General features: G+C 42.2%; 120 protein-coding genes, 1 other RNA gene and 2 riboswitches (1 of these 123 cut by a window edge). Of the genes, 13 read left to right on the top strand and 108 right to left on the bottom strand.

Features of this window, described 5'->3' with window-relative positions:
• From BQ4305_RS10000 to BQ4305_RS09925, 18 genes are all read right to left on the bottom strand, one after another.
• Positions 1–450: the beginning of a dynamin family protein gene (locus BQ4305_RS10000; protein WP_199880644.1), read on the bottom strand. Its footprint begins 3,249 nt before the window's first position; only the first 450 of its 3,699 coding nucleotides appear in the window; the start codon lies at positions 448–450; its stop codon lies beyond the left edge, outside the window.
• Positions 451–570: 120 nt separating this feature from the next.
• Positions 571–735: a hypothetical protein gene (locus tag BQ4305_RS21440; protein ID WP_199880643.1), complete on the bottom strand. Its 165-nt coding sequence runs from the start codon at positions 733–735 to the stop codon at positions 571–573.
• A gap of 127 nt (positions 736–862) precedes the next feature.
• Positions 863–1,393, bottom strand: coding sequence for an isoprenylcysteine carboxyl methyltransferase family protein (locus tag BQ4305_RS09995; RefSeq protein WP_110927666.1), 531 nt, complete (start codon positions 1,391–1,393; stop codon positions 863–865).
• Positions 1,390–2,481 carry a type III polyketide synthase gene (locus tag BQ4305_RS09990; protein WP_110927665.1) on the bottom strand — a complete coding sequence of 364 codons (1,092 nt, stop codon included), beginning with the start codon at positions 2,479–2,481 and terminating at the stop codon, positions 1,390–1,392. Before BQ4305_RS09990 ends, BQ4305_RS09995 begins: the two co-directional genes overlap by 4 nt.
• Positions 2,482–2,621: 140 nt before the next feature.
• The gene (locus BQ4305_RS21435) at positions 2,622–2,774 is read right to left on the bottom strand and encodes a hypothetical protein (protein ID WP_199880642.1); all 153 of its coding nucleotides are present in this window, start codon (positions 2,772–2,774) and stop codon (positions 2,622–2,624) included.
• Positions 2,775–2,823: 49 nt separating this feature from the next.
• Complete coding sequence (locus BQ4305_RS09985) at positions 2,824–4,140, bottom strand: nucleobase:cation symporter-2 family protein (RefSeq protein ID WP_110927664.1); 1,317 nt, start codon at positions 4,138–4,140, stop codon at positions 2,824–2,826.
• Entirely contained in the window at positions 4,133–4,726 is a 594-nt protein-coding gene (locus BQ4305_RS09980) for a xanthine phosphoribosyltransferase (RefSeq protein ID WP_110927663.1), read from the bottom strand. Before BQ4305_RS09980 ends, BQ4305_RS09985 begins: the two co-directional genes overlap by 8 nt.
• 172 nt (positions 4,727–4,898) lie before the next feature.
• Positions 4,899–5,000: riboswitch (purine riboswitch) on the bottom strand.
• Positions 5,001–5,108: 108 nt separating this feature from the next.
• Positions 5,109–6,629 carry a carboxypeptidase M32 gene (locus BQ4305_RS09975; RefSeq protein WP_110927662.1) on the bottom strand — a complete coding sequence of 507 codons (1,521 nt, stop codon included), beginning with the start codon at positions 6,627–6,629 and terminating at the stop codon, positions 5,109–5,111.
• A gap of 105 nt (positions 6,630–6,734) precedes the next feature.
• Positions 6,735–8,651 (bottom strand): ATP-dependent DNA helicase, encoded by a 1,917-nt coding sequence (locus BQ4305_RS09970; protein ID WP_110927661.1) that lies wholly within the window; start codon positions 8,649–8,651, stop codon positions 6,735–6,737.
• A gap of 165 nt (positions 8,652–8,816) precedes the next feature.
• Complete coding sequence (locus BQ4305_RS09965) at positions 8,817–9,017, bottom strand: cold-shock protein (RefSeq protein ID WP_110927660.1); 201 nt, start codon at positions 9,015–9,017, stop codon at positions 8,817–8,819.
• 509 nt (positions 9,018–9,526) lie between these two features.
• Positions 9,527–10,669, bottom strand: a complete 1,143-nt coding sequence (locus BQ4305_RS09960; RefSeq protein WP_234396925.1) for a THUMP domain-containing class I SAM-dependent RNA methyltransferase — start codon at positions 10,667–10,669, stop codon at positions 9,527–9,529.
• Between the two features lie 441 nt (positions 10,670–11,110).
• Positions 11,111–11,499: RNase P RNA component class B (rnpB, locus tag BQ4305_RS09955), an RNA gene on the bottom strand.
• 80 nt (positions 11,500–11,579) lie between these two features.
• Positions 11,580–11,891, bottom strand: coding sequence for a cell division regulator GpsB (gpsB, locus tag BQ4305_RS09950; protein ID WP_110927659.1), 312 nt, complete (start codon positions 11,889–11,891; stop codon positions 11,580–11,582).
• A gap of 156 nt (positions 11,892–12,047) precedes the next feature.
• Positions 12,048–12,596, bottom strand: coding sequence for an SLOG family protein (locus BQ4305_RS09945; RefSeq protein WP_110927658.1), 549 nt, complete (start codon positions 12,594–12,596; stop codon positions 12,048–12,050).
• A gap of 61 nt (positions 12,597–12,657) precedes the next feature.
• Positions 12,658–13,053, bottom strand: a complete 396-nt coding sequence (locus BQ4305_RS09940) for a CotD family spore coat protein (protein WP_234396924.1) — start codon at positions 13,051–13,053, stop codon at positions 12,658–12,660.
• Positions 13,054–13,201: 148 nt separating this feature from the next.
• The gene (locus BQ4305_RS09935) at positions 13,202–14,455 is read right to left on the bottom strand and encodes a ribonuclease H-like domain-containing protein (RefSeq protein ID WP_110927657.1); all 1,254 of its coding nucleotides are present in this window, start codon (positions 14,453–14,455) and stop codon (positions 13,202–13,204) included.
• 23 nt (positions 14,456–14,478) lie between these two features.
• Positions 14,479–16,761 (bottom strand): DEAD/DEAH box helicase, encoded by a 2,283-nt coding sequence (locus tag BQ4305_RS09930; RefSeq protein ID WP_110927656.1) that lies wholly within the window; start codon positions 16,759–16,761, stop codon positions 14,479–14,481.
• Between the two features lie 556 nt (positions 16,762–17,317).
• Positions 17,318–18,091 carry an alpha/beta fold hydrolase gene (locus tag BQ4305_RS09925; protein WP_110927655.1) on the bottom strand — a complete coding sequence of 258 codons (774 nt, stop codon included), beginning with the start codon at positions 18,089–18,091 and terminating at the stop codon, positions 17,318–17,320.
• A 141-nt stretch (positions 18,092–18,232) separates the two neighbouring features.
• Here BQ4305_RS09925 and BQ4305_RS09920 point away from each other — a divergent pair, with 141 nt between their 5' ends.
• Positions 18,233–18,715 (top strand): Hsp20/alpha crystallin family protein, encoded by a 483-nt coding sequence (locus BQ4305_RS09920; RefSeq protein ID WP_199880641.1) that lies wholly within the window; start codon positions 18,233–18,235, stop codon positions 18,713–18,715.
• A gap of 72 nt (positions 18,716–18,787) precedes the next feature.
• Here the strand turns inward: BQ4305_RS09920 and BQ4305_RS09915 are convergent, their stop codons facing one another.
• The 3 genes from BQ4305_RS09915 to BQ4305_RS09905 form a co-directional block, all read right to left on the bottom strand.
• Positions 18,788–19,390, bottom strand: a complete 603-nt coding sequence (locus BQ4305_RS09915) for a YppG family protein (RefSeq protein ID WP_234396923.1) — start codon at positions 19,388–19,390, stop codon at positions 18,788–18,790.
• Positions 19,391–19,461: 71 nt separating this feature from the next.
• Positions 19,462–19,839, bottom strand: coding sequence for a YppE family protein (locus BQ4305_RS09910; RefSeq protein ID WP_110927653.1), 378 nt, complete (start codon positions 19,837–19,839; stop codon positions 19,462–19,464).
• Between the two features lie 298 nt (positions 19,840–20,137).
• Entirely contained in the window at positions 20,138–20,413 is a 276-nt protein-coding gene (locus tag BQ4305_RS09905) for a hypothetical protein (protein WP_110927652.1), read from the bottom strand.
• A gap of 636 nt (positions 20,414–21,049) precedes the next feature.
• On the opposite strand from BQ4305_RS09905, the gene recU reads away from it, so the two are divergent.
• Together recU and BQ4305_RS09895 are read left to right on the top strand one after the other, a co-directional pair.
• A complete protein-coding gene (recU, locus tag BQ4305_RS09900) occupies positions 21,050–21,661 on the top strand; it encodes a Holliday junction resolvase RecU (protein WP_110927651.1) in 612 nt (203 codons plus the stop codon).
• 27 nt (positions 21,662–21,688) lie between these two features.
• Entirely contained in the window at positions 21,689–24,439 is a 2,751-nt protein-coding gene (locus BQ4305_RS09895; protein ID WP_110927650.1) for a transglycosylase domain-containing protein, read from the top strand.
• A gap of 48 nt (positions 24,440–24,487) precedes the next feature.
• Here the strand turns inward: BQ4305_RS09895 and BQ4305_RS09890 are convergent, their stop codons facing one another.
• The 18 genes from BQ4305_RS09890 to BQ4305_RS09800 all read right to left on the bottom strand — a co-directional run bounded on the left by BQ4305_RS09890 (position 24,488) and on the right by BQ4305_RS09800 (position 41,093).
• Entirely contained in the window at positions 24,488–25,006 is a 519-nt protein-coding gene (locus BQ4305_RS09890) for a YpoC family protein (protein WP_110927649.1), read from the bottom strand.
• Positions 25,003–25,662, bottom strand: coding sequence for an endonuclease III (gene nth, locus BQ4305_RS09885; protein WP_110927648.1), 660 nt, complete (start codon positions 25,660–25,662; stop codon positions 25,003–25,005). The genes BQ4305_RS09890 and nth overlap by 4 nt, the downstream gene beginning before the upstream one ends.
• A 22-nt stretch (positions 25,663–25,684) precedes the next feature.
• The gene (locus BQ4305_RS09880; protein ID WP_110927647.1) at positions 25,685–26,368 is read right to left on the bottom strand and encodes a DnaD domain-containing protein; all 684 of its coding nucleotides are present in this window, start codon (positions 26,366–26,368) and stop codon (positions 25,685–25,687) included.
• Between the two features lie 158 nt (positions 26,369–26,526).
• Positions 26,527–27,819, bottom strand: coding sequence for an asparagine--tRNA ligase (asnS, locus tag BQ4305_RS09875; protein WP_110927646.1), 1,293 nt, complete (start codon positions 27,817–27,819; stop codon positions 26,527–26,529).
• Between the two features lie 243 nt (positions 27,820–28,062).
• Complete coding sequence (locus BQ4305_RS09870) at positions 28,063–29,250, bottom strand: pyridoxal phosphate-dependent aminotransferase (RefSeq protein ID WP_110927645.1); 1,188 nt, start codon at positions 29,248–29,250, stop codon at positions 28,063–28,065.
• Between the two features lie 21 nt (positions 29,251–29,271).
• The gene (locus BQ4305_RS09865; protein WP_110927644.1) at positions 29,272–29,748 is read right to left on the bottom strand and encodes a cell wall elongation regulator TseB-like domain-containing protein; all 477 of its coding nucleotides are present in this window, start codon (positions 29,746–29,748) and stop codon (positions 29,272–29,274) included.
• A gap of 14 nt (positions 29,749–29,762) precedes the next feature.
• On the bottom strand, positions 29,763–29,933 hold the full coding sequence (locus tag BQ4305_RS09860; RefSeq protein ID WP_110927643.1) for a YpmA family protein: 171 nt from the start codon (positions 29,931–29,933) through the stop codon (positions 29,763–29,765).
• Between the two features lie 149 nt (positions 29,934–30,082).
• Entirely contained in the window at positions 30,083–32,860 is a 2,778-nt protein-coding gene (gene dinG / locus BQ4305_RS09855; RefSeq protein WP_110927642.1) for an ATP-dependent DNA helicase DinG, read from the bottom strand.
• 162 nt (positions 32,861–33,022) lie between these two features.
• Complete coding sequence (gene panD / locus BQ4305_RS09850) at positions 33,023–33,406, bottom strand: aspartate 1-decarboxylase (RefSeq protein ID WP_110927641.1); 384 nt, start codon at positions 33,404–33,406, stop codon at positions 33,023–33,025.
• A gap of 28 nt (positions 33,407–33,434) precedes the next feature.
• Positions 33,435–34,328: a pantoate--beta-alanine ligase gene (gene panC, locus BQ4305_RS09845; protein WP_110927640.1), complete on the bottom strand. Its 894-nt coding sequence runs from the start codon at positions 34,326–34,328 to the stop codon at positions 33,435–33,437.
• Positions 34,325–35,161, bottom strand: a complete 837-nt coding sequence (panB, locus tag BQ4305_RS09840) for a 3-methyl-2-oxobutanoate hydroxymethyltransferase (protein ID WP_110927639.1) — start codon at positions 35,159–35,161, stop codon at positions 34,325–34,327. The genes panC and panB overlap by 4 nt, the downstream gene beginning before the upstream one ends.
• Before the next feature lie 340 nt (positions 35,162–35,501).
• A complete protein-coding gene (locus tag BQ4305_RS09830; protein WP_110927637.1) occupies positions 35,502–36,479 on the bottom strand; it encodes a biotin--[acetyl-CoA-carboxylase] ligase in 978 nt (325 codons plus the stop codon).
• On the bottom strand, positions 36,464–37,654 hold the full coding sequence (locus BQ4305_RS09825; protein ID WP_110927636.1) for a CCA tRNA nucleotidyltransferase: 1,191 nt from the start codon (positions 37,652–37,654) through the stop codon (positions 36,464–36,466). Before BQ4305_RS09825 ends, BQ4305_RS09830 begins: the two co-directional genes overlap by 16 nt.
• 8 nt (positions 37,655–37,662) lie before the next feature.
• A complete protein-coding gene (bshA, locus tag BQ4305_RS09820) occupies positions 37,663–38,802 on the bottom strand; it encodes an N-acetyl-alpha-D-glucosaminyl L-malate synthase BshA (RefSeq protein ID WP_110927635.1) in 1,140 nt (379 codons plus the stop codon).
• A gap of 1 nt (position 38,803) precedes the next feature.
• Complete coding sequence (gene bshB1 / locus BQ4305_RS09815; RefSeq protein ID WP_110927634.1) at positions 38,804–39,511, bottom strand: bacillithiol biosynthesis deacetylase BshB1; 708 nt, start codon at positions 39,509–39,511, stop codon at positions 38,804–38,806.
• A complete protein-coding gene (gene mgsA / locus BQ4305_RS09810) occupies positions 39,511–39,921 on the bottom strand; it encodes a methylglyoxal synthase (RefSeq protein WP_110927633.1) in 411 nt (136 codons plus the stop codon). The genes bshB1 and mgsA overlap by 1 nt, the downstream gene beginning before the upstream one ends.
• Before the next feature lie 19 nt (positions 39,922–39,940).
• The gene (gene dapB / locus BQ4305_RS09805; protein ID WP_110927632.1) at positions 39,941–40,741 is read right to left on the bottom strand and encodes a 4-hydroxy-tetrahydrodipicolinate reductase; all 801 of its coding nucleotides are present in this window, start codon (positions 40,739–40,741) and stop codon (positions 39,941–39,943) included.
• The gene (locus tag BQ4305_RS09800; protein ID WP_110927631.1) at positions 40,734–41,093 is read right to left on the bottom strand and encodes a nucleotide pyrophosphohydrolase; all 360 of its coding nucleotides are present in this window, start codon (positions 41,091–41,093) and stop codon (positions 40,734–40,736) included. Before BQ4305_RS09800 ends, dapB begins: the two co-directional genes overlap by 8 nt.
• A 162-nt stretch (positions 41,094–41,255) precedes the next feature.
• On the opposite strand from BQ4305_RS09800, the gene BQ4305_RS09795 reads away from it, so the two are divergent.
• The gene (locus BQ4305_RS09795) at positions 41,256–42,128 is read left to right on the top strand and encodes a YitT family protein (RefSeq protein ID WP_110927630.1); all 873 of its coding nucleotides are present in this window, start codon (positions 41,256–41,258) and stop codon (positions 42,126–42,128) included.
• Positions 42,129–42,316: 188 nt separating this feature from the next.
• Here BQ4305_RS09795 and BQ4305_RS09790 read toward each other — a convergent pair whose 3' ends face one another.
• The 30 genes from BQ4305_RS09790 to BQ4305_RS09645 all read right to left on the bottom strand — a co-directional run bounded on the left by BQ4305_RS09790 (position 42,317) and on the right by BQ4305_RS09645 (position 70,558).
• Positions 42,317–42,994 (bottom strand): zinc metallopeptidase, encoded by a 678-nt coding sequence (locus BQ4305_RS09790; RefSeq protein WP_110927629.1) that lies wholly within the window; start codon positions 42,992–42,994, stop codon positions 42,317–42,319.
• A gap of 71 nt (positions 42,995–43,065) precedes the next feature.
• Positions 43,066–43,863: a sporulation protein YpjB gene (gene ypjB, locus BQ4305_RS09785; RefSeq protein ID WP_110927628.1), complete on the bottom strand. Its 798-nt coding sequence runs from the start codon at positions 43,861–43,863 to the stop codon at positions 43,066–43,068.
• Positions 43,864–43,936: 73 nt separating this feature from the next.
• Entirely contained in the window at positions 43,937–44,527 is a 591-nt protein-coding gene (gene lhaT / locus BQ4305_RS09780) for a lipoprotein heptaprenylglyceryl N-acetyltransferase LhaT (protein WP_110927627.1), read from the bottom strand.
• Positions 44,528–44,659: 132 nt separating this feature from the next.
• Positions 44,660–45,427 (bottom strand): menaquinol-cytochrome c reductase cytochrome b/c subunit, encoded by a 768-nt coding sequence (locus tag BQ4305_RS09775; protein WP_110927626.1) that lies wholly within the window; start codon positions 45,425–45,427, stop codon positions 44,660–44,662.
• A gap of 59 nt (positions 45,428–45,486) precedes the next feature.
• Complete coding sequence (qcrB, locus tag BQ4305_RS09770) at positions 45,487–46,161, bottom strand: menaquinol-cytochrome c reductase cytochrome b subunit (protein WP_110927625.1); 675 nt, start codon at positions 46,159–46,161, stop codon at positions 45,487–45,489.
• A gap of 2 nt (positions 46,162–46,163) precedes the next feature.
• Positions 46,164–46,670, bottom strand: coding sequence for a QcrA and Rieske domain-containing protein (locus tag BQ4305_RS09765; protein WP_110927624.1), 507 nt, complete (start codon positions 46,668–46,670; stop codon positions 46,164–46,166).
• 161 nt (positions 46,671–46,831) lie between these two features.
• Entirely contained in the window at positions 46,832–47,290 is a 459-nt protein-coding gene (locus BQ4305_RS09760) for a YpiF family protein (RefSeq protein ID WP_110927623.1), read from the bottom strand.
• A gap of 195 nt (positions 47,291–47,485) precedes the next feature.
• Entirely contained in the window at positions 47,486–48,031 is a 546-nt protein-coding gene (locus tag BQ4305_RS09755) for a ReoY family proteolytic degradation factor (protein WP_110927622.1), read from the bottom strand.
• A 53-nt stretch (positions 48,032–48,084) separates the two neighbouring features.
• Entirely contained in the window at positions 48,085–49,347 is a 1,263-nt protein-coding gene (locus tag BQ4305_RS09750) for a tetratricopeptide repeat protein (RefSeq protein ID WP_110927621.1), read from the bottom strand.
• A 331-nt stretch (positions 49,348–49,678) separates the two neighbouring features.
• Positions 49,679–51,355, bottom strand: a complete 1,677-nt coding sequence (gene ilvD, locus BQ4305_RS09745) for a dihydroxy-acid dehydratase (protein ID WP_110927620.1) — start codon at positions 51,353–51,355, stop codon at positions 49,679–49,681.
• Positions 51,356–51,605: 250 nt separating this feature from the next.
• On the bottom strand, positions 51,606–52,895 hold the full coding sequence (gene aroA / locus BQ4305_RS09740) for a 3-phosphoshikimate 1-carboxyvinyltransferase (protein WP_110927619.1): 1,290 nt from the start codon (positions 52,893–52,895) through the stop codon (positions 51,606–51,608).
• A 32-nt stretch (positions 52,896–52,927) separates the two neighbouring features.
• Positions 52,928–54,031 (bottom strand): prephenate dehydrogenase, encoded by a 1,104-nt coding sequence (locus BQ4305_RS09735; RefSeq protein ID WP_110927618.1) that lies wholly within the window; start codon positions 54,029–54,031, stop codon positions 52,928–52,930.
• A 33-nt stretch (positions 54,032–54,064) separates the two neighbouring features.
• Entirely contained in the window at positions 54,065–55,186 is a 1,122-nt protein-coding gene (gene hisC, locus BQ4305_RS09730; protein ID WP_110927617.1) for a histidinol-phosphate transaminase, read from the bottom strand.
• Positions 55,187–55,218: 32 nt separating this feature from the next.
• Positions 55,219–55,584 carry a chorismate mutase gene (aroH, locus tag BQ4305_RS09725; protein WP_110927616.1) on the bottom strand — a complete coding sequence of 122 codons (366 nt, stop codon included), beginning with the start codon at positions 55,582–55,584 and terminating at the stop codon, positions 55,219–55,221.
• The gene (gene aroB, locus BQ4305_RS09720; RefSeq protein WP_110927615.1) at positions 55,581–56,678 is read right to left on the bottom strand and encodes a 3-dehydroquinate synthase; all 1,098 of its coding nucleotides are present in this window, start codon (positions 56,676–56,678) and stop codon (positions 55,581–55,583) included. Before aroB ends, aroH begins: the two co-directional genes overlap by 4 nt.
• Positions 56,679–56,680: 2 nt before the next feature.
• Positions 56,681–57,853, bottom strand: coding sequence for a chorismate synthase (gene aroC / locus BQ4305_RS09715; RefSeq protein ID WP_110927614.1), 1,173 nt, complete (start codon positions 57,851–57,853; stop codon positions 56,681–56,683).
• 400 nt (positions 57,854–58,253) lie between these two features.
• A complete protein-coding gene (locus tag BQ4305_RS09710) occupies positions 58,254–59,030 on the bottom strand; it encodes a CheR family methyltransferase (RefSeq protein ID WP_110927613.1) in 777 nt (258 codons plus the stop codon).
• A 177-nt stretch (positions 59,031–59,207) separates the two neighbouring features.
• On the bottom strand, positions 59,208–59,654 hold the full coding sequence (ndk, locus tag BQ4305_RS09705; RefSeq protein ID WP_110927612.1) for a nucleoside-diphosphate kinase: 447 nt from the start codon (positions 59,652–59,654) through the stop codon (positions 59,208–59,210).
• Positions 59,655–59,759: 105 nt separating this feature from the next.
• Entirely contained in the window at positions 59,760–60,722 is a 963-nt protein-coding gene (gene hepT, locus BQ4305_RS09700) for a heptaprenyl diphosphate synthase component II (protein ID WP_110927611.1), read from the bottom strand.
• A 41-nt stretch (positions 60,723–60,763) separates the two neighbouring features.
• On the bottom strand, positions 60,764–61,471 hold the full coding sequence (locus BQ4305_RS09695; protein ID WP_110927610.1) for a demethylmenaquinone methyltransferase: 708 nt from the start codon (positions 61,469–61,471) through the stop codon (positions 60,764–60,766).
• 1 nt (position 61,472) lies between these two features.
• A complete protein-coding gene (locus BQ4305_RS09690; protein WP_110927609.1) occupies positions 61,473–62,297 on the bottom strand; it encodes a heptaprenyl diphosphate synthase component 1 in 825 nt (274 codons plus the stop codon).
• Between the two features lie 176 nt (positions 62,298–62,473).
• Positions 62,474–62,725, bottom strand: coding sequence for a trp RNA-binding attenuation protein MtrB (gene mtrB / locus BQ4305_RS09685; RefSeq protein WP_110927608.1), 252 nt, complete (start codon positions 62,723–62,725; stop codon positions 62,474–62,476).
• 14 nt (positions 62,726–62,739) lie between these two features.
• Positions 62,740–63,306, bottom strand: a complete 567-nt coding sequence (folE, locus tag BQ4305_RS09680; RefSeq protein WP_110927607.1) for a GTP cyclohydrolase I FolE — start codon at positions 63,304–63,306, stop codon at positions 62,740–62,742.
• A gap of 265 nt (positions 63,307–63,571) precedes the next feature.
• On the bottom strand, positions 63,572–63,844 hold the full coding sequence (locus BQ4305_RS09675; protein WP_110927606.1) for an HU family DNA-binding protein: 273 nt from the start codon (positions 63,842–63,844) through the stop codon (positions 63,572–63,574).
• 490 nt (positions 63,845–64,334) lie between these two features.
• Positions 64,335–65,813, bottom strand: a complete 1,479-nt coding sequence (gene spoIVA / locus BQ4305_RS09670; RefSeq protein ID WP_110927605.1) for a stage IV sporulation protein A — start codon at positions 65,811–65,813, stop codon at positions 64,335–64,337.
• A gap of 226 nt (positions 65,814–66,039) precedes the next feature.
• Positions 66,040–66,759, bottom strand: a complete 720-nt coding sequence (locus tag BQ4305_RS09665) for a hypothetical protein (protein ID WP_110927604.1) — start codon at positions 66,757–66,759, stop codon at positions 66,040–66,042.
• Between the two features lie 18 nt (positions 66,760–66,777).
• The gene (locus tag BQ4305_RS09660) at positions 66,778–66,954 is read right to left on the bottom strand and encodes a DUF2768 domain-containing protein (RefSeq protein WP_407640153.1); all 177 of its coding nucleotides are present in this window, start codon (positions 66,952–66,954) and stop codon (positions 66,778–66,780) included.
• A gap of 282 nt (positions 66,955–67,236) precedes the next feature.
• Positions 67,237–68,286, bottom strand: coding sequence for an NAD(P)H-dependent glycerol-3-phosphate dehydrogenase (locus tag BQ4305_RS09655; RefSeq protein ID WP_110927602.1), 1,050 nt, complete (start codon positions 68,284–68,286; stop codon positions 67,237–67,239).
• Between the two features lie 16 nt (positions 68,287–68,302).
• Positions 68,303–69,613, bottom strand: a complete 1,311-nt coding sequence (gene der / locus BQ4305_RS09650) for a ribosome biogenesis GTPase Der (protein ID WP_110927601.1) — start codon at positions 69,611–69,613, stop codon at positions 68,303–68,305.
• Positions 69,614–69,946: 333 nt separating this feature from the next.
• Positions 69,947–70,558 (bottom strand): YphA family membrane protein, encoded by a 612-nt coding sequence (locus BQ4305_RS09645; protein ID WP_456061850.1) that lies wholly within the window; start codon positions 70,556–70,558, stop codon positions 69,947–69,949.
• 88 nt (positions 70,559–70,646) lie between these two features.
• On the opposite strand from BQ4305_RS09645, the gene BQ4305_RS09640 reads away from it, so the two are divergent.
• Positions 70,647–70,778, top strand: coding sequence for a YpzI family protein (locus BQ4305_RS09640; protein WP_110927599.1), 132 nt, complete (start codon positions 70,647–70,649; stop codon positions 70,776–70,778).
• Positions 70,779–70,848: 70 nt separating this feature from the next.
• Here the strand turns inward: BQ4305_RS09640 and rpsA are convergent, their stop codons facing one another.
• From rpsA to BQ4305_RS09550, 18 genes are all read right to left on the bottom strand, one after another.
• Positions 70,849–71,982, bottom strand: a complete 1,134-nt coding sequence (gene rpsA / locus BQ4305_RS09635; RefSeq protein ID WP_110927598.1) for a 30S ribosomal protein S1 — start codon at positions 71,980–71,982, stop codon at positions 70,849–70,851.
• Between the two features lie 183 nt (positions 71,983–72,165).
• Entirely contained in the window at positions 72,166–72,753 is a 588-nt protein-coding gene (locus BQ4305_RS09630; RefSeq protein ID WP_110927597.1) for a lysophospholipid acyltransferase family protein, read from the bottom strand.
• On the bottom strand, positions 72,750–73,430 hold the full coding sequence (gene cmk, locus BQ4305_RS09625) for a (d)CMP kinase (RefSeq protein WP_110927596.1): 681 nt from the start codon (positions 73,428–73,430) through the stop codon (positions 72,750–72,752). The genes BQ4305_RS09630 and cmk overlap by 4 nt, the downstream gene beginning before the upstream one ends.
• A gap of 221 nt (positions 73,431–73,651) precedes the next feature.
• Complete coding sequence (locus BQ4305_RS09620) at positions 73,652–73,837, bottom strand: YpfB family protein (RefSeq protein WP_110927595.1); 186 nt, start codon at positions 73,835–73,837, stop codon at positions 73,652–73,654.
• 63 nt (positions 73,838–73,900) lie between these two features.
• Positions 73,901–74,560: a flagellar brake protein gene (locus BQ4305_RS09615; protein WP_110927594.1), complete on the bottom strand. Its 660-nt coding sequence runs from the start codon at positions 74,558–74,560 to the stop codon at positions 73,901–73,903.
• A 114-nt stretch (positions 74,561–74,674) separates the two neighbouring features.
• Positions 74,675–76,027 (bottom strand): germination protein YpeB, encoded by a 1,353-nt coding sequence (gene ypeB, locus BQ4305_RS09610; protein ID WP_110927593.1) that lies wholly within the window; start codon positions 76,025–76,027, stop codon positions 74,675–74,677.
• A gap of 12 nt (positions 76,028–76,039) precedes the next feature.
• Positions 76,040–76,849 carry a spore cortex-lytic enzyme gene (gene sleB, locus BQ4305_RS09605; protein WP_234396939.1) on the bottom strand — a complete coding sequence of 270 codons (810 nt, stop codon included), beginning with the start codon at positions 76,847–76,849 and terminating at the stop codon, positions 76,040–76,042.
• Positions 76,850–76,994: 145 nt separating this feature from the next.
• The gene (gene prsW / locus BQ4305_RS09600) at positions 76,995–77,657 is read right to left on the bottom strand and encodes a glutamic-type intramembrane protease PrsW (RefSeq protein WP_110927591.1); all 663 of its coding nucleotides are present in this window, start codon (positions 77,655–77,657) and stop codon (positions 76,995–76,997) included.
• A gap of 83 nt (positions 77,658–77,740) precedes the next feature.
• Positions 77,741–78,709, bottom strand: coding sequence for an asparaginase (locus tag BQ4305_RS09595; protein ID WP_110927590.1), 969 nt, complete (start codon positions 78,707–78,709; stop codon positions 77,741–77,743).
• A 14-nt stretch (positions 78,710–78,723) separates the two neighbouring features.
• Positions 78,724–79,698: a YpdA family putative bacillithiol disulfide reductase gene (locus tag BQ4305_RS09590; RefSeq protein ID WP_110927589.1), complete on the bottom strand. Its 975-nt coding sequence runs from the start codon at positions 79,696–79,698 to the stop codon at positions 78,724–78,726.
• A 122-nt stretch (positions 79,699–79,820) separates the two neighbouring features.
• Entirely contained in the window at positions 79,821–81,098 is a 1,278-nt protein-coding gene (locus BQ4305_RS09585) for a Glu/Leu/Phe/Val family dehydrogenase (protein WP_110927588.1), read from the bottom strand.
• A gap of 204 nt (positions 81,099–81,302) precedes the next feature.
• A complete protein-coding gene (locus tag BQ4305_RS09580; RefSeq protein WP_110927587.1) occupies positions 81,303–81,884 on the bottom strand; it encodes an adaptor protein MecA in 582 nt (193 codons plus the stop codon).
• 170 nt (positions 81,885–82,054) lie between these two features.
• Positions 82,055–82,837 (bottom strand): metallophosphoesterase, encoded by a 783-nt coding sequence (locus tag BQ4305_RS09575; protein ID WP_234396921.1) that lies wholly within the window; start codon positions 82,835–82,837, stop codon positions 82,055–82,057.
• Between the two features lie 138 nt (positions 82,838–82,975).
• Positions 82,976–83,434, bottom strand: coding sequence for a DUF2663 family protein (locus BQ4305_RS09570; protein WP_110927585.1), 459 nt, complete (start codon positions 83,432–83,434; stop codon positions 82,976–82,978).
• 263 nt (positions 83,435–83,697) lie between these two features.
• Complete coding sequence (locus BQ4305_RS09565) at positions 83,698–84,477, bottom strand: LysM peptidoglycan-binding domain-containing protein (protein WP_110927584.1); 780 nt, start codon at positions 84,475–84,477, stop codon at positions 83,698–83,700.
• A 14-nt stretch (positions 84,478–84,491) separates the two neighbouring features.
• Positions 84,492–85,082 (bottom strand): CPBP family intramembrane glutamic endopeptidase, encoded by a 591-nt coding sequence (locus BQ4305_RS09560; protein WP_110927583.1) that lies wholly within the window; start codon positions 85,080–85,082, stop codon positions 84,492–84,494.
• The gene (locus BQ4305_RS09555) at positions 85,072–86,580 is read right to left on the bottom strand and encodes a RecQ family ATP-dependent DNA helicase (RefSeq protein ID WP_110927582.1); all 1,509 of its coding nucleotides are present in this window, start codon (positions 86,578–86,580) and stop codon (positions 85,072–85,074) included. Before BQ4305_RS09555 ends, BQ4305_RS09560 begins: the two co-directional genes overlap by 11 nt.
• A 4-nt stretch (positions 86,581–86,584) precedes the next feature.
• Complete coding sequence (locus BQ4305_RS09550) at positions 86,585–87,640, bottom strand: YpbB family protein (RefSeq protein WP_199880639.1); 1,056 nt, start codon at positions 87,638–87,640, stop codon at positions 86,585–86,587.
• A gap of 268 nt (positions 87,641–87,908) precedes the next feature.
• Here BQ4305_RS09550 and BQ4305_RS09545 point away from each other — a divergent pair, with 268 nt between their 5' ends.
• The gene (locus tag BQ4305_RS09545; RefSeq protein WP_110927580.1) at positions 87,909–88,157 is read left to right on the top strand and encodes a ferredoxin; all 249 of its coding nucleotides are present in this window, start codon (positions 87,909–87,911) and stop codon (positions 88,155–88,157) included.
• Between the two features lie 84 nt (positions 88,158–88,241).
• Here BQ4305_RS09545 and BQ4305_RS09540 read toward each other — a convergent pair whose 3' ends face one another.
• Positions 88,242–88,823 carry an ECF transporter S component gene (locus BQ4305_RS09540; protein WP_110927579.1) on the bottom strand — a complete coding sequence of 194 codons (582 nt, stop codon included), beginning with the start codon at positions 88,821–88,823 and terminating at the stop codon, positions 88,242–88,244.
• A 172-nt stretch (positions 88,824–88,995) separates the two neighbouring features.
• A riboswitch (FMN riboswitch) is annotated at positions 88,996–89,130 on the bottom strand.
• 416 nt (positions 89,131–89,546) lie between these two features.
• Between BQ4305_RS09540 and BQ4305_RS09530 the strand changes: the two genes are divergently transcribed.
• The 3 genes from BQ4305_RS09530 (at position 89,547) to serA (ending at position 92,282) form a co-directional block, all read left to right on the top strand.
• Positions 89,547–89,927 carry a class I SAM-dependent methyltransferase gene (locus BQ4305_RS09530; RefSeq protein WP_110927577.1) on the top strand — a complete coding sequence of 127 codons (381 nt, stop codon included), beginning with the start codon at positions 89,547–89,549 and terminating at the stop codon, positions 89,925–89,927.
• A gap of 17 nt (positions 89,928–89,944) precedes the next feature.
• A complete protein-coding gene (locus BQ4305_RS09525) occupies positions 89,945–90,301 on the top strand; it encodes a hypothetical protein (RefSeq protein ID WP_110927576.1) in 357 nt (118 codons plus the stop codon).
• A gap of 406 nt (positions 90,302–90,707) precedes the next feature.
• On the top strand, positions 90,708–92,282 hold the full coding sequence (gene serA / locus BQ4305_RS09520) for a phosphoglycerate dehydrogenase (protein WP_110927575.1): 1,575 nt from the start codon (positions 90,708–90,710) through the stop codon (positions 92,280–92,282).
• Between the two features lie 287 nt (positions 92,283–92,569).
• Here the strand turns inward: serA and BQ4305_RS09515 are convergent, their stop codons facing one another.
• The 14 genes from BQ4305_RS09515 to BQ4305_RS09450 all read right to left on the bottom strand — a co-directional run bounded on the left by BQ4305_RS09515 (position 92,570) and on the right by BQ4305_RS09450 (position 107,164).
• Positions 92,570–93,508 carry a TIGR03943 family putative permease subunit gene (locus BQ4305_RS09515; protein WP_110927574.1) on the bottom strand — a complete coding sequence of 313 codons (939 nt, stop codon included), beginning with the start codon at positions 93,506–93,508 and terminating at the stop codon, positions 92,570–92,572.
• Positions 93,509–93,519: 11 nt separating this feature from the next.
• A complete protein-coding gene (locus tag BQ4305_RS09510; protein ID WP_110927573.1) occupies positions 93,520–94,527 on the bottom strand; it encodes a permease in 1,008 nt (335 codons plus the stop codon).
• Positions 94,528–94,554: 27 nt separating this feature from the next.
• On the bottom strand, positions 94,555–95,382 hold the full coding sequence (locus tag BQ4305_RS09505) for an iron chelate uptake ABC transporter family permease subunit (RefSeq protein ID WP_110927572.1): 828 nt from the start codon (positions 95,380–95,382) through the stop codon (positions 94,555–94,557).
• Entirely contained in the window at positions 95,319–96,035 is a 717-nt protein-coding gene (locus tag BQ4305_RS09500; RefSeq protein ID WP_110927571.1) for a metal ABC transporter ATP-binding protein, read from the bottom strand. Before BQ4305_RS09500 ends, BQ4305_RS09505 begins: the two co-directional genes overlap by 64 nt.
• Positions 96,036–96,113: 78 nt before the next feature.
• Positions 96,114–97,103, bottom strand: a complete 990-nt coding sequence (locus BQ4305_RS09495) for a metal ABC transporter substrate-binding protein (RefSeq protein WP_110927570.1) — start codon at positions 97,101–97,103, stop codon at positions 96,114–96,116.
• A gap of 499 nt (positions 97,104–97,602) precedes the next feature.
• Positions 97,603–99,372, bottom strand: coding sequence for an ATP-binding protein (locus BQ4305_RS09490; RefSeq protein ID WP_110927569.1), 1,770 nt, complete (start codon positions 99,370–99,372; stop codon positions 97,603–97,605).
• Positions 99,369–100,088, bottom strand: a complete 720-nt coding sequence (locus BQ4305_RS09485; protein ID WP_110927568.1) for a response regulator transcription factor — start codon at positions 100,086–100,088, stop codon at positions 99,369–99,371. The genes BQ4305_RS09490 and BQ4305_RS09485 overlap by 4 nt, the downstream gene beginning before the upstream one ends.
• Before the next feature lie 190 nt (positions 100,089–100,278).
• Complete coding sequence (gene ccsB, locus BQ4305_RS09480; protein ID WP_110927567.1) at positions 100,279–101,463, bottom strand: c-type cytochrome biogenesis protein CcsB; 1,185 nt, start codon at positions 101,461–101,463, stop codon at positions 100,279–100,281.
• The gene (gene resB, locus BQ4305_RS09475) at positions 101,456–103,102 is read right to left on the bottom strand and encodes a cytochrome c biogenesis protein ResB (RefSeq protein WP_110927566.1); all 1,647 of its coding nucleotides are present in this window, start codon (positions 103,100–103,102) and stop codon (positions 101,456–101,458) included. The genes ccsB and resB overlap by 8 nt, the downstream gene beginning before the upstream one ends.
• 17 nt (positions 103,103–103,119) lie before the next feature.
• Positions 103,120–103,647 carry a thiol-disulfide oxidoreductase ResA gene (gene resA / locus BQ4305_RS09470; RefSeq protein ID WP_110927565.1) on the bottom strand — a complete coding sequence of 176 codons (528 nt, stop codon included), beginning with the start codon at positions 103,645–103,647 and terminating at the stop codon, positions 103,120–103,122.
• 153 nt (positions 103,648–103,800) lie between these two features.
• Entirely contained in the window at positions 103,801–104,550 is a 750-nt protein-coding gene (gene rluB, locus BQ4305_RS09465; RefSeq protein WP_110927564.1) for a 23S rRNA pseudouridine(2605) synthase RluB, read from the bottom strand.
• Positions 104,551–104,880: 330 nt separating this feature from the next.
• Positions 104,881–105,417 carry a spore maturation protein gene (locus tag BQ4305_RS09460; protein ID WP_110927563.1) on the bottom strand — a complete coding sequence of 179 codons (537 nt, stop codon included), beginning with the start codon at positions 105,415–105,417 and terminating at the stop codon, positions 104,881–104,883.
• Entirely contained in the window at positions 105,418–106,011 is a 594-nt protein-coding gene (locus tag BQ4305_RS09455; protein ID WP_110927562.1) for a nucleoside recognition domain-containing protein, read from the bottom strand. It lies immediately after the preceding gene.
• Positions 106,004–107,164, bottom strand: a complete 1,161-nt coding sequence (locus BQ4305_RS09450) for a D-alanyl-D-alanine carboxypeptidase family protein (protein WP_110927561.1) — start codon at positions 107,162–107,164, stop codon at positions 106,004–106,006. The genes BQ4305_RS09455 and BQ4305_RS09450 overlap by 8 nt, the downstream gene beginning before the upstream one ends.
• Before the next feature lie 231 nt (positions 107,165–107,395).
• On the opposite strand from BQ4305_RS09450, the gene BQ4305_RS09445 reads away from it, so the two are divergent.
• Positions 107,396–107,827, top strand: a complete 432-nt coding sequence (locus BQ4305_RS09445; protein ID WP_110927560.1) for a VOC family protein — start codon at positions 107,396–107,398, stop codon at positions 107,825–107,827.
• Between the two features lie 175 nt (positions 107,828–108,002).
• Here the strand turns inward: BQ4305_RS09445 and BQ4305_RS09440 are convergent, their stop codons facing one another.
• Positions 108,003–108,887, bottom strand: a complete 885-nt coding sequence (locus BQ4305_RS09440) for a superoxide dismutase (RefSeq protein WP_110927559.1) — start codon at positions 108,885–108,887, stop codon at positions 108,003–108,005.
• Positions 108,888–109,035: 148 nt separating this feature from the next.
• Here BQ4305_RS09440 and BQ4305_RS09435 point away from each other — a divergent pair.
• Positions 109,036–110,381 (top strand): IS3 family transposase gene (locus tag BQ4305_RS09435; protein WP_110927558.1). Its coding sequence is split into 2 segments (ribosomal slippage): positions 109,036–109,477 and positions 109,477–110,381, totalling 1,347 coding nucleotides; the frame shifts between segments, so codons are not numbered across the junction.
• Between the two features lie 57 nt (positions 110,382–110,438).
• Here the strand turns inward: BQ4305_RS09435 and BQ4305_RS09430 are convergent.
• From BQ4305_RS09430 to BQ4305_RS09420, 3 genes are all read right to left on the bottom strand, one after another.
• Positions 110,439–110,927, bottom strand: a complete 489-nt coding sequence (locus BQ4305_RS09430; RefSeq protein WP_110927557.1) for a DUF3907 family protein — start codon at positions 110,925–110,927, stop codon at positions 110,439–110,441.
• Between the two features lie 238 nt (positions 110,928–111,165).
• Positions 111,166–111,747, bottom strand: coding sequence for an SMC-Scp complex subunit ScpB (gene scpB, locus BQ4305_RS09425; protein ID WP_110927556.1), 582 nt, complete (start codon positions 111,745–111,747; stop codon positions 111,166–111,168).
• Positions 111,734–112,501: a segregation/condensation protein A gene (locus BQ4305_RS09420; protein ID WP_110927555.1), complete on the bottom strand. Its 768-nt coding sequence runs from the start codon at positions 112,499–112,501 to the stop codon at positions 111,734–111,736. Before BQ4305_RS09420 ends, scpB begins: the two co-directional genes overlap by 14 nt.
• Before the next feature lie 202 nt (positions 112,502–112,703).
• Here BQ4305_RS09420 and BQ4305_RS09415 point away from each other — a divergent pair, with 202 nt between their 5' ends.
• A complete protein-coding gene (locus BQ4305_RS09415) occupies positions 112,704–112,799 on the top strand; it encodes a YjcZ family sporulation protein (protein WP_110927554.1) in 96 nt (31 codons plus the stop codon).
• 98 nt (positions 112,800–112,897) lie between these two features.
• The gene (locus tag BQ4305_RS09410) at positions 112,898–113,431 is read left to right on the top strand and encodes a DUF309 domain-containing protein (RefSeq protein WP_234396920.1); all 534 of its coding nucleotides are present in this window, start codon (positions 112,898–112,900) and stop codon (positions 113,429–113,431) included.
• 97 nt (positions 113,432–113,528) lie between these two features.
• Here the strand turns inward: BQ4305_RS09410 and ltrA are convergent, their stop codons facing one another.
• Together ltrA and BQ4305_RS21430 are read right to left on the bottom strand one after the other, a co-directional pair.
• Entirely contained in the window at positions 113,529–114,788 is a 1,260-nt protein-coding gene (gene ltrA / locus BQ4305_RS09405) for a group II intron reverse transcriptase/maturase (protein WP_110926384.1), read from the bottom strand.
• Positions 114,789–114,946: 158 nt separating this feature from the next.
• Entirely contained in the window at positions 114,947–115,117 is a 171-nt protein-coding gene (locus tag BQ4305_RS21430) for a hypothetical protein (RefSeq protein WP_199880500.1), read from the bottom strand.
• Positions 115,118–115,343: the final 226 nt, after the last annotated feature.

The raw sequence follows: 115,343 nt of genomic DNA, 5'->3' as shown, positions 1-115,343 counted from the left end.
ATCTGTTGAATCAATGCCGGGCGTATCCATAATGGCACAGGAATCAGGAAGCGGGAAATCATCTGAACTGATCGTAATAGAAGTTACCGCTTCCCCGTCTTTTGCGAATTTTTTGATTTCTTTAAAGTCGTAAGGTGCCGGGAAAATAACTGGTGCCCGGTCTTTATACATCACTTTTGCGTAGTTTTCCCCTTTTTGAACCTTTACCGTATTGGCACTGGTCGGAATCGGGCTTGAAGGCAATACATCTTTTCCAAGGAGGAAATTAATCATCGTTGATTTTCCTGCTGAGAAATGACCGCAAAAGGCAAGAATGTACTCCCCTTTATGTTGTTTTAAAATTAATTGCTTCATTTTTTCGGCATTTCCTGCATCTCCTGCATCCCGAAAGGAATCATATACACCTGTAAGGACATCCAGCATAGATTGTTGCTTCATTTGTTGGCTCATGAATTCCATACCCCTTAATTATCGTGAAATTTTATCTATTTCATTGTATACGATTTCGCCGGTGAATTACACAGTTAGATGACAGAGAAGCCATTTTCAGACATAAAAAAAACCAGGTATTTACCTGGCTGAAGGATGTGCAGTCAAAACGACCATCTTATCATTTTTGGCAGCAGCCTTATGCTGAACCGAAGTCTTCACGGACTTTCGCTGAATATTTCCGAGTATATATTTTGTTACAAGGCAATAAACAGCCACTGTCATTAAGACAAATAACCAGACCATTATGTACACCATCCTTTTTAAAATTTTTATTGGTTTATCGTTTGTGTCATTCATTAATTGAGAACAATTTTCATCTTCAATTACATAGTATCACGAACGAGAATCATTTTCAATAAGGAATATGATTTTATTTTCCCCTAAAAACTTCCCCATATCCAGTATGGCTTTTCAAAGCCTTTTCTTCCAAAGGAATTCTTACAGACATCATCCATAAATTGAGGAGTGAAAAAACAACTGCTGTAAAGAAAGCATTAAATAATAAAGATATAACGAGAATTTCGGTTGCCACTATGGCATAGTTCGGGTGCTTTATATATTTATACGGGCCTGCGGCAACCACTTTTGCATCGCTGAGAACAATAATTTTTGTATTCCAGTATTTCCCTAAAGTCTTAATTACCCAAAACCTTCCCGCCTGAGCAAACAAAAAAATCGTCAGCCAAAAGGGCCAAAGTTTTGAGAGTTCAAATCCTTTCAGGTAAACTTCCAGGATAAGAGATATAAAAAAAGCGGCATGCATGGAAACCATCCAAGGGTAATGAGATTTCCCATATTCTATGGCTCCTTCGGCTTTTAGCGCTTTTTCATTATTCTTAGCTATCACCAATTCGGTGAGTCTCTGAATGCACAAGAAAACAATAAAGACTGCGAAAATCATGAAATCCACCTCATCAGCAGAAGTTCTGATGAAAATCCAGGTCCCAATGCGGCCGCAAGTCCATATTCTCCATCATCAGGACCAAGCTCCAAATGTCTTTCCAATACATAAAGAATGGTAGCCGATGACATATTTCCGTAATTCTTAAGAATATCCATGGAGATTTTGGTCATCTCAGGGCCAAATCCAAGGGCTTCTTCATAAGCCTCAATAACCTTCTTCCCTCCTGGATGGGCAATAAAATGAGCGATATCCTCCAAGAAAATACTGTTGGCTTGTAAAAAGGTTAACACATTCGGCTTCAGCCAATTTTCTACAATGGAAGGGATATCTTTTGAAAAAATAACATACAGCCCTTCATTTTTCACATTCCAGCCCATGACATCCAGGGAATCCGGCATAAGGGTAGATTGAGTGTCCAGGATTGAAAACCGTTCTTCTCGCTTTGTACGTATTCCTTCAGCCGCTTCATCACCGCATATCAATGCACAGGCCACACCATCGGAAAAAAGCGAAGTACCAATTAAATTACTTTTTGATACATCATTTTTCTGAAAAGTCAAACTGCATAATTCAACAGTCAGGACGAGCACTTTCGCTTTTGGATACGCCTTGCAATATTCAAATGCCCGGGACAATCCGCTTCCTCCCCCTGCACAGCCGAGCCCCCATAAAGGAATCCTCTTTGCGTGGGGGTTAATGGGCAGGATATTCATGATACGTGCCTCAATGGAGGGAGTGGCAACGCCTGTGCTTGAGACAAATATAAAGGCATCAATATCAGCAGCAGAAACGGGAGCATCTAAAAACTGCTCATTTTCAAGGCAGTCCTTCACTGCTATAGCTCCGTATTGAACTGCCTGTTCTATGTACAGATCATTTTTCTCCTCAAATGTATGATCTTTTTTAAACCAATCCAGATCATTAGAAAGAAAACGATTTTCTACCTGACCGTTTTTAAATACTTTCAGCAGCCGGTCAATATTCGTAAAAGAGCTCCCGAACAACTCTCTTGAAAATTCCCTGACTGTCTCCTGTGTCAGGGCGTAAGGCAAATCTATATGGGAAACGGATAAGACGAACGGCATCTAATCACACCTTCAAGTAAGATATGGATAATGTACCCAAATCTTCTTTTTTTATTCATTAGGACAGACAGCAGGCAAAAGAAAAAACGAAAAGGCTCTGCTGGAAAATCCTTATGGATTGCCGCAGAACCTTCTTCCTTTTACTGTTCCTTCATATTTGAATCCTGATTCTGAATGCGGATGATGATGGTCTGTAAATCCCGTTTCCCGCAAATATCACACGCTTGTTCATTTGTCTGAAGCGTTTGGCAATGAAGGCAGTACTTCCTTTCCATCCTATCACTTTCTTTCATACTGAATAACGCATTATATTCAGGTGAAAGGAACTTGATGACGGCTTTTTCAGGAGATTTTTCTCTCCAAAACGGCCGCCGGAAGCTCTGCTTTCCGTTTGCCAGGCAAAAGATTAAATAGGATATTTAATAAAATCGCTGTGAAGCTGCCGGCTACAATCCCGTTGCCGGTCAGGACCTGCAGGCTGGACGGAAGCTGAGCGAACAGTTCAGGGACCACTGTCACACCTAAACCCATACCAACAGAACAGGCGATAATCAAAAGATTTTCCTGGGAAGCAAAATTGACTGCAGACAGCATTTTGATCCCTGCTGCAATAACCATACCGAACATCGCAATCATAGCTCCGCCAAGGACAGAAGAAGGAATGACCGTTGTCAAGGCGCCGATTTTTGGCAGAAAGCCGATCGCCACAAGCATGCCAGCAGCAGTGAAAATAACATTCCTGCCTTTTGCCCCTGAAAGCTGGATAAGTCCGACATTTTGCGAAAACGCTGTATAAGGAAACGCATTGAATAAGCCGCCAAGGATAATGGCCAGTCCTTCTGCCCGATATCCCTTTGTTAAATCTTCTTTTCCGATTTTACGGCCGGTAATTTCTCCAAGCGCATAATAGACACCAGTCGATTCAACCAAATTGACAATCGCAACTAAGGTCATTGTTATAATGGCTGTCATGTCAAATGTCGGTATCCCAAAGTATAACGGATGAGGAATATGGACCCATGAAGCTTCGGCAACTGCACTTAGGTTTACCTTTCCCATGAAGGCAGCGGCAATCGTACCGGCAAGCAAACCAAGAAGGATAGCGATCGAACGGATAAACCCGCTTGCAAACTTATAAATCGAAATGATGAACAGCAAAGTTCCAAAAGCGAGAGAAATATTTTCTAATGAGCCGAAGTCCTTTGCCCCTTCTCCTCCGCCCATATGGTTGATGGCAACAGGGATAAGTGTGATTCCGATGATCGTTACCAACGATCCGGTTACCACCGGCGGGAAAAAACGCGCCAGCCTGCCGAAAAACGGGCTGATAAGCAGAACAATGACTCCTGAAGCAATAATAGCTCCATAAATGGAGGTAATCCCATAATCTTTTCCGATAGAAATCATCGGAAAAACGGCAGTAAATGTACACCCAAGCATGATAGGGAGGCCAATGCCGAAGAATTTATTTTTCCATACTTGAAAGATGGTCGCAATACCGCACATTAAAATATCAATGGAAACCAAATATGTCAGCTGATCCGCTGGCAGCCCAAGGCTTCCACCGACAATTAGCGGAACAATGACGGCGCCCGCATACATTGCCAACACATGCTGCAATCCGAGAGAAGCGATTTTATAAGGAGACTGTTTAGACATTGTGAATCACCTCTGTGTTTAAAAAATCGATTTTCCCCGGTTCAAGAGATTTAATTCTAGCCAGTGATTCCACTTTATATCCCTGTTCCCTGAGCTCTTTCCCGCCATTCTGAAAAGCTTTTTCTATGACAATCCCAAATCCGGCAACTTCTGCTCCTACCTGGTGGCAAATTTCCGCAAGACCCCTGGCAGCCTGCCCAACGGCAAGAAAGTCGTCGATAATCAAAACTTTGTCTGCTTTTTCAATATATTTATTAGAAACTGTAATCTCATTTGTTTCTTTCTTTGTATAGGAATGCACGGATGCAGTCAGCAAGTCTTCAGTCAATGTCAGAGATTTGCGCTTGCGTGCGAAAATCATGGGAACTCCAAGTTCAAGAGCCGTCATCAACCCGGGTCCAATTCCAGAAGATTCAATTGTCAGCACTTTTGTAACCTGGCTGTCTTGAAATTTTCTTGCAAACTCTTTTCCTATTTCCCTCATCAGCACCGGATCCATTTGATGATTGAGAAATGAATCCACCTTCAAAATACTTTCAGATAAGGCTTGTCCTTCTGCTATGATTTTTTGTTTTAAAAGCTCCATGCTGCCCCTCCCAAGTTAGAAAAAATAACTGCATACAATCCATAATCAGCAGGACCCGTTTAAACAGTTTATAAAAACAAAAAACCGGGAACTATTGCCGCTCCCCAGAGTGAGACAATAGTTCCCGGGCATGAATAGACGCAATCAGCAAATATAGCGCAGTCTTTAGCCAGCAGAATTATTCCCCACTCATAGTCGAATCATTTACGGTAATCCGGTAGAAACTTGCAGGCCCTATTCCTGCGATTATATGAGTGAATGCTTATTAAGATATCTGAATTATAGCAGGAATCTCCTCTTTTGAAAAGGAATTTTGTTAAAAAAACGAATATTTCTTTAAATATTATAGTTAATATTCGCTTTTATCAATCGCAGCTGTCTATTATTGCAACTGATAAATCGTCTGATATTTCTCCTGAAGATAGGTAATCAAGTGCTGAGCATTCAGCCCTTCTCCCGTTACAGCTTCAAGAATTTCTAAAGGTTTTTTCGTTTTGCCGAATGTATGAACTTTCTCATTCAGCCACTGTCTAATTGGTGTTATATCACCTTTTGCCAACAATGAATCAAAATTTGGCAGATCCTTCAGCATGGCCTGTTTGATTTGAGCGGCATAGATATACCCTAATGCGTAGGATGGGAAATAGCCGAAACTGCCATCAGACCAATGAATGTCCTGCAGCACGCCGACCCCGTCATGTTCTGGTGTCACGCCCAAGTATTCTTTATATTTTTTGTTCCATGCCTCGGGAAGGTCTTTCACTTCCAACTCTCCGCTGAATAAGGATTTTTCCAATTCATAGCGAATCATGATATGCAGCGTGTATGTAAGTTCGTCCGCATCTACACGGATCAGGGAAGGCTTCGTTTCATTGATCCCTCTGTAAAATTCAACTAACTCAATCCCCTTAAATTGATCTGGAGCATATTCCTGCAGCAAAGCATAGTTCTTTTCCCAGAAATGAAGATTCCGGCCGATAAAGTTTTCAAAAAATAGAGACTGTGATTCATGGATTCCATAAGAAGTGCCTGAATCAAGCAGCGTGCCTGTTAATTCTGTTGAGATATTCTGTTCATAAATCGCATGGCCGCATTCATGTATCGTGCCGAAAACAGCACCGCGGAAATCATTTTCATCATAACGGGTCGTAATTCTGACATCTCCCCGATTGATGCCAGTTGCGAATGGATGTACCGTCTCGTCTAATCTGCCTGCTTCAAAATCATATCCCAGCTCTCGCAGAATCTCATAACTGAACTCTCTCTGTTTCTCTTTTGGAAAACGGTCATAGAGAAAATCGGTTTTTGGGTGGTTTTTACTCTCAGCTGTTGCCTGCACTAAAGGCACTATACTTATTCGAAGTTCAGCAAACACCTTATCCAGAACTTCCACTGTGATGCCAGGTTCATATTGATCCAGAAGAACATTATATTTATGATCTTCATATCCCCAATAATCAATAAATTTTCTTGTATAGTCCACCACTTTCTCTAAATATGGCTGAAACAGAGAAAAATCTGCTTTTTCTTTCGCTTCCATCCAAGCGCTTTCCGACTTAGACTGCAGGATGACAAATTCCTTATATTCATCAGCAGGAATCTTTTTATTCCGTTCATATTCTTTCCTGCATTCTTCAATCATCTTATTTGTAATCGGTGATAAAGAGGATTTTAGCGTATCAGGTGACAAGACCGCAATGAAATGAGCCATTTCTTCACTTGTACTCATATGGAACAGTTCAGAAGAAAGCGTCCCGATTACCTCAGAACGCTGATTTATTCCTTTTTTCGGGGCGCCGGTTCTTAAATCCCAGCCGATCAGGGCAAGCGCTTCCCTATATGAATCCATTTTTTTCACATAAGCGTGAAATTCTTGTTCTGCCTTTTTGTTATTCATAGTCATTTATATGACCCCCTTTCACCTCTTATTTTACCATAAACCGCAGAAAATTCTGCCAAATCTTCAAACACAAAAAACCAAGGGCTTGTTAAACCCTTGGTCATCACGCTATTGTACGTCAGCAGGCAATACTTCGTGAATTTTCTTACTGACATTTTCGTTAAGGTTCTGGTTCAGCAGTATATGAACAGATCCTGAATCCTCCTGAGTACGGATCAGCCTGCCGATCCCCTGTCTCAGTCTCAGCAGCATGTATGGCAGATCTACTTCTTCAAACGGATGTAAAGCAGCCTTTCTTTTTGCTGAAAAAACGGGATCATGCGGCGGGAATGGCAGCGAGAAGATAACCACATTCTGGAGAGATGGTCCTGGTATATCAAGCCCTTCCCATAAATGATAAGAAAGAAGAACAGAATGCTCATTTTCCTGAAACTTCTTCACAATTTCACTAATTTCCGCATCTCCTTCATAGAAAAACGGGAAACTGCTTTTTTCTGCTGTCTGCTTAAACCACTCAAGGTCTTCCTGTGATTGGAAGAGGACAAGTGTGCGTCCTTCATTTTCTTCTATTGTTCCCATCGTATACGCCATCTTTGCCTGACGGTCACTTTCATCAAAAGCAGGAAGCTTAATGTTCATCGACTCGTCGTAATCAAAAGGCGACTCAACAGAAAAACTTAGGTAATCTGAGATGCCAAGGCTGTCAGCAATATATTGGAAGGACTTATTATCTGATAATGTCGCAGATGAAAAGATATAAGGAATTTTTTTAGAGAAAACCTGTTCTTTCAAGATTTCCTGCACAAGTCTCGGCATAATCACAAGCGTTCTCGTTCCCTGGTTTTCTTCAAACCAGACAACGGCTTTCTCATTTTTCAAATAGAGCGAAAGCGAATAGCCCAGCTGTTCTAAATATTCCTCTGTTACTTTCAGGTCATAATCATTGATCGTGTACATTTCAGATTCAAAAACCAGTTTTTCCTCCAGCTCTTCAATCTTTTCTTTAAGGTTCGCAGCTAATTGTCGGATTTTCGGCAATTCAGGGATTTCAAATCGAGTGGAACCTTTGACTGGAATGGCTTCGGTTTTTAATACAGAGAAAAATTCAGAATTAATATCGACTATATCCTCAACTGTATACAGCGTTTCTTCCTGAATTTCATTCCCTGACAATAATTCCAGAACGGTCTCCAGTGTCTCTTCGCCAACCTTATATGTCAAAGCCTTTTGGGCAGAAAATTCCAATAAATGTCCTTCATCGAAAACAACACAGCTGTGCTCAGGCAGAAGGGGCAGCTGGCCCTCCCTTTTTCGCTTTTCTTTCGTCCAAATATGTTCCATGTAAAAATCATGAGAACAGATAATCAAATCAGTGGATTTCCGATAATGATCTCGGGAAAGGGTCTGTCCGCAGCGCTGGCGTTTCTCACATGTAAAGCAGTTCTGCAATGAGTCCCAGCCTACTTTGGCCCAATCTTCATCATTCAGATAAGGGTATTGTTTACGGTCTCCATATGGCGTATAAGAGGCCATGGAAGAATGGTCCATTACAAATTTAGGGAGTTCATCATACAATTGATCAATAGCTTCTGAATCCTCATGGTTTACAGCATAGTCCAGTTTATTCAAGCAGACATATTGGTCATGATATTTGGCCAGTCTGACATCCACTGTGATACCGAGGGCATCCTTAATCTTCTGGATATCCCCGCCTTCCTTTACGAGCTGCTCAATCAGAGTTTCGTCAGCACAGGAAATAATCGCAGGTTTATTCGCATACCTGGCATAACAGATCGCATACAGCAAATACACAAGCGTTTTTCCAGTTCCTACGCCCGCCTCCGCAAAACTGACCTTCTTTTCTTTAAAAGCTTTCTCTAATTGAAAAGCCATGAAAACCTGCTCATCACGAAGCTCGAATCCCTTGTCTGGAAGAATATCGTAAAAAACATCTCCAATCCATTCTGATAGCCTGTCATAAAACGAATCTTCTTTTGTTACCGGAAAAGGCAATGTTTTAACCAAATTGTTCTCCCCTTTGTTAGCGTTATATCTAAAATCAAGAATTCTTTTTTTAATATACAGTCAAAACTTTATTATCCTTTAATTTAGATATACCGTCAACTTTTTTGCCAAATTAAAAAGCAGACCCTTAAAAAAGGGTCTGCCCTATTTGGCTGTTCAATTCAATTATGCTTTTTGAACGTTTGAAGCTTGTGGTCCGCGTTGTCCTTGTTCCACTTCAAAAGTTACATCTTGGCCTTCTTCAAGAGTCTTGAAGCCTTCGCCTTGGATTGCTGAGAAATGTACGAATACATCGTCTCCGCCTTCGCGCTCGATAAATCCAAAACCTTTTTCTGCGTTAAACCATTTTACTTTACCTTGTTCCATTATTGCTGCCTCCTAGTGTGCTTTCCACACATTGTATTACTATCCTTGCTCTTTGAATATGAGGATCAAAAGCTTAATACTTATGTACCTTATATTATGAACAAAAATAATTCACTTATAGCATAACAGAATAGGAAATGATAAGCAAGGATGGAAACGATGAAATATCAGGGGAATGACAGCGGATTCATCTTTTAATTTTATATCGGGATAAGAAAGTGTATTTCATGACTTAAGTTCCTTTTTTTCAGGAGCCTGACAGCCTGGAGAACAGAGTTTCTTTTGAAGAACCGGCCTTCAGCTCTGTTGTTCCCTCTTGCTTCTTTCTTCTTAAAAAAAACATTTGGGTGCCGAACCCCTAAAGTTAGATTTTGAACTCTAACTTTAGGGTGCGGCACCCTGTTAATCTTTTCCCTTATCTTATACAGCATGAATTCTTAGGATATTTTCAGCCAATTAAAAAAGCGCTGCCTTATCCAAAACATTTCTGCAGAGATTCGAAGAAACCTTTAATTTTCTCTTGGCTTTCTTTTTCCCCAATATTGATAGTAGTCCGTCCGGATGAACCCATTAAACAACTTGCGTTTCTTCGTTGCCGGTTTGCCATACAGCTGCTCAAAATTCGGATGAGAAGTGATGATATAGATAGACCACGTATCAAGACTTGAAAAAGCCTGACCCATTTCCCGGTACATTCGCTCCACTGCTTTCTCTTCGCCCAGTCTTTCACCATATGGCGGATTTCCAACAATCACACCATATTCTTTTCTAGTTGAGATGTCCCGCACCTGCATTTGTTTAAAACGGATTAAATCACCCAGTCCAGCTTCAAAACTGTTCGCATTTGCTATTTCAACCATGCGATGATCAATGTCAGATCCAGTTATATCAAGAGGCTGATCATATTTAGCTAAATCTTCAGCTTCCATCCGTGCCTCTTCCCAAACTTTTTCCCCCATCCATCCCCATGCTTCTGAAACAAATTCACGGTTGAAGCCAGGGGCTATGTTCTGTCCAATAAGCGCTGCCTCAATCGGGATGGTTCCAGAGCCGCAAAAGGGATCAATGAATGGCTTGTCAGCATTCCAATTTGTCAGCATGACAAGAGCAGCTGCCAATGTCTCCTTGATTGGGGCTTCCCCCTGGTCGGTTCGATAGCCCCGACGGTGTAATCCGGTTCCGCTTGTATCCAACGTAAGTGTCACCGTATCTTTAAGAATGGACACTTCAATTTTAAATAAGGGACCATTCTCAGCGAACCAGCTTACTTGCTTATGCCTATTCTTCATCCGGTTCACAATCGCTTTTTTCACAATCGCCTGACAGTCCGGAACACTGTACAATTTAGATTTGACCGATTTTCCGCTTACAGGAAATTCTGCATCGATTGGCAGATAATCTTCCCAATCCAGCGCCTTCGTCTTTTCGAAAAGCTCATCGAATGAATATGCTTTAAATTCGCCTACTTTGATTTTAATCCGGTCAGCACTGCGCAGCCAAAGATTAGAACGGGCAATGGCGCTTTCATCACCTTTATACATCACTTTTCCATTTTCCACGGTGCACTCATATCCAAGATTACGGACCTCTTTGGCAACGATTGCCTCCAAGCCCATAGCCGTTGTCGCGATAATATCGTATTGTTGTCTCATACATCTACCTGCTTTCCTATTCACACAGGGCTTCAGTCAGCAAAAATCCAGCCGCTCACACTCACGAGACCCGATACACTATGACTGAACCCCTGGAACTCTTTTCTTTTTTGAAATTCGGCGTCCCTGCTCTTATCGAATCTATAAAAAGATTCCCTTTCGCGGCTTTATGTATACAGCACTTTTCTGCCTTATGATTTATAACAAGTGGACTGGCTGAACCCTTCGGTTACCATACCATATGTGCTGATTTTTTGCACTTTGCTTTCATTTTCAGCTCAATACCTGCCAAACATTCTCATCAAATTGCATTATACAGGGTAACCGGTTTATATACAAAAACACGTTATTTCCTGTTTACCCAAAAATAAAACATACTAGAAAACAAAAACTCCCCCATTCGGGAGAGTCTGTCATTCAATAAGGAATGTGTATGAAACGTCCTGTAAGCCATGTTTTGTTCCTCAGTACTGCAAACGACGATAAGTCTCGTACTTCGGCGGTAATCATCTATCTACAAAGGCATGAAGCCTTTGTCCTTCTTCTCGTTCACTTCCGAGAAAGAAAGCGCCCCTACCATTAATTTGGGTTTCTCGCTCGTGGGGTTTACCTCGTTCCACCTTTTCCATTTCTGGAAAAGCTCCGTCACTGTGGCACTTTTATAGGTATTCACACCATATCCTGAGAACTTAGGTGTTTTCCCGGCCGTCAGCAGTATCACTGCTGCCCTGGCTTATTTTTTCGCCAGGCACGAACACTACGGACATCGCAGTCCGTGCGAGCATGGACTTTCCTCTACAGCACAAAGGCTGCAGCAATTACCCGAACGTTTAACACAACATTATTGAGTATAACTGAATTGCATAAAAAACTCAATGGGAATAAATACTTTTTTCCCGAAGATACTTTCTCAATCGTACAATTTGTTGCCAAACACATGTTTTTCAAGGTTTGACAGACGTTTCAGGATATCAAAGTTTGTAGTCCCCGGTGTCACGGAAGGAGCCGGCTGGCTTGGCCTTTTCGTCAGGTCTTCAGACTGTTTTTTCAATCTGAGATTTTCCTGTCTGAGATCTTCGATTTCCTGATAAAACACTTCATAGTCTTTTATAATCAAATCAAGAAATTGATCTACTTCTTCCGGCTTATATCCGCGCATTGCTGTTTTAAAATCTTTTTCAAGAATATCTTTTGCCGTTAACTTGATCTTATCAGACAACATAAGACGTCACCTCAACACTTTCGCCAATTCATCAATATTTTATATTATTTTTTCAAATCTCAGCCCATTTGTCAATGAAACATCATCCGAAAAAGAAGGTTTCGCTATTTTATTCTGGATTTTCGTCCTGATAGGACTGCTTTTTACAGGTTCTGATTACTCTGCCCACCGGTCTTCTTCAGCAGCCTGCTGAAGATCATCGAATGTAATAGAAAAAATCGGATACCCGTCTTTTTCTTTTCTTTTTTGGGCTTCTGACAGAGCAAACTTAGGTGATCCTTCTCTTTCCGTATCATAGACAATGAGCATCCCATCACTTTTTTGGACCATAAACTGATTTTTCGCCTTTAATTGATAAGGACCTTCATAGTTCTTTTTATAAATGGCGTCTGTATAATCAGCTTGACTTATTAATGTTCGATAAAAATCCTGATTCGTTTCGTTCCACCCTTCCTCTTGATTTAAATATGGTGTAATAATGCCTAAATGCAGCTGTTCATTCTCTTCTTTCATTTCTAAAATTACTTCAGCGGCCCAGAGCTCCGTGCCTAATTGCCCAGAAATAATGACCCATTCCAGTCCGTCTTCCACGAGAGTCTCCAGACGTCCGCGTATTGCTTTTTTAATAAACGGAACAGCTTCATGATCATTTTTAAAGATCCCGAATTCAAAGGCCTTATACCCAGTCACATATAAAACTTTCATAAACCTTTCACCCTATCTGCTATGTATAGAGAGGCAAAAAAGCTAAGCCTCTCCAAAATAATTAGAATCCGTGCGGGCCGCAGCAAGGATTGTGGTGCGGCATTTTACAAATCATATGCTGATTATAGCATTCATTCACAACGGACTGCGTATGCGGGAAGAAATGCTTGTGAGTGAAGATTTGCTTGTTTACAGTTGTAGTATGAGAAGGATGCACATGCGGAACGACTGTATTAAAAACATTAGTATTTACCTGATGCTGGGTTGGAGATACCTGTGCAGGGGCAACCTGAGTCGGGGCAACCTGAGACGGTCCTCCCATCGGAAAGCCGCCGAAGCCGCCCGCCATAGGATCAAAGCCTGTTGAAGCACCCGCTACTTGAGGAAATCCGCCCCCCATTGGAAAGCCTGCTCCGCCTACCGCACCTTTCGAACAATTTCTTTGATTATTAAACATGAAAAGTTTTCCCCTTTCTCAATTATAAATGTGCTGTCTTCATTAGTAGGTTATGAATCCTTAGGTGAACATGTACTAAGGAAAATACCTATTTTGACAAGCGCGGGGTATACAGTCATCTATTTGTCGAATGCAGGCAGGCTTCCGCCTATGTCCATTTTAAACATTTCTTCTTCAGCCGCTCCTGTCTCTTCAGTAAATCTTCTCGATACTTTTGCAATTTCTTGCCTTCCTTATATTGAGCTGATGCCTGATATGCTGCAGAAACAAAGACCAGGCATTCTTGGTTCTTTTTAAATTGATGTTCAAGCAGCTTGGCACATTCGATGACAGCTTCCATTCTCTGCATGTCGTTCCCATCCGCTGCAACTAATGACCATAACTCATAAGCTGATTCATATCGGCCCTCTCGCTTTTTCTGAAAAGCCAGTGCATGACTGGCAGCCATTCTGTCAGAAATATTTCCCTTTTTGATTATCTCCTCGTATGACTGCCCCGCTTCTGCCTTTCTGCCTAAATAGGAAAGCCAGTTGGCGATTTCTATCGATTCCTCATTATATCCATCCATTTGCAAAATCTGCCTTGATAGATGGATATACAGCGTGATCAATGACAGGACATCCCATTCATTATGCTTCAGTATGCCAAAAAGGATCTCAGGATCTTTTCTTTCCACAAAATCAAAATAAATCATCGGAGCCAAATAGCCGGGGATGTCATCTTCACGGACCACCCCCATTATTTCCTTCTCAACAGCAGACAATTTCACCCGTTCCAGCTTATTTTTCCACAGTCTTCTGGAAGCATGATACAAATCAAAGTGCCCAAAGTCAGGAAGTTTGGGGACATGTTCCTTAATCAGGGTATGCCTTGTTTTTAACTGGGGCCAGTCAAATGCTTTCCCATTATAAGTCACAAGCGTTTCATAATTGACTTGCTCCAAAAAACTGTGATAGAGAGGAATTTCATTCCCTGGTTCAGGCAGAATATGCTGCCTGACCACAATGCTGTCCTTATCAAAAAAGGCGTAGCCTAGAATGAAAATTTGGTTGCCCGTCCCTCCGCCGAGCCCTGTAGTTTCCGTATCAAAAAAGAACAGTTCATCTATTTTATTCCCTTTAGAAGAAAGAGGGTGCTCTAACGACGATGTATTCCAAGCTGAGATAATTTTTTCCAGATCTGAAAATGAATAATGGCCATGTCTGTGCTGCAGCGGATATCGGACTTCCCTGATAAAACAATAGGAACCATCCAGACTGTATACCCTGGTATGGTTCGTAAGCCATTTATCCTTAAACGGCACTTCCACTCCAGCAAATACCTCAGCAGGAGCAGGAGCTGCAGGCATTGCTTCAAGATTCATATGCGTTTTCAGGCGGCTTAGTTTATTTTTTAAAGACAATTCTCCTTCACCCTACCTTAATCTTATATTTCACTATGCTCCTGGCAGAATAATCGCAGAAGACGGATGGCATCCCGTTTCGCCGTCTTTGTAGCCGTATCAGTTCCGATACAGGAAGGACAGCCATTCTCACAAGGACAATTTTCAATCATTGACCTTGTTTCGTTCAGAATAAGTTCTGTATTTTCATATACCTTCTGGCTTAAGCCAATCCCTCCAGGGTAGCTGTCATAAATAAAAATAGTCGGTTTATCATTATGGGATGCCTTTACTTGCGGATAAACATGAATGTCATATGCGTCACACATAACATAGAGCGGTATCATGGCATTCAGGGCATGTGCTGCGCCGATCAGCCCCTGCTCCATCCTGTTTTCATCCCATTCAAACATCCCGGTTTCCACAGATATCATTGCAGAGCTCGTATGTAGCTCCACCTCCGGAAGGGTAATCGGGCCAGAACCAATATTGTCATGTGTCTCGAATTTAATTTTTTTAAAGATTGTAGGAATCGCAACAATCGAAACATCGCCAAATGCCGCTTCCGTAGACCGAAACGTTTTCTGCCTGTCTACTTCAAGGACGGACAGATTCACGGCAAGGTTCGCATCCGTGTAGTAATCAACGTTCACTTCACGGACGTAAGCTTTCTTTTCCTCCCAATCTAAATACTCTACTTGATACTGTGTTCCCTGATGCAGGTAAATCGCCTCGTCATGAAGCAGAGTCATCGCACTGAAGCGGTCCATCTCACCAATGACTAAGTTGTGAGGAGTATTTGTCTGATCGATAATCACAACATTTTCCTGGGAAGCTGAACGCAGGCTGATATTGCTTGCCGGAAATGCATCATTCATCCAATACCATTTATCCCCGTTTTGATGGAGAACACGCTCTTCTGTCAGGAATTCCAAAATGTCCGCAATTTCGCATTTCCCAAAGCTTTCGCCTTTTTTAAAAGGGAGCTCATACGCTGCACATTTAATATGATCGACCAGTATGACAAGATTATCTGGATTAATCCTTGCCGTTTCAGGATTCCGGTTAAAAAAATAATCCGGATGCTGCACCATATACTGATCGAGAGCATTAGAACTTCCTACCATGATAATCAAAGCCTCTCCATGCCGCCTCCCGGCTCTTCCTGCCTGCTGCCAGGCACTCGAAATAGACCCCGGATAGCCAGTCATGATGCATACTTGCAGCTGTCCAATATCAACCCCGAGTTCCAAAGCATTCGTTGATACAACTCCGTAAATGCTTCCTTCACGCAGGCCCTTTTCAATTTCTCTTCTCTGTTTTGGGAGATATCCTCCCCTATAGCCCCGAATGGACTTAGGGCCAAGCTGTTTTGAGACTAGCTGCTGCAGATAACTAAGCAATATTTCTACCCGCACCCGGCTCTTTGCGAACACAATGGTCTGGATTTTGTTCCTCAGAAACTCCATAGCCAGCTTCCTGGCCTCCAAGACAGAGCTTCTTCTAATGTTCAACGCTTTATTGACCACCGGCGGATTATAAAAGACAAAATGTTTTTTTCCGCTTGGTGCACCATTATTATCAACCAGCACCATATCTTTTTCCGTTAAATTCTCTGCCAGCTCTTTAGGATTGGCAATCGTTGCAGATGTACAGATGAATACAGGATCACTCCCGTAGAACTGGCAAATGCGTTTCAGGCGCCTGATAACGTTAGCAGTATGGCTGCCAAAAACGCCCCGGTAGATATGCAATTCATCAATAATGACATATTTTAAGTTTTCGAACAGGGAAACCCATTTGGTATGATGGGGCAAAATTCCTGAATGCAGCATATCCGGATTCGTGATCACAATGTGACCGGCCTGCCTGATTTTTTGCCTGATATTGGATGGCGTGTCCCCGTCATATGTATAACTGTTAATCGCTGCATCCATCTCTGTAATCATTTCATTCAGTTCACTTTTTTGGTCATAGCTCAGCGCCTTGGTCGGGAAGATATACAGAGCTCTCGAAGATTCATCTTCCATTATTTTTTGAAGGACAGGAAGGTTATAGCATAATGTCTTTCCTGATGCTGTCGGAGTTACGGCAACAAGACTTCTGCCTTGGGAAGCATTCATATAAGCTGTCGCCTGATGGGTATAGAGCTCTTTAACTCCTCTCCTGCCCAGTGCCTCAATAATTTTATTATCTATATTTTCAGGAAAAGGAACAGTCATGGCGCTTTTAGCATCCAATTCATGCCAGTGTACAATATTTTCTTTCCAGCTTTGTTCTGTTTTCAATTCCAAGATCATTTCCTGTAAATTCTTACGAAGTTTCATGTACTCACCTCTATCTCCTATTTTAACGAATAAACGTTCGATAAAAAAGAGGAAACTATTATTATCCAGAAATCTTGCACAAAAAAGGACAGGAAACTAAGTCTCCTGCTGCAGACTGTTGACAAACTAGAAATTTCGAGTTTGCCTAGTTTCGGCGGACGCTTTCCGCGGGCGTGGCCCAATCCTCCTCGTCGTTTTGCTCCTGCGGGGTATCGGCCTTCACGCTTTTCCCGCAGGAGTCGCCGGCTGCACTAAATCAGAGGTGAATGGATAGGGTGCCGAAAAATCAAATAAGTGAACGTGAACAAATTGAAATGATTACAATAGAGCAACTTGTACCACAGGATCATTAAAAAATTGTCCATGCAGGCGATGCTTACTTTTGCTGCTATGAATTTAAAGAAGCTTGCCAATTGGACATGGCAAGCTTCGGCTATGGTCTAAAATAGAATACTCGAAGAGCATTTTGCTTAAAATCAGTCCATAAAATACCTAAAAAAATCTCAAAAAGACAAAAGGCCATCTCAAGCAGGAAACTCAGTCTCCTGCTGTCTGCTTATAAGGAATGAACAAAATTCCTGATGGTTTCCGCCAGCTTCTCAGGTTCTTCCAGCATTCCCATATGTCCGCTTTCTTCCAATACAGCTTCCTTTATATTCGGCCTTTTCACAGAGAATGTCTTTTCAGGAGCAATGACTTTGTCCTTTTTTCCCGCTACAAGCAGCACAGGCAGATTCGTATTCTGAAACACATCATTTCTGTCTCTTCTGTCACGCATTGCCAGCAAGGTTTGGACAGCCGCCTCCTTATCCGTTTCTAAACCAATCTGTTTGGCCAGTTGAACCGCTTCTTGCTGTTCAGGCGAATCAGAGTCGGCAAATAGCTTTGGAACAAGATTATCAACAAATACTGTCATCCCATTTTCCTCAATTGTCTGAATGGATCTCATCCGCTCCTCTTTTCCCTGCTCATCATCCGGATATGCTGTAGAATGAACAAGCGAAAAACCGCGCAGAAGATCAGGATATAATTCAGCCATCGCAAGAGCTGTGTAACCCCCGAGAGAATGACCGAAGACAACCGGCTTCTCTATGGCTTCTTCCGACAGAAATGCAGCAATGTCCTTAGCTAAATCTTCAATCGTGAAGCTTTCTCCAACAGCATTATTTGTGCCATGTCCTCTTAAATCTACCGTGATGACCCTGAAATCCTGATTCAGTAATGGTACAATTTTTTGCCAATATTTCTGACTGCCGCAAAAACCGTGAATCAGCAAAAGAACATCTCCAGTCCCGCTGTCCGTATACGAAAGCTGTTTTGCCTGTGGCATATTTACCCCTCATTCCTTCTGGATTTTCTTTAATATGTTCCCACTATCTCTTTTGTATAAACAGCGTGCCATGAACCATTCCCGTCATTCAGACATAGGCTGAATATGTGAATGCAGATTCGATTTGAAAGGAGAAGCACGATGTCCTCTTCAGATAAGCATAATAATAAAAGTCTTAATCATGCCCAACACCCCTTCAGCCAATTCATGAATTCAATGGACCGGCTGTTTACCGATAAGAGGCCCGGAAAAGGAATTCTGCAGTCTTTGGATCATTTCTTCGGCTCATCAGCAACGGCACGGGGCTTCCAAACAGAATTATCCGAGAATGAGGCTGGTTATATGATCGTCGCGGCCATTCCCGGAGTAAAAAAAGAACAAATCAACATTGAACTTCTGCCGCAGGCGGTCACCATTTCCATTCAGCATCAAGAAACCGCTGAACAGATCAACCAAAATCAAGGGTTGTTTCACAGGCATCACTCTTCCGGTGTAACCTCCAGAACCATCAGGCTGGCAAGACCGATCGATGACCAAAAAATCAGGGCGAGCCACAAAGATGGAGTACTTCGTCTATTCCTTCCAAAAAAGAAAGGGAATCAAATACGAATTGAGGATTCATAAAACTGGGCAATGCCTCACCTCTTCGTTCCCCTCATAGAAGAAAGCAGGCCGACTCAGACAGCCTGCTTTCTTTTATACTATTTTAAAGAAACTGCCTACTCCCTTAACCATGCTGGATACCTGAGTGAAGGTGCTCATCATCTGGCCAGCGGTGTTCATCATCTTTGTCACATCAATCGATCCGTCCTGGGTTTTAAACTGGTTTATAACCGTTTTGAATCCTGACGGCTGTTTTTGCATAAACTGCTGCTTTGGATAGGGATGACTGTAAGATGGCGGCTGGAATTGTTTTGCACTTTTCACTGATGACTGCAGGGGATTTTCAAAAAAATTCACTTGTGACGGCCCCTTAGGAGATAAAGGAAGACCAGTATTCACAGCTGGCCCCATTTGGCCCTGCATCATCATTCCGACAGGCTGTGCCGGCTGAGGATAAGATTGATACGGATTCTGTGCCGGCTGATTATGCACGGAAGAGGCAGGATTATAATGATTTTCTATTGGAAATGGCTGGGGCTGCATAGATGGATCATGGTGATTATAAGGCATAGGATAAGGCAGCATCGGTCCATAATTTGCCGCAGGAGGCATATATGCATGTTGCGATGGGAAGTTATTTCCGTAACCCTGCATATCAGGAAGAAGGTAACCGTTATTGCTTTCTGGTCTAAACACTTGCAAACCCTCCTCTCTAACACATTCACTTCTATAAAATATGTATAGCCTCCAGCTTTAGTGAACGATTCTTATTCCTCTTCCACTTTTTTAGATATTTCATCCTCTGTATTTTGAAGAATAAACCTGACTGATTGAATATGGCTTTTAAATCTTTTATAACTAGTTTTTGGAAAAAAACATTGAACAGCTACATCTGCTAAATTGCCTGCTGTCTGTTCGATTTGGCTCGGGTACAGATGACGGAAACTTTCCTTAGCCATCCAGCCTTTCATCCCTTTTTCCCAAGTCTTGCAGTCATCGATTACCTGGTCAGCAAATGGTTTAACCTCTGAATAAAAATCAGGTTCTTTGCCATCGCTTCTTACGTTTTCATATTTTTCATCAATAGACCTCGTATAGTCCAAAAGTTTTTTCGTCAGCTTATGAAGCTCCTTATGCTGTTCCATGGCTGTCCCTCCCTGTTTCTTTTATTATAATTTATTGCTGTACAAAAGAAAATGCAGCCATTTTAGGCTGCATAATTAAAAGTATAGGATTCAAAGATCCGTTGTATTTTCTTACAAAGAATTTTTTTGAGAAGTGTCCTTCGTTTTAGGACGCAGCAGCGGGCAGTCTTATTCCCCCTTCACTATACTTTTAATTTGGGTCAACACGGGGACATTAAGCAAACCATACGCCTCATATTATCCCGGTAAATCACCTATAATACCAACAGCTTTATTTTAATTAATAGTTGGAATTGCATCAATATCCTAATTTAGGTTCCGCCTTGATTGACAGCTCTTTTCGATTCGGTTTTTCAGAAAGAGGATGGCTCCCCCCAATGACCCAATTTAACGAGGATTCCGCTTGATCGATCGCTTCCTGGGCGGCATGTATTAAAGAATATTGTTCTGCCCACATCTTACAGCGTTTGAAATTAACCGTATGCAAGTATTCCTTTTCCAACCGGTCAAGACTGGCACTAATCTCATCTATCATTGCCTGTATTTCTTGAGTATCCTCGGAATTCTTACCCATATCGATCCCTCCTCTTGATACCTGTACTATTCGCTTTTCCTTTTCGCAGACCTTCATCCTTGACAAAAGTAGTAGTGTCTCGGCAAAGAAAGTGGAAATATCATCTTTTCAATCCCCCTTCGACATACTTACCGCCATTTAGAAGAATAATGATAAAGGGAGGTGAAATAAATGAGATCGGAAGACAGCAAACAGCAGAAACAGCAAAAGCAGCAGAAACCTCCGAAAACGAAAGCTGGCCAAGGAAATCCAAAACTTACTGGCGAGAACCGCCCGGCAGAATAAAGTCGCTAAAAAAAACAGGTGCTGCAAACGCTGCATCTGTTTTTTTAGCTATACAGAAATAGCTCCCGGGTTTCTTAAGAACAAAAAAACGCAGAAAATAAAATGGCTGGCCATACCGGCTGCATAGAATTCCTTTATTATTCTTATATATTGCTCCCATAAAATTCATTTCTTTTCGGTATTCTTTATCGCCTGACCTCCCCGCCTTCTTTTTTGCCTGTATAACCGTTTTCAGCAGCTGGTGATATTGTTGTCAAATAAACGTCACAAAAGGAATGAAAAGTTCATTTTATTCACCTTTCTCTTACTTTTTTTGCTATCATAGATAGGTAAAAAAAAGGAGGGGGTATTTTGGCCTTTCACTATCCTAATGGACGAAAATTTCTTTCGAAACCTAAGGAGATACAAAATCGCCTGCCCAAAAAAATGAGTTACAGCAATCGCGGAAAAACATTGGAAGACGACCTTAACGAAACAAACAAGTACTATCTTGCCAATGGGATTGCCGTCATCCATAAAAAGCCTACACCAATTCAAATCGTTAATGTGCATTATCCTAAACGAAGTGCTGCCGTCATCAAAGAAGCGTATTTCAAGCAGGCGTCCACGACAGACTATAATGGCGTATACAAAGGCCGATATATTGATTTCGAGGCGAAAGAGACGAGAAATACAAGTTCTTTCCCATTAAAGAACTTTCATGAGCACCAAGTGATCCATATGAATAACGTTGTCAGCCAAGGAGGCATTGCTTTTGTTATTATCCGATTTTCCTTAACAGATGACCTCTATTTGATGGAAGCAGTCCATCTCTCTTCTTTTTGGCAAAGAATGAAAGAAGGCGGCCGAAAATCAATCAGCTTAACGGAGGTTATTGAAAACTCATGGAAAATTCCGCTTGGCTTTCAGCCAAGAATTGACTATATTAAGGTAATAGATTTACTGATCAAGGAACATGAATAGTTTGTTTTAGAAAGGCAGGTAGCTGTAATGGCTGAAGAATATAAAACAAGAGAAGAACGCCGGAAAATGGCAGCAAAATCTAGTGATAAAAATGCGCCTAAAAATAATTCCGGCAAAAAATCGAAAAAGCCAAGGAATCTGTTCAAACGTGTCATTCTCATTCTGCTGACAATCGGCATTATCGGACTGATTGCAGGCGGAGCAACTTTCGCCTACTATGTCAGCGGTACACCTGAGCTGGATGAGAAGCTGCTTAAAGATCCGGTTTCTTCTAAAATATTAGACAGCAACGGAGAAGTATTGGCTGAACTCGGTACAGAAAATCGTGACTATGTGAACTACGAAGACATACCAAAAAAAGTAGAAAATGCTTTTCTTGCCACAGAGGATGTTCGATTTTATGAGCATTCCGGAATTGACTTTCGCCGCTTAGGCGGTGCTGTCCTGGCGAATTTCACCAGCGGATTTGGTTCTCAAGGAGCCAGCACCCTTACACAGCAAGTTGTCAAGCGTTCTTATTTGACACCTGACAAGACCATTAAAAGGAAAGTTCAGGAAATGTGGCTTTCCCTTCAATTAGAACGTAAATATACAAAAGAAGAAATTTTTGAAATGTACGTCAATAAAATATTCTTTGCCAACCGTGCAAATGGTATTTTGACTGCTTCCAGAACCTATTACGGGAAAGAATTAAAAGATCTTGAAACAAATGAAATTGCTTTGCTTGTCGGACTGCCTCAAAGCCCTTCAAGATATAATCCGTATACCCACCCTGAACGGGCGAAAGAACGGCGGGATGTAGTTCTTCACCTGATGAACAAACATGGATTCATCAGTGAAGAAGAAATGAAGAAAGCGCAAGCCATCCCTGTCATGCAGGGGATTATCGAAAAAGACACAAGTCAAATAGATACTACACCATACGATGCCTATATTGACCAAGTCATTGAAGAAGTACAAGGAATGGGCGACTATAACATTTTTACAGATGGTCTAGAAGTTCATACCACCATCGATAAGGATGCACAGGAGTATGTATACAAACTGCTGAACAGCAATGATATTATAAAATATCCTAGCGAAAAACTACAGGCTGGTATCACCCTGCTTGACACTAAAACAGGTGAAATCAAGGCAATCGGCGGCGGCAGAAACACGAAAGTAAAGCGCGGCTTCAACTTTGCGACTGATGCCAAGCGCTCACCAGGTTCTACCATTAAGCCGATTATCGATTACGGTCCGGCTGTAGAATATCTAAACTGGTCTACGTATCAGCCAATCAAGGACGAACCTTATTCTTACAGTAATGGCACTCCGCTTAAAAACGCTTCAGGAAGCCATTACGGAACTGTAACGGCCAGAGAGGCGCTTGCACGATCTCTGAATATACCGGCCTTAAAAGCACTTCAAGAAGTTGGTCTGGACAGGGCTAGAGAATTCGCGGTCGGACTGGGCATCCCTTTCCCTCAAGATATGGTTGAATCAGCTGCCATTGGCGGTGGAAAGGATATCTCAACTCTTGAACTTGCCGGTGCGATGAGCTCATTCGGTAATGAAGGTATCTATAACAAACCGCATACTGTTTCGAAAATCGTCCTTCGTGATAAGACAACCATTAAAAATAAAGTGGAATCCAAAGCCGTTATGAAAGATTCTACAGCTTTTATCGTGACGGATATGCTAAAAAGTGTTCTAAATGAAGATTATGGAACCGGCCGCCTAGGAAAAGTCCCAGGACTTCCTGCAGCAGCAAAAACAGGGTCAACTAATTTCACACCTGAACAAAGAGCTCAAAATAACATTCCTTCAAACGGAGTTAAAGACAGCTGGATGACAGGTTATACAACGAACTACACAGTCGCCATTTGGGCAGGCTATGAAAACAAAGCAGGAGAAAAAATGGAATACCTTGGTGATTCTTCACAGCGGATTCCGAAATACCTGTTCAAAAATATCATGCAGCATATGGCCACCGGAAAGGAAACAAAAGATTTCACAAAACCGGACAGTGTCGTGAAAGTGGATATTGTAAAAGGATCTAATCCTGCCGTAAAAGCTAATCAATACACACCGAAGGACCGCATTTCATCAGAGTATTTTGTTAAGGGCCACGAACCGACCCAGGTAACAAAAGAATTCACTAAGCTTAAAGGACCAAGCGGTTTCAGTGTCACTTATGATGAAGAAAAACAAGAAATTCATGGTTCTTGGAATTATTCAGATGAGGGGTCACCTGACTTTGAAACAAAAGTTTCCATTGAGGGCGGCGGGGAACAAGTATTGTCTGTTTCCGGCGATACATCCTTCAGCATAAAAGATCCGCAGCCGGGTAAAAAATACAGTTTCAGTGTTACCGCTATATTAGATGGCCAGCGCAGTGATCCGGCTAAGCAATCTGTAACGATTCCGGAACAGACCGAGGAAGAAGCGGAAGAGCCGGATGAAAATGAAGAAGAAATGGAAGAGCCGGATGAGAATGAGCAAGAAGCGGAAGAACCGGATGAAAATGAGAATGAAAATGAAAATCCAGCCGGAGATAACAGCAACCAGGACGATCAAAATAATGGACTTCCTGCTCCTGACAATGGCAGTCCTGATGAAAATAACGGCAATAACGGGAACAACAATGGCAATATAAACAACGGTAATAATAACAGCAGAAATGAAAATAATGGAAACAATAACAATCGGGGAAATGGAAATGATACTGGCAGCAATCCTGGGGATACTCAGCAAGAAGGCGGCCAAGATTCAGATCCAAATGATGATAGCAATTAATCCCCTGCAAAAAAGCCTGAGCGAAATCGCTCAGGCTTTTTTATCGGTCTATTTTCTTTTTATTTCCATAATGGAAAAACTTTTTTCCAACTCAAGAAAAAGCTCCCCCACCTGAATAAAAGCAGGATATAAGTTAGGATACTTTAAAATAAATTGCAGCCGCTCATTTGCATTAAATGGTTTATACGTGAGGTTTACCAAATCATTGTCAAAATCTGCGAAATCAACAGGCTTCCGATTCATCCAAAATAGGGCAGAAATAAAAAGCGCTGTCCCCTGCTTGAGCAAATTCCCTGCCTTCTGACTTTGACGGTTCTTATGATACTGTAAACAAATTTCCTTCAGCTGCTTCCACTGAAGCAAAAGTTCCGGAACATGTCCCTGTACATGAGTCCATGGTCTATAGGCATCCCTTTCAAGATAATACAGAATTTCATAAGGAAAATAACCTTCCAGACTCTTGTTCTGCCATTCCTGAAAAAGGGCAGGGTTCAAAAGAACTGATGGCTCCTCATAAAAGAAAGGATGAAATATGAAGTACGGAACCTCGAGATTACTTATAGTCATTTCCCGTCCCTTTTCCGTTTCATTCTTTTCTTTCCTTCCCTGCACACTTCAAGTAAAGGGCATTCGCCGCATTGCGGAGATTGGGCCTTGCAATGATATCTGCCAAAAAATATCATCCTGTGATGTGTCACAGACCATTCCTCTTTCGGAACTTTGTTCATCAATGTTTTTTCAACTTCCAGTACACTGTCCTTCCACCTGCAGATCCCCAGTCTTTTAGACACCCTCTCCACATGAGTGTCCACAGCAATGGCAGGGATATCAAAAGCGACTGAAACAACAACATTCGCTGTTTTGCGCCCTACTCCCGGAAGCTTAGTCATTTCATCCCGATCTCTTGGGACTTCGCCATGATACTCATCAAGAAGCAGCCGGCATAATTTTTGGATATTTTTTGCCTTATTCCTATATAAGCCGATTGAACGGATATCGTTTTCCAGCTCTTCAAGAGGAACAGCCAAATAATCTTCAGGGGTTTTATATTTCTGGAATAAATCCTTCGTTACCTTATTTACGAGTACATCCGTACATTGCGCCGAAAGAGCCACCGCTATAACCAATTCAAAGGGGTTGGAGTGGTTTAATTCGCAATGGGCATCAGGAAACATTTCCCCCATTTTATCAAGGCAAAACCGAATCTGAGTTTTGTTCAACATACTATTTCTCCTTTAAAGCGTATCACTGTTCCAGCCAATTATAAAAAGGCACATCTTTCAACGGTTCCTCAGGGGCCTCTCTTTTATCTCTTCGCTGATATGCCCGAAATTTCTGGGAATGGTCCCGGGCTTGTTCAAGAGTTTTTATCCCGCTCTTTTTCCATTCAAAAAGAATCCGGTCGATATACCGGAAATTAAGTTTTCCGGAAACAACCGCTTCCTTTAAAGCTGCCTTGACTATGTCCGGCTGATGATCATCCTCCATCCACATGGCCAAGGTTTCACATTCAAATGGTGAGAGCGGCCTTCCAAATTCTTTTTCAAAAACCGTATAAAGACTGCTGGCCGTTTCTGCCGTCTCTTCATTTTCAATTTTATTTTGCATCTTCAAAAAACAATCGAGCATTTTTTCATAAAGTGAATCAAGAGTATAGTACTCTTGGTTGTTCTCCCCTTCTATGTGGATGTAGCCTTTTTGGATTAACTTCTGAATCATGAAAGCACAATCTTCTTCCTGCAGTGACATTCTTTCGGATAACTGCGAAGGTGCCGGATAGGGTTGACCTTTATCAATGAAGTTTTGAAGCTGAAGCAACAGCACAAGCTCCTGTTCATTTAACCCCAACGTTCTGTAATGTACAAGCAAAAAGGATGGAACCGTTATGTTTCCTTCCTTGAACCATGCATATAATTGATTTTTTTTCATATGAATCGACACCTCAGTATAAGTATAACAGAAATAGACGGCCGCGAGTATGCTATACAAGGGTGGAAAAATAAGAGAGTTCCATCCTTCTTAGTCAAATGCGACAAAAAAAGTTATCCAAGGCAAAAGCCATGGATAACCTGAGAAAAACTAAACTTTTATGGATATAATCTGTTAAGCAGACGAGGGAAAGGAATCGTTTCTCTGACGTGCTCAACTCCGCTTAACCATGCTACAGTCCGTTCAAGACCAAGGCCAAAGCCTGAATGCGGAACAGAACCGTATTTTCTTAAATCCATATACCATTTATAGGCTTCTTCATCCAGCCCGTGTTCCGCGATATTCGCTTCAAGCTTGCTATAGTCATGAATCCTCTCTGAACCGCCAATTATTTCCCCATACCCTTCTGGGGCAATAAGGTCTGCACATAATACGACCTCTTGACGCTCAGGATCTGGCTGCATGTAGAATGGCTTAAGAGATGTTGGATAATGGGTGATAAATACAGGCATATCGAAACTTTCAGCGATTGCTGTTTCATGCGGCGACCCAAAGTCGTCTCCCCATTCAATATCAGTAAAGCCTTCTTTATGAAGGAATTCAATCGCCTTATCATACGTAATGCGCGGGAAAGGCGCTTTAATTTTTTCTAATTTAGCTGTATCTCTCTCAAGTGTCTTGAGGGCCAGTCCGCAATTTTCCAAAACAGAGCGGACAATATGAGAAACATATTCCTCCTGCACTTTTAAATTATCATCGAATTGATAGAAAGCCATCTCTGGTTCTATCATCCAGAATTCAATCAAATGGCGCCTAGTTTTTGACTTCTCCGCACGGAATGTCGGACCAAATGAGAATACTTTACCCAGTGCCATCGCTGCCGCTTCCATATAAAGCTGACCGCTTTGTGACAGATAGGCATCCTCATCAAAATATTTCGTAGCAAAAAGCTCTGTTGTACCTTCCGGAGCACTTCCAGTCAGAATCGGCGGATCCACCTTTACAAAGCCCTCTTGGTTGAAAAATTCATAAGTAGCCCGGATAATTTCATTTCTGATCTGCATAACTGCATGCTGCCTTTTTGAACGGAGCCATAAATGACGGTGATCCATCAGGAACTCCGTGCCATGGGCTTTTGGCGTAATTGGATAATCCACAGACTCACTTATGATTTCAAGATTATGTACAAGCATCTCATACCCGAATGGAGAGCGTTCATCCTTTTGGATAACTCCCGTTACGAATACGGAAGATTCCTGCGAAACCGATTTCGCATTGGCAAAAACTTCTTCCGCCACATCAGCCTTCACAACAACTCCCTGCATAAAACCCGTTCCGTCGCGGAGCTGTAGAAAAGCAATTTTTCCGCTGGAACGCTTATTGGCAATCCAGCCTCCTATCGTTACTTCCTGATCTACATACTGACTTGCTTCATGTATTGTAATTTTCACGAATTTCCCTCCAAGATCACGATCTAAACTAAACTCTTGTTTTTCACCTTATTCATTATACCTATTGAAAGCCCTACAATCAACAAATAGACAGAGGTTCCTAGAGAGCTGCCAGTCCATTTATGAAGGCTTAGTACTGTTTTGATCTTTTCTTCATATAAAAGATTGAGGACGCACTGTCTTAAACTTATCCTAATTGACGCTTAAAAGCACGCATTAAGCGTGCTTTTAAACGGTCATTCTTCAGGCATTTATTTTAGAAGTGACAAAAGTGCGGATTCTTTCCACTGCACTGTCCAGTAACTCCAAAGAAGTGGCATAAGAAAGACGGATATTTTCCGGTGCTCCGAATCCAGATCCTGGAACGACTGCAACCAAGGCTTCCTCAAGCAAGGCGGAAACAAACTCATCGACATTGTTATATCCAGTCATTTCTGCCGCTTCTTTCACATTAGGGAATAAATAGAAAGCCCCTTTTGGTTTGATGCAGCTGATACCCGGGATTTCAACCAATTTGTCATACGTCTTGTTCAAGCGTTCTTCAAACGCCTTCCGCATTTCTTCAACAGGCTCCTGCGGTCCTTCATATGCTGCAATTGCTCCATATTGAGCTGTTGTTGTCGGATTGGATGTACTGTGGCTTGCCAGGTTAGTCATTGCTTTGATGATTGTTTCATTTCCTGCTGCATATCCGATTCTCCAGCCTGTCATGGAATGGGATTTGGAAACACCATTTATAATGATGGTCTGTTCTTTTAGTTCTGGTGAAATTTCCGCAATGGAAACATGCTGAGCCCCGCCGTACACCAGTTTCTCATAGATTTCATCCGAAATGATCAACACATCATGTTCAAGGCAGACTTTCCCCAAAACCTCTAATTCTTCTCTGCTATACAGCGTTCCAGTCGGATTGCTTGGAGAGTTAAGTATGATCGCTTTTGTCTTAACGGTTATTGCTTCTTCAAGCTGCTCTTTCGTAATTTTGAACTGATTTTCTTCTTTGCCCTTAATATAGACGGGAGTCCCCTCTGCCAGCTTAATTTGTTCCGGATAGCTGACCCAATAAGGGATTGGCACAATGACTTCATCTTGCTCATCTAAAATAGCCTGGAACAGCGTATACAGAACATGCTTGGCACCGGAGCCTACAAGAATTTCGGATGCTTTATATTCAAGTCCCTGATCCTTCATCAGCTTGGCAGCAATCGCTTCTTTCAATTTAGGCAGACCAGCTGAAGGCGTATACTTCGTTTGTCCTTCATTCATCGACCTTACGGCTGCATCGATAATATGCTTAGGCGTATTAAAATCGGGCTCTCCTGCTCCAAGACCGATTACATCTAGACCTTGTGACTTCAATTCCTTTGCTTTGGCTGTAATCGCCAGTGTTGTTGATGGCGTTAATGATTGAACCCGATTCGCTAATTTCATGACTGAATGAACCTCCTATTTCTAAATGCTGCGGTAATATTTTAGCCATTCACCCGTTTTAAAATCATAATAGTCGTAATTATACCGTTTGGATTCATCCAGATAGGTTACTTCCCAAAGCGGAATATTTTCTTCCATGCCTAATTTAATAGAAATGATTTTTTCAGGATTCAGCTTTTTCTCCGCAATTTCCTTAATCTCTTTTTCTGTCTTGCCAGATTTATATTTTTCGGTGACCGTTTTCCCATTTTTCTTTTCCGGAACCCAAACCACCTGTTTTTCACCAGAATCCGTTAAACCAATAATGATCATATAGGAATCTTTTCCATTATACATATAATAATCATCAAGGGTTTTGATATCACTTACGGTTTTCGCTTTTTCAAATGCTGCTTCAGCCATTTCCTTTTTTGGCTGCATCGCTTTAAAATAGGCGGCAGCTACAAAGCCTCCAAAGGCAAGGACAAGGACAGAAGCAATAATTAACCATTTTTTCAAGTCGGTCCCTCTTTCTATGTACGGTATATCGTAAAAATCGCTTTCTCCTTTTCTTCTGGATCAAGGGCCAGTCCAAACATTAAATCCTGCCGTTTCAGATTGCGGTTTAATGCATCGACAATTTTATACAGATCAGGGGAGTTTTCAACCCTGACAGTTGAGATGATTTCGATTTTGCTTTCCATAAATAGATTCCTCCCATCATCAGAAAATTGCCAAAGAAGCGGCATCACTGGCTTTCAGCTGTTTCTACCCTTCACATTATATCAGTTCGCTCCTCTTTTTTGTTTAAAAATAATGACAAAATTTAATAAATATAGGGAGGACAAAAGGTTCAAACCCACTGTTCGATTTCATTTGACATCTCAGCGATCGAAAGCTGCCTCCATTCCACTTTAGGAATAGAATTCCGGAATTCTGCTCCATATCTCGCACTCATGACCCTTCTGTCCAAAATAACCATTACCCCTCTGTCTTCGGAAGTTCGGATCAGCCGGCCAAAACCTTGGCGAAATCTCAAAATAGCTTCAGGCAAAGACAAAGCAGAAAAAGCATTCTTTCCCTGCTCTTCGAGAAGTTCGCGTTTTGCCGCGTGTACCGGTTCATCTGGCGGTGAAAATGGCAGTCTTGCCATGATGAGACAGGATAAATCCTCACCCGGTATATCAACCCCTTCCCATAAACTTGTTGTGCCAAAAAGAACAGCTTTGTCAAAAAGCTGAAAATTGCGAAGCATTCTATGTTTGCTTCCGCCCGAAACTCCGTGGGCAAAAAGGGTATATTCATCGAGAGCACCGGATTCCTTAATAATGGAATAGGTATTCTTCAGCATTTCATAGGAAGTAAATAAAATCATGGTTCTTCCTTTGGCAGCCTGTACAGCAGCGATGATATGATTGGCTGCCAGTTCAGAATACTCCTCCATTGAAACAGACTGTATATCCGGAATATCAGACGGCACAAGAATCTTCGCCTGGTCAGAATAAGTAAATGGCGAAGGAAAACAGGCACTCTTGACAGAATGATCCTCAATGCCCATTTCACGTTTGAAATACTCAAAGGATTGTTTAACCCGTAATGTTGCAGAAGTCATAATGATACTGTGCTGAGGGGCGAAAAACGCCTCCCAGATTTCTTTGCTTCCGGCAATCGGCTGTTCCATAAGACTGATTCCCTGTATGGAAGAGCTGCTTGCATAATCAATCCAGTAAATATTGTCTTTCTTTGGCCGTAAGAAAAACTCACTCATAGAATCTTTTAGCCTTTCCAGTTCAAACAGGGTGATTTCCATATCATTTAAGTCAAACAGGGCATTTTTACCAAACTCCTGATTGGCTTCTTTCAGCTGGCCCAACACAGCTCCTGCGTCATTAAGAAATCCGGCCAGCAGGGCAATTAACCGTTCTGCTATAAGGCCGGCCGTTTTCCACCTGGCCTCTCCGGCTTTGAAAGAAAATCGAGCCGGTGCAGCCGTTCTGCCTGATTGTTCTAATTGTGATCCCAGCGTAAAAAACAGCTGGTCGAATTCATAAGAGAAGTCGTTCAGCCGGCTGTCCAGCTTCTCCAAAAGAACAGAAGATAGGCCTGCACCCCTGAGCAGCTTGCCAAACCGGTATAAAAGAAGTTTTTGTTCCGAATGGCCGAGACGATTCATCAGGGTCTTCACCGTAATATAGTCCAGTCTTCTGCCAAGCTGCTTCGACGCGGCCTTTGCTAAATTATGCGCCTCGTCTAATACAATGTATCCATGTTTTGGAAACAAAGGGTCTTGATTAACAAAATCCGCCATCAAGAAGGCGTGGTTCGTGATAATTAAATCTGCATTGGCTGCTGTGCGCTTCGCCTTTTCGAAGAAATCCATCACCATCCATGGTTTTTTCAATCCTTCGTACGTCAGGCCGTCACTCTGAAGTCTTTCCCAAAACAGCTGTCCGCCGCTTGATAAATTCAGTTCATCTCTGTCGCCTGTTTCTGTTTCTGTCAGCCAGATAAGAATTTGCATCTTGGCCATAGCAGTTTCATAATTGTCTTCTTTTCCCCTTAGTGCACGTTCAAATTTAGCCATGCTTAAGTAATTATTTCTTCCTTTTAATAAGACGGCCTGAAAAGGAAACGGAAGGATTTCCTTGAGTTTGGGAATTTCTTTATTCAAGAGCTGGTCCTGAAGCTGCAATGTATAAGTGGAGATAATAGCCGGAGTTTGATGTTTTTTTGCAAAATAAGCGGCCGGAAACAAATAGCCAAGGGATTTTCCAATTCCGGTTCCTGCTTCTATCATGGCATGACGCCCTTCAGTAAAGGATTCATAAACCAAATCCATCATCTGCAGCTGTCCGCTTCTTGCTTCAAATTTTGGAAAGGCCTTCTGCATCATCCTGATTTTCTCTGAATCATCATTTGGATATTCATTCTGAAAGCGCAGCTCTTCATTTTTTGGCTCAGTTTTTTTAAAAGCGATCCCTCTGTATGTAACAAGATTCTCCTGATGCTGCTCCGCCTTGGAAAGTTTTTTTGCAATACATTCCGAAAGCAATTCTGATATCTCGCTTTGCAGGGAGAAAGAAAGCCGATAGAGCTGTTTCAGCGTCATGACTGGAAGATTGAACATTTTTTTCTTTAATTCCAAGAGCAGCAAAGCAGTCGCATAAGCATCGCTGTCAGCCTGATGCGGCCTGTGATGAGGCAGTGCAGAGGCCTTTGTAAGCTGCTGTAATTTATAGCCTTCTGCCGTCGGTTTCATGATTTTGGCCAGCTCCACTGTGTCCAGCGTTGAACCGTAAAAAGGTTCATACCCGCAGCGAATGAGCTCTTCCTGAAGAAAAGATAAATCAAACAAAACATTATGAGCTACAAAACATGCTCCTTCCAGAAGGCCTGCGATTCTTTCAGCCACTTCTTCGAAGATAGGGGCATCCTTGACTGTTTCATCACTGATGCCCGTCAGCTCTTCTATAAAAACGGAAATTTCCTGACCTGGATGGATATATGTAGAATACTCCTCAACAATTTCATCATTTTCAATGACAACTCCGGCAAATTGAATAATCCTGTCGCCTTTTTTCGGGGAATTCCCTGTCGTCTCTAAGTCAATCACAATATATTTCTGTGTCATTATTATACGCTCCACTCACTAACTATTTCCTCACCTTTTTATACCATACTACCTGTCAGAAATAAAATCAGAAATCTAAAGCTAATGGAATCATCCTGCCTCAAATATCAAAAAAGGCCGCCTCATCACAGTCGAGCATAGTTGATGAGGTCGGCCTTAGAACTACATGACAGCAGCTTCCGGTTCGTGTGTAATCATTTCGGTTATTTCATTATTTTCATTCATAATAGCGACTTTTGGTTTATGTCCTGCTGCTTCTTCATCTGAAACAATGGCATATGACATGATAATCACGATATCATCAGGCTGAACAAGACGGGCTGCAGCGCCATTCAGGCAAACAACCTTGCTTCCTCTCTTGCCGGCAATCACATATGTTTCAAAGCGGGCGCCATTATTATTATTGACGATGGCGACTTTCTCATTGGGCAGAATCCCTACTGCCTCGATGATTTCCTCATCAATCGTAATGCTGCCCACATAATTTAAATTAGCCTCCGTGACCCTCGCACGGTGTATTTTTGCGTTCATCATTGTTCGAAACATACCTTTTCCCCCCTGCTGTACAATTATTTTATGCTTCTTTTCCTGTCTGTTCGAATGCAGACTGATGTTCTCTATCCTTAATGGTAACAATCATATTATCAATTAATCTTGCTTTTTGAAATTTAACTGCCAAAGCAATAATGATCTTGCCTTCTAGCTTTTTCACGGGTTTCAGTTCCGGATACGCAAGAACTTCTACATAATCTATGTCTGCCCCAGTTTCACTGATGATATGGTTAGAAACGGTGCGTAAGATGATTTCCGGGTCTCTTTCCCCGGAATCGATTGCTTCTTCTGCTTTCAGTAAAGCCTGGTACAGTTCTCTTGCCCTGACTCTTTCATCCTGCAGGAGGTAAACATTCCGCGAGCTTTTTGCAAGCCCGTCTTCTTCCCTTACAGTAGACACTGGGACAAGTTCGATTGGGAAATTAAAATCATGAATCAATCCATCGACGACTGCTACCTGCTGGGCATCTTTCAGTCCAAAATAGGCCCTGTCAGGCTGGATAATATTGAATAATTTAGTCAAGACGGTTGCAACCCCATCAAAATGGCCGATTCGGTTTCTGCCGCAAAGACAGTTCACCCGTTTTTTTACAACAGCCGTTACAGACGGTTCATCACCGTACATTTCATGAATCGTTGGATAAAAGAGATAATCTGCCCCGGAATTTTCTGCCGCTTGCTCGTCATGTATGAGGTCTCTGGGATACGTTTCCAAATCTTCACCCGGCCCGAATTGCAGAGGGTTCACAAAGATGCTCAGGACCACAATATCATTCATTTCCCGTGCTTTCTGCAGAAGACTCATATGACCTTCATGCAGATAGCCCATCGTCGGGACAAATCCAATGCTTTTACCAGTTTGTTTTTCCATACGGACAGTTGATTGCATGTCATGAATCGTTGTAATAGTCTTCATTTTTTTCCTCCATACAGAGCGGCCACTTGTTCTTCTTTCATCGCGAAACTGTACTTTTCAGAAGGAAACGTACGGTTTTTCACTTCATTCACATACTCAGCAATGGCCTGATGAATCATTTGATCGGTATTTGCATATACTTTGACAAATTTCGCCACACGGCTGACCCCATACGTTACAAGATCATGGTAAACCAAAACTTGCCCATCCGTTTCAGCCCCTGCCCCAATTCCGATTGTCGGAATAGTCAAAGCCTCTGTAACAAGACTCGCAACCTGATGCGGAACACATTCAAGGACCACAGCCGCCGCTCCGGCCTCTTCACATTTCTTTGCGTCCTCCACCAGCTTCCTTGCTGCTTCCGCACTCTTTCCCTGTACCTTATAGCCGCCAAGGACGCCGAATGACTGCGGTGTAAGCCCAAGGTGTGCAACCACCGGGATGCCGGCTTGTGTCAGTGCATAAATTTTATTGATAACATCATTAGCCCCTTCCACCTTAACCGCATCTGCATGCCCTTCCTGCATGATTCTTGCAGCGTTTTTCAGGGTTTCATCCAAGGAAAGATGATAACTCATAAAAGGCATATCCGTTACAACAAAAGTATTCGGAGCTCCTCTTCTTACCGCTTTAGAATGGTGAATCATATCCTCTACAGTGACTGGAACGGTTGAATCATAACCAAGGACAACCATTCCTAATGAATCCCCTACCAAAATCATGTCCACTCCGGAATGTTCTGCCTGCCGCGCAGATGGATAGTCATAGGCGGTCAGCATTACGATCTTTTCACCCGTTTCCTTCATTTTTGTAAAATCACCAATACGTTTCATGTTGGATCCTCCTTTTTTAGTGGAGGAGATGAATGATTTTTTCTGCAAAAAAGAGACAGCAAGGAAATAGAACCCTCAGAAATCCAAAGGCTGCTCTATACCTATTACTGTCTCTTCATCAACATTTTGAAGTTTCATCCCTCCGTCCCCGTCCATCATCATGGATCAAGGCAGAATTAGTATTGTTTTTTACGAACAAAGGTGCAGTTCAATAAGATACTGCCCACTTGAATTATAACAAGTCATACGTAAAATATCTATGTCTATCGAAAAAAAGGAAAGCTCCAGATGACTGGAGGGATGCAAACCAAATCGACTTCTCTGCCTATAAAAAAGAACTTCACACTTCAATGTCAGCTGAATAGACAGAGTGCACTTTCCCATCCTCATCTTCCAGCAAAAGTACTCCTGCATCCGTTATGCCGAGCGCCTTTCCAACTATCACAGAATGAATGGTTGTCGCCTTGATTTGCTGGCCAAGACTGATTGCATAGGCTTCCCATTGTTCTTTAATCGGTGCGAATCCTTCTTTTAAATATAAGAAATATAACTCCTCCAGATGATAGAGCACGGCCTGAACCAAGTTAGCCCGCGAGATCCTGTTCTGTCCTTCAATAAAGATGGAGGAAGCCTTATCTCTCAAATCTTCCGGGAAGTCTTCTGTCTGTTGGTTCACATTGATTCCGATTCCGATTATCACAGAATGGATTTGATCTGATTCAGCCTGCATTTCTGTCAGTATGCCGGTGATTTTTTTCTTGTTCAGCAAAAGATCGTTCGGCCATTTTATATGTGGCTGGAGACCGCTTACTTCTTTTACAGCCTTTACAACGGCAACAGCAGCCAATAACGTGAGCTGCGGCGCTTGATGGATGGCAATCTGGGGACGAAGGATGGTGCTCATCCAAATACCGCTGTATTTCGGCGAATGCCAAGGACGCATCAGTCTTCCTTTGCCGCCGGTCTGTTCCTCTGCAAGAACAATCGTTCCTTCGGGTGCACCGTCTGTGGCAAGCTGATGAGCGATTTTTTGGGTGGAGTCCACTGTCTCTTCATAATGAATGTGCTGGCCAAGAACTTTGGATTTCAGACCAAGCTGTATCTCATTTGATGTAATTTTTTCAGGAGCGGAAACAATTCTGTATCCTTTTTTCCTGACGGCCTCCAGTGTATAGCCTTCGTTTCTCAATTCTTCGATATGCTTCCAGACAGCTGTACGGGAGCATCCAATATGGTCGGCGATTTCCTGGCCGGATATAAAGGAGCCCTCCGCATTAGAGAAGGCCTCCATCAGTTTTTTTCTTAAATCAGATTGCATTGCCGGAGCCACTCCCTTATCTCGGTTTTATTATTGTGAACCTTTTGTGTAAGTACCGCGGACAGAGCTTGGTCCAGAGAATCCTTCACCCAAGGCCCCCCGTTTTTCCCGCTCCATTGCAGCAAATCATTCCCTGTTACGTCCAGTTCCTTTTTGTCCTTTATTACCAAACGGTCATAAGCTTTTCCGACATCTTCGCCCATCACGGGGTCTTCGTTATGTAAGCAGGCCCACACTTTTCCAGCTTCCACAGCGGCCGTTCTGCCGGCACTAAATAACTCCAGCTCATTCCCGGCAAAAAAAGGAGTTTTTAAGGCCAGGCGGCAAATTTTTTTAATTTTTTTCATTTTCTTAACCGGCATTTTCCAAGCTCTTAATAGATGTTCCTCTGTTTCTGATTCAATATGAAAAAGCAGCAGCGCCCATACCTCATCTGAGTTCAGCTGTTCAAGCGGATACTCCAAAAGCTGCGCTATATTGTCCCTCTGATCTCGAAAACCGGGCAGATATTCATGAATATTGCTTTCCAGCAGCATTCTGAGCGCTGCGGCTTTAAAAGGTCCGGCCACTATTTTTTCAAACTCAGAAAAAATCCGCTCCATGGCTATGTTTTGTAATAGGGCTCCGTGAGTCTGCAATGAATGAAATGCTTTGTCATCTACGCGGAAACCAAGCTGACTTACAAAGCGGATTGCCCTCATCATCCTAAGCGCATCTTCGCGAAACCGATCTTCAGGATTCCCGACCGTTTTAATGATACGGCTTTCTATATCCTGCCGGCCATTATAAGGGTCAATCAGCTTTCCCTGTTTATCCATCGCTATGCTGTTCATTGAAAAATCTCTTCGTTTTAAATCTTCTTCAAGGGATCTTACAAATGTAACGGCATCCGGCCGGCGGAAGTCACTGTACCCGGTTTCCGTTCGGAAGGTCGTGACCTCATAAGAAGATCCCTCTTCAAGAACCATGATTGTGCCATGTTCAATCCCGACATCCACTGTTTTTGGAAAAAGGCTCTTTACCTCTTCAGGAGTTGCCGAAGAAGCAATGTCAACGTCATGTATCGGCCTGCCGATTAAATGGTCGCGTACACAGCCGCCTACAAAATAAGCTTCATACCCTGCCTTTTCCAATTTATCCAGAACAGGAACTGCCTTTCTAAATAAATCGTCCATGGAATGCCTCACTTTCTTTTTAGAGAATCTGTCAGCCCGGCATAAATCGCTTCATACTGTGCTGTGATGATGTCAGATTGAAACTTTTCCTGAACCCGCAGAAGTGATGCTTCAGAGAATGATTGATGAAGTCTGTCATCGCTCAGTATTTTAACAGCTTTCTCGGCAACATCATTAATATCCCCAAGCTTGCATAAATAGCCCGTCTTCCCATCAACGATGACTTCAGGTATCCCTCCGATATCCGTGCCAATAGCCGGCACTCCGCATGCCATTGCTTCCAGAAGGACAAGACCGAAGCTTTCTTTTTCTGATAATAAGAGGACCAAATCGCTCATTGAATAAAGCTCGGCCAAATTATCCTGTTTGCCCAGGAATAGCACTTGGTCCATGATTCCAAGTTCACGAACCTGCTTCGTAACTAATGTCATTTCCGGACCGTCTCCAACCAAAAGCAATTTTGACGGGACCTTCTCTGCTGTTAAAGCGAACGCTTTAACAACATCACCGACCCTTTTTACAGAGCGGAAATTAGATACATGAATAAGTACCTTCTCCTCGTCCTTTATGCCAAAATCTCTTTTCAAATTGGTCGAATCGACTTTATGATAATCACGCTCATCAATGAAATTGTAGACAGTCGAAATTTCTTTATCAGGATCAATAAGCTCTTTCGTTTGATCTACAAGGGCGTTTGATACTGCGGTTACAACATCAGATTGCTCAATTCCGTACTTGATCAAGTTATTCATAGACGGATCATAGCCCAGGACCGTAATATCTGTTCCATGTAGAGTAGTGACGATTTTCACATTGCTTCCTGACATCTGTTTAGCTAATATAGCGCAGACAGCATGCGGGATGGCATAATGCACATGAAGAATATCCAAGTTTTCCCTTTTGATCACTTGAGCCATTTTATTTGCCAAAGCCAAATCATACGGCGGGTATTGAAAAACGGAGTAGGAATTGACCTCCACTTGATGGTAATAAATATTATGGTACATTCTGTTTAGCCTGAAAGGCAAGCTCGTTGAAATAAAATGAATTTCATGACCCTTTTCAGCCAAAAGCTTTCCGAGTTCAGTTGCTACGACCCCTGAGCCTCCGACTGTCGGATAACAGGTTATTCCAATTTTTAATTTCATATCATTCTCCTATTAAATCAACGTTTAAGAGAAGCGGCTTTTTAGACATAAACCCTTCCGCAAAATCAACGCCCACTTCTTTCCCAAACAATTTTTCACGGGCTGCCACTGTTTCTATATAGCCATTTACTAAAGGTGTATCCGCCGATTCGGCACTTTTCGTAAATTGACTGCGATACGCCCTGAGACTTTCTAATTTTCTTTCCATTTGTTCAGATATATCTACTGCAAAATCAGGTTTATGAAAACCATTGATCATATAGAAATATACTGCCTCTGCCCGGTGGGCCGGCAGCCCAGATTCCGCATTGTATTTTTTTACGCCGGCAGAAAAGACTGCTTCTTCAACCAGTTTTGCTGCATTCCCATGATCAGGATGACGGTCAACCAGATAAGGCGCAAATACGATTTTAGGTTTACAGCTGCGGATGACAGAGACGATTTGCTTAATATAATCTTCTTTCATAAATAAGCCTCTGTCCGGCAGATCGAGTGAAAGACGGTCAGCACCCAAAATGTCAGCTGCTTCAGCTGCTTCTTCCTGCCTGATGGCAACCGTTCCATTCGAGGACATCTCAGCCTTGGTCAAATCGCAGATCATTATTTTTCTGCCCTGGCTTGCATACTTGGCGATGGTTCCTCCCATGCCGATTTCTGCGTCGTCAGCATGTGCTCCAAAAGCCAGTATCTCATAATTTTTCTTGTCCATTATTCCTCACCTTGTTCATGTATAAGTTTCCGCCATGAAAGATGTCCTTCCTTAAGTCCCTTTATCAACAGCTCTGCTGTACCCATATTTGTAGCTAAAGGAATTTGATAGACATCTGCCAGACGGATTAGTGCAGTTACATCCGGTTCATGCGGCTGCGGAGTCAAAGGATCACGGAAAAAAAGGATCATATCCATTTCATTTCTGGACACGAGTGCTCCGATTTCCTGATCCCCTCCCAAAGGACCGGAGTTAAAACGATGAACCGAAAGAGACACTTCATCTATAATTCGTTTTCCTGTCGTACCTGTTGCAAATAAGTCATGTTCTTTAAACACATCTCTATATGCCGTTACAAAACGGACCATATCTTCCTTCTTCTTATCATGAGCAATCAGGGCTATCTTCATCGTTTTCCCTCCCAATGGGTTATTCTATAATATTTTCGAGGCCGTACACTAAAACATCCAGTTTCATCACTGTTTCAACAGCCAATTTCACGCCAGTCATGAAAGAAGCCCGGTTAAAGGAATCATGGCGGACTGTCAGCAGTTCACCATCACTTCCAAATAAAACCTGCTGATGAGCAACAAGGCCGGGCAGTCTTACACTATGTATTTTCATTCCATCTACATCAGCGCCGCGCGCACCAGTCAAGGTCTCCTTCTCATCAGGATGGCCCTGTACTTTCGCTTCTCGAACAGCTGAAATCATATCAGCAGTCTTAGCAGCGGTTCCGGAAGGCGCATCCAATTTCCGGTCATGGTGCATTTCAATAATCTCAACATCCCCGAAATATTTAGAAGCCATCTGCGAAAATTTCATCATAAGGATGGCTCCGATCGCAAAGTTAGGCGCGATGATACAGCCAAGACCCTTCTCAGAAGTAATTCTTTCCAGTGTATCAAGGTCTTCCTTTGAAAAACCGGTTGTTCCGACTACTGGCCTGATCCCATGTTTCAAGGCAGTTTCCGTATGATACATTCCTACTTCAGGAGTTGTCAGGTCAATAAGAACATCCGCTTCAATATGGGAGAAACATTCTTCCACATCAGAATAAATCGGTGCATCGAATCCCTGAAATCCTTCCAGCTCAGAAAGATTCATACCATTATGTTTCCGGTCTATAACGGCCGCCAGTTCAAAATGAGCCGTTCTGTCAACAAGCTTGACCGCTTCCTGCCCCATTCTTCCCCTCGGTCCCGCTACGATAATTCTTACATTATTCATGATTGTCTGCTCCCTCATTCTCATTTGAAATTTTTGTCCATCTGTCTTTGTCTCTAGTCCTAAACTTTGTCATAACCGTATCATGAGACTTTTGCAAATCCAAGCCAAGCGAATTGGCAAAACAAATCAGAACAAACAGCATGTCTCCAAGCTCTTCTTCCACTGTATTTGCTTCTTCACTTTGCTTCTTAGGCTTTTCCCCATAATAGTGATTGACTTCTCTGGCGAGTTCTCCAAGTTCTTCAGACATACGGGCAAGCATGGCTAAAGGGCTGAAGTACCCTTCCTTGAATTGACTTATGTATTGATCGACCTCATTTTGCATATCCTGGATCGTTTTCTGTCTTTCCATCTTCCCACCCAATCCTTTGTGATTGTGATAAATAGTCTACCTCTTACATGTTAGCTAAAAGTTAATCATCTGACAACAGATACGCTGTCTGGACAAAATTGCCGCTACTTCACAATTTCTGTATAATAAGGGAATTGACACATAAAATTTCGGAGGTATTTTATGAATCCCAGGCTAAAAGTTAAAAACGTATTGTTCATTCTGCTCGGAGCGGCTATTTTCGCGTTCGGTCTGGTTCATTTCAATATGCGAAACCACTTGGCTGAAGGCGGCTTTACAGGACTTACACTGATTATTTACCAGCTGACCGGTTTTAACCCGTCCTATTCCAACCTTTTGCTCAATATTCCCATTTTCTTTTTGGGCTGGAAGTATCTTGGTAAAACATCATTTTATTATACAATAATCGGCACTGTCGGGCTTTCCTTCTGGCTGTGGATATTTTCCCGATATCAGCTGGAAATCGAACTTGGTAATGATCTAATGCTTGTCGCTTTGTTTGCCGGTGTCTTCATAGGAATAGGGCTTGGCATCATTTTCCGATACGGCGGCACAACAGGCGGAGTCGACATCATTGCCCGTTTCGCTTTCAGGTATTTAGGGGTCAGCATGGGACGCGCTATGTTTATCTTTGATGCAGTCGTAATCATTTTGTCCATTATTACCTATCTTGGTTACCGTGAAGCCATGTATACATTGGTTGCTGTCTTTATCGGCGCCAGGGTGATTGACTTCATGCAGGAAGGAGCCTATGCAGCAAGAGGCGCGCTGATTATCAGTGAAAAGAATGAAGAAATTTCTTCTAAAATTATGAAGGAAATGGATCGCGGCGTAACGGTTCTGAGAGGATACGGGTCTTTCACGAAAACAGACCGGGAAATCCTCTATTGTGTTGTAGGAAAAAATGAAATCGTTCGATTGAAGAACGTTATTATTTCTGTCGATCCTCATGCTTTTGTATCTGTCAGCGAAGTTCATGACGTACTTGGCGAAGGCTTTACTCTGGATGAAAACAAAAATCCCATTCAGTCTTAAACAAACGGCAGGCAACCTTCTTGAAGGTGCCTGCCGTTTTTGTTTAATAGCTCTGTTTTAATTCAACATCGTCAGTTTTATGACAGGAGCTTACAAAGGAGTATGTCAATTGCGAAACTGGCCCCTCAGAGACATAACAAATAATATCCAAAAGAAAAGAGGCTCCCAGCAGGAACCCCATTTTTCACTTATTCATCACTGCTTCTCATCCCTGTATAAATCATCACCAGACGGACAAGTTCTAACACTGCAACAAGAGCAGCAGCTACATAAGTGAGAGCCGCAGCACTTAATACCTTCTTCGTTTCCCTCTCTTCATCATTGCGAATGACTCCCAATGAGACAACTTGATCCATTGCTCTGGAAGATGCATTGAACTCAACAGGAAGCGTAATGACTTGGAACACCACTGCCGCAGCCATGAAAATAATCCCTGCAAGCAGCAACGGTTTCAACGAAGCAATGATTCCGATAAGTATTAAGATCCATGATACATTAGAGCCAAGGTTGGCTACCGGAACAAGCGCATGACGGAAGCGCAGAAAGGCATAGCTTTCTTTATCCTGAATCGCATGGCCGACTTCATGCGCCGCCACTGCTACGCCTGCAAGAGAATGGCCGCGATAATTATCCGTTGACAGACGCACGGTTTTATCTCTAGGATCATAATGATCAGATAATACGCCCGGTGTCTCTTCCACTCTTACATGAAACAGGCCATTTTGATCCAGAATTGCCCTTGCTGTTTCAGCACCTGACATTCTTGAGGAAGCTGGAACCTGTGAATATTTTTTATATGTGCTTTTGACTTTCATCTGCGCATATAGAGGGATTAAGATGATAATCGCCAAATAGATGAAAAACATTAGTTTCCTCCTAAACCTTATCGTTTAATTATATATTAAAAAACCATGGAGCCTATGTCAATTATAGTGACTCACCGGTCACTGCCCTTTCTTGCCCGGCCGTCCTTCCTCTGGTCCCCATTATATTTTCTCCATCCGACATAAGAAAGTGTCATGATGATAATACTTCCTGTCGATATTATCACCCACCAAAGTGAAGGATCTGTTTCATCTTTCCCCATCTCATCAAAAATCACCTGAAAATCTGAATGCAATTGGGCCATTTCTTTCTGACCGTTTTTATCATCCATTAGCTGAGGCCGATATTTATGAAGGAACTGGATTCTTGTATCAAGCTGCTGAATCGTTTCTTTTGAGAGATCCACCTTTAAGCTTGGATAAATCAGTTCATATTGATTGAGAAGATCTGAAAGGGAGGTCTGTAATTCTTCCGTGTCTTTTTTCTGAAGCGCATCTTCTGTCTGATTGAAAGCTGCCATCATCCGGTCTTCCATTTCCGTCCATAAAGGCTGGTGCGATGATTCGAGTGCATCCACGGCCAGCCTGAATTTAGTTACCGCATTGATTTTCTCCGTATCCGGACGGGCTGTATCTGCTACTGCATCCAGCGCTTCCTGATGGGCAGCAGATATAATTCTTAACTCGTCCATATTCATGGCTGTATGATCAGCCTTAATTTCCAAGAATAGCAAAGAAAAGTATTTCAGCATTTTTTCTGAATCGTCATAGCGCTTCAGCTTAGCCATTTCAAGTGCTTTGTCCGAAATCTCGTCAAGTTTTACTAATCCTGAAGAGGTGTTGGCATAGACAGGGGTTTCTGCTCCAATGAATAATAAAAGAATAATGAGCAATAAACATTTTTTTACCATCCTCTTGTCCCTCCTCGTCTTACTTAACGATATGAGAGACCCTAACCGAGTAGACCTTCTTCTGACAATTTAATTACAGGTCAAGCACCAGGCGATTCTTTCGATAGCCAACATACCAGGCAATAAAGATGGAAAGAATGCTAAGCCAAAATGTAAAATATCCAATTTGATCTATGTATTTCATTAAATCTCCGTAACGAGGCATCATATCAAATACGTAATCAATGATGTCGTTATGTACAATCAAAATAGCCGCTGCAGCGAGATGCCAGCTTTTTATTCTATAGAAAGGTGCATATAAAAGTCCTTGAACAGCCATGCCCAAATGTGAAGCAATCAGCATGTAGCCTTGCCAAGGCAATGAACCAATTTCTTGCAGCGTCAGCAAATTCATGACCACCGCCCAGATTCCATATTTAAATAAGGACGTTACCGCAAGTGCCTGCATCAGCCCCCAATTTTTCCTTAATAAAAAACCCGTTAATACAAAAACAAAAAACAGACTGGCAGTCGGGCTGTCCGGTACAAAGGCCAGAAAGACAGCAGGGGTTTCAGCTAATTGATAGCCGTACCAATAATACCCATAAATTGTGCCGATTACATTGATGACAAAAAGCATCCATAGTACCTGCCTGCTGGCAAGCAAAGCATAAATCATGTTCATGTTCTTCCCTCTTTTTCTTTCAGGTTAGATTTCCAGTTTACCTTCTATGTCTATCATACCTTAAATTGGCTTGCAGGAAATCATTCAAGCCACAGAAAAACTGACAGCCAGAACAGCTGTCAGTTTTTCTGTTTATTCTGATTTTAATTCAGATATATATTTAGCGAGTGTTTCCAGTTCTTCATCATTTCCTTTAAAGACACCCGCAGGCATTGCTCCTTTTCCTTCTACAGCAATCTTAGAGATTTCCTCAGGGCTTAATCCTGTATCAATCAGTGAAGGCGCGGTGGCACTGCCCGTCAGCTCAGCACCATGACAGCTGATACAAGTATTATCTTTTACAAGCTGATACCCTTCACTCTCTTTATCAATTTCCGCCCCTTCTACGATAGCCCCCTGCTTCTTCGATGCCTCCCAATCGTGATGGGCAGCCGATTCCCAAGTAAGATAAAAGATACTCGCAACAGCCAGCAACATAAAGCCGATGGTGAACGGACGCTTGGCAGGCCGCCGTTCAGGTCCTCTGTCAATGAAAGGAGCCAGCAGGAGCGAACCGAAGGCAAGGCCCGGAATGATCATCGAACCTATAATATTGTACGGGCCGGAAGCATACGTGTATTTCAATAATTGATAGAGAAACAGGAAATACCAATCCGGAAGAGGAACATACGCTGTATCAGTCGGATCCGCTATTCTCTCCAACGGCGAAGGATGAGCGACTGTCAGGCATAGGTACCCGATTAGAAAAACGGCTCCGACCATCCACTCCTTTAAAAGAAAGTTCGGCCAGAAGGCTTCCGTTTTTCCCGGATATTCCGAATAATCTTTCGGAATATTCGGTTTACGATCAGCAGAGATACGTGAATCTCCGACAAACTTCATCCCTTTCCCACGATGCATTGGGCAATCCCCCTTCTTAATGAAATCTTTTTTGGTTTTTCCATGGCTGATATTTCGTATTACAGCGGACCGGAAATACCCTGTTTACGGATCATTAAGAAGTGAGCCGCAATCAGTCCAAGGAGTGCTGCAGGAAGAAAAAACACATGGATGGCAAAGAAACGTGTTAATGTCTGCGCTCCAACGATAGTAGGGTCCCCTGCGATTAACGTCTTTAGGGCCGGTCCTATTAAAGGAACCGATTCTACGATGGTTAAGGTAACTTTTGTAGCAAATAGCGCTTTCATATCCCAAGGAAGCAAATAACCTGTCAAGCCCAGTGCCAGCATAATAAAGAAAATAAGCACTCCGACAATCCAGTTTAATTCGCGGGGCTTCTTGTAGGCCCCTTGGAAGAACACGCGCAGGGTATGTAAAAACATCATAACAATGACCAAGCTTGCTCCCCAATGGTGCATTCCGCGGACGATTTGTCCGAATGCCACTTCATTTTGCAGATAATACACAGATTCCCAAGCGTTTTTAATATCCGGAACATAATACATAGTCAGGAACATGCCTGAGAGGATTTGGATGACCGTAATAAAGAAGGTCAGTCCGCCGAAACAATAGACAAAGGCAGAAAAATGATGTGCAGGGTTAACATGTTCCGGAACCTCATGGTCAGCGATATCCCTCCACAGCGGCGTAATATCTAAACGCTCATCAACCCAGTCATAGATCTTATTAAGCATTTTTACGCCTCCTCATGCGGTTTTTTTTGACCCAAATAGAGAATTCCGTCTTTTTCCTGAGTTTCAAAAATATCAAGCGGTGAAACTGGCGGCGTCCCTGGAACATTGACCCCATCCTTCGTATATCTGCCATAATGGCACGGGCAGAAGAATTGATTCGGGTTTTGCTTGTCCGTATTCCAGTCAACTGTACAGCCTAAGTGTTTACAAATCGGTGACAGCGCCACAATCTTGCCGTCATCAGTCTTATAAACCCAGGCAGTATTTGTTTCTTCAGATTCATACCAGCCGTCAACCTGCTTGAAGGTAAAATCAACACGTTTCGGTTCTTTTGTCAGCTCATTGACCTTTACGCCGGTTGCAATAAAATCCCCCGCTCCTCCGGCCTTCATTACCGGATCGACCGCAAATCTGACCATCGGCATCAGCATCCCTGCTGCCATAAAACCGCCAACTCCAGTGAGTGTATAGTTCAGGAATTGACGTCGAGAAACGTTACGCTTACCCATGCAATTTCCCCCCTCTATCACTGCTCTTTAGTCCTGATGATACATAATTAAGCAACACTATAAAACTAAGACATTTCCATAATATCTCAATAATATGGCAAGGTCAATATAAGCAGCTCCTAAAAGGAACCAATTATAAATAATAATAACTAAAATGGAACTTAATTACTATTTTTCCACTTCATTGAAAACAATTCGGAGATTTGACGGACCTGTTCTCCAATCACTCCCTTTATTTGAAGCGCTTCCATTCCGTTTAAAGAGAACGCTGGGATCCATATCAGCTCGCCGTCGAGAGTCTCCTCCACGCCCTTCCATACGCTGTCCGCCGTCAGGTAATATACGTGTTTAATCCCCTGTTCTTCAAGTTCTTTCCTCAATAGCTTAAGCGTTTTTGACTTTCCGCTGTCCGCTTGCAAATAATGAAAAGGCGGAATCAGCAGAACCCTTCCTTTAAATTGCTTCTCCAGTTCCAGAGAAACGAAAGATATATATTCATGCACTATTCCAGACTGCCGCATCTCTGGCCCAAAAGATATCGGGAGGAGCGGAAGGAGTGCCGTATCCACATATTCCTTTGCCTGAAGATACTGATCCAGTTCTTTTGAGATCCACCTCATTTGACCGCCTCCATTCTTCCATCCACTCTATTTTTTTTACTGTCCTGCATCCATTGTAATCTATTTTCGAATCCTTTCCTATAGCTAAAAATCCAAAAACAGGAAAAAAACCTTCCCAACTAGGAAAGGTTTCATCAGCATACTGGAACAGTCTGCCATAACTGCCATTTTATATAAGTTTTCTCTAACCAAAGCTTAACGGACTTTTAATTGATTAAGTTCCTCTGTCAGCCTTTTAAATGTCTCTTCATCATGCTGATCAAGTGCTTCATCAATCAGTTTCAGCAGCCGGTCTCTTTGAAAATACATCAGGCTTTTTTCAAGAAACTGTTCAACAAGCAGCCGGTCTTTTTCATTCGCCTCCGCTGACTTTGGCATGAATGGATTATCTTCCAGCACAGCTGCATACTGATGTGAGGAGTAGGCAGATTTGAAATTAAGCTGGATATAAATGTCTTCATCCCGGTTCAGCCGGATATCATGAAAAGACTTTTCAGCATCTGTTGTCATGATGTTGGACTTATAAAACCTAAATGGAACTTCATCCACGCAATGGGTAGACATGATTAATCCCCGCGGGCAAAACTGGGCATTCTCGACAAAATGGACTTTTTTCATCAGCTGGTCATGACTCATCAGATAATTTAGAATCCATACACATTCTCTGCGTTTCAACTGATAATGATTTAGGAACCATCGGATAAAATCCTTTTTTTCGTTCACAGATACAGGGGCAGCCATTATGAATTCCCTCCTCTGTATAGATATTATTTTAAATTCAGGCTTGTTGCTTGTTAATTATTGTCGGTCAAACGCTCCAGTATCATTTCATACTCATCGTTTGCAGGATTTTGCTCGAGAAGCTTAGTAAATATTTCGATAGAGGCCGGTCGGTCTCCTTCTTCCATTAAAAAGAATCCGTAATCTTCAAGAAAATCTTGATTTTCTTTAAAAGAATTATATGCTTGCTGATAGTGATTTAATGCCTCTTCATATTGTTCCAGATTTTGCAGACTGACAGCAGACAGCCAGGCAAATTGTGGATCTTCTTCTCCATATCGTTTCATTTCAGAAATGCAATCCAGCACATCTTCATACCGTTCATGATGGAGATAGAATTTCATAAGCGTAATGCCGGCTTCCAGATAGCCCGGATCGATAGCAAGTGCCTCCCGAAAGAATTCTTCAGCCAATTCATCTTGTCCGTTTTTCAGGGCAGCTTTTCCGCCGAAGAAATAAAGCTCTTTATTAAATTCATCTGCTTTTATTCCTTCTTTGACTGTTCTTAGGGCTGCATCCAGATCTTCCAGCGCCTCATAAGAACGGGCAAGATATAGATACAGAGAATGGTATTCATAATCCATTTCCTTTAACTCTGTAAATTTCTCGATGGCCGTTTTGTGCATGCCTGCCTGATAAGCCGTAAAGGCATATTCAAATAACGTATTCATGTCAACTGATTCATTCATCGCTTTATCAAAATACGGAAGTGCTTCTTCAAACTTTCCTGAACCGCTCAATGCTTCCGCCAGGCGCAGGTTCACATTTGTTCCGCCAATTTCCTCTGTCTGTTCCAATACCTTTATGTAATGGGAAATGGCCAGCTGGTCCTTTCCTTGCTGGTAATACAGTTCTCCCAACGCAAAGTCAATAATGACTTCATCGGGCAGCAGTTCTTTGGCATGCAGCAGTTTCCGCTCACTGACTTCTCCCATCCCCTGCATTTGGTACAAATCTGCTTCAAGCAGCAAGGCACTGGGGTATAAATCATCTTCTTCACTGATATTTTCCAGCATCAGAATCGCTTCATCCTCCTGATCCATATCAATCAGGATTTCAGCCATTGAAATGATCAATTCTCCTTCCCCAGGGTAAACGGTCAGCAAATGTTCCAATAATTCCTTCGCCTCGGACAAGAATCCTAATTGCATTAATTCCTCAGCAAGCAGCAAAGTATCTTCTGCCGATTCAGAGGATTTTATTCGATTTATATGCTCCTTAGCTTCTGTTAATTCTCCTTTTTTTAAAAGCCGGATCACTTTTTCTACAGTATTCATGTTGAATCCCTTCCTATGTCTCCCGATTAGATTTTATCTCTTACTAAAACTTCAAAGAGACCATTCATTTTTCATACAGATGTTCTGTAAGACCAAGTAACAGTTTATCATATAACCCTCCCTCTTTTCCAAAAATGCATCCGAAAGCCTAGGGAAAAAGAGGTTACTTCATTTATTCTCTATCCATGGGGCAATCTCCTTTTTCCATACTAAGGATTACGTCAAATAGATTTTCCATTCTCACATTCTAAATTTTATGTATAAATATAAAACAGACCCATAAAAAGTCTCTGAAACTTTTTACGGGTCTGTTCATTAATAATAAATGCATTTAGATTTTCATAATGCCGCCAGTGCTGGCTGAAGTAACAAGCTTGGAGTAACGGGCTAAATAGCCTGTTTTGATTTTTGGCTCGAAACCTTTCCAACTGGCTTTCCGTTGCTCCCATTCTTCTTCAGAAACCTTTACATCGATTGTACGCTCTTCAATATCAATGACAATATGATCACCGTTCTGAACAAAGGCAATCGGTCCGCCTTCTGCTGCTTCCGGTGAAACATGGCCGATTGACAGACCGCGGGAGGCACCGGAAAAACGTCCGTCTGTCACAAGAGCTACTTTTGCTCCTAACCCCATTCCGACAATTTGGGAAGTCGGTGCCAGCATTTCCGGCATGCCCGGCCCGCCCTTTGGTCCCTCATATCGAATGATGACAACATGCCCTTCTTTAATCTGCCCGCCGGCAATGCCTGCTAAAGCATCCTCTTGTGAGTCAAAAACGATTGCAGGTCCTTCATGTCTGGTAATTCCGTCCTGGACCCCTCCCGTTTTGATAATGGCACCATCCGGAGCAAGGTTGCCAAATAAAACAGCAAGTCCGCCTTTCTCTGAGAAAGGCTGGTCAATCGAATGAATGACATTGCTGTCTTTCACGTCACAGCCGGCAATATTTTCACCAAGTGTTTTTCCAGTCACTGTCATGACATCAAGGTGGAGAGCTCCCTCTTTTTTGGATAATTCGTTTAATGCGGCAGATACTCCCCCTGCTTCATGTAAATCTTCAATATGAACATCAGATGCCGGCGCAAGCTTGGAAAGATGCGGCACACGCGCTGCGACTTCATTGATTCGTGAAAGCGGATAGTCTATACCTGCTTCATTTGCCAGTGCGAGTGTATGTAAAACGGTATTGGTTGAACCTCCAAGTGCCATATCAAGGGCAAATGCATTATCAATCGCTTTCTCTGTTACAATGTCACGCGGCTTTAAATCCAAGTCAATTAATTTCATCAATTGAGCAGCTGAGCGTCTGACAAATTCTTTACGCTCCGGTGCCACTGCCAAAATGGTTCCATTCCCCGGAAGAGCCAATCCAAGTGCTTCCGCCAAACAGTTCATCGAATTTGCCGTAAACATTCCAGAACACGATCCGCATGTCGGACAGCCAAATTGTTCAAGTTCCAAAAGGCCTTCTCCATCAAGATTTCCTGACTGATAAGCACCCACTCCCTCAAATACAGAAGAAAGGGAAATTTTGCGGCCATCTTTTGTCCTGCCGGCAGCCATCGGACCGCCGCTGACAAAAACTGTAGGAATATTCAAGCGCATAGCTGCCATCATCATCCCCGGTGTAATTTTGTCACAGTTTGGGATACAGACCATCCCGTCAAACCAGTGTGCCGATACAACCGTTTCTACAGAATCAGCAATAATTTCACGGCTTGGCAATGAGTAGCGCATCCCAATATGCCCCATTGCAATCCCGTCATCTACCCCTATTGTGTTCATTTCAAACGGAACGCCCCCGGCTTCACGGATTGCTTCTTTAACAATCTTTCCAAACTCTTGTAAGTGAACATGTCCCGGAACAATATCAATGTATGAATTGACAACAGCGATAAACGGCTTATTAAAATCTTCTTCCTTTACCCCGGCAGCACGAAGCAAGCTTCTATGCGGCGCCCGGTCAAATCCTTGTTTTATCATATTACTGCGTAAATCTGCCAAAATAAACCCCTCCATCTAGATCTCACTATGATGATTATAAAATTCTAACTTTTCAATATTGTAACATTATTCTAATTGTTATTGTACCTTTTAACTAAATTGTCTGAATTTATTTTTAAATTTATTAAAGGCGGGACGATCTGGCAGAATGAAAAAATAGCAAAAAAGGAAATAGCCGGTTAGTCGGATATACAATGAATTTTTAACTCTCAAAAAAAGCTTGCGGCCGAATAGGCCGCAAGCTTTTTAGTCAGTTTAACAATTGATTCACATGATCAAAGAATTGAGGATAGGATACATCGATAGCTTCTGCATGCGAGAGTTCAAGCTCTCCTTTTGAAATTAGGGCTGCAATTGCAAGCATCATGCCAATTCTATGGTCTCCATGGCTTGAAAGAAGCTCGCTCCCCGAAAGCTTGGTCTGTCCGCGGATAATCAGCCCGTCATCTGTAGGCTGAATGTCCGCTCCGAGTTTTTTCAGCTCTCCGGCAACTGTATCAATTCGATTCGTTTCTTTCACTTTCAGTTCTGCCGCATCCTTAATGACCGTTTTTCCTTCTGCCTGTGTAGCCAGAAGAGCAATAATCGGAATTTCGTCAATCAGACGCGGAATTAGTCTGCCTCCGATTGTAACACCTTTTAAACGAGAGCTGCGAATGGTTATATGCCCGGCCGGCTCACCTTGAGACTGAACATCCTCAATATGAATGTCTGCCCCCATCTCTTTCATCACCTCAATGATGCCGCTTCTTGTCGGATTCAGCCCAACATTATTCAAGATTACTTCACTTTCCGGAGTCATAGCTGCCGCTGCCATAAAGAAAGCTGCAGAAGAAATATCTCCGGGAACATGGACATTTGTTCCTTTTAACATTTGATTTCCGCTTACCGTAATTTTCTTTCCATTTCTTCGAACCGTTCCGCCAAATTGCTCTATCATCCGTTCTGTATGATCTCGAGTTGCTTCAGGTTCAATCACTGATGTTTCACCGTCTGCTTGAAGTCCCGCCAATAGAATCGCTGATTTCACTTGAGCACTGGCAACAGGCAATTCATAACTGATTGGCTTCAATGAAGCGCCCTGAACAGATAAAGGAGTAAATTCTCCGTCATTGCGTCCGCTGATTTCAGCTCCCATCTCTCTAAGCGGTTTTACCACTCTGGTCATCGGACGTTTTCCAATCGACGCATCTCCGACAAGATTTGTCTTGAATGGCTGTCCGGCTAATATCCCCATCATCAGGCGAATCGTAGTCCCTGAATTTCCTACATCCAATGTTTCGGCCGGAGCCTGAAGCCCTTTAAACCCTTTTCCGTAAACGCGCACATTTCTGCCTTCCTGCTGTATATCGACACCAAGTTTCCGAAAACAGGAGATGGTGCTTAGACAGTCTGCACCAGGAAGGAAATTGGAAATGTACGTTTCCCCTTCCGCCAATGCTCCGAACATGACGGAACGGTGTGAGATTGATTTATCACCTGGAATTGAGATGCTCCCTTTTAGAGATTGAATGTCTGTCTGAAGTTTTTTAGTATCCATGCAACCATCCTCTTTTTTAAAAAAATCAACATTTATGCAAAAATTGTTTCATAGTTTGTATGCCTTTGAATGCATTCAGAGGCTTTCATCCGGTCTATATCCGATTGAAAGCTGATTACGAGAACGCCATAAATTTCTTCACGCGTTTCGATGATGCGTATATTTGTAATACTGATTCCTTCTTCAGCCAGATAGCCTGTTATTTCCGATATAACACCCGCATAATCCGGAATATCAATATATAGATCATAAAAAGAAGGAATAGCTCCCTTTGCATGAATGGGCAGTTCATCTCTGAAAGACTTAGCTTCTGAAAAAAACTGCTGGATCCTTTCACCGTCTTCGCTGATCAAAATATCCTTAAACAGCGTCATTTCATGCTCCCATTGTTCCATGAGAGTCAGGAGAACCTCTTTATTGTGCAGGCTGATATCCCGCCACATTTCCGGACTGCTTGATGCAATTCTCGTAATATCTCTGAATCCGCCGGCAGCAAGCCTGGATACAAGCGGATAATCCTTGCTTGACTTTTCTGCCTGCTTAACGAGCCCTGCGGCCACTACATGAGGAAAATGACTGATTACGCCGGTCATTAAATCATGAGCATCTGGTTCAACAACAAGGAAGTTAGCATTCGTACCTTTTAACCATTGCTTAAGGGTGTCCACTCTTTCCTTTTGTACATTCTTGCTGGGAGTCAGTAAATAAAACGCATTTTCAAAAAGATGCAGTTTTGCTGCCCCTGCTCCGCTTTTATGGGAACCCGCCATAGGATGGCCGCCTATGAAAACGGCCGAATCCCCAAGAAGCCTTTCAGCAGCGGAGACTACGGTCTCCTTCGTGCTTCCCGTATCTGATATAATCACATCCGATTTGAGATCAATGCCGGACAATTCCTCCATAATCTTTTTCGAAGCATTCACCGGTACAGCAATCAAAATCAAATCAGCATTTGATGCGTAATCTTTAAGATCCAGGGCTGCTTCATCAATAATGCCGAGAAGCTTAGCCAATTGGAGGTTATTTCCGTCCACATCATACCCGGCTATTTCAGCAAGCGGATGAGCCTGCCGAATTGCCAAGCCAAGTGATCCCCCAATTAAGCCCAGTCCAATGATCAGTACCTTACCGTTCATGTTGCGCCCTCCTTGCCAGTCCGTACGGTTCCTTTATTTTACGAAACTATTTGGCGATTCCTGCTCTTTTTTGTGTGTTAAAAAAGTTTTGATCGCTTCTATCATCTCTTTATTTTCTTCTTCAGAACCGATCGTTACCCGCAGACTTTGAGGGAAACCAAATGATTTTCCAGACCTGGCGATATATCCCTGTTCAAGAAGATGCTGAAACACTTCATCAGCATCGTATTTAAAATGAAGGAATATGAAATTCCCCTGTGAAGGGTAGTAATCAATATTTTCAGCTTTGCAGAATTGATGGTATTGTTCCATCCCCCGGCGGTTTACCAATCGGCATTCTTCAATAAACGCCTGATCCTCCAATGCGGCAAGCGCGGCTTTCTGTGCCAGCGTATTGACATTGAACGGCTCCCTTGAAGGCTCTAATTTACTTATGACCTCTTCATCAGCAATGCCATATCCGACGCGAAGACTTGCAAGTCCATATATTTTTGAAAAAGTCCTTAGGACAATCAAGTTTTTGTATAGCTGTGGCCATTGATTGGTTCGAGGATAATCTTCAGCTGCAACATACTCACTGTATGCTTCATCCAAAACAATCAAGACATCTTCTGGCACTTGAGTAATGAAGTTTTTTAATTCTGTTTCAGGAATATACTTGCCGGTAGGGTTGTTTGGTGTACATAGCCAGACAACCGCCGTATTCTCATCCATAGCATCAAGCATGCCCTGCAAATTATGAGCGCCGTCAATATGGTCTACTTCCCTGACCTCTGCCCCTTCGAGAACCGCATTATGACGATACTGAGAGAAAGTGCCGGTAGCCATGACTGTATTTTTCCCTGGCCCAAGCAGACTGCGGGAGATAATTTGAATATTTTCATCAGAACCATTGCCGAAAATTAATTCCGTTTCCTTTACTCCCGTATGCTTTGCTACTGCACTCCTGAGAGAAGTTGCGTATCCATCTGGATAAATGGCGAATGAATCGGCTTGGTCTTTTATTACCTTCTTAACAAGCTCTGAACATCCGAAAGGATTTTCATTGGAAGCTAATTTAACAATTTTCTCCAGACCATACTGTCGTTTCACTTCATCTGTTGATTTTCCTGGCTGATAAGGCTTTAACGATAGAACTGCCTCATTCCATTTCATTCCTATCCACCCCTAATTTTGTTAAATTATTTTTAGTCATTTTGTAAATCCGGCCGCAGCCTGACCGCGTTTCCGTGATAAATATGCTGAATATCCTGCTGGCTTTTTTCTGTATTTACGTGCACCATCACCCGAATGCAAGATTTCAATGCACCTGCCACTGGTATTTCTTTCATGCACATAACCGGTACATATGTCCAGCCATCTATATTTCTAAGCGCCTTAGCCGGAAAGGCAGCCTGAATATCTTCGGTTGTGGAGAAAAAAACGGAAGCAACCATATCCGCTTCTATTCCATTGCTTTCAATCAAGTCTTGCATCAGCGCTTCTGCTGCCTGAATAATTTCTGCTTCCGTATCTGCAGTGACTGTGGTAGCTCCTCTTATTCCCCTGATCATCTCTCCGCCTCCTCTGAATGAAATAAGCAGCTGTCCATTTCTTCCAGTAATGTAACATCCGGTATATCGGACAGAAGCGGTGCGCCCACCTCTTTAAGAAGGACGAATGTCACTTGATCTCCTGTGCTTTTTTTATCGGATTTCATTTTTCCCAGAAGGTCCTTATGCGAAAGTCCTGCAGGTATCTTGGTACTGTATCCCAGCTTCTCGGCCCATCGGGTAAATTCCTGTGAATCAAATTGGAACTCTTCTTCTTTGCAGCTCAGAGACAAAGCGTAAATCATACCGATCAGCACAGCCTCGCCATGAGTGAAATTCCCATATCCCATTGCCGCTTCAATCGCATGGCCAAGCGTATGGCCAAAATTCAAATAAGCCCGGATGCCGCTCTCTTTTTCGTCATGTTTTACGATATTTGACTTGATTTGAATCCCCTTTTTTATCATCGTAAAGTATTGTTCTTCTGAAATACTGGCCAAATCAGTAATTTCCTGTTTCAACCACAAATAGAAAGCTGGGTCTGAAATCAAAGAATGCTTAATGACTTCAGCAAACCCTGACCGAATTTCGCGGACCGGAAGTGTATTTAGGAAAGACAGATCATAGAATACGGCTTCCGGCTGATGGAAAGCGCCAATCATATTCTTACCAAGCGGATGATTGACAGCTACCTTCCCTCCGACAGCACTATCGTGAGCCAGCAGGGTTGTCGGTACTTGGATAAAGGGAATGCCCCGCATAAATGTAGCTGCGACAAATCCTGCTAGATCTCCAACCGCGCCGCCTCCTAAGGCCACGATGGCTGACTTTCTGTTCAGGCTTTGGGAGAGACAGAAGCTTTGGCATTCATAATAGACATCAAAGGTTTTAGCTGACTCTCCCTCAGGCACGATATAATCAAGCACTGGTTTTCCTGATCCGCGAAGAATATCCTTTACTGCCTCAAGATGAAGCGTAGCTACCTTTTCATCTGTAATAATTAAAATTTTAGAAATGGATTGTTCCTGCAAAAACGGAGCCAAACCCGCTGCGGCTCCCTTTCCTATATGGACCGGATATTTTTTGGAAGCTGTTTCTACCCAAAGTGTTTCCATTTTTAAAACTCCTTTATTTCCTTGCGATATTCCTCTATGTAATCTTTGAGCTGGTCGAAGCGGTCTGATGGGAATTGCTCGACAATCGCTGCTGCCAGCTCCCAGGCAACTACGGCCTCAGCTACAACCGCTGCTGCCGGCACAGCACAGCTGTCAGAACGCTCAACACTGGCCTCGAATACTTCTTTCGTATCTATATCCACACTCTTTAAAGGTTTATAAAGCGTAGGGATTGGCTTCATGACACCGCGTACTACGATTGGCATTCCAGTCGTCATGCCTCCCTCAAATCCACCGAGACGGTTTGTTTTCCTGTAGTAGCCTTCTTCCTCATTCCAGGCAATTTCATCATGGACTTCACTTCCAAAACGATGGGCTGCTTCAAAACCAATCCCGATTTCTGCTCCTTTGAATGCATTGATACTCACAATGGCCGCAGCCAGTTTGGCGTCAAGCTTCCGGTCATAGTGTACATAACTTCCAACGCCCGCAGGCATTCCTTCCACGATAACCTCAACAATTCCTCCGATGGAATCTCCTTTTTTCTTTGCATCATCAATTGCATCCATCATTTGCTGTTCGACCTTGCTGTCAAAGCATCTGACAGGAGATTCCTCTGTCACCTGCTGCAATTGTTCAATCGTTTCATAAGACTTGGGTTCCGCCTTAATACCGCCAATTTCCAATACATGTGAGGCCACCTTAATTCCAAGCTGATCCAATAAGCTTTTAGCAAGTGCCCCCGCGGCCACTCTTACGGTCGTCTCCCTTGCTGAAGAACGTTCCAGGACATTTCTTAAATCTCGGTGCCCATATTTAATTCCGCCATTTAAGTCTGCATGACCGGGACGCGGGCGCGTAATTTTGCGCTTGATCTGCTCGGATTCTTCCTCGGAAATGGCATCACTGCCCATAATTTTAGTCCAATGTTTCCAATCGTCATTTTCTACAACCAATGCAATGGGTGACCCCAGCGTATATCCATGCCGAATGCCGGAGGCGATAAACGCCTGATCTTTTTCAATCTGCATTCTCCGGCCGCGTCCATGTCCTTTTTGACGGCGCGCCAATTGCTCATTAATGTCCTGATTGGAAATGGGCAATCCTGCCGGCATTCCTTCTATAATAGTGGTAAGCTGCGGTCCGTGTGACTCACCAGCCGTTAAATATCTCATTATATGTATGCCCCCTTTTAGCACTTTAAAGGATTTATGTATCAATATACCACAATTTTATGAAAAGTGGGATATGTAAAATTTTTTCCCTGTCTTTTCAGCTCGATTTCCCTCTTATTTTACAACTTTTTTACCTTTTACAACATGATTTATTCTGCCCTATTTTTGATTACCTTTGTTAAAAACGTTTCTGCTCATCTAAGGGAACACCCTTTAGAAACGTTCCATGCAATCTAAGGTAATTATCAATTCGAGACTGATCTGTTTTATAGAGGTATGAAGAGAATAAATTTGTAAAAAACAGGAAGAGAAGAACAGGGCTCAGCAGAAAACCCAAAAATCTATGAGGTACATAAAAAAACAGGTGAAAGATAAACATCCTTCGCCTGTTTTTTACATTTCATGATTGCTTTTTATAGAAAAACGTTTCGACTGCGCCCAACTCATATTGTGCAGGGCTGAAGATCTGTTCTGTGCTTCCGACAAAAAAGATGCCTCCTTCCCTCAGCGAACGGCTGAATTTCAGATACAGTTCATGTTTTGCCTCTTCAGTAAAATAAATGAGAACATTTCTGCAAATAATCAGGTCAAAATCATTCTCAAATCGATCTGCTAATAGATTATGTTTTTTGAAGGTAACCGCTTTTTTAATCTCATCAGCTACTATGTAATGATCCCCTTCTCGTACAAAATACTTTTGTTTTATTTCTTGAGGAACTTCATTCAAAGAACGGGCGGAATAGCTTGCCATTTTAGCTCTTGCCAGCGCGTTGCTGTCAATATCCGTAGCCAGAATATCAAACTTTCCTATCGGGAGATGCCTGGAAAGGACCATCGCTGCCGTGTAAGGCTCCTCGCCGGTTGAACAGGCAGCGCTCCAAATTTTCAACTTCTTGCCTGAAGCCAGAAGCTGCGGAAAGATCATCTCATCCAGGATCTGCCATCTTTTTGCGTTCCGGTAAAATTCAGAAACATTGATCGTCATCCGGTCCAAAAATTCATTTAACAAATCCGTATTTTTCTGCAGTTCCTCGTAAAAAGCGCCAAACGAACGATAGCCTTTTTTTTCATAAAGCGAGGTCAGCCTTCGTTTCATTTGATTCTCTTTATATAAAGCTAAATCGATGCCTGTCGATCTCTTAATATTTCGGACAAACTCCTCATAATCCTGCTGCATACTTACCGACTCCTATACTCTTTTACCCTATATATCGGTTCATTTCGGAAACATTTCCAGTAAGTAAACAAAAGAACTACAAAATACTGTCTGTTTCCCAAAAAACAGGCAAATAAAAAAGGCAGAGGATATTCTCCGCCTTTTCTCATTCCACGGGCTATAACCCCCATCAAATGATTAATAAACCCATTCATTCATAAGCTTAGAGTATTCAACTAATTCTTCTTCTTTGAAGAACAAACCGATTTCACGTGCAGCACTCTCAGGAGAATCAGAACCGTGAATGATGTTTTTTCCTACTGTTACTGCAAAGTCTCCGCGGATTGTGGCAGCAGCCGCATCTTTAGGGTTCGTAGCACCCATCATTTGACGCGCAGTTGCGATGACATTTTCGCCTTCCCAAACCATTGCGAAAACAGGGCCTGAAGTGATAAATTCTACCAATTCACCGAAGAAAGGGCGTTCTTTATGTTCACCATAATGCTGTTCAGCAAGCTCTTGAGAAATTTGCATTAACTTCGCACCTGCAAGGTGGAAACCTTTTTTTTCAAAACGTGATACGATTTCACCGATCAAGCTGCGCTGTACGCCATCAGGCTTAACCATTAAAAATGTTCTTTCCATTTCAGTCACTCCTACTATGTATCAAAATCTGCCTAAAAAGGCAGTCCTTTTTAAATCTTATCATCATATGACCGATTTCGCAACTCAGGTTCCAGATTTCTAGCCTTAAAACTTTCTTTTGCCGATGTTCTTCGCAATTTGACCAAGTGTTCTCCTTGCCTTATTCGATGGCAGGTTGTCCAGAACAGCAAAGGCTTTTGCCAAGTATTGATCGCTTATATCGGCTGCCTCCTCGATTGCTCCCGAAGCCTTAATCGCATCAATAATTACAGCCATTCTTTCCTTTGAAGTTTCTTCATCGATTTCTGTAATCAACTTCTTCAATTCTTCATTTCTCATAGCTATCAAAACAGGCAGCGTGATATTCCCCTGCAATAAATCGCTGCCTGCAGGTTTGCCAAGCACTTCTTCAGAGGCCGTGAAATCCAGAATGTCATCCGTGATTTGGAAGGACATTCCTACATAATAGCCGAATTTAAATAAATTCCGGTGAACTTCCTCTTCGACCCCGGCTGAAATGGCTCCGAGCTGACAGCTGGAAGCAATCAGCAGTGCTGTCTTCCTTTTAATCCTTCTGAAGTACACTCGTAAATTTTGATCAAAATTAAATTTATCCTTAATTTGCTCAATTTCTCCGAGGCATAGTTCTACCATGGTATCAGCGAGAATCTGATGGGCAAGCGGGTTTTCAACTGCCGACATAATTTCGAGCGCACGGGCAAAAATGTAGTCGCCGGTATACATCGCAACTCGATTATCCCACTTTGCTTTTATCGTTGCCGCTCCCCTGCGTAGATCCGCTTCGTCCACCACATCATCATGAATAAGCGATGCCGTATGGATCAGCTCCAAAGTAGCGGCAACATGTTTCACGATATGTATATTATAATCTCCAAACTTAGCAGCCAATAAAACCAGAATCGGGCGAATTCTTTTGCCGCCTGATTGAAGCAGATGCAGGGAAGCTTCCGTTAAAACAGGGGAATCCGCTTCAATGGCAGCTTCAAGTTCTTTTTCTATTAATTGTAAATCAGTATTCAAAAATGAATACATCATTCTATATTTCATACAAATTCACCCAAGCCTTCGTCAATTGCTTTTTTATCTACTTATTTCACATAGCCGAAATGGGCCGCTGCTACTCCGCCAGTCAGCGCTTTATAGCTTACATCCACAAAGCCTGCCTCTTTAAATTTCCGTTCAAGCTCCTTCATTCCAGGGAAATCACGTGCTGATTCCTGCAGCCAGGAATATTCTTGGAAGCTTTTCGCGAGAATTTTCCCAAAAACCGGCATAATAAAACGGAAATACAGATTGAATGCCTGCTTAAATCCAATCATGGTCGGATGGGAAGTATCTATACATGCGACCATCCCGCCCGGCTTGGTGACCCTGTACATTTCCTTCAAAACCTGCATGTAATCCGGAACGTTCCGTAAACCATAACCAATTGTTACATAATCAAAGCTATTATCTTCAAACGGAAGCTCCATCGCATTTCCATGGATAAGAGTAACCTGATCATCCAGGTTAAGCTCCTTCACCTTTTTTTTGCCGATTTTCAGCATGTTTTCGCTGAAATCCAGTCCGACAACTTTGCCTGACTCCCCGACAGCCTTTGCCAGGTCAATAGTCCAATCTGCCGTGCCGCAGCATAAATCCAGCGCCTTTGATCCTTCTTGGACATTCAATTTTTTCATTGCCAGCTTCCGCCATTTAATATGCTGCCTGAAGCTGATCACTGAATTCATTTTGTCATAATCGCCATAGATCTTTTCAAAAACCTGATGTACCTTTTGTTCCTTTGACTGCTCCATGTTAACCCTCTCTTACATAAGAATTCGACTTAGCTTCTGTTTGCTGTAAAAGCTCCGCTGCTCTTTGATATAATGCCGAATCTATGGATAATATTCCGCCCATGGACTTCTTTAGTGCTTCCCTTGACAGCTCCACACATTCATCCATTCGATCTTCCGCCATTTTTCTCAAGCCGGCAAAATCTTTTTCCGTTCCTTGGCCTGCAGTAAATACGCGTAAAATGGCAGAGTAGAAAGATGAGCTGCCCGTTTCTATATAGTGACGTTTTTCAGCATGCAATCGCTTTAAAAGCAAGAAGTCTTCCGCCGTCTCCTGCCAATCGGGCTTTTTATAAAACAAAGCCAAATGACAAATTAAAGAAGATTCAATTCTTTTTAAGCTTTGGAGAATAGACGGGATATCGTCTAAGGCAACTTGGTAAAGCATGATTTTATTATCATTAATTTCTTTAATTGCACCGGAAAGCAACCGTATTAGGGAGGAATCCCCCGCCCCTGCAAGCACTTTATAATACAGTCCGCTGTAATAGTCACCGGCAAGAACAGTAAGCTGACGATTTTTCAATTTTTCGGCTTTATCGGCTGTCTCGTCGGAATTCGTTACTTTTTCATGGGTATCAAGAGCGATTTGCACTAACATAGTAGAAAGTATGGTGCGGTTCCGTAGTTCTTCGGATACTTCCAAATCATGATATAATCCCCACAGCAATAAAAGCTTATCATCGTCCACTTCAGGGCATGCCAAGTATTTTAAGACATATGGATGATCAGCCTTCAATTCGATTAATTGCTTCATTTCCAATATGTTATTGATCTTCTTCTTCAAATGAAATCACCCTTGCATCCCCAAAAGTATTTAATATTCGTTCTACCGTACTTATATAAAACACGATTATTATACCATAAAAACAATAGCAAGAAAGCGCAAAGTAAGAAGGAATTCTTTCTCATTCATCCTTCCTGTACAAAAACATATCAGGCACCGCGCTTTTTGCCTATCTTCTATTTTTGTTCGTGTCCGCTCTTCTTTGAATGGCTCTCTACTTCTCCATAAGGAGTATAAATTTTCGCGTGTCCCCGCACTTTAATAGCTGACGTGTGCTCTGTAAATTGGGCAATCATTACTTCTCCCGCATCTAACTTTTCAGAATGATGGAATTTTGTATCCGTCCCCCTGGTTAAACCAATTACATTTACACTGTCTTCTACTGCTTTGATCACCACAAAATCCGTAGATATTTTTTTGTCGTCCATTTCGCCCCTCCTCATCAGTCCTTTATGAATGCAAGCACTTCAGCTCTTGTGCGATGATCTTTGGCAAAGTTCCCCCTAACCGCTGAGGTCACTGTTTTCGATCCAGGTTTCTTTACTCCGCGCATTGTCATACACATATGCTCAGCTTCAACAATTACCATTACACCATGAGGCTTCAGCTGCTCCATTATGGCATCTGCCACTGTAGAAGTAATCCTTTCCTGAAGCTGCGGACGTTTTGAGACAGCTTCCACTGCCCTTGCCAGTTTGCTTAATCCTGTAACCCGGCCCTCTTTCGGAATATAAGCAACATGTGCCTTGCCGTAAAAAGGTACCAGATGATGTTCACAAACCGAATAAAACGGGATATCTTTGACAAGAACCATCTCTTCGTGATCTTCTCCAAAAATCGTTTCAAAATATTGCTTCGGATCCTGATGAAGACCGGAAAAGATTTCTTCATACATTCGCGCCACACGTTTAGGCGTATCAAGAAGACCTTCCCGCTCTGGGTCTTCCCCTACAGCTTCCAATATCATTTGGACGGCCCTTTCAATTTTTTCATGGTCTATATTGGCCATTTTCTCTGCTCCTCCTGCAAAACCCAATTCACTTTGCTGCATAATTTAAAATCAGAAGGCTCATCACTTATGAATAGCCCTCGATCTATTAAACCGATCATAACGAACGGATCTTTATATCTTAATCTCTCCCTTTGTCTGCTGACACAATGAGAAAAGATTACACCGTCTCTTATATTATCACAAAAAGAAATTAAGAAGCAAAAAAAGGAACTGCGTAAGCACGCAGTTCCTTATACGGTGAAAACCCGTATGTATTTGATGATTATTTTACTGCATCTTTCAATGCTTTACCAGGTTTGAATGCTGGTACCTTGCTTGCAGCGATTTCAATCTCATCGCCAGTTTGCGGGTTACGACCTTTACGAGCCGCACGTTCACGAACTTCGAAGTTACCAAAACCGATAAGTTGTACTTTATCTCCGTTTTTTAGAGCTTCTAAGATTGTATCAAAAACAGCATCAACAGCTTTTGTAGCATCTTTCTTAGAAATTTCAGTTGAAGCAACAACTTCATTAATTAATTCTGTCTTGTTCATGCCATTCACCTCCTCCCAAAAAGGATCTTATAAAAAATCATTATTACCTATCTGTATAATAGTGATTTAATATCATTTCCGGATAAATCTTTATCCCTAGAAAACAGTTTCATGTGCAACTTTTAGTTTTCCGAGAATGTACTCGAAAAATCCAAAGCAGGTTAAAATGGCTTTATCACGCGTTTTCTGTATGTAGAGTATCACATATCATCGCGGCTTAGCAAGGGATTTAAAAAAATAAAGGGAATCTTTTCTTGAGAAAATACATATATTATAAATTTATCCATTAGTAAGTCATTTTTCCCTTTATTCAGAAATATAAACCATCTGTTTTCAAAAAAAACCTTATACAGCAAGGTTTTCTGCGTGTTAGCACAGATTAAGCATCTTTTTAATTCTCTGCCCTGCCATCTGCCAAATACATCCTATTGAATCCCCCCTAAATGAATACAAAAAAAAGGCCAAACCGGCTCGGAATGGCCTCACTGTGTTATAGAATAATCGCAATCAAACCACCCGATCCTTCATTAATAATCCTTTCGAGGGTTTCTTTCAATTTATACCTGGCATTTTCGGGCATCATCGCCAATTTCACTTGAATCCCTTCGCGTACATATGAGCTAAGGCTCCGTCCAAAAATGTCAGAGTTCCAGATAGAAAGCGGGTTATCTTCAAAGTCCTGCATCAAGTAACGAACTAGTTCCTCACTCTGTTTTTCCGTACCGATAATTGGCGCAAATTCAGATTCCACATCGACCTTAATCATATGAATGGAAGGAGCCACTGCTTTAAGCCGCACTCCAAAACGTGCTCCCTGCCTGATGATTTCCGGTTCATCCAGGCTCATATCATTCAAGGAAGGCGCAGCCACTCCATATCCAGTCTGTTTAACCATCCGGAGAGCATCAGCCACTTGATCATACTCTGTCTTGGCATGCGCGAAATCCTGCATCAATGAAAGTAAATGATCTTTCCCCCTTATTTCCACTCCAACAATTTCTTTCAGTATTTCATCATACAATTCATCTGGGGCATATAAATCGATTTCAGCTACACCCTGCCCCATTTCAATCCCCGCCAGTGCTGCATGGTCAATGAATTCATATTCATTGAAGTTTCCGACCACTCGGTCTACGTCCCGGAGCCGCTTGATATCTTTTACCGTCTCCTTCACCGCTTCCTGATAACTTTCTCTAAGCCAGTGATTTTCCTTTAATACCATAACCCAGCTCGGAAGGTTTACATTAACTTCCAAAACCGGAAATTCATATAATGCTTCACGCAGCACGCTCATTACATCAGACTCGCGCATTCCTTCCACGCTCATTGCCAATACCGGAATATCATATTTTTCCTGCAGGCTCTCTTTTAATATCGCTGTATCTGGATGATGCGGCTGAACGGAGTTAATGATCATAATAAAAGGCTTTCCGACTTCCTTCAGTTCCTCGATAACCCGTTCCTCGGCTTCAATGTAATCCGCCCTGGAAAGCTCTCCGATCGTACCATCCGTTGTGACGACCACTCCTAATGTAGAATGGTCCTGGATTACTTTCCGTGTGCCAATTTCGGCTGCTTCATGGAACGGAATCGGCTCTTCGTACCAAGGGGTATGAATCATCCTAGGTCCATTTTCATCTTCATAGCCTTTGGCTCCCGGTACCGTATAGCCCACGCAATCTACGAGCCTTATATTCACATCCAGCCCTTCCGCCACATGCAGGGATGCAGCCTGGTTCGGAACAAACTTCGGTTCAGTTGTCATGATGGTTTTTCCGGCTGCACTCTGCGGCAGCTCATCCTGTGCTCTTGCCCTGTCAGCCTCTGTTGCAATATTGGGAATAACAACAAGTTCCATGAACTTTTTAATGAAGGTGGATTTACCAGTCCTCACTGCTCCGACGACTCCTAAATAGATGTCGCCCCCGGTACGCTCTGCTATGTCTTTAAAAATATCTACCTTTTCCAAGGTTACCCCTCCCGAATGACAATTTTGGGATCTTATTCATTGCAAAATTTATTGGCACAGTACATACTATGATGTTGTCCTAAAAAATTATTCCGATCATTTTTAGGTTCGATCCCTTCCTTCAAAAAAATGTATATATAAGGGTTGTTATGTTTGGAATGAGAGAAAACAAGAAATAAAAAATAACCCTTCCCCTACAATATATTTCGCAGGAGAAGAGTTATGACTATTCAGAAAGAAATATTGGCTTTCCATCTTTCCCAACTGTGTACGGCAAGGAAAATGCAGGTACAAAATCGGATTGCTCAACAAGGAGATTGCGAATGTCTTCGCCCGGTTTCACTTTCTTTTTGTTCTTTTTTAGAGCATCATATAAATCAGGGGTGTAATCCACAAATATTTCCCCCTGGCCATCTATTACAAATGAAAGTTCCTGATTGGAAAAAGGGCTCTTGACTGTCGGAGGCTGCTTCAATCCCATTTTTTCATAATCAATCGTATATACATTGTCTGCCAGTATTTCTTTAAAAGGCGGATATTTATTTTTTTCCTGATAGACCTGCAGTCTTAATTGGAAATCCTGGATTTGCTGAGCCATCCTTACATCAAGCAGTTTGACCGTCGGTTTTTCTTCAGCCCCCACGAGAACATACTGAAATATTCCGCCCGACTGAAAGGCATTTTGAGGAGGTTCCGCTATATACCTGGGCGAAATCCTCGAAAATTTGATCACATATTTTTGATAAATCGGTGTATTGTTGTCTTTTGTTTCAATCGGCAAAATACCTCCCTCATCTTTACGGAACTGGTCTACAGCATTTTGTACCGAATGAATCTGCTCTTCGTACGGGAGCTGATTCTCCATTTGCTTTTCCTTTGGATACATACATCCCCCTTGCAGGGAACAAATCAACACTATTATGAATATTGAATAAATTCTCTTCATTACTTACCGCCTCGTTTATTAATTGGTCGGTCCGCTTATAACCACAATAAAAATGATCAAACCTGCAGCTATCATCAGTAAATATGCTATAACGGCTGTCACAGCCTTCCATATCCCTTTCAGTTTATATCGGCTTATGTATATAGAGAAAATCGAAATAAACATGAAGGCCATTGCTATAAATGAAATCCACATTTTTTGAAGGGCAGGGGTCAATTATATCACTCCTTTTTCCAAAAATATTATAACATACCTTTTTATGTAAAGGGGATTTCTTCTGAAAGAGCTTTCAAAAAATAAAGAAGGAAAAGCATAAAAAAAAGCAGAAGAAAAAACTTCTTCTGCCTTCAACGTGACTAAATTCCCCATACCGAGGTCAAATTACTAGTTTACTTTCGTAGCCATTGTATGCACACTTCTATTGTTAGGCATCCTCGAATGCCTAATTATTATTTTTTTTCATACATACAGGGCTCATCAATTGTCCCTTGCATCCATAATGTTGAAAAGTTCTTCCATTTCACTTGTCTTCATTCTGGTCATCAACTGATCTACGGCCTGTTTGACCTCTTGGCCATTGAACAGTACATCATATAATGATTCTGCAATAGGCATGTTTACTTCATATTTTTTGGCCAGCTGATACGCTGCTTTGGTCGTCCTGACACCCTCGACAACCATCCCCATATTATCAAGAACCTCATCCAGATTCTTCCCTTTGCCGAGCATATTCCCCGCTCTCCAATTTCGGGAATGCACGCTTGTGCATGTAACAATTAAATCTCCTATGCCGGTTAAGCCGGAGAAAGTAAGCGGATCTGCGCCCATAGCCGTTCCAAGGCGGGAAATTTCGGCAAGCCCGCGTGTAATAAGCGCTGCTTTGGCGTTATCCCCATATCCCAGTCCGTCTGTGATACCAGCAGCAAGAGCAATGATATTTTTCAATGCTCCCCCGATTTCCACCCCGATTATATCTGGATTCGTATAGACACGGAAATGATGATTAATGAATAAATCCTGCACCCGTTCTGCCTCTTCCATATCTTTAGAGGAAACAGACACCGTTGTAGGATGGCGAAGGCTCACTTCCTCGGCATGGCTTGGCCCTGAAAGGACCACAACAGCTTTAAGCCAAGCCGGAGAGGCTACCTCTTCAATCATTTCAGAGATACGCATCAGGGAATCCGGCTCAATCCCTTTGCTGACATGGACGATTGTAAGCGGCTGTTTTGCCGCTTTCCCAATCTGGTCAAGAACTTCACGAATTGCTTTTGTCGGCACAGCCAAAATAATTGTCTGGATACCGGCCATTGCCTCTGCAAGGGAAGTATAGCCTATAATGTTTTCAGGCAGTTTAATATCCGGCAAATATTGATTATTTGTATGATATTGATTGATCTCATCGATTTGGCTGCTTTTATGCCCCCACAACCGAACATCATGCTCATTGTCGGCCAGTACCATAGCAAGCGCGGTACCCCAGCTTCCTGCTCCAATAACTGCAATTGTTTCTTTTCTATTTACCATGGTTACATCGCCCTTTCTATTTTCTGTGGCGCCCGAAGATCCTTATCGGAGTTCCTTCAAAATTGAAAGCATCTCTTATCCGGTTTTCTAAAAATCTCTCATATGAAAAGTGAAGGAGTTCAGGATCATTGACGAATACAACAAAGGTCGGCGGCTTTGTTGCCACTTGCGTTGTATAATAGATTTTCAGTCTGCTTCCATTATGTGTCGGTGTTGGATTCATAGCTACTGCGTCCATTATCACTTCATTCAGTACGTTTGTCTGTACCCGCATGGAGTGGTTTTCGCTGACCATATCAATGATTGGAAGCAATGTATGCGTCCTTTTCTTTGTCTTAGCTGATAAATAGATAATCGGCGCATAATCCAAAAATAGGAATTGAGCTCTGATGCTCTCTTCAAATTCTTTCATTGTCTTTTCATCTTTCTCAATCGCATCCCATTTATTGACAACAATGATAACGCCTCTGCCGGCTTCATGGGCATACCCTGCTATCTTTTTATCCTGTTCCCGAATGCCTTCTTCGGCGTTCAGTACAACAAGAACAACATCCGAGCGCTCGATAGCCCTTAATGCACGAAGGACACTGTATTTTTCAGTGCTTTCGTAAACTTTCCCTTTCTTCCTCATCCCCGCTGTATCAATGATGACATATTCTTTTCCATTATACTTATAAGGAGAATCGATCGCATCTCTTGTTGTGCCTTCAATATCACTGACTATGACGCGTTCTTCTCCCAACAGGGCATTAACTAATGAGGATTTTCCCACATTCGGCCGGCCGATTAAACTGAATTTAATGACATCGTCACCATAATCCTGGCCTCCGAATTGAGGGAAATGCTTGGCCGCTTCATCCAGCAAATCGCCGAGCCCCAAACCATGAGATCCGGAAATAGGGAAAGGATCGCCAAATCCCAATGAATAGAAATCATAAATTTGATCCCGCATTTCAGGGTTATCAATTTTATTTACGGCAAGTACGACTGGCTTTTTGGATTTATAAAGAATTTTAGCCACTTCTTCATCTGCAGATGTAACCCCTTCCCGTCCATTTGTCATAAAAATGATCACATCTGCTTCATCAATTGCAATCTCCGCCTGCTGACGGATTTGGTCTAAAAATGGTTCATCTCCAATATCGATCCCGCCAGTATCGATAATATTGAAATCATATGTCAGCCATTCTCCCGAACTGTATATACGGTCCCTGGTAACACCCGGAACATCTTCGACTATGGAAACACGTTCGCCCACAATCCTATTGAATATTGTCGATTTTCCGACATTAGGTCGTCCGACAATAGCAACTACCGGTTTCGGCACGCTTCATCACCCTTTCCTTCTTCTGTTGAAAGATCATAAACTCAAGCAGTTCCTGAATTCATGTGCTGTATACTGGTAAAACGGACTATGTTAAAATGAGTCAATCAATTCCCCTATTAATGGGTCAGCTTAACTTGCATTTATCATTTCTTAAATGGATTCATTGCAGCTCACAGGAGCATGGCTGCTTCCCTCAATACTGCCTGCCCGCTTATTCCAATCCTTCTGTGCCATTTCTATTGTCTACAGGCTTCTAACTATCCTATAGTAACAAATTTTTCTTCTATCAACAATCTTTCTCTAAAAAACAAAACACTTGCCATCCTTTATTTATCACTTTTGAAGAGGAACAAATCTTTCCCATTTTGGCTGTATAAAGGAAATAGCTTTTCTTCCTATAACAGCCATTCCCCATAAAACTAAGGTGCCTCCAATAATACCAACAGATTGATCTAGCCATGTATAAGACATCCCCTCATATTGAATGCCTTGATAGGATAACATTTCTGCGAAAAGAAAATCCCCAAGCGCCAAACCCAGACAGATCACCAAAAAACGATCCTTCCATGCTGGCTGAATCAGCCATGCCAAATAGTTCATCCCTGCTGCCAGCAGTAAGGATGCATCCATAATCAGCCAGACAGGGTCTAAAATTGAAAATATCATGAAACAGCAGTAGGCCATCATGATAATAAAGGAATGAATCAGGAATAGAAAAAGCTTGAATGGTGAATAGACTCTTATGTAATAACAAATAATAACGATTAGATAGATACCGCTTAGCTTGCACGAAACATGAAGCACAGGAATGGACCACCCTGACAAAAAAATGACAGACTGAATATGAAAAATCAGAGACGTTCTTTTCTGAACTGTTTGAGGTATAAAAAAAAGCAACACGACCCACGCCATCCACATTAGCCAATAAAAAAATACGCCCTCGATATTTACCCCTCCTCTAGTGATTCATTATGGCTATTATGGTAGGCATTTAAACCTTTATGCCATTCAAAAAAAGCAGGGAGGTGTTTTTTTGGGAAAGGACCGGCAAGAAAAGAAACTAAAGAATAGCAAAAGAGTGGAGTCAGACCGGGATCAATCATTGGAATATCCGGGAGCTACAAGGCTCGAAAGCGCAGAAAAAGCCAGAGAAAGAAATCAATAAGTGAAAGTCTTTCGATTTAAAGCAAAAGGCTGCAGATCCACGGATCTGCAGCCTTTTGGCTTATTTGACATTATTTTAATCTTTTCAGCTGATCTCCAATCATTTCACCCAATTGGAAACCTTTTGTTTCTTCTGGCATTTCGTACTCAGAAGGTGAAGCTTGAGGAGCCTCTAAATCCTTAATGCTGAGCGACAGGCGCTGTTCAGCTTCATTAACGTCAAGCACCTTCACTTGGACCTTTTCCCCTTCAGACAATACCTCATTCGGTGTGCCGATATGCTTGTGGGAAATTTGAGAGATATGCACGAGACCTTCTACACCAGGGAAAATTTCCACGAAGGCACCGAAAGATACAAGTCTCTTCACTGTGCCTTCCTGAACAGAGCCTTTAGGAGCTTTTTCGCTGATACCGAACCATGGCCCAGGCAAGGTGTCTTTTATAGAAAGAGAGATTCTTTCATTGTCCCGGTCAACAGAAAGAACCTTGACCTTGACCTTATCTCCTTCGGATACAACATCTGATGCTTTATCCACGTGCTGATGGGAAAGCTGGGAAATATGAACCAAACCATCAACCCCGCCAATATCTACGAAGGCACCGAAGTCCGTGATTCTCTGAACCGTTCCCTCGAGTTCCTGTCCGCTCTCGATTGTCTCAAGAATATCCGCCTTTTGCTTTTCTTTCTCATCCTGTACAACGGCACGGTGAGAAAGAATCAAGCGGTTCTTATCTTTTTCCAATTCTACAATTTTAAAGCTTAATGTTTTATTTTTATAATCACTGAAGTCTTCAACGAAGTGATCTTCAACCAATGATGCAGGAACAAATCCTCTTACACCAAGGTCAACGACTAGGCCGCCTTTGACGACATCCTTTACTTCTGCTTCGAAAACTTCTCCTGTTTCGAATTTTTTTTCAAGTTCTCCCCAAGCCTTCAGGGCATCCACTTTACGCTTTGAGAGAATAAGTGCTTCATCTTCGACTTTAATTACTTCAAGTTCCAGCACATCACCTTCAGAGACAGCATCCGATGCTTTTTCAACATGCAGGCTCGATAATTCGCTAATAGGAATGATGCCGCCAGATTTACTGTTTTCGACATCAACAAGCACTTGCTTCTCTTCCACTTTCGATACTGTTCCCTTTACTTGATCTCCAATGTTATAATTGTTGACTTCTACCTGGTTCATATCTTCTGTCATTACGAACTCCTCCTTAACCCTTGACTGCTCAGCAGATTTTCTCTATATCGGCCTGTATCTATTAAGGAATCTCAACAGGACAGCCTCCATAAGAGTGATTAAATAAGTTTTCTTTCATAATTCGGAATAAATCCCCTTTTGTATAAATTCCAACAAAACCCTGAAATTGTCAAGCAAGATGAATTATTTATTGGCTGACATTAATCCGGCGATTTCCTTCATAATAATTTCAGTCGCCTCTTCAGCTGACAATTTCTTATCTTCTGTGCTGTAGAGACTGAAGTCAATCGGTTCACCGTATATCACATCAAGCCTGCCAAATAGTTTATAAGGTCCGATAATGGCGCAAGGTATGACTTTTGCATCCGTACGGAGGGCGAAAAAACCGGCTCCGGCCAGTCCCTTTCCCAATTTACCATTCTTGCTTCTGGTTCCTTCAGGGAATAGCCCAAGCACTTTCCCTTCCTTCAGCAGCTTAATGCCGGTCCTGAGAGCTTCCCGGTCACTCATGCCCCTCTTTACAGGAAAAGCATTTACTTTTGGTAATATTCCCTTAAGCAAAGGAAGCTTAAACAGCTCTTCCTTAGCCATGAAATGAATATCCCTTGGGGAAGTGATTCCCACAATGAGCGGATCACGATTATCAATGTGGTTCGCACAAATCAAAATACCGCCTTCTGATGGGAAATTCTCCCGTCCTTTAGTTTTAACCCTATAGAAAGGACTTAAAACTCCTTTTACAACGTTTTTGCCAAATGTGTAAAAATTCAAATTCCCTGTATCCTTTCTTCCATCAAAGAGATAATCCGCTCAGCAACCTGCTGAATTGAAAGAGATGTAGTGTCGATCTCAATCGCATCCTCTGCTTTTTTTAATGGAGAAACTTCACGTTCTGAATCGAGCTTATCTCTTAATTTTATCTCTTCTTTTAATTTCTCTATATCTGAGGGAAAACCCTTTAAAATATTTTCCTGATGGCGGCGTTCTGCCCGCTCATCTACAGAAGCAATTAAAAACACCTTCAGCTCGGCACTTGGCAGTACATGGGTGCCGATATCCCGGCCATCCATAACCACTCCTCCATTTTCAGCAAATGCCTGCTGCCTCCGGACAAGCTCCTCTCTGATCTGACGGTGTTTCGCGACCTCGGAAACATTGCTCGTAACCTCATGATTTCTGATTTCAGAAGTCGCATTCTCCCCGTCCAAAAAGACAAGCTGTCCCTTTTCAGAAGGGCTCAATTGGATGACAGTCTCCATTAAAAGCTTAAATAGGGAAGTTTCATCAGACAGATTCACTTTATGGAGCAGCGCCTTATAAGTCAGCGCCCTGTACATAGCTCCTGTATCTACATATATGTAATTAAATTTTTCTGCTACAATTTTTGCAACCGTGCTTTTTCCTGCTGCAGCAGGCCCGTCGATTGCAACTGATATTCTCGTTTCCATAATGCCTCCCATTATCTTGACAGTCTTGCTGCATTCATTCCGCATGGCAGCTGTATGCGGCCATACAACTATATTTTATCATAAATTATCGAAAAATCATCTATTAATAAAGTATCTATATTCTTTCCCAACGCTTTCATTCATATAAAAAAAGCGGAAAAATTCCGCTTCGGGTTTTCATTTTAAAAAAGGAGAATCCTGCTGGATCCAAAACCAACTTTTTAGTCCGAGGATTCTTCAAAGGTCTCGATGATTTTTGTGTAATTGTCCTTATTGACTCCTTCATACCGGATAAGCTTATTCCATTCAAAAATTCCCGGATCCATTGCAATTACTGTCTGCGCAATAAGCAGGCAAATGAATTGGAACAGGATAATCTTCATAATAATTCGTTCTGCTGTCCGCATTCTCGGCACCCTCCGCATCGTTTTAGGAACAGTATCGGCCAAATGAACGAATATCATTCCAGGTTACAGCACGAGCCCTTTTTTCTTCATTTCAAGCTGTACTTCAAAAATATACCGGATGATTGTTTGAGTGTCTTTCTCTTCCATTTCAACAAAGCGGAGAGACAATTCCTTGATTCCATGCTCTTTTTCCGTTTCTCTAATAACAGCGCATTTCAATTTTAAATAACTTGTTCCCTCCTGCTGAAAGGGAAGGGCAATCCATAGATAGACAAAATCCGCCTCATTGATTTTCATATTCTTCTGTAACCTGATGGCTGTTCCGCCTGCACTGATATCCTCCGTCAAAGTCCTAAAAGGGGGAAATTCTCCATTCAGAGGATGAACCGCCGCATCTAAACTTGCTTCAAGCCTCATGAACTCCCGTCTTTGAATCTTAATAAAACTTTCTTCCGGCGGAAGCGAAATTTGAACCATCGGAATATGCCCTTTAATTTTCGTAAGTACATCGCTGCTGAACATGTAGGCAGCCCCTTGTTCATTTGAAAACACGGCTTTTAGCTGAGTTCCGTCAGGCAGGAAAATGACCTTCCCCGTCTCCATATTTACTGGATAATCTATGAATAGTGAATGATCATTCATTTCAACGACCATACATTTATATGCTTCCTGATTTTGTGCCAAACCCTCTTTCAAAGTCAGCGTATCTCCAATATTAAGCATACCATTCCCGTCCCTTTTCCAGGTATTCAGAACTAGTCTTTAATACCCTCTTTTTACATTATTATGTCATGAAATGAAAGAAAGGAAAAGTGCCTGCGCACTTTTCCTTTTGCCTTACAGTAATTTTTGATAAGCCGGCTCGGCATTCTTCAATTTTTCGATTTTTTCTTCACGTCCATTTTCCGCATTTATGAAAATCCGGTACGTATCATTTCCAATGGTTCCCAGAAACTCATGGCACAGCACTTCTTTGTCCTCATCATTCATGATGACTGCTTCACGCTGCTCCATTACCTTAACATTTGAATTAATTTTTTCCTTTGCCTGTGCAGCAGACAGTTTCGGCTTCTTAATACTTCTCTCTTTATTTGATTCCAGATAATCAGCAGCGGATACGCCGATGATGGTGCCATCATCCAGTGCAACCTTTACTTTCACTGAATCCGGGTACACTCGGACTCCGTCGATTACGGTTACAAAATTGAATAAACCGATATGATCGTACTGATTGCTTTCATATAATTGAAGTGACGTAAAGTCATGTTCTTTCAAGAAGTTTACTGCCTTTTTTTCCGCATCATGCAGGCTGAGTTTACTTTCTTTCACATCCCGGTTATTCATAAACCAAATTGGATAGCCGCCTTTTTTGGTGATATCCATATTCACTTCTAACCCAGACTCTGTGCTTGCATTAAGGCTGTAAAACCCGTATTTGGAACCTTTTTTATTCTCATCTGCCTGAACTTTAGCATCATCAGGAAGATTTGCATATTTTTCGAAGATAGACAGAGCTTCTTTTTTTGATATCAATTCTCCTTTTAAATTCTGGAAATTCTTATTCTTCTCTTCTGTGGACTTCATGCTTATATCATTTACAGAGTTCGCCTCACTGTATGCTGTTACTTTCTTTTCTACCGTTTTAAACCCATCGACAATCGTATTGTCTGCTTTTTCGTCACCGGATGCGAGTGCTGTTTCCACATCCATCCATTTTAAATTATTATTGATTACCTGATACTGAACTTTCCGCATCTCATTTTGAATATCTTCCGATTGTTTATACAGCGACTGCAGCCTTTTATATTCATCTGTTGTAAGCGGGTCTTTTTCAAGATCCCTAACGGCAGTTTTATATGTAAAATCGCCGATATCTGAAAGAAATTCTTCCGTTTTATTAAATGGAAGCAGTGCTAATGGCAGCTGTCCTACATCATTCTGTGCCTCTGAAGCCATCCGCCAGACCTCTGTCAAAGCAGGACTTAGAGAATGCCTCGTATTCATCGCTAAAGTGGAGCCAATTTTATCATGAAGAAGGTCCACTTGATAGCTTAAATCATGAAAAGCCCGCTGGTAGTTATTTTCCGCATTGATCATGACTGCATTTTTCTCTTGTCTTTCCGTATAGCCCCAATAAGCTGTCCCTGCAACCGCTGCGACCAAAAGTCCGATTATTATATTACGAATCATTTCGTTCACCCCTTAATGACAAAAAATATGTTTGCCGATTTGCTTGATTTGCGGTCTTGACCAAATCCATCCGCTAGTCGCTGTATCCGGGTTAAAATAATATTGAGCATTTTCGCTTGGATCCCAGCCATTAATAGCATCAATGACCGCTTTTCTCGCCGTTTCATTAGGTGTCAGCCAGATTTGGCCGTCAGCTACTGCAGTAAACGCTCTCGGTTCAAAAATGACCCCTGAAATGGTATTAGGAAAAGAAGGACTTTCCACACGATTCAAAATAACTGCGGCCACTGCTACCTGTCCGATATAAGGCTCTCCTCTAGCTTCGCCGTAGACGGCATTTGCCATCAGCTGGATATCATTTTCTGAATATCCTCCCGGGATACTGGCAGGTGTAGCCGTTTGTCCTGCCTGCTGTTCTGATGTGTTCTCTTCGGGAGCAGCCTGGCCTCCGGAAGAAGGATTTTTCACCTGTTTATCGATATCCATCCCGCCGTAATACGTGAATTCATTGCCTTTATTAATCTGTTCATGTACAAATTTCCCATTAAAATTAGAGGCGTTTGCAAGTTTCTGCTTGGTTGAGGCCCCGGCATATCCATCAATAGGCAGCCCGAAATCCTCCTGAAAGTTCCGAAGCGCCCAATAAGTACCCCATCCAAAGACTCCGTCTATCTTCCCATGATAGTATCCTATGTTTTGCAATCTCGCCTGAAGCTCAATGACATCATCTCCTACTGCTCCCTGCTGAATCACTTGCCCAGTAAAGGCTTTCGTCTCGGAAAATGGAAAAAAGGTGAATCCTAATAAACAACAAAAAAGCATTAGTAGCCATTTTTGCTTTGACGAAATGACTTTCATCAAAAACACTCCTCTTTTGTTAAAATAGTGTATCTCTATTTTCCGCTTCATCGATTGGATTATGCGAAGACGCATAAAAAAACGGAACCGGCAATTAATGCCAGCTCCGTTAACCTTGATTCACTTTTACTTCAGAGGAAACAACAGACAGCTTCACTTTCCTTAACCCAAGCCACCATAAGCCAATCATAAATGGCAGAATCCAATATTGCCAGAAATTAAAGGACATTAAAATATAATCATAAATTCCGTGCAGCAATACAGGCAGAAGCAATGCGATGAACAAATATACTTTATTATTTTTGCTGGAAAATTTAGCTTTCCCCAGATAATATCCCATAATCACACCAAACAAAGCGTGACTCGAAACTGGCAAAAGTGCCCGTCCAAATGCATCTCCCACACCATTAGCAATCAAATAAAGAATATTCTCCATGGTTGCAAATCCAAGGGATGCAGCCGCTCCATAAACAATGCCATCATACGGCTCATCAAAAGCTACATGCTGATAAATATAATAAATCAAAATAAACCATTTAAAAAACTCTTCCAATAAGGCAGCCCAAATGAATGCTCTGGCAAAATCGGCCTGGAAAACATTTTCCGTTTCCAGCACATACTGGACAAACATAATCGGAAACACCAGAATCACGCCATAAAGGAATGTTTTTGAAACGACCGAAATAGGTTCAGTTTCATATTGATCCTTCAAATAAAAATAGCTGAGCAGTGCCAATCCCGGCGCTATGCCAGCTGATAAAATGACCAGCATTAGCTGACCTCACTTTGCTTTTATTTCCTTCATCGTATCACGAAATCAACTAAAACGAAACTCTTGAAAAAGGCCGGGATTATTTAATATTTAAAATGTTTTTCGTCAACCACTATCTCGCTCGCAAGCGCAACAGCCAGTTTAATCCTGGCTTTTTTACTGTCATAGTCTGCACCAAGAATGACTCCGCGGCGCATAAGGTCTGCAGCGCTTCCTACATATTCGTATGCCGGATACACCTTGCCTTCCTCCGCACTGGTTGTCATAACCACAACTACGCCCTTTTCAATGGCAGACTGAATAGCGTCTACCATTATCGGGGTTGTCTGGCCTCGGCCAACCCCTTCCAATACAATTCCTTCAGCACCGGCAGAAACTGCAGCCTCAACCATGATACCATCTGCACCGGTATGGCACTTGATAATATCCACCCGTGGAATGGGTCTGCGCAGAACAAATGATTCAGCATGCAGAGGTTTTTGATAAATACTTACTACATCATTATCAATAATGCCCAAATATCCATATCCAAATGATACAAAGCCCTGCAAATTGGAAGCGTGTACTTTTTTTACATATTTTGCTGAATAAATCCGTTCATTGAAAACAACCACTACTCCCGCCTTTTCCAAGTGCAGACTTGCTGCAGTCAGGATCGAGTTCCTTAGGTTAGAATAGACATCAGTGCCTACTTCCAGCGGAGATCTTTGAGAACCAGTCACAACAATCGGCCGGTGATCAGCTACGGTGATGTCGAGAAAATAAGCTGTTTCTTCAAGAGAATCCGTTCCATGCGTGACAACAATCCCGGAAACTTCCGGATCCTCCAGTTCCCTCATAATCATATCCTTAAGAGCAAGCATTTTTTCAAAATCCATGAACATGCTCGGCACTTGGCTGAAATCAACGATTTTTATATCAATTTCTTTTGGGAGCTCACAGAGAGAAGCAAGCTCATTGCCGCTCAATGCACCTGAGGCAAGCCGGCCTTCTGAATTCTCCTTGCTGGCGATCGTGCCGCCTGTCGTAATAAGGGTGATCTTTTGGTTCATCTTTTTTCCTCCGTTTACTTTTTTTCTGAATGATGGACAATATGTTCTGCAATCAGGGCTCCGTGAAACCGGCCGTTCTCGATAAAAATTTCATTGGCATCGTTGCCGGCTGCGATAACACCCGCTATGTAAATTCCTTCTACATTTGTCTGCATGGTTTCAGGATCGTGGATAGGTTTTCCGGTCAGCGGGTCAATTTCAATCCCCATTTTCTGCAAAAACGAATGGTCAGGATGATACCCCGTCATTGCAAAGACAAAATCGTTTTTTATTTTTTTTGTGGATCCGCTCGCTTCATAAATAATACTATCCTCCGTAATTTCCCGAACATCAGCATTAAATTCCATGGTTATAATGCCATGACGGACTAAGGATTCAAATTCAGGCAGAATCCATGGTTTAATGCTCTTAGAATATTCACTTCCGCGATAAATAACGGTAACACGCGCACCGGACTTTACCAGTTCCAATGCAGCATCTACACTGGAATTTTTGCCGCCAATAACAGCTGTATCACATCCGAAAAAAGGATGGCCTTCCTTGAAGTAATGGAAGACTTTTGGAAGGGTTTCTCCTTTGATCCCCATATAATTCGGATTATCATAATATCCTGTTGCCACAACTACCTGAGAAGCTTCATAGTGATCCTTGGAAGTCCTCACCATGAAAGAACCATTGCTGTTTTTGGTGACTGACTCCACCTTTTCAAATGTCCGAACCCTTACGTCTCTCCGTCTTACTACTTCCCGATAATAAGAAAGAGCCTGGAGCCTTACCGGCTTCCGGTTTTCAGTAATAAAGGCGACGTCTCCTATTTCCAGTTTTTCGCTCGAGCTAAAAAAGGTCTGGTGGGTAGGGTATCGATAAATAGAATCCACGATATTTCCTTTTTCGATGACGAGTGCGCTTCTCCCTGCATCTGCAAGCGCAATGGCCGCCGCCAGTCCGCATGGACCTCCCCCAATAATGATAACATCTTCTTTGTTCAACTTGACCATCTCCTATTATCTAGCACAGTAAGCACTGCTTTTCTCCATTCATTTTAACAAAAAAACTCCTATCCACACATGATAGGAGTTTTTGCATATTTTTTCAATTGAAGAATTCAGTTTTAGATCCATCCTCGGAACCTGGATGCCTCTGCCATCTTGCGAACTCCAATCATATACGCTGCCAGACGCATATCTACCCGTCTGGATTGTGACAGTTCATAAATATTATTGAAAGAACGCACCAATATTTTTTCCAGCTTCTCTTCTACTTCTTCTTCCGACCAATAATAGCCTTGGTTATTTTGCACCCATTCGAAATACGATACGGTTACCCCGCCTGCTGATGCAAGTACATCCGGAACGAGCAGAATACCGCGTTCAGTCAAAATGCGAGTAGCTTCCATTGTTGTCGGTCCATTTGCAGCTTCTACCACAATTTTCGCTTTAATATTATGTGCATTCTCTTCTGTTATCTGGTTTTCAATCGCAGCCGGAACCAGGATGTCACACTCCAACTCCAGAAGTTCCTGATTGGTAATGGTATTTTTAAATAGCTTTGTCACCGTTCCAAAACTATCACGGCGATCCAGCAGATAGTCAATATCAAGGCCGTCCGGATCATAAAGCGCTCCATAAGCATCGGATATTCCTACCACTTTAGCTCCCGCATCATGCATAAACTTCGCCAGGAAACTTCCTGCATTTCCGAAGCCTTGAACAACGATTCTTGCTCCCTTCAGCTCAATGCCCAGCTTTTTGGCAGCTTCATTAATACAGATAGTTACTCCTTTGGCAGTCGCTGATTCACGGCCATGGGAACCGCCTAGCACGAGCGGTTTTCCTGTAATGAAGCCAGGTGAATTAAATTCATCCATACGGCTGTATTCGTCCATCATCCATGCCATGATCTGAGAATTAGTGAAAACATCCGGAGCCGGAATGTCCTTGGTCGGTCCTACAATCTGACTGATTGCCCGTACATACCCTCTGCTTAGTCTTTCCAGTTCTCTGAATGACATATTTCTCGGATCGCAAACAATGCCGCCTTTTCCGCCGCCGTAAGGAAGGTCAACGATGCCGCATTTAAGGCTCATCCAAATAGAAAGTGCCTTCACTTCTCTTTCTGTTACATTTGGATGAAAACGAATGCCTCCTTTAGTAGGGCCAACTGCATCATTATGCTGAGCCCGATAACCTGTAAATACTTTAACCGATCCGTCATCCATACGTACTGGAATCTTGACCGTCAATAACCGTAATGGTTCCTTCAATAATTCGTAAACTTCTTCCGGATATCCTAACTTCTCTAATGCTTTATGTATAACAGTCTGGGTAGACTTCAGAACATCATTTTTTTCTTCCTCATTAATATGGTCATTATTTTTCGCGGATACCATTTTATGGAACCTCCTACAGTCTTCGTTTACTGGCTTGGTGCCACCACATGTGATAGTATACACCTTCATTATCTATATGCAAAGGATAAAAAAAGGAAATATAGTCATATTTCCCTTTTTCGTGAAAACGCTGACACCAAGCTCTATTTTATTGCAATTCCCTGTTTTCTCTGCTTTAAACTGAAAGTCAGGGAGAGCAAGGCCTCATTTGAATTGGGAAGCCACTACCTGTATGGCGTTGCTGCATATAATCTCCTTTCCATATTCATAAAGAAAATGTATGGACAGGGTAGAAGAGCAGCCGTACTCAGATGCCATGGACAGTATATCCTCGAAGTTTTCCTCTTCTATGTTCTCCAAAAGCAAATAATACCTGCCTTCATTTACATAAAGACTGCTTTCCATACTTCCGGCTGTACAGGATAGAAATAATTTTGATAATTGAATAATATCTTCAAAATCCTCGAATACGTATAAACTATGATCATATTTATCGATTTTTACCTGAAAATCGATATACTCATCCTCATCTTCCGTCCAGAGCTCTTCTTCCTTCGTAACAATGATGACCAACCCTTGGGCAGGCAGCGAAAATATTTCGATTGCTACGGTACCGGTAATCTCAAAATCAAGCTCTTCGCAGGCTTCTTCTATCATATCCTGAAATAATTTATGCACTTTCAAGGAATTCCCAAGGATATCTTCCTTTGTAATGCCCTTATCTAATAAATCGTCTAATGTTAAAAAAATCTTAATTTTATTGTGGGTAATTCGTTCCAGCTTCATTATAAAGCCCCCTGCTAACCATCTTCATACATCATATGTTGATTGGTTTTCAAGGTGCATAGATCAGGCAATATCCGTTTTCTCCCACAACTTCTTCGATCAACAGCATCATATATGGCTGTCAGTCCATCTTTTCTATATTACTGGATTCCCGATCGTTCTGCGATTTTTCACTCCCGCTTATTCTGTTTCTCAATGGTTATTATATTTTGAGAAGCGGCTGAAACTGTCTCTCCTGTGCGAAGGATCAATAGATGGGTTTCCGGCTTAGCCCCCAGCCTTAAAGGAAGCCCGCTTGTTCCATAGCCATTGCTTGTAAGAAAGATGGTGTCACCTTCTTGTATCATTTTACCTGGCGGATACAGCCCTTTTCCAAACAGGCGGATTTGCCCTCCGTGAGTATGGCCAGAGAGAACCAAGCTGATTTCATGCCCTTTTATCTCCTGAAGCTGGTCCTTCACCTCCGGATTATGGCTGACAAGGATGTTAAAACTTTTATCCCTGACTGCATCAGCTTTTAATGCCAAGTCAAGCCGGTCTCTTTCTTCGGAAATATCCTCTATTCCTATTAAAGCAATGGTTTCTCCAGAGTCTGACTCAAGAAAGACTGCTGCATTATCAAGAATGCTTACATTTTGTTGAAGTAATATCCTATCCAGCACATGCTGAGGCACCTCATAGTCGTTATTTCCTCTTACAAAGTACACGGGAGCCAGTTCCTTCAATTTGATGATATTTTCCTTAACCCTGGAGAAAGGAACATTCTTCTCAGTTAAATCGCCGCCGATAATGACTGCATCTGCTCCTTTTATTTCATGAATGAGACGGTTAGAAATTTGTCTTCTATGAATATCCGAGATGAAAAATATACGAAATTCTCCAAAGCTGTCAGGAAAGCCGGGAAACTCCAGATGATGAACAGCCAGTCTGTCTAACAAAGCAGTTTGCTGCATGTGAAACCATAATCCGCCGCCAAAGAGCAACATAAAAAAAAGACCCAGGCAAAAAAGCAGCATTTTTATCCCTACTTTCTTTCATCTTTTGCTTGTCTTATCAATGTCTCCGAAAATATGCCGGGTCATGCCTGGACGTTACTTATTTTCCGTATATAAATTGATGTCAAATTGTTTTTTCATCATATCAAAAACCTTATGACGGTTCTTCCATTCCTCTTCCTTTTCCCAAAGCTGTTTGCTTTTTTGAATAATCTCACACCTTAACTTATGATATTCTTTTTCAGCCTTGTCCATTTTATTTTTTATTAATATTAAGTAGCCATACAAACCAATAACGGCAGCCAAAAGAAAAAAATGAATGAATGAACTGACAAATGCAGAAAACATGACGAAAAACGAATAAGAAAAAGGAATAACAATATAGAAATAGAGATACAGCATAAATAAGAAAAAAACGGACATGGCAAGGATTAAAATCTGTATATGTTTGTGCTTCAGTTTCTCGTATTTTTTCTTTTTTGCTACAACACTTTGAAGCATCTGTTTCGCTGCCTGATCGGTATGTTCATCCAATAAAATAATTGCAGACTCCATACGCCGCCCCCTATGCCTGTTTGATCACCTTAACTATATGTCATGGAAGCGGATTTAATGACGGCTTTACTTGTTCTATTGATAACTCCAAGTCACTGAGACGCCTTCATTATACCATTTATATCCAATCGTCCAGTTCCTTGATTTTTTTCAAAAAGCGGTAATATTTTTTCTTTTTATTTAATGAATCTGCCCAATAAAAAACACCGCTCATCATATGGAATTCTAAATGATAAGCAGTGTCTTTCTTTTAGGGCCGATGCTTATTTCTTTACAGGCACCTTCAAAACCTGGCCTGTAGAAATTTCATTGCCATTCAAATGGTTCAGTTCTTGAATAATGGCAACTCCCTCTTGGGATTTATAATAATTCATTGCTATACGAAAGATGGTTTCTTTCGGCTGAACTGTATGGGTAGTAATCTCGTAACTGGCTTGATTTTGAGCTTCCTTAGCAGCCATTTGTTTCGCTTCTGCCTGTTCTTTCGCTTTTGCATCCGCTTCTGCCTGAGCCTTTTTCGCAGCTTCCTCTTTTTCCTTCAAAGCTGCTTCCCGCTCGGACTCTTTCTTTGCCTCGGCTATCTCTTTCTGTTTGGCTTCTTTCTCTTTTGCCTCTTTCTCAGCCGCTTCCTTTTCCCTCTGTTTCTTTTCAGCTTCTTCTTTTTCTTGTTTTTCCTTTTCTTCCGCTTGGTCTGCTGCATCTTTATTTTGGAAATTCTCCGATTTAGCAGCTGTCGGAATCGTTTCTTCGGTTTCTTCGGTTTTTGCAGCAGGGACCTTTTTCACAACCTGCTGCTCTGTTTCTTCTCCGCCAGTAAAGTCCCATCCGTAATTATATAAAACCGTTATCCCGATTGGCAGCAGGATAAACAGACAAGCCAATAACTTAATTAAAGGAATTTTAGACTTCCTTTTCGCCTTTTTCTTCTTATGCTTATGGATTTCGCTTCTTTTTGGCAATGGCGCAGGCGTTTTCGATCGGGCAGACCTCATTTGGAGATTCTGCGGCTGCTGCTCATGCTGTTCATTGCTGGGCTTCATCATTTAAACCCCTTTCTTTAGTTCAGGTTCTTTCCTCGACTTTTTCGTTTAATATGCAAACCCAATAGTAAATCGATTAAAAAATGGGCTGTGATTGTAACAGCAAGGTTTCCAGTCCACTCAAACAAAAAGCCAACAAAAAAACTTAAGATGACAATGTTGAGGAACAGGAACCAATTATGCAAATATCGGATATGGACCGCGGCAAACACTAAGCTTGCCCAAAATAAGCCAATATGGGTCTGAAGCACTCCGCGAAAGAGAACTTCTTCACTGAAAGCGACCAAAAAAGTCATAATGGGTATCATCGGGTAAGAAAGGCTGCTAAAGATCCTCTCATTCACTCCGCCATCATCAAAGCAGTGCGCCGGGACCCATTTCATCATCAGCAAGTCCAAATAGACAACTGCGATACCGGCGGGTACACCTATTATCCAAATATCCGGATCTGTAACATGAAATAAGTCGAAAAAAGAAGAATAACTGTCAAATAAAATAATACCTAAAAAAAAGGAAATCGTTAAGAGAATTATTTGGGTATACAAGAGATTATAAAGTAATTCCCGATCCGTCAGTTCTTTTATCAGTTCCGCCTGCTTATTTTTCATGCGCGCCTTCTCTCACAGTCAATAGTTCAGCCAGCGCCTCTTTCCAGGAATGAAAGCTGTATTCCTTCTCCCTTGTCGGTCTCGGCAGGCTTGCGGAAATTTTTTCAGACACAGCGCCGCATTGATCGCAGCAGAATTCAATCTTCTTGCCGCTGCACTCTTCTTCGAAATAATGAAGCATCGATTCCCTTCGGCATGTATCCTTTTTTATCCATTCAGCGAATTCCATAATCTGGAGCTGGTTATAGGTGTTTCTTTTCTGACAATAACTTTTCATCTTTTCTGCGCTTCCCTGCATTTCATTATACAGCTGGAAAACGATTCGGCCTTGGACCTCACTCAGCGAGTGAAGGGCCATGAGGTGCTGCTGCATGTCTAAAGGCAGACTTTTTTCTGCCTGAACTCCTTCTTTTGCAAGAAAGGCCGATATGGCATCAATTTGTACATTAGAAGGAAGCTGCTGTTCTAACAGATGGAGCGGCAGCCCTTCATCCCCTTCGGCATATAACAGCACAGCTGCACTTTGTTTCCCGTCACGGCCGGCCCTGCCGATTTCCTGAAGATAAGACTCCATGGCACCCGGCATGTGAAAATGAATTACAAAACGGACATCCGATTTATTCACACCCATGCCGAATGCGCTTGTTGCACAAATGACCTTCAGCTGTCCGCGCAGAAACTGCTGCTGTATGAGCATCCTTTGATCTGGTTCCATGCCCCCATGGTAATGGGCAGCTCTTTCAATCCCCTTTTCTTTAAGATACAAAGCGGCATCTTCGGCTGCCTTTTTCGAGGAAAAGTAAATAATCCCTGAACCGGGAAACAATTTGCATAATGCAAAGAGCCGTTCCATTTTTTCTTGATAGGAGCCAACCTTTTCTGTCAGCATGGCAATATTCGGCCTGTCAACGGAAGCGACGATCTGTTCCGGCTCTTCCATTCCCAGACTCCGTACAATGTCTCTTCTCACTTTTTCTGTGGCCGTCGCTGTCAATGCCAGCGTAAGCGGATTCCCCAATTTCTCCCGCACCTTGCCAAGGTTTAAATAATCCGGGCGAAAATCATAGCCCCACTGGGAAATGCAGTGGGCTTCATCTACAACAAATAACCCTATATCGATTTTCTTTAACCTTTCAATCACCATGTTATAGGAGAGCATCTCAGGCGATAAAAAGATAAATCTGTATTTATGCAGGTGAACCAAGGCCTTCTTTTTTTCTGGCACCGTCAAGAATGAGTTAAAAGCAATGACTTGTTTTTCTCCCATCACTTTCAACTGCTCTGCCTGATCCTGCATAAGCGACAGTAAAGGGGAAACGATCAAAACCGGTTTTTCGAGCAGGTAGGCCGGTAGCTGATAGCATAATGACTTACCAGAGCCGGTAGGAAGCATTCCCAGCGTATGTTTACCTTCCATCAAAGAAGTGATAATTTCCCTTTGTCCCGGACGGAATTCCGAATAGCGGAATCTTTTGTGTAAAATCTCATCTGCATTCATTCCCTCACCTCACTTTTGCTAATACCAGTCGGATCTGAAAAAAGCTAACCTCTTTTTCTAATTGGCCTCGAATTCGTTTTAATTGTTTGGAGCCAGTCGCTTTGATCACTCTTTCTATCTCATCTTGAAGTTCAGGTGAAATATACTCAGCTATAGGGAACGTCCTGTCGATTAATACAATCTCTACAACATGATCTTCAATTGTACTGGTTTTCAGCCTTCTGATTTCCGCAATTTCCCTTATACTTCTCCCAGCCATTAAGTATTTCAGAGTGGTTTTGGTTGACTGGGTTAGAAAGGATTCCTTTTCTTCCTGAACCTGTTCGAGAAGGGAGCCCAATAAAACATCTTCTCCCTTCATCTCTTCCAAAGAGCGGATCATCATATGCAGGGATGCAAGGAACAAATAATGGATATTCCATCTATCCATTTGCTTTATTTCCGCTATTTGCTCCGTCGTTAAACCGACCTGACGGTATCCAGTCAATTTCATGACAAAAATATCCCGCTGGAGAGCCGGCTGCTGTTCAAGCAGCTTGGATAGTTCCATGAAAATATCTTGACCAAGATTTTCTCGATCCTGTCTGTGAATATGTAAAAAACTTTTTACGAATCGCTGGATTTTCGCATCCCTCTGTATCGGATAAAACTTGGGCTGGCTGTATACAATATGAGATACCGTCTGAATAAGCAAGTTGAGCCGCGACCAGAACAAAGCGGCAGACGCCTGATATCTCCAGCCGTCCAGCCCTTCCGGTATCGGATGGACCGATAAGTAGTTCTCGAGCTTTTCGGTTCCTTCATTTGTTACAACAAATATGTCCGGACGGCGTGTATGTTTAATCCATTCTTTCTTCAGGAAGAGCAGGCTTGTGCGCTCCAGCATGTCTCTCGTAACCGACGGCTGGGTGCCAAATAATCCTGTTAAACCGAATAAATGAGCGTCCTGTATTGTTTGTGACGATTTTTTTCCTTGCAGCATATGATAAATGGCAAACAGGGAACGTTCGCCGTTCAATTTTTGTATGGCGGTTAATAGGATCGCCTGAAAAAAATCCATAAATTTCACGTCCTGTTTCAATAAAAGCTACTACCTATATTGTATCAAAATTCCGGCAAGAAACGACTCTCTTTATAAGGTAAAGACAAAATTTCATTTTTCTGACATATAATGACGAAAAAGCTACAAGGCGCTTTATTGACTTTATCCCTTTGAGAATGGCTCTATCTAGACATTTTCTATTGAAAAGTTTAGAATTCAGTCATACAATAAGAAATAGACTAAACTCTATCGAGAGAGGTTTAAGTTACTAGGAGGGGTTTTATTTATGCCTAAATTTACTATAGTCGATAAAGACACTTGCATTGCCTGCGGTGCTTGCGGTGCGGCTGCACCTGATATTTATGATTACGATGATGAAGGTATTGCGTTTGTAACGCTTGACGATAATGAAGGTAAAGTTGAAGTGCCAGAAGTATTGATCGATGATATGATGGACGCTTTTGAAGGCTGTCCTACTGATTCCATTAAAGTGGCTGACGAGGCATTCGACGGAGATCCGTTAAAATACGAATAAAGCCCCCGTTTGATCCAACACATTACATTCCTATTCATCTTCGTTAAAGAAAAATCCCGGCGGAATTCCGCCGGGATTTTTCTTTTATGCATTTTTATAAGAAACCTGTTTATTAATCCAAGCGTCCATTTTAGCAAAGACAAGCAGGAACACAGCAGTCATCAGAATCCCTTTTACCAGATTGAACGGCAAAATCGCTGTGGTAACCATTTGCCTTGCCTCACTGGCAGACATCGCATCCCACCCCATGAACACTGTATAAGCAGGAAGGAAAACATAATAATTTAAAACACTCATTAAAATAGCCATAAATGCAGTTCCAACTAACAGTGCCAAAGTCATGCCTTTTTTTGTTTTAACCTTTTGATAGATATAATACACGGGCAAAATAAATAAAATACCTGCTACAAAATTAGCAATATGCCCAACCGGCACTCCCGTTGGACTTCCCGTCATAACAAAATCCAAAAGGTTTTTCAAAAATTCGGCAAGGATTCCGGCAGCAGGTCCCATGATCAACGCAGCAATCAGCACTGGAAGATCACTAAAGTCAATTTTCAAAAATGCCGGAAACCCCGGAAACGGAAAATTCAAAAGCATCAGCACATAAGAGATGCTCCCCATCATGGCAATAAGAACCATTTTCTTTACTTTGTTCATTTTCATAGCTCTCTCTCCTTCTTTTCTGATCTACCCTAGAAAAGAGGATTGGCTCCTTGGCCGGCAGTGCGGTATCTCTGTCATCCATTCAAAAATAAACCCTTTAATCAAAGTGATTAAAGGGAGACATTAAGGCTGCAGAAATAAACGCCCGCAAAAATCTGACGCTTCCGGAAACCTCCATCTTCTCCCATCCAGACTATACTGTCGGCTTTGGAATCTCACCAAATCCTGCCCCGAAAGGCTCGCGGGCTTAGAAGAAATGTTCTTCATCACCGCCGGTGGGGAATTTCGCCCCGCCCCGAAGATAGACCTATAAAATTAATTGTATCCTTTAGGTTCGGAACGATCAACACGCTGTATTTTGCAGAAATGTGGAGCCTTTGATTTTTTGGAGATTCTTCTGATTTCCCCGAAAAACAGTCAATATCAGAGAATTCCCAATCAAAATCCTGCCAAAATCCTGCCAAAACTCGGCCGATACGAATGACCTATTAGATTGATTTGATTTTAACTTAGAAATCATAAAAAAACAAGGAAAACAGCTTCCTGTTACCATACGAAATCATCCTCTGAATGGTTCTTTCCGATTGGCTCTTAAAATCAGTTTTTTGTTTAAACACAATGCGGTCTTATGATTTGTCATGATGCTGCGAAAGGTCAGTTATTTGACCATGCCTATGATACATATTAGGCTGAAAGTACTTTTTAATTTAAGGGGGTGTATTCATGGACCATACAAAACGTTTTAATGGCAAAGCTGAAAGCTACTCTAAATTCCGCCCGAGTTACCCAGATGAATTAATCACGGACTTAATCGCGGACCATAACCTAAATGAGCATTCACTTATTGCCGATATCGGTTCCGGTACAGGGATCCTGACAAAAAAATTAATAAATTTTAACCTGAAGATAATGGCTGTTGAGCCAAATACCGAAATGAGAAGCATCGCTGAGAGTCAATTACGAGATCATCCCCTGTTTACTTCCGTGAACGGGACGGCTGAGAATACAGCCTTGGCGTCCGGCACAATTGATTTTATTACAGTGGCCAGGCGTTTCACTGGTTTGACCTTGCAGCTTTTAAAAGAGAATGTCAGCGAATCTTAAAGCCAGCAGGAACAGTGATGATTATTTCAAACAGCCGGGTCTTGGATGCAGATATTATCAAGGATATCATTGCTGCTTACACGAAATATTCTGCTGATTTCGTCGGTTTTTCTAATGGATTGGACGAATCTGGTGAAATCTACAAACGTTTTTTCAACAGAGGAAACTATCAATCCAAGTCTTACAATTATCCTTTAATCTATAATAAAGAGCGTTTTATCGGACGGCACTTGTCTGCTTCTTATGCACCAAAGAAAGAGGACGAGAAATATACTTTGTTTATTGAAGAATTGGAGCGTATCTTTGACAAATATAATCATTCCGGACTTGTGACCTTGCCGAATGTCACAAAGGCGCACTGCGGTTTTGCTTAAAATCAGCTATACAGTCAGGATTGCCTCACATTTCACAACTAAGTTCAGCAATCACATTCGCATACTTTCCTGGTGGTAAACAGCCGGAAAGTATGTGCCCCTCTTTCCCTGTCTATACAGGATGTAACTCCGTATAGTTTTTAAATCCCTCTTCTCTTTTCCAGAGGATTCAGTGGGTTTTTTAGAGACCTTGCCAGCGGCTTTTACCCGATGCCACATTCTTAATTTTAAAAATAAATTTCACTTAGTTGCTTTAAGGCCTTAAAGCTTAATACGGCGCACTTCTTAGCGAATATTCATTTTTTTAAAACGGTTACATTCATCTAGGTCAAATTGACAGTTTATACAATACAATTGTAAAATTAACTGAAATTTACGAGAACTTAGACTAGGAAGGTGTTCATACGTGTACCGGATATTAGTAGCAGATGCCATTAAACCAGAAGGATTAGGACCGCTTTTAGAGGCTTCTAACATTGAGCTCATTCAGCAAACGGTCGAAGAAGCAGCAGACGAGCTGGATCAAATTGATGCCATACTTGTCAGAAGTGCAACAAAAGTAACAGAAGAATTGATGGATCGCATGCCAAAATTAAAAATCATTGCCCGTGCAGGAGTCGGGGTTGATAATATTGATATTCCTGCCGCAACCAAACGCGGGATCGTGGTTGTCAATGCACCGGACGGAAATACGATTTCAACAGCCGAACATACTTTTGCCATGATGTCATCCTTGATGCGTCATATTCCGCAAGCTTATGCTTCACTTAAAAGGGGAGAATGGAAACGTTCTTCTTACACAGGTACAGAACTTCGGGGCAAAACTCTCGGAATTGTCGGTTTTGGACGTATCGGCGGCGAAATTGCCAGCAGAGCCAAAGCTTTCGGGATGGAGGTTGTCGTATTCGATCCGTTTTTAACTGCTGACCGCGCAAAGAAAATGTCAGTAACTTCTCTTCCGCTTAATGAGCTGCTGCCTAAAGCGGATATCATTACCGTACATACTCCTTTAACAAGTGAAACAAGAGGACTATTGAATAAAGAGACATTATCTGCTTGTAAAAAGGGTGTCTATCTTCTTAACTGTGCCCGCGGAGGCATCATTGATGAGGAAGATCTGTATGAATTAATCATTCAAGGACATGTAGCGGGCGCTGCCCTGGATGTCTTTGTAGAAGAGCCTCCAACCGGTCATAAATTGCTGGAATTGGAACAAGTCATTGCTACCCCTCACTTGGGGGCATCTACGAAAGAAGCTCAATTAAATGTAGCCGTCCAGGTTGCACAAGAAGTCCTAACCTACTTTAATGGAAATCCTGTCTCTAACTCTATTAATCTTCCGGCTATTTCCAAGGAAGTTTTTACAAAGGTTCAGCCTTTCCACAAACTTGTTCAGGATATGGGATCAATCGCTTCTCAATCTGTAAAAGAAGGCATTCAGGAAATTTCAATAACATATGCCGGCGAATCTTTTGACTTTGATACAGCAATCCTGACAAAGACTTTGATTTCAGGCTTTTTCAAATCACGCATCGATGTGCCTGTCAATGAAGTGAACGCCTTGCTGGTTGCCAAGGAAAGAGGAATCACGATCGGTGAAAAAATCTCCTCTGAAACCTTTGGCTATGCGAATTTAATTACGGTTAAAGTAAAAGGCGATTCACGTGAATTTACAATAAGCGGAACATATATCAATAATTATGGGGCAAGAATTGTAAGCCTGAATGAATTTAAAATCGATTTCCAGCCGGAAGGCAATCTATTATACGTTCAACACACAGACAAACCTGGTGTTATCGGCCATCTCGGTAAACTTCTCGGAGACGCAGGCGTCAATATTGCCACTATGCAGGTTGGCCGAAAACAGGCCGGCGGCGAGGCCATTATGCTTCTTTCTTTTGACAAACCGCTTGATGACAGCCTTAGAACACTTCTGGATCAAGTACAAGAGATTACGTATATGGTCCGTATAACGTTATAAACAGTAAAGGCTAAAAATGCAAACGATCACCTTTCTCTGTGAGAAAGGTGATCGTTTTTTCTCTATGCTGCATGGTTTCCGTTTTATACACACTTTCCGAGGTTGCGGGCAGAAACCCGCAGCCGCCCCCTTGTGCTGTTCCCCACACATCAAACCATCTATCAGCCAGAACAAGCTCTCCTATTCCTAAGGGTATTCTGCTACTGCCTCATCCTCCTTATAAAAACTTCTATTAACCGCGTTTGAAACCGCAAGTCTTTCTCTTCCTTATATTCCTCACCCGGCCATTACAGCACTTCCACATCTAATGGATACAAATAGGGCTCCTCCGGTTCGCTAATCTCTTCCCACTCTGTAATTTTAATTAAAGGCATTTTCACACCATTATAGTCCGTTAATTCAATTACTCCGCTGGCCTTTAGCCACGTATCTTCTTTTACAGCCGAGGCTTCAGGAAACTCAGATAAAAATCCGATAATACTGGAGTCTGCGACACAGTGTGTAATTAAAAACCTGGAAAGAACAAGCTGATCCTTTTCAAATCCGCTCTCTTTATAGACAAAACCGTTTAATTCTATTTTCCTTCCTTCATACTTTGAGAGATTCATATTAATTTCTTCATAATAAGTGGAATAAAGAGTATCTGACATTATAATTTTAGAACTGGTTTGTAATTGCTTTTTCAGGTTTTCATAGTCTTCCCGGGAAACAATTGTTTTATTTAAACTGGCAAGGTCAATGTTATGATCAGTTACTCCCGACTCAGTACCATCATCCTGCCTATTTCCGTCTGCTGTCTGATCAGTGCCTTGTCTTTCATTTGATAAAACAGCCATTCCTCCTTTTTTATTGGCAATCGCAGAATCCAGCACCTTGGCCGGCAGAACAAAGCCCGTAAATATTGGAAAACAGATGATTACATAAGGAATCAGTTTCTTCACATTCATTGGCGAATCACCATGATCATGGTGATGATGATCATGGTGGCATTCCTGGTAATCATGTGCACAATTGGAATGATTATCTCTATTACTGCGAAGCCCTATTATTCTGATTAATTGAATGATAAATAGGATTAAAAATAGAATGGCAGCTATTTGACTTAGTTCTTTATATTTCGGATTAATAAATTTTGTTATCTCTCCAGTATAATGAAGATGGAAAAGCAAAATGGAAAAAGCTAATAAAATGCAGGCTCTTACCGATTGCTGTACAGGAAACTTCATGACCCTCCCCCTCACATGAATTTTTGTATGATCATAATGATAAAAAATACAAACGCAATAATGATAAGCAGCAGGCTGCATACAAATCTAGCTCGAAATACACTTAGCATCATTAGCGTATTCTTCAGATCCATCATAGGGCCGAATACTAAGAAACCCAGAACCGAAGAAGTCGGCAGAATTGAATTAAAGGATGCACCGATAAAAGCATCCGCTTCAGAGCAGAGGGATAATACATAAGCCAGTCCCATCATGATTAGTAATGAAACAGCCGGGCCGCTGCCAGCCTCCAGTAATGTTTTTACAGGTACATATGTTTGAACACACGCAGCTAAAAAAGCGCCGATAATTAAATACTTCGCCATATCAAAAAATTCATCAATCGAATGTGTCAGCATCGACCAAAATTTCCTGGAAAGAGTGGTGTCAGAATGAGTCTGTATGTGTTCTGGCTTCATAAGCTGAGACTCTTTTAACTGATTTCCCTTAAAAAACAGGCTGACTGCATAAGCCGCTAAAAGAGCAATAATAAAGCCCGCGCCCATTCGCAAAGCAGCAACCTTTATGTCATTTCCGAATGCCATATATGTAGAAGCTATTACAATTGGATTGATTAAAGGACCCGTTAACATAAACCCTATCGCGGCATAAATAGGAACACCTTTTTTTACAAGTCTGCGAATGATCGGCACAATGGCACACTCACAGGCTGGAAAAAGGGCGCCGACGATACAGCTCATCATAATAGCTAAATATTTGTTTTTAGGGATCAAGCGCTGAATATGTTCCTCTGTAACAAAAATCTGGATCATTCCGGCAATCAGCACACCGATCAGCACAAATGGAAGAGCTTCAATTAATATACTTAAAAAGATTGTATTTACATGTAAAAATGAAGGCGGTAAATGAAACGAAAAGCTAAAAATAGAACTGCCTGGAAATGCAAACAATAAGATAAGAAAACCGATGATAAAAATTCCTGCAAAATCTATGATGCTGCCAAAAAGATTACGATACATGTCTGCCTCCAATACGGTTAAACCATTTTAAAATGAGTAGGTTCTTTTTACTAGATAAAAACTCTTTTGTATCACAAAACCAAGTAAAAGGATAATGACCAGCAATAAAGTAATCGTTGCTCCCGGCGGGGTGCCTAAATAATAGGACGTGCACAAACCCGCAAGGACTCCAAAGAAAGCGGCAATGACTGCTGTAACTAATACCCACTTAAAGCCTTTTGCCAGCTTTATCGCAAAGGCCGCAGGCAATACAAGCAGAGCAGACACAAGCAGGACTCCAATAATTGGAATGATCACGGCTATAACAATGCCCGTCAGTATACTGAAGGAGAGCGACAAAACCTTTGTATTGATTCCGCTTGTGAATGCCGTATCTTCATCAAAAGTCAATAAATAGAGCGGCCTCTTCAATATCCAAAAATACAAAAGTACTAAAACGGCAACTGCGGACAGCATGTAGACCTGCGGATAACTTATCGTTACAATCGATCCGAATAAATACTGTTCCACACTCGTTGTAATCCCTCCGGCACTGATACTCATCAAGAAGAGTGCGAGAGACAGCCCGGCAGCCATTAAAATCGCTATGGATACTTCTGAGTAAGAGAAATAAGCCCTTCTCATATATTCTACTGATATAGCTCCGATAATCACGACCAAAAAGCTGGAAAAGGTCAAATTTGTATGCAGAAAATAACCCAAGGCAACACCTGCAAGCGAAATATGAGACAGTGTGTCAGCCATTAAAGCCTGCCTTCTTAAAACAAGAAAAACTCCCAAGAGAGGAGCGATCAGCGCAATGAGCCCGCCGGCCCAAAATGCCCGCTGCATGAATGCAAGGTCAAACATTTCCATGTGTCCCGCTCTCCTTTCTCAAGATGAATAATTTTATCAAGATATGGTTTTACATCGTCCTGATCATGGGTAACCATCATAATGGTGCTGCGGTGTTTTTTTACTCTGTGACTCATGAATGCATAAAAGCTTTTCCTGCTTTCCACGTCCATTCCTGCTGTTGGCTCATCAAGGATGAGCAGATCTGGCTCAGAGGCTAATACACGGGAAATACAAATCTTCTGTTTTTGGCCGCCTGACAAGCTGCCAATTTTTTGATTTCGAAATTCCCACATCCCGGTCATTTCTAAAGAATTCTGGATGATTTTTTCATCATCGGCATTCATTTTTGAAAACCATTTCCCTTTTTGATAGCGACCAGAACGCACTAATTCCCACACGGTGCTTGGGAATCCTGCATTAAAAGAGGCGATCTGCTGAGGAACATACCCGATTTTCAATCGGTCGCCTTTTTCATTCTTTTCACTCAGATAAATCTCCCCATCCCATGGTGTAAGCAGTCCCAGGATTATTTTCAAGAGTGTCGATTTAGATGCTCCATTCGGCCCCGTCACCCCAACAAACTCCCCGCTTTTCACTTCGAATGAAACATTCTCTAATGATGGGATATGCCCGTACCCAAACCTGACACGATCGGCTTTGACTAAAAGCAAAACATTCACTCCTTTCAAAGACAAAAGGGTGAATAATTGGATCCTTCACCCTTTTATCTCTTCTATTTTTCTATTCTTCTATTTTTCTAAAGCATTCTTTAACTTTTCTAAGTTATTATTCATTATGCTGATGTAATCCGCGCCATTTTTCTGGTCTTCTTCACTTAAGCCCTCCAGCGTATTTAAAACTTCCGTGTCGGCTCCAATTTCATCTGCCAATGTTTGAGCGACTTTTGGAGAAGCTGTTTCCTCAAAGAAAATAGTGGAAATCTCATGTTCTTTAGCAAATTCCTTTAATTCGCCAAGTTTAGCAGGGCTAGGTTCATTTTCAGGAGACAGGCCTGCGATTGCTACTTGTTCTAGCCCATATTCATCTGCTAAATATCCAAATGCCGCATGCTGTGTAATAATTTCTTTGTTTGGCACATCACTAAGCGTATTTTTAAATTGCTGATCAAGCTCTTTCAGTTGGGAAATATAATCATCACTATTTTTTCTATATGTTTTTTCGTTATCTGGGTCTTTCTCAATCAGTGCATTCGTAATATTCATTACTTCTTTTTGAGCAAGGACCGGACTTAGCCAGACATGAGGGTCTTTTTCGTGATGGTGTTCATGTTCTTCGCCTTCTTCATGGCTGCTTTCTTCATGTTCTCCCTCTTCCCCTTCGTGCTCATGTTCATGTTCTTCCTGGCCGTCCATCAGACTGATTCCTTCGCTCGCTTTAACCAGGATAGTGTCAGAATCTAAACTTGACGCCATATCCGGCACCCATGTTTCCATATATTCGCTGTCATATACGAAAAGGTCGGCCTGCTGAATATTGCCGATATCTTTTGGCGTCGGCTCCCAATCGTGCGGTTCAATCGATGAAGGAATTAGCAAATCTACTTCTGCTAAATCTCCCGCAACATTTTTTGTAAATTCGTACCTAGGATAAAAGGAAGTAACAATATGCACTTTATCTTTTTTCTCCTGCGTCTTCTCTTTACTGGATTCCTCCTGACACCCTGCAAGTATAAGAGGCACTGCTAATAAAGGTGCCAATAAATTTTTCATTTTTTTCATATGTAACCCTCCGACATTCACATTTTTTTGCGCGCCTGAAAATTATATCGTAATGATTTCGATTTGTAAATTGAAATCATTACGATTTATACTCTTTTTATATTTCAAATAATCATGCGAAACCTAGCTAAAATCCAAATAATGATTATTTATAAATCAAACAAAATATTTCATCTCAATTCATAAAAATAAGGAGTTCCACTCTTATAAAAACGGGTCTAAAAGAGAAGCAGGAAACAGCTTGTCCCCAAACAAAAACAGACAAAACAGCACGAGACAAAGTATGAGTAAAAAGAGATGGCTCATCGCCTGTTTAATGATCACCATTAACCCCCCCTATGATTCAATTAGGAACTATTACGATTTATACCCTATATCTATGTATAGGATTCTTTTATATGACCAAGACTCTCTGCTTTCGAATGATAGACTTAGAAAAACCTGGAAGCAGTTGCTTCCAGGCAATCCGTACTTGGTTACGATAGCGGCTGAGTAAATCTTAATTGCGTTTCGGCAGGATAAAGCTGAAGGCTGTTCCTTTACCAGGAAGGCTGTTGACCGTAATATATCCATCGTGTGCATGAATGATATTTTTGGCTATGGCAAGTCCAAGCCCTGTGCCGGCCTTCCCTCTCGTCCTGGCTTTGTCCGCCTTGTAAAAACGTTCAAAAACGAATGGCAGGTCTTCTTCGGGGATACCTGGTCCTGTATCTTGAACGATAATGACCAGCCCTTTCCGCTCATTTGTCTTTTGAATAATTTGGATTTCTCCTCCCGCCGGTGTATGGCGGAGTGCATTATCAATTAAATTTGTCAAAACCTGTTCAATCCGGTCCGGATCGAAAATCCAGGAAATCTGCTCATTTTCAAGCTCGGTCATAATCCGGACCTCTTTCTCTCGCGCTAATCCATGGAACTTGCTCGCGACCCGTGTCAAATAAGGAGCCAGTTCTATTTCATCAACAGTCAGGCGCATATGCCCGGATTCCACTCTGGCTAAATCTAATAGATCGTTAACCAGGCGTCCCATTCTTAGTGATTCATCATAGATAATTTTAGCCATTTCATTTTTCTCTTCTTCGCTGCCCGCAATATCATCCACAATCGCTTCGCTGTATCCCTGAAGCATGGAAATTGGAGTCCTCAATTCGTGAGAAACATTGGCTAGGAAGTCAATCCTCAGCTTATCCATCTTTCTTTCATCGGTAATATCTCTTATGATGGCGACAGCTCCCCGTATTTCCTGGCTGCTGTAGAGCGGGCTGACAATGATGCCCCAGTCTCTCCCCTGCAGCGAGATTTCAGCAGTTCGCTCCTTGCCGTGAATTTCTGATTCATCAAACAGATTCATCAGAACACGGGGGACGATATCCGTTTCATTTCTTGATGTATCCTTTTCAAAATACCAGCTTTGCAGAAAACGTTCAGCAGGAGGATTCGTCTCGAGAATTTCTCCCTTTTTACTGAAGGTAATGACCCCATCCGCCATACTGCTGAGAATACTGGAAAGATGCTCTTTTTCCTGATTGAGCTCCGTGATATTAAACTTCAGCTGCTCGCGCATCTGGTTGAAGGCGATGGCCAATTCACCGATCTCATCCTGAGTCAGCACAGGTACTCTTGTGTCAAATTTCCCTCTGGCAACCGCCAATGCCGCTTCACGCATTTTACGCAGCGGTGCATTGATTCTTGTCGAAAGGAAAAAAGCAAACACCGTAGTCAAAATAATGGCCACCCCTGCAGCCAGCAGGATGAATCGGGTCGTCGATTGAACAGCCTCTTCTGTTGATTCAAGGGACTTAATCAAGAATACTTCATCCGCCTCACCATCTTTCTCAAGCGGGACACCGACGACAATCGCCTGTACGTCTCCTCCTTTTTCCAAAGGAAGCACCATTTCTTTTTTGATCGTCTTTCTTTCAGTAAATACCTTTCCCAAATCCCGGTCGCCCTTGATGTACTGAGGAGTTATCCCCGTTTTCTCTAAATCGACAGAAGAAAAAAGGACGGTTTCATCATTTAGCACCAGCATTTTGGTGTCATCGCCCAATAACTCAGAAGAAATTTCCAGTACATGATCCATACTCTCATGTTCATTCGACACCGCCACGATTTGCTTGGCAACTCTTGTTAAATCCCTTTCAACCGTGATAATTTGGTTGTTTCCAAAAAACTCAACCAACAAAATGGTCAAAACCAGCAGTACCAATGAAACAAGAATCAAAATGGTCGCCCATAGCTTTCCGACTACACTTCTCCAGATCATCAGTCGTTCATTACTTCGAACTTATAACCTACTCCCCAAACCGTTACGATCATTTTGGCGGCATTCTCGGATATGCGGCTCAACTTTTCACGCAGACGCTTTACATGGGTATCCACTGTTCGAAGATCTCCAAAAAATTCATAATGCCAGACTTCCTTCAGCAGTCTTTCCCGATCAAAAACTTTATCAGGCGACTTCGCCAAAAAGTACAGGAGTTCATATTCCTTTGGTGTCAGAGATACCTCTGTTCCGTCTGCTGTAACCCGGTGGGCGTCATTATCGATTGTCAGGTGAGAGAACACAATGACATCCTTGGTGACAGCTTTTTCCTGTACGTACTTCTGGCTGCTTGCTGAACGTCGCAAAAGGGCCTTTACCCTAAGAACCACTTCCCGAGGACTGAACGGTTTGACGATATAGTCATCCGTCCCGACTTCAAATCCCTGAACCCGGTTCACTTCCTCTCCTTTTGCTGTCAGCATGATAATCGGCGTTGCCTTCTCCTTCCGAATCTCCTGGCACACCTCAATCCCGTCTTTGCCCGGCATCATGATATCCAGCAAAATTAAGTCATATTCATTCTCAAGCGCTTTCTCCAGCGCAGTATCACCATTTTCAGCTTCGTCGATTATGTAGTCTTCCCGCTCCAAATACATTTTCAACAAGCGGCGGATTCTTTCCTCATCATCTACTACCAAAATCTTTGGTCCACTGTTCATGTATACATCACTCCCTCTATATAGTTTACAAAATGATGCGTATGATTACTAATTTTTTAGGCAGCAAAACAGAAGAAGCGACTCGTTTTTCACTGATCCGTCACAAATTAAGCAGTAAAACAGCCGCTTTCCAGCATTAACATAGAAAAATCCTTCCGTCGGTATAACGGAAAGACCTTTATTTTCCTATTTAGCTTCCGGCATAGGAATGAAGGCCGGCAATGACCAGATTGACAAAAATCAGATTGAATATAATGATGCAAAATCCAATCACAGCAAGCCAGGCTGATTTCTCCCCCTGCCATCCCCTGGCAAGCCGCAAATGCAAAAACGCTGCATAAAACAGCCAAGTAATTAGCGCCCACACTTCTTTAGGATCCCATCCCCAAAAGCGTGTCCAGGCAATTTGGGCCCATATCATTGCAAATATCAACGCTCCTAGTGTAAAAATAGGAAAACCGATCAGTACAGACCTATAGCTGATTTCATCCAGAAGCTCCAAATTAGCATTCCTGACAAGCGGCTGAAGCAAGGCTGCCACTCTTTTCCTGAAAATCAGCCGCAGCAAGACGTAAAGCACAAGTCCGGATCCAATCGACCATAGGACCGTATTGAGCTTCTTCGCATTAATCCATGGTGATACTTCAAATAGGGGGGACATTCTATCCGGGGTAACCAGTTCTCCTTCATTCGGGCCTGACAAAGCCGGAAGGTTAAATTCCTGCTGACTGGCCTGTCCCTTTTTATCAATCCAATTAAATTCCGCTTTATAGTCCATAGAGGCATAAATGGAAGAAACCAAAATAAAACCTATTGTGCATACAATGGAAAACATGATCATCTCCAGCCAAAAGGTTCGCTTGCCAGCCACATTTTGGTCTACAGCTTTAATTAAATAAATGATGGCAACGACAAAGCTGATAGCCAAAACGGACTGTCCAACAGCTGCGGTTGTGACATGGATATGAAGCCAGTCGCTCTGCAAAGCCGGAATGAGCGGTGAAATTTCTCTTGGAAACATGCTCGCATATGCAATGATCAGCAAAGCAACCGGCAGGGCAAACAAGCCAAGCGAAGGCGTCTTATAAATAAAGTAAATCATAATGAAAGCACCGACCAGCATCATTCCAAAGAACGTTGTAAATTCAAACAAATTACTGACAGGAGCATGCCCGGCAGCAATCCACCTCGTAATGAAATAAGCGATTTGGGAAGCAAAGCCCAGAATGGTGATCGATATTCCCAAAAGCGCCCACTTGTTCTGTTTTTGTTCTTCACTGCCCTTCTTTTCTTTTATCGAACCTCCAAACAAAAAGGTTGCAATCAAATATAAGATAAAGGATGCATACAGAAAATTACTGCTCAATTCAGCCATTTATAACTTCCCCCTTATTTGAAGCTTTCCCGTCCAGCTGATCATCTGGAACAGCAATCGGCGTCCCTTCAATCACATAGGCAATGTCCTTCCTCAGGCTCAGCCAGTTTTTATTTGTATGGCCGGCCAGCAGAACGCTGCTGCCCTTTCTCTTGATCCAGATACGGCGATGATTCCAATAAGAACCTTGAATAACGCCAATCATAAAAATGATGCCTCCTGCAAACAGGATTCCTAATGTCAGGTCTTTTCTGACGGTAAGACCTGTTACATTCTTTGTTTCAATTCCGGCAAATTCCATTTTATATTGGTTTTCCCCGAGCGGTTCAAGATTTTGCTGAATCGCAACAAAGCTCGTTTCTCCTTCAGGAGTTTCAGGAGTAAACATTTTAAAGAAAAAGGCAGGATTATCAGGGACTTTTGTGGCCGTCGTCGGCTTCCCATCCTCAGTAAATTCAAAGTCAGGAAAATAGCTCATCAGCTCAACGGAATACCCTTTCCCAAGGTCATACTTTTGCTGCGGGTCGTTCAAGTCCACTTTCATGGAGCCATGCTTCTCCCCTGTTTCCTTATCAACCAGATTAAACGACATTGCGCTCAGTTCATCCATCTTGAAGTCCACTTGATATAAAGCATAGCCGCCCTCTTTTAAAGGCTGATTCACTTTGATTTCTGAATCCTTGATTTTTTTGAGCTTTGGCTTTTCGCCAGGCAATTTACCGCTTTCATTTTCATAAAGGGTTACATTTGCCTGATAATTTTTGGCTACAGAGCCGGTTTGTTCGAGCGCTGCCTTAAACTTCTCATCTTCCTTTTCTTCCTTGCTGTACGTTTCCAAAATAAACGCGTTATTTTTCAAATAATAGTGGCCGTCTGTCCCTGGAATTTCTTTCGTTTCCCCTTCGCGAAGCCATAGAACCTTGTCCACATACATCCCTGGGACTGAACGTAAAAGGGCTCCCACCAGGAATACGATTAAGCCAATATGGTTCACATAAGGACCCCAGCGGGAAAAGCGCCCTTTTTCCGCCAGCAGGCTGCCATCTTTCATCCGAACCTTGTACCGTTTTTTCTCAAGCCTTTCCTGAAGCTCTTCTAATTGAATAGATTGATCTGTATGTACGGAAGAGTAGAGGCGCTGTCTCTTAAAGAAACTGTCATGCTTGACTATACGCTGATTCTTTAATGACCGGTACAGCGGGAAAAATCGATCGATACTCGCTATAAGCAAAGATGTGCCGAGCATGGCGATAATGATGATATACCACCAGGATCCATATAAATTATGGAAACCGAGCGTGTAATACATCGTTCCAAACCATCCATATTCATCCTTATAATAATCAGCGGGAGGAACATTTTGCGGTATGTACATTTCCTGAGGAAGAATCGTCCCGACCGCCGAAGCAGCTAAAGCGAGGACAATCAGGGACACTCCCACTTTAACAGAGGAAAAGAAATTCCAAATTTTATCGATCACTGTTTTATTATATGTCTGTGAACGTCTTGCGCTGCCTTCATAGCGCATGTCTGCCAGCTTGTTATCTGCATTTTCCGTCACCAGCAGGCGTCCGCAGCTTTCACAAAGAACCGTTCCCCTCGGGCTGACATGCCCGCATTCGCACCTCAGATCGTTCATATAAAAAACTCCCCATATTATGGTTTAATGCTCTCCATATGTTTTTTTATGCTTTCCTCAGTCAGACTGCCTGTCAGGCGGTCAACGAGCTTTCCATCTTTATCTATTAAAAAAGTAACGGGCAGAGGGTCTACCTTGTAAGCAGACTGAACCTCTCCCTGATCAATCATGATTGGAAAAGTGAGGCCATGTCCTTCTGCAAAACTATTAACCGCATACTCCGTCTCGCCGACGTTCACGGCCAGCACTTCTATCCCCTGATCCTTAAAAGCCTGGTATTGCTTTTCCATATAAGGCATCTCGTATTCACAAGGCTTGCACCAGGTTCCCCAAAAATTCAGGAATACTCCCTTTCCTCTGTAATCCGAAATCTTATGCTCATTTCCTTCCATGTCGGTCAGGACAAAGTCGGGCACTTCAGACCCTGCAGCCAGGCTTTTATGCTTTTCTTTCGTGAAGTTTGTATAAAGTGCAAATACCAAAGCTGCACCCAAAATAGCAAGAATAGAAGTTCGCATAATCAGGCGCCTTTTCTTTTTGTCCATACAATTCCTCCTATAGAAATAGATGCCGTACGTAAGCCATCACCTATATAAAAGGCCGTTTCAGAAATGCGGCGATACTTTCCCCATTCTGTCTGGGGAAATCCGAGGGAAACCCTTTTATCGCAAAGAGTTCCGCCTTTCTGCCGCAGCGCATTATCTTCTCTTTTTAGATTTATCCTTTGGTTCTGCTGTCGCTAACGCTCTCATTTGCTTAACCTCATGCGGGGTAAGCTCACGGGAGTCTCCCGGTGAAAGTCCTTGAAGGGTTAAGAAGCCATATCGTTCCCGCTTCAGCTTGATAACCGGATGGCCAATCGCGTCAAACATCCTTCGAACCTGCCGATTTCTCCCTTCATGAATTGTTATCTCTATAATGGAAGAATTTTTCTTTTTGTCCGTGTTTAAAACCTTAACTTTTGCAGGGGCAGTCTTTCCGTCTTCAAGCTTAACCCCGTATTCCAGTTTCTTCAGTGATTCACGGAGCGGGATGCCTTTTACTTTAGCAACATAGACCTTGTCCACTTCATGTTTCGGGTGCATGAGCACATTCGCGAATTCTCCGTCATTCGTAATAAGCAGCAGACCGGAAGTATCGTAGTCCAATCGGCCAACAGGATAAATTCGTTCCTGGATCTCGGGGAAGAAATCTGTCACAACTTTTCGTTCCTTATCATCTGAAACAGCTGAAATCACACCTCTTGGTTTGTAAAACAGGAAGTAAACAGGCACTTCTTTCTCAAGCGGAACTTCATTCACCTCAACTTTGTCGTTCGGACCGACCTTTACTCCCAATTCCCTTACTATTTTGCCATTCACCTTTACTTTTCCTTCTGTAATTAGCTCTTCAGCCTTTCGCCTTGAAGCGACTCCGGCGTGGGCGATTACTTTTTGCAGTCTTTCCATCTATCTTTCACCTCTTAAAATCAATGTTCATACATTAAATGTAATCATACAATTATCACATAATAAGAAGCAAAAACAAATGGTTTTTCAAACAATATATCATTCATTCATAATCATCCCCAAAAAAGGATTATTTTTCCGAATAGATCTCATTTGAGTGTATCACAGGTTTTTTTCCGTTCCAAAAAAAATGTATCATCTTCAGAGGATACTGGATGGTCTTTTCTTTCCTGGGGAAAATCGATAAAAATCAAAAAATCAAATTCCTCTAAAGAGAAATTTGATTTTTTACTTATACTGTTGCGCGCCTCTCATTTCTTATTTCAATACTCATTGAACGCCATATATAAGACTGACAATAAAGACCGCCGCAGCAATCCCTACAGCATCCGCTAAAAGACCAACTTTCAGGGCATCTCCCATTTTTTTAATTCCCACTGCTCCAAAATATACAGTCAGTACATAAAAGGTCGTATCCGTACTTCCCTGAATGGTGGCGGCCAGCCTTCCTATAAAAGAATCAGGCCCATAAGACGCGATCAAGTCACTGGTCATTCCAAGTGCTGCATTTCCTGAAATCGGGCGAATCACAGCAAGAGGCAGCACCTCGGAAGGCATATGAATCAAATTAAGAAAAGGTTTTAAGAAGCCAACAAAATAATCAAGTGCACCCGATGCCCTGAAGATCGAAATGGCCACCAGCATCCCCAGCAAATAAGGAATAATAGAAAAGGCCATTCCAATCCCTTCTTTTCCTCCCTCAACGAAGGTTTCATAGGTCGGGATTTTTTTATAAGTCCCATATAATAAAATGGTACAAATCAACAGAGGAATGATCCACATTGAGAGCATTGTCAGCCACTGCAATCATTTTTCCCCCTTCCTTTTCCTCCTATAATAAAAATACCTGTCGATTAAAATGGCCGCCACAGCAGATATCCCGGTCGCAAGGATAGTCGGTACCACAATATCAGTCGGCGAGGCTGCTCCATAGTTCATCCTGATTGCGATGACGGTTGTCGGGATAAGGGAAATGCTTGACGTATTAATGGCCAAAAAAGTAATCATGGACCTGCTCGCCCTGTCTTTCCCTCCGTTCAGGATCTTCATCTGCTCCATCGCTTTAATTCCCAGAGGAGTTGCAGCATTGCCCAAACCAAACGTATTGGCCATCATATTCGATAAAATGTAGCCCATGGCAGGGTGATCTGGAGGAATTTCTGGAAACAGCCGTTTGAAAAAAGGACGGAATAACCTCGATACCTTTGTCAGCAGTCCGGATTCTTCTGCAATTTTCATCAGGCCGAGCCAAAATATCAGAATGCTCATCAAGCCGAGGCAAAGCGTCACTGCTTCTTTGGCACTGGCAAACAGAGCTTTATTCACTTCATCAATCGTTCCGTTAACCGCGGCAAATAAGACACCGATTACGGTCATGCCCACCCAAATATAATTAACCATTTGGACTCATTCCCAGTACCTTTTTAAATAAATCAAACCAGGAAGCAAAACTTGATATCCTGCCTGAAGATTCCCGGGCTTCTCCATAAAAGATGGAACGGGCGCCGATCTTCTTCCCATCCAGATAGAAATAAGCTTTCCCTACAACTTCAGGTATTTGCTCTGGATCTTTCCATTCTTTTTTCGGTTTCAGTAATTTAATATCGACTTTCACTTTTTTCTTCTCTTTCTTTGTCAAAGGATAAACAAAAGCATTTTTAATATAGGTTTTATTTTTGTAGGTTTTTTGCTTGATTCCCTTCAGGTCCCCTGTACCGACAATTTCCACTGAATCATAACTTTTATAGGCTGCTTCATACATGTTGATGTGATCATTCCAATCATCCGGCCCATTCAAGGTTACAGCAATCAGGTCAAGATCACCCTTTGTCGCTGTTGTTACTAATGTCCGTTTGGCCAGTTTTGTATACCCTGTCTTACCTCCCGTACAGTACTCATACAGCTGTGTTAAAAGCTTATTTTTGTTTTTCCAGACATAGTCCCAATCTTCTGTTGAATTCGGTGCCCGGTGAACCTTTGTTCCGGCTATTTTGGCATAAGTTTCATTTTGCATTGCGTACTTTGTCAGCAATGCCATGTCATAAGCAGTTGAATAGTGATCTTTCGTATTATCAAGTCCATGTGGGTTTGAAAAATGAGAATTCTTCATCCCAATTTCCTTTGCCTTTTCATTCATCATCCAAACGAACCCATCCACGCTGCCCCCGACTTTTTCAGCAATGGCCACGGCCGCATCATTTCCCGACCGGAGCATCAGCCCATAGACCAAGTCCTCAAGTTTAATCTTTTGGCCTTCCTTTAAGAACAGAGACGATCCTTCCGTGCCGAAAGCATTGCCGCTGACTGTTACCGTTTCGTCCAATTGTCCAGATTCGATGGCCAGCAAGGCGGTCATAATCTTCGTGATGCTGGCAATTCTGCTTTTTTCGTGGGCATTTACTTCATACATTACCCGGCCTGTTGTCTCGTCCATCAGGATGGCGCTGTGAGCACTCACGTTCATTTGCGAAGCAGTGGACCGATTTGGAAAATACAAGGAAATCAATAATGTGCCAGTACAAATGAAAAGAACTGCTTTATATAGCAAACGCATGTATTCCCCTCGTCTCTTTTCTTGTTTTTTTATGTTTTTGTACAAGTTTATGCACTGGGACAAGGGTTATGATTAATTTACGGGAAAACAGCGGCAGGAATCTCGAAATGATGGCTGCAGAGAGCAGGGAAATACTGAAGGAATGAGGAATATATACCTGTATCAAAAATTCGGGAGATTCGGCTGGCTGTTGAGCCGGACGCTTGTCCTAAAAACGGAAGAGGTGTCTGAATGATTGCAGAAATGCATCCTTATTTAGTATTAAATGGAAATGGGAAGGAAGCCGCTGCTTTTTACGAAAATGCTTTACAAGCTGAAATCATACGAATACAGACGTTCGGTGAACTTCCGTCCAGACGTGAGTCCCCGGTCTCCTCTGAAATGAAAGACCTTGTCCTGAATGCCCATTTAAAAGTCGGCAATACCACACTTATGCTTTCTGATACATATCCTGGGCAGCCTTATCAAATCGGTTCTCAGGTAACCATAGCGATCATTTTCGATGAAGCGGAAGAAACAAAAACAGCTTTCAAAAAGCTGCAGGAAGGCGGAGAAATCCTCATGCCTCTCCAGGAAACATTCTGGAGTCCTTTCTACGGACAGGTACAGGATAAATTCGGCATCACCTGGCAAATCTCCACCAAGACCGCTGATCCGCCTTGAGCTTGATACTGAGAGAGATTCTATTTCATCACCTTTTCAGAGAGGCACTCCGAACCCGGAAGCTGGCACATCTCCTATAGGCACTCAAATCAATTCGCTTTTATAAAAAATAGCCGCCGGCTTGCCGACAGCCTGAAGCCGTTTAACGAGGCTTTCTCTGCATACCATTGCTCCCTTATGCCGGCTTCCAATCCAGTTTTTTGGCAGTACTCAGGCGTTCCGCAGCATGCGGCCAATTTACTAATTCCCACCAGCGGTCTACATAATGGCCGCGGTTCGTTTTATACTGAAGATAATAGGCGTGTTCCCAGACATCAAGCACCAAAATCGGAATCGTATCCCATTGGGTCAGTATCATATGGCGCTCACTCTGCAGGATTTCCAGGCGCCTGGATCTCGGCGACCAGACTAATAAGGCCCAGCCTACTCCTTCCACTTGTTTGGCCGCTTCACTAAAATGCTTTTGAAAAGCAGGAAAGCTCCCAAAGTCCTTTTCTATTTGCCTCAGTAACTCTCCTTTCGGCCTGCCTCCTCCCTTTGGTGACATCCCTTCCCAAAACAGCGTATGGAGATAATGACCAGATCCATGGAAAGCGGCCTCCCGTTCCCAATGTTTTAATAAGGTAAAATCATTGGATCTCCTCGCTTCTTTCATTTTGTTTTCCGCCCTGTTCAAACCGTCAACATAGGCTTTATGGTGAACATCATGATGCAGTTTCATAATTTCCCTCGATATGACCGGTTCCAGCGCTTCGTACGAATAAGGAAGTTTCGGTAAAACATGCCCCCCTGCTGGAACAGAATTCCCTGAATCCGGCTGGCGTCCATATGATTCATTCAAGACGCCCTGCACCTCTTCAAAAATACTGCGCACTTCTTCTTCTAGCAGGCGGACATCTTCCTGTGAAAGCTCTTTTTCATGGAATTCTTCTGTGAGAAGGTTCAAACGTTCAATCCCTGACAGCAGCGAGTGATTCTCCAGCCCTGTCTCTGACACGATTTCTCTGATCTCTTCCGTCCACTCCAGCACTTCTTGCACATATGGTTTCCACTCTGTCAAACGCGCTCCCCCCGTCCCGAAAAATTCATCTTCTTTTTCATTTTATGTAAGGCATCCGAGTGATATGTTTACCTAAAAAAAGCGCCAGGAATATGAACTGCACCCCAATTGTTAGACACATCTAACAATTGGAGGTGCAGTTTTTTATATGGCTAAATTTACAGCACGACAGAAAACACAAGCTGTACAGAGGTATTTAGGAGGAATAGAGGGACAAAAAACTATAGCTAAGTCCATTGGTGTTCACCCATCAGTATTACTTAATTGGATTCATCAGTATAATCATCATGGAGTGCGTGCATTTGAAAAACGCTATACAACTTATACGGCAGAAGATAAACTGAAAGTACTTGAATATATGAATGAACAAGGGACGTCAATCCGTGAAACCGCTGCGTTATTCAATATTTCTTCTCCTTCTACCATCAGTCAGTGGCGAAGCCAATATGAAGCAGGAGGAGTAGACGCCCTTATAACAAAGAAAAAGGGGCGTCCATCTATGGGGAAAGAAAATAAGAAACCATTTGAAGAAGGGTCGTTAGAGGCTTTAAAGGCAGAAAATGAACGGTTACGTGTGGAGAATGCCTATTTAAAAAAGTTGAGAGCCTTAGTTCAGGAAAAAGAGGAATTAGCTCGCAAGAAAAAGCGAAAGTAGTACACGAACTAAGGGCAGAATGTAACTTAAAGCTACTTCTATCTGTCGCAAATATCGCAAGGAGCACTTATTATTATTGGATAAACGCCTTTCGGCGTCAGGATAAATACGCAGAGATCAAGCCTGTCATTGAAGAAATCTTTCATTCACATAGAGGAAGGTATGGATATCGACGAATTACTTTAGAATTGCGTAATCGGGGGATTAAGGTGAACCATAAAACAGTGCTTCGGTTAATGAATAAGCTGGGGTTAAAATGTATGGTAAGGATGAAGAAATATCGTTCTTACAAAGGCAAGGTGGGAAAGGTTGCGCCTAATCTACTCCAAAGGGATTTTAAGGCCACCAAGCCTCATGAAAAATGGGTGACGGACGTGACGGAATTCCATTTATATGGTGAAAAATTGTACCTATCTCCCATCCTTGATTTATTTAATGGAGAAATCATCGCCTACCAAATAGAGTCACGTCCTACCTATTCGTTAGTCCACAAGATGTTGGACCAAGCCATCAAGCATTTAGAATCAGGAGATACACCCATTCTCCATTCAGATCAAGGTTGGCATTATCAAATGAAATCCTATTCCCAATCCTTGAAGACACATGGCATTACACAAAGTATGTCCCGAAAGGGAAATTGTCTCGATAACGCCGTTATAGAAGATTTCTTTGGGCTACTAAAATCTGAATTACTTTATTTACAAGAGTTCGACAGCATGGAGCATTTCAAACAAGAACTAGAGGAGTATATCCATTATTACAATCACCAACGTATTAAAACGAAATTAAAAGGCATGAGCCCGGTTGATTACCGAGTTCATGCCCTCAAGGTTGCCTAACTAAATAAAGTGTCTAACTTTTTGGGTTCACTTCAGAATATCCTGCCGCTTTTTCTCTTACCTGGACTGCATCATCTTTGTTCTGTAATCAGTCTCGTAATATTCTAAGTCTTCCCTCATCGCCTGAAATCCATTTTCCAGCTCTTTCAGCACAGCCTCCAAGCTATCAGGCACATCCCCATGAAATTTAATCAAATTTTGGCCCGTATACGAAGCCCTGCTGTCTTCATACCATAAGTCGGATTTCGGTGAAAAGTAATCTTCAATGCATTGGTGATAAATTCGATAAAGTGTCTTCTCAGCTGCAGACTGGTGAAAAATTTCGCTTTTTAGAATGGACCTGCAAGCTTCCAGCCCTGCTTCACAATTAACAAGCAGTCTTCTGAGACTGGAAAGGAGGCCCTTATAATATTCCGCTTCTCCTTGCTGTTCTTTCTGGAGCCCTGAATACGTTGCTTCATTCAAATACGATTCCATTACGGCAACTGTCTCTTCTAAAAAAGATTGTACATCTTCAAGCTGCGACTTTACGAAAGCATTTCCCACCCGTAAACCCTCCTAGATTTTTATCGATGCATGTCTGTATATCTGATTATCGCTGAGGAGCAGAACTGAATCTCTTCTCCCTGAATACCGTCCCTATAGACAATGGGACTCTCACATTATTATGGCCCTCAGGGTAACAAAGCTCATCAAAATAGCAGGCTGTATATTTTTCTCCTATGTCAGCCTATTTAAGGCGTCTCCAAAATACTTACTATTATCTTATTTGGCTAAAAAAGGGTTATTCAATAGAGTTCTGGAATTTCTCAAAAAATAAATCGGCTTCTCCCTGCTCAAAGCTTTCCGTATCTTCTTCTGTCAGCGGTGGCAGCTCATCCAGACTTTTCAAGCCAAAGTAATCAAGGAATTCTTTGGTCGTCCCATACAAATATGCTCTTCCCGACCCTTCTGCCCGGCCGACCTCTTTTACGAGAGCCTTTGATACAAGCGTATGAAGCGGCCGTTCTGTTTTCACTCCGCGTATTTCTTCAATTTCAACACGGGTAATCGGCTGTTTGTACGCCACAATGGCCAAGGTTTCCAAAGCCGCCTGAGAAAGCCCATGGTTCCCGGAAGATTCGACAAGCCTTTTTAAGTATGCGGAATGTTCTTTTTTCGTTGCCAGCTGAAACACACCCGCCATTTCAATAATTTGGATCCCTCTGGTTTCTGACTCATATTCAGTCTTCAGATCATTAATAATCGCTCTGGTTTGATTCTCATCTAATTCAAGCGTTTCCGCTATCTGTTTAACTGTTAAACCTTCATCGCCGCTGGCAAACAGCACAGCTTCAGCGATGCCTTTCCAATTAATAACTTCCAACTGATTCCACACCTTCTTTTGCACCTATATATATATCTGAGAAATTTCCATTCTGGTCAACGATGACCTCATTAAGCTTCATGAGCTCCAGCACCGCCAAAAAGGTGACAACGATATGCTCTTTAACCGGCTCAGAAAAGAGTTCAAAGAAGCTCTTCTTCCCCTTCAACGTTCTTAAGTCACTTAAGATCTCATCCATTCTCTTTTCAATCGAAATTTCCTGTCTTGTCACCTTAGTATGCAGCGGTTTTTGCAGTTTCTGCCTTTTAAGCAGCTTCTGCAGGGCGCTCAGCATATCATACAGACTGACGTCCAGATCTTTTCTTTCTGTTTCATTTTCCCTTGAAAATTCGGATAAGTCGCTTGGAGGCTTTGTGAAAATCAAACTTCTTTCTTCTTCCAGCGTTTTGAACTCTATTGCTGCCTGCTTGTATTTCTTATATTCAAGCAGCTTTTCAACCAGTTCGTCACGTGGATCCTCCTCCATGTATTCTCCCTCATCATTCTGCAATTGCTCATCTTCATGTTTAGGCAAAAGCATCTTACTCTTAATTGCAAGCAGAGTAGCGGCCATAACTAAATATTCGCTGGCCACATCCAGTTCCAAATGCTGCATCGTATGGATATATCCTAAGTATTGTTCCGTAATGTCGGCCATGGGAATATCATAAATATCAATTTCAAGTCGGTTGATTAAATGCAGGAGCAAATCCATCGGACCTTCGAAAGCATCAATCTTAATTTTATAACTCATTTAAAAACCCCACATTAAATCATTTTGCCTGGGAATCAGGTTCCCATTAACTTAGTATAGTAGATTCATGCTCTTAATCCAATAGATATCCATCCGGCCCGGAAAGTTTTTGCCCTATTAGGCCTAAGCCCAAGCAATTCTCTCAGTTTTCCATACATTGTAAGTGTAATCGAAAGTATGATATTTAAAGGAGGTACTTATTATGGGTGGTAATGCTGGTTTCGGATACGGCGGCGGATTCGCTTTGATTGTTGTTTTGTTCATCTTGTTGGTAATTGTCGGTGCTTCCTGGTTTTAAGAGATTAGACAACTTGGCTGATTGGTGACAATCAGCCATTCTATTTGTCTTTATGGTAAAATGAAACGAAACATTCACGTATTAAAGAAGGTGATAACTTGAAATATCCAGAGGAATATTTATCTTTTATGGCACATTTCCACGGAAGCCGGGACTATTTTGAATGCCATGAAATTTTAGAAGAATATTGGAAAGAAACGGCACCGCGGGACCGCCATTCTCATTGGGTAGGACTTATTCAAATTGCAGTGGGGCTTTACCATCAACGGCGGGGAAACTATAAAGGGGCCTCCAAAACAATGGACAAAGCTTTCCATAACCTTTTTAAGAAAAAGGAGGAAATCCAAAATCTTGGGCTGAATCATGAATCCCTTATCGAGTTAGTGAGGCAGGTTAGAGAAGAAATGTCAGCTCGAAAGCCTTACAGAAGCATCAGTCTTCCGATTAGAGATCCAGAACTGCTTGAGCAATGTAAAGAGCGCTGCCGGCAGCTGGGAGCAGAATGGGATACACCGAGCGACTTGTCAGATGAATCGATTGTTCAAAAGCATACCGTTCGGGACCGTACAGAAATTATCCAGGAAAGGAATCGGCAGCTGCAGAAAAGAAAAAGCCAGAATGAGCTTACATAACCCGGCGGGTATATCAAGACATAATCGAGTAGGAGGGGGTGATTAACCCCCGACCTCTCACACCACCGTACGTACCGTTCGGTATACGGCGGTTCCATTAAGTTTGACGCAGAAATTCATATCGATTATATAAACTTTTCAACCCTCGGTGACTCCAATACAAGTTATTGAGGGTTTTGTGTAAGATTGGACTACAGGCTATTCTCCAATATTTCTTTCTGGAGTTTCCCCATTCATATGCCTTTTGGTCAGGGACACCTAGACCTTTGAGTTTTCTTACTCTTGTCCTCGGTTTCTTCCATTGTTTCCATTCAAGCATACGGAGTCTCCGTCTAATCCACTCATCAAATTCTTTAAATTTACTTGGTGTATCAGCCAATGCAAAATATCCACACCATCCCGTTAGATATTGATTTAGTTTCTCGATTCTAACTTCCATAGGAATTTGTTTAGAACGGGAGGTTAACTCCCGTATTTTAGCCTTAAGCCTTTTAATACTTTCATTGGCTATTCGAACCTTCGGTTTCTTATTGACCGTAAAGCTAAAGCCAAGAAACTTTCGTTTCCACGGGCGATCAACTGCTGACTTTTCTCTATTTACTTTGAGCTTTAATTTCTGCTCAATAAAGCATGTAATTGAGTTCATCACTCGTTCTCCAGCTTTCTTCGATTTCATGTAAATATTACAATCATCGGCGTAGCGGACAAACTTGTGACCTCTCCTTTCTAACTCTTTATCAAGTTTATCCAAAAGGATATTCGAAAGAAGGGGGCTCAGTGGACCTCCTTGTGGTGTTCCTTCTTCTGCATCATAGACTACACCATTCATCATAATTCCTGCTTGGAGATATTTCCGTATAAGTTTCAAGACCAGCCGGTCTTGGATTCTACTTGCTAATATCCCCATTAACTTATCATGATTGACTCTATCAAAGAATTTCTCCAAGTCCATGTCAATCACCCATCTATAACCTTCACTTATATATTCCCTTGCTTTACGAACCGCATCATGACCTCTTCTATTTGGTCTAAACCCATAACTATGTTCTGAGAAGGTTGGGTCAAGAAGTGGGGTTAGAACTTGGGCGATAGCCTGTTGAATGAACCGGTCTGTCACGGTAGGTATTCCTAGTAATCTTACTCCACCGTTCGGTTTCGGGATTTCGACTCGACGGACTGGGTTAGGTTGATAGGTACCTTCCCTTAATGAATCACAAAGAGTTTCCCCGTTCTCATAGAGATGTCTTCGTAGGGATTTTACGGACATTCCATCTATGCCGTGACTCCCTTTGTTCTTCTCCACACGTTTAAGTGCTTCTATTAAGTTTTCCCGTGACAGAATCAGATCCATTAACATGTGATATTTCCTTTCGACGTGAACGTAGAAATCTAATTATGTTATTCCTGCTCCACCCTCATGAAGTCCCCTGTGGAATTCACCACTTCCTCCTTCAAGTAAGTCCTTTCGGATTGTCTGCTTCTATACAGGAATTATATGCCTAGTTCTCGTTCTTCCTAATAGTTCAGTCCTTCCCATTCCATCTCGAGTTGGAATGGTACTATGACCTCGGCTGACTTCTGATTGTTCAGCTGTCCATCGCTGGATAGGTTACCAAGGGAACTTGGCGTTCCAATCAGACCTCCCCGGGTAAGAGTACAGTCTTTCCCTCCATCTATCTGCTTCATTTACTCTGTACCACCTTCGGCAGTAAGGACTTCGTTTTGTTGTGCAAACTCATCCAATGGTACCTAGCCTTATATGAAGTTCGTGTTCCTCAGACCGGAGGTTTGCCGCTCGCTTCCTTCAGATTCTGCGTCACCACAGACACCCTTGCGTTAAGCTAACCATTACTACTGCCTTCATGGTTCGGGACTCTCACCCTATAGACTGCACCCATGCCGGGCGCACACA

It is taken from the genome of Bacillus massiliglaciei (assembly GCF_900098925.1).
Classification (GTDB): Bacteria; Bacillota; Bacilli; order Bacillales; family DSM-1321; genus Peribacillus; species Peribacillus massiliglaciei.
This window is presented reverse-complemented; position numbering and strand designations above follow the sequence as displayed.

Excerpts from the sequence above, each read along its gene's own strand:
- ndk (WP_110927612.1), bottom strand. The coding sequence starts at position 59,654 with ATGGAAAGAACATTTTTAATGGTTAAGCCTGATGGCGTACAGCGCAGC.
- ltrA (WP_110926384.1), bottom strand. The coding sequence starts at position 114,788 with ATGTTAATGGATCTGATTCTGTCACGGGAAAACTTAATAGAAGCACTT.
- BQ4305_RS21435 (WP_199880642.1), bottom strand. The coding sequence starts at position 2,774 with ATGAAAGAAAGTGATAGGATGGAAAGGAAGTACTGCCTTCATTGCCAA.
- BQ4305_RS09655 (WP_110927602.1), bottom strand. The coding sequence starts at position 68,286 with ATGGTAAATAGAAAAGAAACAATTGCAGTTATTGGAGCAGGAAGCTGG.
- BQ4305_RS09860 (WP_110927643.1), bottom strand. The coding sequence starts at position 29,933 with ATGGAAAGCAAAATCGAAATCATCTCAACTGTCAGGGTTGAAAACTCC.
- ccsB (WP_110927567.1), bottom strand. The coding sequence starts at position 101,463 with ATGGCTGAATTGAGCAGTAATTTTCTGTATGCATCCTTTATCTTATAT.
- BQ4305_RS09990 (WP_110927665.1), bottom strand. The coding sequence starts at position 2,481 with ATGCCGTTCGTCTTATCCGTTTCCCATATAGATTTGCCTTACGCCCTG.
- BQ4305_RS09905 (WP_110927652.1), bottom strand. The coding sequence starts at position 20,413 with ATGGGTAAGAATTCCGAGGATACTCAAGAAATACAGGCAATGATAGAT.
- rpsA (WP_110927598.1), bottom strand. The coding sequence starts at position 71,982 with ATGACAGAAGATATGAACCAGGTAGAAGTCAACAATTATAACATTGGA.
- BQ4305_RS09960 (WP_234396925.1), bottom strand. The coding sequence starts at position 10,669 with ATGAGACAACAATACGATATTATCGCGACAACGGCTATGGGCTTGGAG.
- nth (WP_110927648.1), bottom strand. The coding sequence starts at position 25,662 with ATGTTGAACAAAACTCAGATTCGGTTTTGCCTTGATAAAATGGGGGAA.
- ypeB (WP_110927593.1), bottom strand. The coding sequence starts at position 76,027 with ATGATTCGTAATATAATAATCGGACTTTTGGTCGCAGCGGTTGCAGGG.
- BQ4305_RS09870 (WP_110927645.1), bottom strand. The coding sequence starts at position 29,250 with ATGAAATTAGCGAATCGGGTTCAATCATTAACGCCATCAACAACACTG.
- prsW (WP_110927591.1), bottom strand. The coding sequence starts at position 77,657 with ATGCTGGTCATTTTATCAGCTGGCATAGCGCCGGGATTGGCACTGCTC.
- BQ4305_RS09560 (WP_110927583.1), bottom strand. The coding sequence starts at position 85,082 with ATGAAAAATAAGCAGGCGGAACTGATAAAAGAACTGACGGATCGGGAA.
- aroH (WP_110927616.1), bottom strand. The coding sequence starts at position 55,584 with ATGATCAGGGGAATAAGAGGAGCTACCACAGTCACTGCAGATACGGAA.
- panC (WP_110927640.1), bottom strand. The coding sequence starts at position 34,328 with ATGAAGACTATTACAACGATTCATGACATGCAATCAACTGTCCGTATG.
- BQ4305_RS09895 (WP_110927650.1), top strand. The coding sequence starts at position 21,689 with ATGGCTGAAGAATATAAAACAAGAGAAGAACGCCGGAAAATGGCAGCA.
- BQ4305_RS09675 (WP_110927606.1), bottom strand. The coding sequence starts at position 63,844 with ATGAACAAGACAGAATTAATTAATGAAGTTGTTGCTTCAACTGAAATT.
- BQ4305_RS09910 (WP_110927653.1), bottom strand. The coding sequence starts at position 19,839 with ATGGAACAGCATAAGGAGCTTCATAAGCTGACGAAAAAACTTTTGGAC.
- BQ4305_RS09750 (WP_110927621.1), bottom strand. The coding sequence starts at position 49,347 with ATGAATACTGTAGAAAAAGTGATCCGGCTTTTAAAAAAAGGAGAATTA.
- panB (WP_110927639.1), bottom strand. The coding sequence starts at position 35,161 with ATGAAACGTATTGGTGATTTTACAAAAATGAAGGAAACGGGTGAAAAG.
- BQ4305_RS09995 (WP_110927666.1), bottom strand. The coding sequence starts at position 1,393 with ATGATTTTCGCAGTCTTTATTGTTTTCTTGTGCATTCAGAGACTCACC.
- hisC (WP_110927617.1), bottom strand. The coding sequence starts at position 55,186 with ATGAAATGGAATGAGGCAGTTCTATCGTTAAAGCCTTATCAGCCAGGA.
- dinG (WP_110927642.1), bottom strand. The coding sequence starts at position 32,860 with ATGACACAGAAATATATTGTGATTGACTTAGAGACGACAGGGAATTCC.
- gpsB (WP_110927659.1), bottom strand. The coding sequence starts at position 11,891 with ATGTTGTCTGATAAGATCAAGTTAACGGCAAAAGATATTCTTGAAAAA.
- BQ4305_RS09985 (WP_110927664.1), bottom strand. The coding sequence starts at position 4,140 with ATGTCTAAACAGTCTCCTTATAAAATCGCTTCTCTCGGATTGCAGCAT.
- BQ4305_RS09920 (WP_199880641.1), top strand. The coding sequence starts at position 18,233 with ATGTCCTCTTCAGATAAGCATAATAATAAAAGTCTTAATCATGCCCAA.
- mtrB (WP_110927608.1), bottom strand. The coding sequence starts at position 62,725 with ATGGACGACAAAAAAATATCTACGGATTTTGTGGTGATCAAAGCAGTA.
- aroB (WP_110927615.1), bottom strand. The coding sequence starts at position 56,678 with ATGGAAACACTTTGGGTAGAAACAGCTTCCAAAAAATATCCGGTCCAT.
- BQ4305_RS09455 (WP_110927562.1), bottom strand. The coding sequence starts at position 106,011 with ATGGTTAATTATATTTGGGTGGGCATGACCGTAATCGGTGTCTTATTT.
- BQ4305_RS09830 (WP_110927637.1), bottom strand. The coding sequence starts at position 36,479 with ATGCAATCTGATTTAAGAAAAAAACTGATGGAGGCCTTCTCTAATGCG.
- mgsA (WP_110927633.1), bottom strand. The coding sequence starts at position 39,921 with ATGAAGATAGCCCTGATTGCTCATGATAAGAAGAAGGAAGATATGGTC.
- BQ4305_RS09570 (WP_110927585.1), bottom strand. The coding sequence starts at position 83,434 with ATGGAGTCTGCAATTATTTTATTGGATGAACATACCGATCAGGCAGCG.
- BQ4305_RS09485 (WP_110927568.1), bottom strand. The coding sequence starts at position 100,088 with ATGAACAGTGGACCAAAGATTTTGGTAGTAGATGATGAGGAAAGAATC.
- resB (WP_110927566.1), bottom strand. The coding sequence starts at position 103,102 with ATGAACGATCTGAGGTGCGAATGCGGGCATGTCAGCCCGAGGGGAACG.
- resA (WP_110927565.1), bottom strand. The coding sequence starts at position 103,647 with ATGGACAAAAAGAAAAGGCGCCTGATTATGCGAACTTCTATTCTTGCT.
- BQ4305_RS09975 (WP_110927662.1), bottom strand. The coding sequence starts at position 6,629 with ATGACTATGAATAACAAAAAGGCAGAACAAGAATTTCACGCTTATGTG.
- BQ4305_RS09540 (WP_110927579.1), bottom strand. The coding sequence starts at position 88,823 with ATGAAAATGAACAAAGTAAAGAAAATGGTTCTTATTGCCATGATGGGG.
- BQ4305_RS09940 (WP_234396924.1), bottom strand. The coding sequence starts at position 13,053 with ATGTTTAATAATCAAAGAAATTGTTCGAAAGGTGCGGTAGGCGGAGCA.
- rluB (WP_110927564.1), bottom strand. The coding sequence starts at position 104,550 with ATGGAAAGACTGCAAAAAGTAATCGCCCACGCCGGAGTCGCTTCAAGG.
- BQ4305_RS09930 (WP_110927656.1), bottom strand. The coding sequence starts at position 16,761 with ATGAAACTTCGTAAGAATTTACAGGAAATGATCTTGGAATTGAAAACA.
- BQ4305_RS09615 (WP_110927594.1), bottom strand. The coding sequence starts at position 74,560 with ATGCTTAATATTGGAGATACGCTGACTTTGAAAGAGGGTTTGGCACAA.
- BQ4305_RS09445 (WP_110927560.1), top strand. The coding sequence starts at position 107,396 with ATGATTGCAGAAATGCATCCTTATTTAGTATTAAATGGAAATGGGAAG.
- BQ4305_RS09660 (WP_407640153.1), bottom strand. The coding sequence starts at position 66,954 with ATGTGGATTTCATTTATAGCAATGGCCTTCATGTTTATTTCGATTTTC.
- folE (WP_110927607.1), bottom strand. The coding sequence starts at position 63,306 with ATGGCCAATATAGACCATGAAAAAATTGAAAGGGCCGTCCAAATGATA.
- ypjB (WP_110927628.1), bottom strand. The coding sequence starts at position 43,863 with ATGGTAAAAAAATGTTTATTGCTCATTATTCTTTTATTATTCATTGGA.
- BQ4305_RS09945 (WP_110927658.1), bottom strand. The coding sequence starts at position 12,596 with ATGAAAGTTTTATATGTGACTGGGTATAAGGCCTTTGAATTCGGGATC.
- BQ4305_RS09760 (WP_110927623.1), bottom strand. The coding sequence starts at position 47,290 with ATGAGGTGGATCTCAAAAGAACTGGATCAGTATCTTCAGGCAAAGGAA.
- dapB (WP_110927632.1), bottom strand. The coding sequence starts at position 40,741 with ATGAATAATGTAAGAATTATCGTAGCGGGACCGAGGGGAAGAATGGGG.
- qcrB (WP_110927625.1), bottom strand. The coding sequence starts at position 46,161 with ATGCTTAATAAGATCTATGACTGGGTTGATGAGCGTTTAGATATTACG.
- BQ4305_RS09450 (WP_110927561.1), bottom strand. The coding sequence starts at position 107,164 with ATGCGTTTGCTATATAAAGCAGTTCTTTTCATTTGTACTGGCACATTA.
- aroA (WP_110927619.1), bottom strand. The coding sequence starts at position 52,895 with ATGGATACTAAAAAACTTCAGACAGACATTCAATCTCTAAAAGGGAGC.
- BQ4305_RS09925 (WP_110927655.1), bottom strand. The coding sequence starts at position 18,091 with ATGCCACAGGCAAAACAGCTTTCGTATACGGACAGCGGGACTGGAGAT.
- BQ4305_RS09790 (WP_110927629.1), bottom strand. The coding sequence starts at position 42,994 with ATGTTTTTCATCTATTTGGCGATTATCATCTTAATCCCTCTATATGCG.
- BQ4305_RS09545 (WP_110927580.1), top strand. The coding sequence starts at position 87,909 with ATGCCTAAATTTACTATAGTCGATAAAGACACTTGCATTGCCTGCGGT.
- BQ4305_RS09575 (WP_234396921.1), bottom strand. The coding sequence starts at position 82,837 with ATGCAGCAAACTGCTTTGTTAGACAGACTGGCTGTTCATCATCTGGAG.
- BQ4305_RS09880 (WP_110927647.1), bottom strand. The coding sequence starts at position 26,368 with ATGAAAAAAAATCAATTATATGCATGGTTCAAGGAAGGAAACATAACG.
- bshB1 (WP_110927634.1), bottom strand. The coding sequence starts at position 39,511 with ATGGACAAGAAAAATTATGAGATACTGGCTTTTGGAGCACATGCTGAC.
- BQ4305_RS09510 (WP_110927573.1), bottom strand. The coding sequence starts at position 94,527 with ATGTATCGTAATCTTTTTGGCAGCATCATAGATTTTGCAGGAATTTTT.
- BQ4305_RS21430 (WP_199880500.1), bottom strand. The coding sequence starts at position 115,117 with ATGAAGCAGATAGATGGAGGGAAAGACTGTACTCTTACCCGGGGAGGT.
- BQ4305_RS09515 (WP_110927574.1), bottom strand. The coding sequence starts at position 93,508 with ATGAAGTTTCCTGTACAGCAATCGGTAAGAGCCTGCATTTTATTAGCT.
- BQ4305_RS09525 (WP_110927576.1), top strand. The coding sequence starts at position 89,945 with ATGATTATTTCAAACAGCCGGGTCTTGGATGCAGATATTATCAAGGAT.
- sleB (WP_234396939.1), bottom strand. The coding sequence starts at position 76,849 with ATGCTTTTTTGTTGTTTATTAGGATTCACCTTTTTTCCATTTTCCGAG.
- BQ4305_RS09555 (WP_110927582.1), bottom strand. The coding sequence starts at position 86,580 with ATGAATGCAGATGAGATTTTACACAAAAGATTCCGCTATTCGGAATTC.
- BQ4305_RS09800 (WP_110927631.1), bottom strand. The coding sequence starts at position 41,093 with ATGGAAAGACAGAAAACGATCCAGGATATGCAAAATGAGGTCGATCAA.
- BQ4305_RS09980 (WP_110927663.1), bottom strand. The coding sequence starts at position 4,726 with ATGGAGCTTTTAAAACAAAAAATCATAGCAGAAGGACAAGCCTTATCT.
- BQ4305_RS09665 (WP_110927604.1), bottom strand. The coding sequence starts at position 66,759 with ATGAAGAGAATTTATTCAATATTCATAATAGTGTTGATTTGTTCCCTG.
- BQ4305_RS09710 (WP_110927613.1), bottom strand. The coding sequence starts at position 59,030 with ATGCAGCAGGATTATGAGGAGTTTGTCCGAAATATTAAGAGATCGACA.
- BQ4305_RS09695 (WP_110927610.1), bottom strand. The coding sequence starts at position 61,471 with ATGGAGCAGTCAAAGGAACAAAAGGTACATCAGGTTTTTGAAAAGATC.
- BQ4305_RS09620 (WP_110927595.1), bottom strand. The coding sequence starts at position 73,837 with ATGCGGACAGCAGAACGAATTATTATGAAGATTATCCTGTTCCAATTC.
- aroC (WP_110927614.1), bottom strand. The coding sequence starts at position 57,853 with ATGAGATATTTAACGGCTGGTGAGTCACACGGACCGCAGCTTACCACT.
- BQ4305_RS09530 (WP_110927577.1), top strand. The coding sequence starts at position 89,547 with ATGGACCATACAAAACGTTTTAATGGCAAAGCTGAAAGCTACTCTAAA.
- BQ4305_RS09415 (WP_110927554.1), top strand. The coding sequence starts at position 112,704 with ATGGGTGGTAATGCTGGTTTCGGATACGGCGGCGGATTCGCTTTGATT.
- BQ4305_RS09420 (WP_110927555.1), bottom strand. The coding sequence starts at position 112,501 with ATGAGTTATAAAATTAAGATTGATGCTTTCGAAGGTCCGATGGATTTG.
- bshA (WP_110927635.1), bottom strand. The coding sequence starts at position 38,802 with ATGAAATTAAAAATTGGAATAACCTGTTATCCGACAGTCGGAGGCTCA.
- BQ4305_RS09580 (WP_110927587.1), bottom strand. The coding sequence starts at position 81,884 with ATGAAGCTGGAACGAATTACCCACAATAAAATTAAGATTTTTTTAACA.
- BQ4305_RS09595 (WP_110927590.1), bottom strand. The coding sequence starts at position 78,709 with ATGAACCAAAAGATCACCCTTATTACGACAGGCGGCACGATCGCCAGC.
- BQ4305_RS09550 (WP_199880639.1), bottom strand. The coding sequence starts at position 87,640 with ATGGATTTTTTTCAGGCGATCCTATTAACCGCCATACAAAAATTGAAC.
- BQ4305_RS09775 (WP_110927626.1), bottom strand. The coding sequence starts at position 45,427 with ATGCATCGTGGGAAAGGGATGAAGTTTGTCGGAGATTCACGTATCTCT.
- BQ4305_RS09795 (WP_110927630.1), top strand. The coding sequence starts at position 41,256 with ATGAATCCCAGGCTAAAAGTTAAAAACGTATTGTTCATTCTGCTCGGA.
- BQ4305_RS09755 (WP_110927622.1), bottom strand. The coding sequence starts at position 48,031 with ATGGCTGCCCCTGTATCTGTGAACGAAAAAAAGGATTTTATCCGATGG.
- BQ4305_RS09765 (WP_110927624.1), bottom strand. The coding sequence starts at position 46,670 with ATGGGTAAGCGTAACGTTTCTCGACGTCAATTCCTGAACTATACACTC.
- BQ4305_RS09825 (WP_110927636.1), bottom strand. The coding sequence starts at position 37,654 with ATGGACGATTTATTTAGAAAGGCAGTTCCTGTTCTGGATAAATTGGAA.
- panD (WP_110927641.1), bottom strand. The coding sequence starts at position 33,406 with ATGTTTCGAACAATGATGAACGCAAAAATACACCGTGCGAGGGTCACG.
- BQ4305_RS09505 (WP_110927572.1), bottom strand. The coding sequence starts at position 95,382 with ATGGAAATGTTTGACCTTGCATTCATGCAGCGGGCATTTTGGGCCGGC.
- BQ4305_RS09565 (WP_110927584.1), bottom strand. The coding sequence starts at position 84,477 with ATGATGAAGCCCAGCAATGAACAGCATGAGCAGCAGCCGCAGAATCTC.
- lhaT (WP_110927627.1), bottom strand. The coding sequence starts at position 44,527 with ATGAACATGATTTATGCTTTGCTTGCCAGCAGGCAGGTACTATGGATG.
- BQ4305_RS09735 (WP_110927618.1), bottom strand. The coding sequence starts at position 54,031 with ATGAACGGTAAGGTACTGATCATTGGACTGGGCTTAATTGGGGGATCA.
- BQ4305_RS21440 (WP_199880643.1), bottom strand. The coding sequence starts at position 735 with ATGGTCTGGTTATTTGTCTTAATGACAGTGGCTGTTTATTGCCTTGTA.
- cmk (WP_110927596.1), bottom strand. The coding sequence starts at position 73,430 with ATGGAAACGAGAATATCAGTTGCAATCGACGGGCCTGCTGCAGCAGGA.
- BQ4305_RS09890 (WP_110927649.1), bottom strand. The coding sequence starts at position 25,006 with ATGACTATAAGTAATCTCGAGGTTCCGTACTTCATATTTCATCCTTTC.
- hepT (WP_110927611.1), bottom strand. The coding sequence starts at position 60,722 with ATGAAATATAGAATGATGTATTCATTTTTGAATACTGATTTACAATTA.
- BQ4305_RS09585 (WP_110927588.1), bottom strand. The coding sequence starts at position 81,098 with ATGGTATCCGCGAAAAATAATGACCATATTAATGAGGAAGAAAAAAAT.
- BQ4305_RS09965 (WP_110927660.1), bottom strand. The coding sequence starts at position 9,017 with ATGGAACAAGGTAAAGTAAAATGGTTTAACGCAGAAAAAGGTTTTGGA.
- BQ4305_RS09495 (WP_110927570.1), bottom strand. The coding sequence starts at position 97,103 with ATGAAAAAAATGAAAAATTTATTGGCACCTTTATTAGCAGTGCCTCTT.